The organism is Sneathiella sp. D3-11 (assembly GCF_055809395.1).
The window spans coordinates 577,476-689,171 of the sequence record NZ_CM147911.1 but is presented as its reverse complement, the minus strand read 5'-3'; the positions used below and the strand labels follow the sequence as shown (position 1 = coordinate 689,171).

Here is a 111,696-nt window from a genome sequence, read left to right as displayed (position 1 = left end):
GATATAGCGATGTTCCGGCGAGAGCCAGCGGGCGCCGCTCTTCTTCTCGAACTGGCTGATATCGAGGGTATATTGATCGAAATAGAGCAGGCTGAGCTTGGCATCCTCTTTCGAGACTTCCTGCAAGTTCCCGGCGTTCATGATAAAACGCGGACCTTCCTCGGTCTTCACGAAGGCCCCGCGCTCGGCCATATAGGTCACGGGTTTTTCCGGTACCCGCTCGTCATGCACCAGAATACCCAGCATCTCGCCCGCAGGTGTTTTTTCACGGATATAGACGGTTACGCCATCGGTGAGGGTGTTGAACACGCCCTCGCGCAGCACCACAGCGGCAAGGCTGTCCTGCCAGGCAACCCGCAGTTCAGTCACTGTCCGGTTGCCGTAGGGCACAAGGATAAACCCAAGAAAATACATCACCAGCGCAACAATCAGCGCGAGATAAATCGCGGGCTTTATGAGTGCCGATTTGCTGAGGCCCGCCGCCCACATCACGATCAATTCGCTGTCTGAATACAGCTTATTAAAGGCGAACAGGGTTCCGAAGAAAAGGCCGAGCAGCAAGGTGTAACGGAGGATCTCCGGCAGCAGCAGCAGCGAGAGATAGAGGAAGGTCGAAACCGGCAAACCGTTAATCAGCTTTTCGACGAACTTGAGCGACTGAGACAGCCAAATCACCCCGGTCAACGAAAAGGTTATGAAGAGCATGGGAACGGCCAATTGCTTCATAATATAACGGTTAATATTTTTCATGGGGGGAGTATAGCGATAGTTTTGCTTGTTGCCAGTCAGGAAAGGACGCGCTATGAAAAATATTACGCATACATAGTTGATGACGCTCGGTATTGCTGAGTCAAATTCTAAAAACAATAGGAATTTTCCATGAAGTTCGCATTTTCTGAAATCTCCCTCCCCAAACGCGGGTCACTCGCCGTCGCGATTTATGCCGACAATGCCTTCTCCCCAACGGCAGAGGATGTGGACAAGAAAACAGGCGGCGCGCTCACCCGGGCGCTGGAAACCAGCCGGTTCAAGGGCAAGAAAGGCGACTTTCTGGAAATCATGGCACCGAACGGTCTGGAAGTTTCCCGCGTGATCCTGTTCGGCCTTGGCGAGGTGGAAAAGCTGGGTCAGACCGATATGGAAGCATTGGGCGGATCGCTGGTGAAGCGTCTGAACACGTCCGGCGCACGGAGTGTGACGGTCATCCTTGATGAGTTGAACGCCGATGAGATCAAGACGAACGAGGCGGCGGCCTCTGTCGCGGCGGGCGCAATGATGGGTTCCTATCGGTTCCAGAAATACAAGACCGATATCGATGACGCGAAGGAGCCGACGCTCACGCGAATGACTGTGTCCTGCAAGGGCTCGGCGACCGCGCGTAAAGCCTTCGCCGATCAGGAAGCGCTGGTCGAGGGGGTCTTTCTCACCCGCGATCTGGTGAGCGAGCCGGCGAACACGCTCTATCCGCAAAGCTTCGCCGATCGCTGCCTTGAGCTTACCGACATGGGCGTTCATGTGGAAATTCTCGATGAGGCGAAGATGGAGCGGCTCGGCATGGGCGCGCTGCTCGGTGTGGGGCAGGGCTCCCGCCGCGACAGCCGCATGGTCATCATGCAGTGGAATGGCGCAACCGGCAAGAAAGCCAACCGCAAGCCGCTCGCCTTCGTCGGCAAGGGTGTTTGCTTTGATACTGGCGGCATCTCGCTGAAACCCGGCCCCGGCATGGAAGAAATGAAGTGGGATATGGGCGGCGCGGGCACGGTCACCGGCCTGATGAAGGCGCTGGCGGGTCGTAAGGCCAAGGTCAACGTGGTCGGTGTCATCGGCCTCGTCGAGAATATGCCAGACGGCAATGCTCAGCGGCCGGGCGATATCGTCACCTCCATGTCCGGGCAGACGATCGAGATTTTGAACACCGACGCGGAGGGCCGCCTCGTGCTTGCCGATGCGCTCTGGTACACGCAGGACCGGTTCAAGCCGGAATTCATGGTTGATCTTGCGACGCTGACCGGCGCCATCATCATCGCGCTCGGCCATGAAAACGCCGGGTTGTTCTCCAACAGTGACGAGCTTTCCGAGCAGATTTTTGAGGCCGGCAAGGCCGTGGGCGAGGGGTCTGGCGCTTTCCTCTATCCGACGCCTATGCCAAACAGACGAAATCGCCGATTGCGGATTTGCAGAATATCGGTACCGGCGGGCGCGGCGCGGGCTCCATCGTCGCCGCCGAGTTCCTGCAAAAATTCGTCAACGACGTGCCGTGGGTCCATCTCGATATCGCCGGCATGGCCTGGTCGAAGGCCGACAAGCCGACGGTGCCAAAGGGCGGCACGGGCTATGGCGTCCGCCTGCTCGACAAGTTCGTGCGGGATAATTACGAGGGCAAATAGAGCTCCGTGACCGAGGTCAGCTTCTATCACCTGCAATCGGACCCGATCGAGCGGGCGCTCCCGCGTCTGCTCGAAAAGGTGACGGAGCGCGGCTTTCGTGTGATTGTGCGCGGGGTGACGGAGGAACGGCTGGAGATACTGGATGAGAGCCTCTGGACCTACCGGGGCGAGAGTTTCCTGCCCCATGCGCGCGACGAGTCCGGCCTCGATCCCGCGGCGCAGCCGATCCTGCTCACCCTCTCGGGCGAGGGGAATGCCAATGCCGCCACCGTCCTCGTCCTGACCGAGGATGCCGCGGCGGACGACCTCACAAAATTTGAGCGTTGCCTCTATATGTTCGACGGCAATGACGAGTTCGCGCTAACGGCGGCCCGCACCCGCTGGAAAGCCTTCAAGGAGGGCGACATTCCTGTCAGCTACTATCAGCAGACAGAGGCGGGGTGGGAGAAAAAGGCGTGAGGGGGCATTGATGACATGATAGAGCCGCTTAAAAATTCCACTCCCATCATTTCAAGCACGAACTTACTCTGAGCCTGCCATAAGCGCCGTTTCTGGCAGCCTTTGGCAGGATCATGATCGCCTAATCAATCGTCCGTCGGTACCGAATGGGGCAACTGGCGCGTACTACCGGCGAGAATCTCTGCCATCAGCGTCTGAGCATCGGGTTTCTGATACTTTACAAACGGTTCCTTGGCGTCCGGAGCATGGCACATGCCGATCGCTTTCCAATAGTCGGCGACCGTGCATTCCTGCAGCCACCCGTCAAAGCACATAGTTGTTCCCTGCGGGTAATACCCGCCCTGATATAGGCATGCAGCGGATGCCGGACCCGCCGCCAACCCGGAAAGCACAATTGCGACAGCAGCTACCTTTTGCATCGTCCGTATCTCCCGTAAATATAGTTACATCTAATTTGATATTTCTCATATGCTCTTCTAATAATATTCAAACATAGGTCAACTCAGGCACTGATGGAAGCACTTTCGCTCTGCGGCCATCCGACAGCTTCCTGCCCCTTGGGTGCGCCACCGAGGGCGTTGACGCGAGCGCGCAGCGGAAATTCTCCCCCTCCCACCATTTCAAGCACGAACTCGTCCTCTTCGCCTTCTTCGCCTATTTCGAGCTTATTTCCTCACTGGGGATTAAGGGACAGATTTAGGGGGAGTGAGGGGGTAAAGGCCAGCGTCTGGAGGCGGAGACGGGCCTGCATTACAACTACTTCCGCGACTATGATCCCACGACAGGCCGCTACCTGCAATCCGACCCCATCGGCCTTAAAGGCGGTATCAATACCTACGGCTACGTCAGCGGTAATCCGGTGAATTATGTCGATCCGACGGGGGAAATTCCGGTACCTGTTGTCCTTGGATTGGTCGGGGCCGGATCAAACCTGGCGGTTCAGCTCTATATCAACGATGGCAATTGGGATTGCGTAAACTGGTATGATGTTGCCTACTGGGGAGCTTTCGGAGCGACTGTGGGTATTTCTGGAGTTGCAGCAGAACTATATAACGTGAGTTATGCGGCGGCCGTCAATCGCACGCATAAAATGTACCAGTCCATCAAGAAAACGACTGAACAGCCAAATGCGGAAAAGGCTCCTGATTTTGTCGTTTCTTCGGATGGAACAGCGTTTCCAGTTCCAAAAGGCGCTAGAGGGCCAAAGCCAAGTTTTAATAAAAGCGGAGATTTGACGGGCATTAAATATACTGGTGGCAAAGATGGCTCAAATGGGCAGGTGGAAACAATGCGAATAATGAACCCGACGCCAGCACGAGGACGAAGCCCCGGATATCCAAAAGGCTATGTTAAATATGCCAACAAGCAAGGACAAGGCGTCGACCCTTACACGGGCAGAACGCTTCCAAATAAATCTGTTCATTTTCCAATTAATTAGGAGAATATTATTATCATGGCGCACTTACCGATTTTGGAAAACCTGACGGTGAAAAAAACTTTAAAAATTCACGATTACATTCAGATATATTTCACAGATGATGGAATTCTTAATATTTACAATAATTATAGTACTCAAGGAGGTGATTTGACTTCGTTGCAAGGCGCAAAAATTAAGTCTGCTGAAGAGCTTGCTGATAGAATTCGATTATTATTTGACAATGGGTGTGAGTTGTCAGTTGGCATGAATGACAACGATTATGTCGGACCGGAAGCTATGGAATTTATTGAAAATAAAAGTAAGGATTCGGTTGTCTGGAATTAGACGGTAGTTAAATAATCACGTTTTATGGAAGTCATTCTAAATAGACTATGTTGGTGGATGCGATCTGGTTTGAGGTGATCGACGATCTGCCCTCGGTGTTTGCGGATTCCATTAAGCTGGTCACCAACGATGGGGAGGATGTTGCTTATGTCCATGCCGATCATCTGGGCGCGCCGCAGAAGATGACGGATGCGGACCGGAGCCTTGTCTGGGATGCGAGCTTCTTGCCCTTCGGCGAGGAGGACAGCCTTATCGGCTCCGCCGCCAACGATAACCGCCCTCAAGCCGCGCCTTCTGCCTCAAGTTCTTCGGTGAGGGCGAGCCATTTTTCCTCGGTTTGGGCGAGGTCTGATTTCAGGCGGCCGATCTGGTCGGTGAGTTTGGCCTGATGCGCCGGGCCCTTGTCGTAGGTGGCGGGGTCGGCGAGTTCGGCTTCGAGCTTTTTCTGCTGCGTGTTCAGCTCCTGCATCGCCTTTTCAAGGCGGGTAACTTCTTTTCGCTTCGGCGCGAGGGCGGCACGGGCAGCGGCGCGCGCCTTTCGCGCCTCTTTCCCGGATAGCTTCGGCTGGCCCGGCGCGGTGTCATTCTTGCGGCCGTTGCTGCCACCGCGCGCGGCGTCGAGCACTTCCTTCTTGTAATCCTCGATATCGCCATCATAGGCATGCACGCCGCCATCCTTCACCAGCCAGAGCCGGTCGGCGACGAGGCTGACGAGATGCGGGTCATGGCTGATGAGCAGGACCGCGCCCTCATATTCATTGAGGCCCTGGATCAGCGCCTCCCGACTATCGACGTCAAGATGGTTGGTCGGCTCGTCGAGGATAAGCAGATGCGGCTTTTCCTCCGCGATCAGGCAGAAGTTGAGCCGTGCCTTCTCGCCGCCCGAAAGCTGCTTTACCGCGGTGTCGGTCTTCTGACGCGAAAAGCCGAACTGGCCGAGACGGGCGCGCACCTTTGACTCTTGCGCATTCTCCATCTTCGCGGCGAGATGCTGGTAGGCGGTCTCATTCTCATGCATTTCGTCGAGCTGATGCTGCGCGAAGAAGCCGATTTTCAGCTTGTTCGATTTCTGCATAATCCCGGTTTCGGGTTGCAGCCGGTTGGCGAGCAATTTCGCGAAGGTCGACTTGCCGTTGCCGTTGGAGCCCAGCAGCGCGATGCGGTCATCCATGTCGATGCGCAGGTCAAGGCCGCGCAGGACTGGCTTTCCGGGCTCATAACCGACGGCGCAATGCTCCATCGTGATAATGGGGGAGGAAAGTGGCTCCGGCGCGTGGAAGGTCAGGCTTGCCGTATGTTCATCGACAATGCCGACGACGGGCTTCATCTTCTCCAGCATCTTCACGCGGCTCTGCGCCTGTCGTGCCTTTGACGCCTTGGCGCGGAAGCGATCAACAAAGCTCTGCAGGTGCTTGCGCTGCGTTTCCTGCTTGCGGGCCATGCCGGCGAGGAGCTCCATCTGCTCGCGGCGGGTTTTCTCGAAGAAGTCGTAGTTGCCGGTATATTTAACGAGCTTCATCTGGTCGAGATGGGCAATCTCCGTCACCACGTTATTGAGCAAGTCCTTGTCATGACTGATGATGACGAGGGTGCGCTGATACCCGCGGAGGAAATTCTCCAGCCACAGGGTGGCCTCCAAATCGAGATAGTTGCTCGGCTCATCAAGGAGGAGCAGGTCGGGTTCCGCAAACAGCGTGCCCGCGAGCGCGACACGCGTCCGCCAACCGCCGGAGAAGGAGGAGCAGGAGCGCTGCTGCGCCTCATGATCGAAGCCAAGGCCAGCGAGGATTTTTGCCGCCCGTGCCTCCGCCGTGTGGGCGTCGATATCGGCAAGGCGGGTGTGGATCTCGGCGATGCGCATGCCATCGGTGGCGGTCTCCGCCTCCTTCATCAGGCGCGCCCGCTCGACATCGGCGGCGAGTACGGCCTCGATCAGGCTTTCCGGACCGCCCGGCGCTTCCTGCGGCAGGACACCAAGGCGCGCACCATTGCGCAGCTCTATCGTGCCGCCATCCTGCTGGATTTCATGGGTGATCATCTTGAGCAGCGTTGACTTGCCGGTGCCGTTGCGTCCGATCAGGCCAAATTTATGCCCGACCGGAATATGCAGCGAGGCATTTTCCAGCAGTGTACGTCCGGCGATGCGGTATGTCAGATCTTTGATTTGAAGCATGGGGCACTCTCTAACAGAAAGCGCGCCCGCCCGAAAGCCGGAAAATCGCCTATAGACGCGAATTCGGAGCGTTCTTCTTGACATGCAGGTAAATACCTGCATATTATTCATCCCAAGGAGTAGAGTATGGATGATGACAAGACATTCAAGGCGCTGGGCGATCCATCCCGCAGGAAACTGCTGGATCTGCTCTGCGAGAAGAATGGCCAGACACTCGGGCAGCTGTGCGAGCATATGGACATGAAACGCCAGTCGGTGACGCAGCATATCGGGCTGCTGGAGGAGGCTAATCTTGTCTCAACGGTAAAGCGGGGGCGGGAGAAGCTTCATTTCCTCAACCCGGTGCCGCTGCAGACCATCTATGAACGCTGGATACGAAAATTCGAGCAGCAGCGCCTCGCCCTGCTGCATGACCTGAAAACCGAACTGGAAGGAGAGACTGATGACTAAGGAAAAGACGACTTTTGTATATGTGACTTTTATCCGCGCGACGCCCGAAAAGATATTCGAGGCGATTACCCGGCCCGAGATTGCCGCCCGCTACTGGGGCCATGAGAATGTCTCCGACTGGAAGGTCGGCTCCAAATGGGAGCATGTCCGCGACAATGACGAGCGCAAGGTCAATATTGCGGGCAACGTGCTTGAGGTCGACGCGCCCAACCGCCTCGTAATCAGCTGGTCGGACCCGTCCGAATATGACCTCCCGGAGAAACACAGCCGCGTCACCTTCGACCTGGTGCCGTATGAGGATATGGTGAAGCTGACCGTCACCCATGACGAACTGGAAGCCGGCAGCGGCATGGCAGCCGGAATCAGCAAGGGCTGGCCGCTCGTGCTCTCCAGCCTCAAGTCCTATCTGGAAACAGATGAGCCGATCGATGTCTTCGCTGAGCCCTGCGCCACCGGTGCGGCGGCGTAAGGCCGTCATTCTGAACGGATTATATCATGACGGAAAAAACACTATTCCGGCGGCTGCGCCTGCGGGGCGGTGCGCTACGAAACCGACAGCGCCCCGGTATTTGAACTTCATTGCCAATGCCATCATTGTCAACGCGGTAGCGGGACGGGGCACAGTTCCCTCCTGAACTTCCCGGACCGCAGCGCGGTTCAACTCGGAGGGAAGATGGCGGAATGGCGGATGCTGGGCGACTGGGTGACGTCATAGCGCTGCAATCAGGGCCGGACGGGAGAGGGAATTCCGTCCGGTTCTCTCTATTTACTGTACGACTGACTGGAATTGTGTATATAAATAAAGCATATCATTTCACTCCGTCTATAAGTTCTCCTGATGCGCCAACCAAAGATCCTGACGACAATCCAGTCCTATAGCTGGTCCATATTTGTATCCGATTTACTTGCGGGCGCGACCGTTGCCATGGTTGCCTTGCCGCTCAGCCTTGCGATTGCAATCGCATCCGGGGCGGACCCGGCGAAGGGCATTGTGACCGCCATCGTTGCGGGGTTCCTGATATCTCTACTGGGCGGGAGCCGGGTGCAGATCGGTGGGCCGACAGGTGCCTTTATCGTCGTAGTTTTTGGGGTGATTGCCGAGCATGGTTATGACGGCCTCGTTCTGGCGACCTTTATGGCGGGCATAATTCTGCTCATAGCGGGTTACTTTCGAGCCGGAAACCTGATTGCGTTCGTGCCGGAGGCGGTGGTGAACGGCTTTACCATCGGGATCGGCGTTATTATCGCTACGAGCCAGCTCAAGGATTTCCTGGGTTTGTCGGTGGTAGAAGATCCGGCTGACTTTCTGGAGAAAATCCCGGCACTCTGGGAAGTGCGGGAGACATTCAGTCTGGCGACCTTTGCCGTCGCGATCGTGACGCTTGTTCTGATTGTTTTTCTGCGCCGGGTTGCGCCGCGTTTTCCGGGGCTGATCGTCGCCGTGGGGGTTGGCTCGGCTCTGGTGGTGTTCATGAATTTACCGGTGGATACGCTCGGCTCCCGCTTTGGGGAGTTGCCAAGCCAGTTGCCCTGGCCGGAATTACCGGATTTTTCCGTCTCGCGGATTATCGAACTGCTTCCCTCTGCCTTTATCATTGCCTTTCTGGCGGCGGTTGAATCGCTGCTCTCCGCCATGGTTGCGGACAAAATGATCGAGGGACATCACAGGCCGAATGCCGAGCTCTCCGCGCAGGGTGCCGCCAATATTGCGTCGGCGCTGTTCACGGGCCTTCCGGCAACCGGCGCGATTGCGCGGACGGCAACGAATATCAAGGCGGGCGGTAAAACGCCAGTGGCGGGGATCATCCATGCGGCCGTCATATTGCTGGTGATGCTGCTCGCGGCGCCGCTTGCAAGCTATCTTGCGATGCCAGCTCTTGCCGCGCTTTTGATCGTTACCGCCTGGAACATGACCGAGCCGCATAAATGGGGCGAGTATTTGCGCGGGCGAAAGAGTGACATCTTTCTTTTGTTTCTGACCCTTATCCTGACCGTTGTCGTCGATTTGACTGTGGCCATTGGCGCCGGGGTCTCCATCGGCCTGGCCCTGCGGTTTAGTCGACGCAAATCCGTGGAAAGCGACTGGACCCCACCGGACAGGTAAAATACGGCAAAACCCATCAAACGCCTTGCCGCCTGCGCGCGGGAGCGCTATAAGGCGCGGAAATATTCCTTCGTCCCCTATATTTAAGGTGAGTGACCCAATGGCTATTGAACGTACTTTCTCCATCATTAAACCCGATGCAACCCGCCGCAACCTGACCGGCAAGATCAACGCCAAGCTGGAAGAAGCCGGCCTTAAGATCGTCGCGCAGAAGCGCATTCGCATGACCCGCGAAAATGCCGAGACTTTCTACAGCGTTCATAAAGAGCGTCCGTTTTTTGGTGAGCTGTGCGATTTCATGGTGTCCGGCCCGGTTGTTGTTCAGGTTCTGGAAGGTGAAAACGCCATCATGAAGAACCGCGAAGTCATGGGTGCAACGAACCCCGCCGATGCGGATGAAGGCACAATCCGCAAGGAATTCGCCGAAAGCATCGAAGCCAACTCCGTGCATGGCTCCGACAGCCATGCCAACGCCGCGATTGAGATTTCCTATTTCTTCTCTGGCTCCGAAATCCACGCTTAAGCGAGACACCAACCCAAAGAAAAGGCCCGCTGATCAGCGGGCCTTTTTTGCGTCTGTATACTGGCCGTTATTTCTCGCCGCTGACTGCCTCGGATTTCTCGAGGAAGGTGACGGTGTCGGGCAAATCGCGCGGGTTCTCGCTATGCTTGAGATGGCCGTCGATCTTCGCGCCGGGCTCAATGCTGAGGGAGGCATGGACAATGTCGCCCCGGATTGTTGCGGTTGAGGTCACGGTGATTTCCTCTCCGCGCAAGCTTCCGTTCACCGCACCGCGAATGATCAGGGTGCCTGCGTTGATATCTCCGTTAATCTCGGCATTCTGGCCGATAGTCAGGGTCTTTGCCTGCACATTGCCACTGACCTGTCCATCGATCTGGATTTCCCCTTCGGAAAAGAGGTTCCCCTCAATATTGAGGTTTTCCGCGATGATCGAGGGCATGGCGTTGGATTTGGCGGATTTCGTATCGGTTTTGCTGTTACCGGAAAACATGGAATAACCTCTTTCGCAGAATTAGTCGGCGGCGGCTTTCTCAAGCTTCGGCGTTGCTTTGAACGCATATCGACCGGCCTTGATAAAGTTTGCCGGGTCCTGATGCTCGCCTTCATAGATGACTTCATAATGGACATGACGGCCGGTGCTTCGACCGGTTGATCCCATCACGCCAATTTCGGTTCGGTATTCGATCTTGTCGCCCTTCTTGACGAGCGCCTTCTTCAAATGGCCATAGCGCGTCTTGAAACCGAGCCCGTGGTCGATGGTGACCATGGTGCCATAGGCGCCGTTCTTGCCCGCGAAGGTGACAACACCTGGTGCGGTGGCCAGAATTTTTGAATTTTTCGGCCCCGCGATATCAACGCCGGAATGAAAGGCGGTGCGCTTGGTCATCGGATCCCGCCGCTTGCCGAAGCTCGATGTGATATAGCCGACATCCACAGGCCGGGCGAGGGGGAGTTGCTTGAGCAAAGTCTGCAGGGATTCCCAGCGGGCGAGGCTCGCCTCCATCTTCTGGGTCTGGGCGTAGAAGTCCTGCTCCGTTTCCAGTAGCTTGACGCCGGGCACAGCGGCCACAAATGGCCCGCCTAGGCCGGCCTCTGCATCGTTGTGGCCGAGGAGTTTTTCGGGGTCAAGGCCCGTGAGGACAATAATCTCGCGCAGTGCCATCACGCTTTCATTCGTGCGGTCGTGAATGCGGCCGATCAGGTCCTTGTTCTCGCTCGAAATTTTTGTCAGGCGGGAGCGCAGCTCGCTCACTTCGGCGTTCAGTTTACCTTCGGAGTGAACGCGGCTGTTGAATTCATTTTTCAGGCTGGCAAATTCAGTGCGGGTGTGCTCCAGCTCCTTGTAAATCTCGTCCTTTGTCGAGGCATAGAGATTGACCAGCCCCCGGAGGGAGGCGATCCGTGAATGGGTCTTCTCGCGGTCAGTATCGGCCTCATCGCGCTGACGGGCGGTCTGGAACAGCGCCTTGTTCAGCTGCATTATCTCCAGTTCAAGCTGTTCGCGCCGGGCGTTAGTGCTGTGCAGGCTCTCACCGAGGGTGCGGATGCGATCTTCCAGCGATTTCTTTTGTGTTTTGTCGCCTGCTTTACTTGAGGCAAATTCCAGTGCCTGCTCAACGATCTGACGGTCGGCCAGCACATCCTCAAGGCGGGCATATTGCTGATCCAGCTCGTTTTGGGTCGCAATGATTTTCGATTGCGCCAATTCGAAATCGGAGGAGACTGAGTTGAAGTCAGATTGTAAGGAGAGGAGGGTCGCTTGTTGTATTGTTATTTCGCGGTATTGCAGCGCCCCCGATACCATAAGATAGGTAAATACACCGCCAAAGCCGACGGCGGTGGCAAAGCCCATCGCCTGCGCTGCAACGGAAAGCTTGAGATATTTGAGCTCACCCCGGGTGGAGATGATCACCTGACGGTCCGTAAAGAGTTTATCTATGACGGCCTTCAGCCTCATTTGCTCATCCTGCTTCTTCGTTTCGTATCAATAATTACGGGAATAATGGATAATAGATACTGATTTTTCTGTTAACATCAACCGCTGTCAGAGGCGCCTAAAATTTGCCCTATTTTGTCTGTTTTTGAGGGAGAGGTGTAGACAAGGGGTGGTAGTAATTGGCGGGCAATCCTGCAATCTCGCGTGCGGTATCGTTAAACGGAGGTTTTAAAAGGCCTTTAAAGAATTTCTGCACAAGATCCTGCCATGTCTTTTGTGCATCAAGGCCGCTTTTTTCGCAAAAATGGTGGAACCAGCGGCTGCCGATCGCGACGTGACCAATTTCGTCTTTTAAGATAACATTAAGGACGTTGACGCTCTTTTCGTCACCGATTTTGCCGAATCGGGTAATCATCGCCGGCGTCACATCCAGGCCTCGCGCCTCCAGTACCATCGGCACGACGGCAAGCCGGGCGGCGAGGTTTTCGCGCGTCGCCATTGCCGCTTCCCATAACCCGTCATGGGCGGGAAAGTCTCCGTAACTAAACCCAAGTTCGGCAATCCGATCAGCGAGCAAATTGAAATGCTTTGCCTCTTCATCCCCGACGCGCACCCAGTCATCATAGAAATCGCGGGGAAGGCTCTCATTCGTGAAGCGCGCGACCATGTCCCAGGCGAGATCAATGGCGTTGAGTTCGATATGCTGTACTGCATGGAGTAACGTCGCCCGCGCCGTATCGGACTGACCTCGCCGACGCGGCATCTCCGCCGGGGAGAAGTTCGGGCCGCGCGGGCCTTGCGGGCCGGTCGGGCGGGGCGGTGATGCCAACTTCCATCATGCCGTTCGATGCGCGCCAGGCGATCGCCGCGCTCCGGCTTTTGACAGCCTTCTGCGCGGCGTCCGGCTCATTCAGGATGGCAACGGCAAGATCAGAGAGGGTTGTTGTCAAAGGTCGCCCGCAGCTTCCAGCACCGCGTCCACATGGCCCTTCACCCGCACCTTGCGCCAGACATTGCGGATAACGCCGTCGCCATCGATCAGGAAGGTGGACCGCTCAATGCCCATATATTCGCGCCCGTAATTTTTCTTCATGACCCAGACGCCGAAGGCCTCACACGTCGCGCCGTCTTCATCGGCGGCAAGGATCACTTTGAGCCCGTGCTTTTCGCGGAAATTTGCATGCTTTTTGAGAGAATCCTTCGAAACCCCGATGATTTTCACGCCAAGCTTGTCGAACTCTTCAAGTTTTTCCGAAAATTCGATGGCCTCGGTTGTGCATCCCGGTGTGTTGTCCTTGGGGTAGAAATAGATGACGAACGACGTGCCTTTCAGCGAAGCGAGGCTCACATCCTCCCCGCCATCGGTGGGCATATTGAATTTCGGGGCTTTCTCTCCAACGTCGGGCATGGGTTACTCCTTTGTTAATCACCGGCGAGATGGTCATTCAGAAGCCGGTCGATATCGTCCTGTGCGGTTTTGAGCTTTTTAGCAAGCGCGTCGAAATTATCAACCTCTCCGGCTTTGGCGAGCGCATTTTTAAGGGCGAGAGGGATGCTCTCGTCGATTTTCCGCCCGCCGAGGCAAAGCTGCTTGAGCCCGCTGATATTAAGATAGAGCTTGAGAATATCCATCAGCCTGTCGGCTGTTTCTTCTGGCAGGATCCCTGATGCCTTCATCTCTTTCAGGCTGTCCATGGAATTGGGATGGAGGATGTCTGGATGCTCCGGCCCGTATTTGAGACGGAGATACTGGCAGAGGAATTCCAGGTCCATCAGCCCACCTTTCGCATGTTTGATGGCGAGCGGGTTGTCGCTGCCATGCTGTTTCAGCACCCGCGCGCGCATACTGAGGGTATCTTCGCGGATTTTCTCCGCGTCACGCTTGGTGAGCGCAATCTCGCGCAGCATTTTTTCGGTTTTCTCGCAAAGCGCAGCATCGCCTGCCACCACCCGCGCACGGGTGAGGGCCAGATGCTCCCACGTCCATGCCTCGTCCTCGTAATATTTGTGGATGCTGGCAAGGGGGAGAGCGATGGGGCCGGATTTACCATGCGGACGAAGGCGCATATCCACCTCATAGAGCTGGCCCTCCCCGGTGTGGACGCTAAGCGCATTAATATAGCGTTGGCAGAAGCGGGTAAAATAAAGACCGGCAGAGATCGGCTTCTTGCCGTCGGTGACCATATCTTCCTCCGGTGTGTCAAAGACAAAGATCAGGTCCGCATCGGAGGCCGGGGTCATCTGTCGACTGCCAAGCTTGCCCATGGCAATCACGGCGAATTCACCGCCCGGCACGACGCCATGGGTGCGGGCGAATTCGTCGCGCACCTTGATCAGCATCGCCTCCAGAATCACGTCCGCAACATCGGAGAAGGCGGGACCGGCAGCAACGGTCGCGCCGAGGCCGGTGCCATGATCCTCATGATCGAGGATCTGCACGCCCAGGCGAAACTTGCGGTCATTCGCCCAGCGGCGGGTGTAGTCGAGGATATCCTGAAAATCCCGCGCGGTGGAGAGGATTAATTCGAGATCGGCGGCGAGATAATCCTTCGGCGGCAGCGGCGCCATGAATTCACTATCCAGCACACCATCGAGCAGCATCGGATTGCCGGAAAGGGTTTCCGCAAGTTCCGGCGCCATGCCCATCACCTTCGCCAGCAATTTCAGCAAACTCGGGTGCGCCTTGAACATGGTGAAAAGCTGAACCCCGGCGGGCAGCTTTTGCAAGAACACATCGAAACGGGTGAAGGCGGCGTCCGGGTTACTGGTATCACCAAGGGCCTCAAGGATGTTCGGCATCAGGCTGGTCAGGATTTGCTGAGAGCGGACATTGCGCGTCGCACGGTATCGGCCATGGTGCCATTCGCGGATTTTCTGAGAGATGGCGCTGGTATTCTCAAACCCAAGTTCGCCGAGGGAGACAAGCGTTTCCGGATCATCGTCCGCCCCGGTAAAGACCAGTCGGCCCGCTTTACGGTCTGTCGTCTCCTCAAACGCGAAAAGCTCATCGTAATGGCCCTGCACGGTTTCAAGCGTGGCGCGGAGGCTTTTGCGAAATTCCTCCGCGTCGTCGAAGCCGAAGAAGACACCGAGTTTGCGAAAATCTTCCGGGTCGTCGGGCAGGAGCTGGGTCTGCTCGTCATGGGTCATCTGCAGGCGGTGTTCCAACTCGCGCAAATAAACATAAGCCTCTTGCAATTCTTCGCGCACGCTGGTGCCGATCTTGCCCGCGGCGGCGAGTTGGGAGAGGGTGCCAAGCGTCGTCACCTCGCGCAAGAGAGGGTTGCGCCCGCCCTCGATCAGCTGCTGGGTCTGGCAGAAAAACTCGATCTCTCGAATGCCACCCCGGCCGATCTTGATGTTATGCCCTTCCAGCGAGATTTTCGAAAATCCCTTATGGGTATGAATCTGCGACTTGATTGCCTGAATATCCTCAATCGCGGCAAAATCCATCGATTTGCGCCAGATGAAGGGCGTCAGAAATGAGACAAACTCCCGCCCGGCGGTGAGGTCCCCGGCGATGGCGCGGGCCTTGATCATGGCGGCACGTTCCCAGTTCTGGCCCTGGCTTTCGTAATAGACATGGGCCGCGCCGATGGAAAGCGCGATGGGCGTCGCGCCGGGATCAGGCCGGAGCCGCAGATCGGTCCGGAAGACATAGCCGTCGCGGGTGCGTTCCTGCATCATGGTGACGAGGTTTCGGGCGATGCGGACGAAGCAGTCCTGAACCGAGCGGCGACCGGTATAGGTAGTCTTCGCCGCATCAAAGAGAATAATGAGATCGATATCGGAGGAATAATTAAGCTCCCCCGCACCGAGCTTGCCCATGCCAATGATAATCAGGCCGCTGTCCTTTGTCGGATCGTCCGGGTAGGGCAGGGTCAATTCGCCCTTGTCGCTCGCGGATTTGAGAAGATGTCGGCAGCAGATTTCCACCGCCGTGTCGGCAAAGGTGGACAGAACGCCGGTGATATTCATCAATTCCCAGACTTCGCCCATATCGCAGAGCGCCGTGAGCAAGGCAATGCGCCGTTTCGCGACACGCAGCGCGGCCATTACCGCGTCACGATCCGCGTCCAACTCGCAATCCGCGTGAAGCTTATTATATATCCATTGATGTGTCCGGTCGGCACCTTCCTCGACCAGATGCCGGAGGAGATATGGCTCCGCCAGCAGGCAGCTCGATAGAAACGGGCTGTTGCCAAAAACACTGGCAAGGATTTTCGGGCCGGCGTCGGTTTCGGCAAGACGTACGGCGAAGGCCGCCAGCTCGGGGTCATTGGCGGTGACCTCCTGCCAGCTTTCAAGCCCGACCACGAGCAATTCGGCATCGCCGGGAGAGGGTAGTTCCGCCATCACATCGAGGAACGGAATTTTTTTAATTTCTGCGATATCCTGCATTCCTAATCCGGGTTGCATGCGTTACGATACAAACGTCAATTATCGGGACAGACTTTTTTTATACAAGCACTATTAAAAGCGAATTTTTAAGTTGGTCAGAACTACTTCCAGATTATTGTACCGGACCTTGATGGGGGCCGTTGTTCTTGTCTTCCTCGTGGCGCTCGCGTTGGTGGCGGGACTGTCGCGCGGGCCGATGTCACTATCCTTTATCGAACCTTATGTCGTGCAGATTCTGGAGGCACAGTATCCAGAGGTTGATTTTTCCTTCCGTAAACTTGAACTGGAATGGAACGGTCGTGACAAAAACCTGATGGTGGCGATCGATAATCTGGAAATAGCGGAAGAGAAACGCCGGGTTGTCTCCATCCCGGATGTGACGATGGTGTTCAGCGGTGCGGCGCTCCTGCGCGGGCGGATTGCTCCGGCGGAACTTGAATTTACCGGACTTAAAATACGCCTTACCCGCAACAAGAATGGCGAGATCAAGTTCGGTTATGAGCATAGCCTGATGGCCGAAGCAGGCACCAGTGGAGTAAAGACAACCAACCCCGATGAGAACTCGGAAGAAGTTGCCCTGGAGGAAGGCTATCTTGATATCCTGAAGGAACTCAGTAAGGAGCCAGACCCTGAGAGCCTGACTGGTTATCTCGAACGGCTGGAGCTCTATGATTCCGCTGTCTTTATCGAAGATGAGATACTGGGCCGGTTTTGGCGGGTGACTGGTGCGGATGTCTTTGTATGGCGCGAAGAACGGGGCCTGAGCGGCCAAGCCAGCGGTACCATCAAGGTCGGGAACGAGAATGTCTCTGTGGTGGCGTTCGGCGACTATGATCGGGAACTCAAACGCACACAGATTGATGGGCAGTTTAATGACTTGCCACTCCCGCTGGTTGGCGCGCAGGTGGCAGAGCTGGAGATGCTGAAAGGCATTAATCTCATCTTGTCTGGACATGTCAATCTCGACCTGGATGAAAAATTCAGCTTCGATATGTTAGGGTTCGATGTAAAGGCGGGCGCCGGTGCCGTCGATCTGCCTGACTTGTATAAACAGCCTTTGCCAATTGATTCTGTTTCGGTTTCGGGGGAGGTGACAGGCGATTTCACGAAGGTCACAATCGATAGTGTGAAGGCCGAAACTTTAGGCGCGAAGGTTGATATGACGGGGGCCGTTGATATTGCCGAAGAGGGGGTGGGCCTCTCGATCAAAGGGGATCTGGCAAACTTAACCGTCAATGACCTTGGGCGATTTTGGCCCTATTCCATGGCGAGCAATGGCTATGACTGGGTGACGAAGAATATCCGCGACGGTACGGTGCCGAAGGCGAGCTTTACCATTGACCTGCCGCCCGGCGCGCTTTCGAGTGGGAATATCCCGAAAGATTCCGTCGTCCTTAAATTCGATTTGAAGGGCGGTTCGGCCGATTATTACGCGCCGCTTCCCAAGGTGACCGATATTGATGGCAGCGGGGTGCTGACGGAAACCGGGGTCACAATTACCGGCTTAACCGGTAAGCTTGGCAGCCTTGATGTAACCTCTGATAAGGTGATCATCAACGAATTTGATAAATATGACCAGCTTGCCGATATCGTCATCCGCGTGACGGGCAGCAGCCAGGAAATCTTTACCTTCCTCGATCTGGAACCACTCGGCCTCGCGTCGCCCTACGGCATTGTTCCTTCCGCCATGACGGGGACGGGAACGGTTGATGCGTCGTTTAAATTCCCGCTGCGCTTTGATTTGACGCTTGAAAAGGTCGAATATTGGGCGAAGGGCGATTTTACCGATGCGACCATCCCGGACGTGGCGGAGAATGTGACCCTCACGGATGGTGCGCTGAAAGTCGCGGTTGATCCGAAGGGAGTGCAGGTGACAGGATCGGCTGCGCTCAATGATGTGCCCGCCGACATCAAGGCGGAAAGCTGGTTCTCGGGTGCGAAAAAAGGCCATCGCCGCTATGTCTTGACCGCCACTCCCAATGACGCGGATCGCAAGGCGCTCCATCTGGAGACGTCCTATCTTGCGGGCCCGATGACGGCGGATATCACCCTTGAAACCATCCCTGACGGTAGCGCCAGCGGAGAGATCAAGCTGGATGTCACGGAGACAGAAATCCATGTGGATTCCCTTCACTGGTCAAAAGCGGCGGGTGTGGCCGGAACATTCACGGCGGAGATCAATTCTGATGCGGCGGATGTGACGACGCTTTCCAATGTCGCGGTTGCGGTCGGGGACCTGACGGCGGCAGGTACGGCGAAGCTGACGGGTGGCCTGCTGACCGACCTGACAATGCCGAGTGTCCGTTATGGCGAAAATGACTTCAATGTCTCCTTCACCCAGGCGACGGCGGGCGACATGAAAATCAGGGTGCGGGGGACTCAGTTCGACCTGAAACCCTTTGTGGTGGCGACTTATGACCTGAACGAAGTGGATATTGACGGCCCGGAAAAGAGCCGCCAGATAGATATTCATGTCGATTTCGACCGGGTGTTGCTCGATCAGGATCTCACTCTTGATAATGTTAGCTCCGATATGCGCATTGACGGAAACCTGATTACAACGGGCATGGCCAAGGGCAAGTTCGAGGGCGACAAGAGCTTCGAATTCACAATCAGGCCTTCTGCAAAGGGGCGGCAGGTAAGTTTCATTTCCGACGATGCGGGGTCTCTCTTTCGGGGGCTGGACCTTTATGACGATTTCCGTGACGGCAATCTGAAACTGACCGCCGAGATCGACGATAGCCTGCCATCCCGCCCGGCTACGGGAGCAATTAATATCAAGGATGTGCGGGTGGTGAACGCGCCGGTGCTGGGCAAGATACTGACCCTCGGCTCCCTTGGTGGTATTGTTGACCTGCTGCGGGGTGATGGGATGGTCTTTGCCACGGTGGAGGGGCCCTTCACCTATGAGAACGGGATTTTCAAAACGAAGGATTTTCGCGCTATCGGCTCTATCGGGATCACCCTGACTGGTTCTGTGGATCAGCCAGCCGACAAGATCGACATGTTCGGAACTGTTATTCCATCCTATACCCTGAATTCCATGCTGGGAAATATACCAATCCTGGGTACTCTTCTTGTTGGCAAGAAGGGAGAAGGGATCTTCGGCTTTTCCTACAAGGTAACAGGCGGACTGAAAGATCCGGATATTGACGTCAATGCCGTTTCAGCGCTGGCACCGGGCATCCTCCGCCGGATGTTCTTCGAACCTTGGGATCAGGATGATATTCAGCCGCCATCAACCAACAAGCCGGACAACCGCCCGAGCCCTTAAGTGAGCGTCAGACCGGCTGGATCAGGTAGTGCCGCTTCTTGCCCGCCGAAAGCTTAATCCGGCCGTCCGCATCAAGATTATCAAGACTGACGATCGCTTTCTCGTCAGAGATTTTCTCATCATTCAGCCGGGCGCCTCCACCCTTGATCAATTTCCGCGCCTCGGAGTTGGAATTGGCGAGACCTGTCCGCTGAAATAAGGCGGCGGCGAGAACACCCTCTTCAAGCTCCGCTTTCGGGATTTCCAATGTCGGAAGGCCTTCCGCGGTCTGTCCCATTTCGAACGTCTGCCGGGCGGTTTCGGCCGCGGCCTCGGCGGCCGACTTGCCATGGGCCATTTCGGTGCAGGCATCGGCGAGGATTTTCTTCGCCTCGTTCAGCTCCGCTCCGTCGAGATTTTCCAGACGCGCCACTTCATCCATCGGGATTTCGGTGAACAGCCGGAGGAACTTGCCGACGTCAGCGTCTTCGGTGTTGCGCCAGAACTGCCAGTAATCATAGGCGCTCAACATGTCTTCGTTAAGCCAGACGGCACCGCCCGCGGTCTTGCCCATCTTCGCACCAGAGGAGGTGGTGAGCAGCGGGGAAGTCAGGCCGAACAGGGAGAATCCATTCGTTCGCCGGCCAAGTTCGACGCCATTAACAATATTGCCCCACTGATCTGAGCCGCCAAGCTGCAGGCTGCAATTGTATTTCTTCTTGAGTTCGACGAAATCATAGGCTTGCAGGATCATGTAGTTGAACTCGAGGAAGGTCATGGATTCCTCGCGTTCCAGCCGGAGCTTCACGCTATCAAACGACAACATCCGGTTGATGGAGAAATGGGGGCCATAATCGCGCAGGAACTGGATGTACTGGATATTATCGAGCCAGTCGGCGTTATTGACCATGATCGCGTCGGTCGGACCATCCCCGAAGGTGAGAAATTTCTCGAATACCTTCTTGATGCCATCCATATTTTCCTGGATCACTTCGTCGGTGATCAGCGGGCGACTTTCATCACGCCCCGTCGGGTCACCGACTTTCGTCGTCCCGCCGCCCATCAGCACGATTGGCTTGTGTCCGGCCTTCTGAAGACGACGCAAAATCATGATTTGCATCAGGCTGCCCGCATGGAGGCTCTTTGCTGTGCAGTCAAACCCGATATAAGCCGTGACGATCTCGTCAGCAAAGGCTTTATCCAGCGCGTCAATATCTGTACATTGATGCAAGTAGCCGCGTTCAGTGAAGACTTTAAGGAAGTCGGAGCGTAATTCGGTCATGGGACGTAATTCTGTTCTAATGAGGATCAAGAGCGCCATCGTTTAGCACATATGGTGCGCATTTTAAAAGTGCGGGATAGCATATGACGACAATTAAGCAAAATCACGGTGAAAACGCGCCGGTTCGTGCCCTTGGACTGATGAGTGGAACGTCGCTCGACGGGGTGGATGCGGCAATCATCGAAACCGATGGCATTGAGGTTTTCGATCATGGTCCTGTTCGTTCCACCCCTTACGATCCGGCATTCCGCGCCCGCCTGCGTGAGGTTCTGGGGAAAGAGTCGGCTCCCGCCGAACTTATCGTGGAATTTACGAAGGTGCAGGCGGATTTTGTGCTTGCATTGCTGGAAGCGAATAACCTTTCGCCCGCCGATATCGACCTGATTGGCTTTCACGGCCAGACGATTTTTCACGATCCCGCCAACCGTCTCACTGTGCAGATTGGCGATGGTGTGTTGATGGCGGAGCTGACCGGCATCGATACGGTCGCCGAATTCCGTCATGCGGATGTTGCCTCAGGTGGGGAAGGGGCCCCGTTTGCGCCGCTCTATCATCGGGCGCTGGCGACGGAGCTTGAGGGCCCGCTCGCAGTACTTAATCTCGGTGGGGTTGGCAATGTCACCTATATCGAGGGGGAGACAGTGCTGGCCTTCGATACCGGACCGGCGAATGCGCTCCTTGATGACTGGGTTTTGACCCATACGGGCCAACCCTTCGATGAGGGCGGCAAGATCGCGGCGACGGGGCAGGTGAATGAGGCAGTTCTCGCACAACTGCTCGATAATCCCTATTTCGATCTGAAACCACCCAAAAGCCTCGACCGTGATGAATTTCCGGTGGCGGCGGCCATCAACGGCCTCGGTCTTGAGGAAGGGGCGGCGACCTTGCTGCATTTCACGAGTGAGAGCATCCGCCGCGCGCTGCCTCATTTGCCCGGAAAACCCGCACGGTGGCTGTTGACAGGCGGTGGCCGCAAGAACCCGGCCCTAGTGCAGGCGATTGAAATAGTCACCCAGGTTCCGGTGGAACCGGTGGAGGCGGTTGGTTGGCGCGGCGATGATCTGGAGGCCGAAGCCTTTGCCTTTCTCGCCGTGCGGTCTGTGCGGGGACTGCCGCTCAGCCTGCCAACGACGACGGGCGTGCCAGAACCGATGACGGGCGGGCGATTTTACGCCGCGCCGTCAAAGGAACGTGTAAGGGCTTAAAGTCAGCCTTCTTCTTTATCTTCGCCATTAAGGCGCATGTCGAGATAGTCATCGACGGACACCATCAGTTTATCGAGGGTGTTTTCGAAGAAATGGTCGGCGTCGGCGATTTCATCATAATCGATCGTGATGCCCTTCTGCGCCTTCAGCTTTTCAACCAGCTTCTTGATATCTTTGCGCGGGACCAGAACATCCTGATCGCCATGAATGATAATGCCGGATGACGGGCAGGGGGCAAGGAAGGAGAAGTCATACATATTCGCGGGCGGCGCGACGGAAATAAACCCGGCAACTTCCGGTCGGCGCATCAGAAGCTGCATCGAGATCCAGGCGCCGAAAGAAAAGCCGGCGATCCAGACAGCGGGCGCATTCGGGTTATGGGTCTGCATCCAGTCGAGCGCGGCGGCGGCATCGGAAAGCTCTCCCACACCATGATCATAATCGCCCTGGCTGCGGCCGACGCCCCGGAAATTGAAGCGAAGAACCGAGAAACCGCGCTTTTTGAAGGTGGTAAAAAGGTTATAGACGACCTTGTTATTCATCGCGCCCCCATATTGAGGATGGGGATGGAGGATCAGGGCGAGCGGAGCGTTCGGATCATCGGAATGGTGATAGCGCCCTTCCAGGCGTCCTTCGGGTCCATTAAAAATAACGTCGGGCATTTCTTTTTTAATTCCTACAACAGCTTCAATATCGAGCCGAAAAAAACCTGAATATGACCCATTTTTCAGCCTGCCGCCGCGAACGACCTGTCAAAGGAATACGAATGGTATCCTTGACGGTCCTCCCGATATGCATATATCTGTTTATTAAGGGCGCTTTAAACCTCAGGTGAATTCCGCTACAAGAGCGGCACAATACAGAAGGTAAGGGCAAATGTTCAAGCATATTAGCGAAGAAATTAGCTGCGTGATGGAACGCGACCCCGCGGCACGGAGCCGATTTGAGGTTGCGCTGCTGTATCAGGGCTTCCACGCCATCGTCCTGCATCGCCTTGCCAATTGGCTGTGGGAGCGAAAATGGCGCTTGCTTGCACGGCTCTTGTCGCAGTTCAGCCGCTTCCTCACCGGCATCGAAATTCATCCCGGTGCAAAGATTGGCCGCAAGTTCTTTATCGACCATGGCATGGGCGTTGTCGTCGGGGAAACGTCAGAAATCGGCGACAATGTGACCCTTTACCATGATGTAACATTAGGCGGTGTCGCGCCGTCGATTGATTCCGATGCACAGCGCGGCGTTAAGCGTCATCCGACGTTAGGGGATGGTGTGATCATCGCCTCCGGTGCGCAGATCATTGGCCCGATCACCATCGGAAGATGCTCCCGCGTTGGCGCAAACTCGGTCGTCCTCAAGGACGTGCCGGAAAATACCACGGTCGTCGGTGTACCGGCCCGCGCAGTGAATGCCAGCAAGAAAACACCTCTGGATGAGAGATTCGCTGCCTATGGCGTCGGGAATCATGACTTGCCCGATCCGGTCTTCAAGGTGATGGACGGCTTACTTGATAAAGTGCAGTCGCTGTCCATGCGCGTGGAGGAGTTGGAAAATGAGCGCCGAGCAGAGGCCGATGCGCCGATTGCGCTGAAACCCAAGAAGAAGCCCACCACCCGCGCCGCCAGCAAGGCGAAGACGGACACTTGATCTCAACGAATGACCGCCCCGGCGGGCCTGATTGTGCTTATGGCGAAAACCGTTTATCTCGATTTTAACGCGACTGCCCCAATCCGGCCGGAGGTGGTGACCGCTATGGTTGCCATGATGGAGGCGGGGGGCAATCCATCCTCCGTTCATCAGGCGGGCCGTACAGCGAGAAACCGGGTGGAGGAGGCGCGGGCGTCGCTTGCCGATCTTCTGGGATCCAAACCGCCGGAGATTGTCTTTACTTCCGGAGGGACAGAGGCAAATAACTTCGCCCTTACAGCTTTCCCGGCTCGGCCGCTTTTTATCTCTGCCGGGGAACATGATTCGGTCCTCGCTGCGGCAGGGGAAGCAACGTTTCTCCCGCTTAACAGTGACGGTCTGCTGGAAATGGCCGCGCTGGCCGATCTTTTGGAAGCGGCGGACGAACCGGCGTTTGTCTCCGTCATGCTTGCCAATAACGAGACCGGGGTGATCCAGCCGATTGCCGATATTGCCGCTCTCGTTCATGAGAAAGGCGGCATCCTGCATTGCGACGCGATTCAGGCTGTTGGTAAAATTCCCCTTTATTTTTCTGAGCTGGGCGCGGATATGATGTCCGTTTCCGCGCATAAATTCGGCGGGCCGCAGGGGATTGGCGCGCTTGTTGTGCGGGATGGTCTTGCCGTACCGCCTCTGCTGAAAGGCGGCGGGCAGGAACTGGGCCGGCGTGCGGGCACGGAGAATGTCGCCGGGATCGTCGGCATGGGCGTAGCGGCACGATCAGCGATGGAGGGTCTTGAGAGTTATCAGGCGGTCGCTCATCTGCGCGATTCCATGGAGGAACGGCTGCTTGTTATGTCGCCAGAAAGCCAGGTCTATGGAAAAGGGGCCCCGCGAATTCCCAACACGACGACGATTTCCATGCCGGGCGTTGCGTCGGAGTTGCAGGTCATGTCCCTTGATCTCGATGGTATTGCCGTGAGTGCGGGTTCGGCCTGTTCATCCGGCAAGGTCAAGGCCAGCCATGTGCTGACGGCCATGGGCGCGAACGAGGAGGAGGCGGGCTCTGCCATTCGCATCAGCCTCGGCTGGACGACGACGGGGGCGGATGTCGACGCCCTTGTCGAAAGCTGGAGCCGGTTGTTCCGTCGGAAATCGCCGAAATATGCAGCCTAACCTCTGGACAGGCGGCGACGGGCAGGATAGGTAAAATAGGAAGAGTATTCAGGAGTTTACGCCCGTATGCCGAAAATGACCTTTATCAAGCCCGATGGCACCCGTCAGGAAGTCGATGCGCCGCTTGGCAGGACAATTCTTGAAATTGCCCATCAGAATAACATCGATCTTGAAGGCGCCTGTGAGGGGAGCCTTGCCTGTTCGACTTGCCATATCATCGTCTCGGAGGAAGATTTCGAACGACTTCCCGAACCGACCGAGGATGAGGAAGATATGCTCGATCTCGCCTACGGCCTCACGCGCACCTCGCGCCTCGGCTGCCAGATTGAAATCACTGAGGAACTTGACGATCTCGTGGTGAGCCTGCCCGGCGGGTCGAACAACATGATGATCTGATGACCCTTGCTCTTTTTAACCAGCTCAAGGGCGATAACGCGGAGGCTTGGCAGGCCTATACCCATCATGATTTTGTCGCCGGCATGCAGAGCGGGGACCTTCCCAAAGCTGCCTTTCAGCATTATCTGAAACAGGATTATCTCTTCCTGATACAGTTTGCGCGCGCCTATGCGCTGGCCATTTACAAGGCCGATAACCTGACCGAGATGCGCTCGGCACTGGCCGGGGTTAAGGCCATCCTCGAGATGGAGATGGAGTTGCATGTCGGCTATTGCGCCGACTGGGGCATCGCGGCGGCGGAATTGGAGACGCTGGAGGAGGCGCCCGAGAATATCGCCTATACCCGCTTCGTGCTGGAACGCGGTATGGCCGGTGATTTGCTTGACCTGATGGTCGCGCTCAGCCCTTGCGCCATCGGATATGGGGAGATTGGCGCGCGACTTTCAAAATCACGCGAGACCAAGATCGAGGGCAACCCCTATATCACCTGGATCGAGATGTATGCAGGCGATGAATATCAGGCGCTTGTCGTGGATATGATGGCGGAGATTGATACGCTGGCCGCCAAGCGCTTTACCAAGGCGCGCTTTGCCGATCTCTCCAAAACCTTCGCCACCGCCACCCGGCTTGAGGCCGACTTCTGGCAGATGGGTCTTAATGCGGGGTAGGGTGCTAATCGCCTGATTACATCTCGCCGTCGAGGGTCCAGGCGACGTCATAATCCTTTACATAGTCGCTATGGGTGACGAGGCCGCCAGCCTCCGTCCAGTAGTGCAGCAGATATTCAGGCGGCTCGAAGGTGGTGCCGAGGGCGTTATTTTCGCCCAGCAGCAGCCGCACCTGATGTGAAGTAGACGGGCAGGTCTGCACCAGTGTACCGCCGACCAGCTTCTGGATAGCGCGATGCAGATGGCCACAGAGGACGCGTTCGATATGATCATGACGCGCAACGACTTCTGCAAACGCCGCCATATCGAGAAGGCCCATCTCATCCATACTGGTAAGGCCGGTCTTGAACGGCGGGTGATGGAGCATGACAACCACGGGCCGCGCGGTTTCGGCCTTTAGTTCCTGATCCAGCCAGTCAAGTTGCTCCTCGCCGAGGCGACCTTGTGGTTTCCCGTGGATATTGGTGTCGAGACAGATAAATTTAAGCGGCCAGCCGTCCACCACGTAATTCAGCTTGCCCTCTTTCGGCAAGTAATCATGCTCGGGGAACATTTCCCGCAAAAGCGAGCAGTCATCATGATTGCCGGGCAAGAGATACACCGGCATCTCGAAGGTGGGAAGGATATCACGCAGGACTTCATATTCTTCCCGCTTGGCGGTGTTCACCAAATCTCCGGTGAGGAAGACAATATCGGGACGGTTGACACTGTTGTTGACGTGTCGTGCGGCATCAATCAGTTTATCGGCGGGATGATAGAGTTCATTAAACTCGTCTTCCGGCACCACGACATGGCAATCGCTGAGTTGAGCAACCAGCATATCCTATCCTTCTTCCTTCACAATAGAGAGCATATCACGGGTCCGGACAAATTTCTTCCTCGGAGATGTGCCGCCGCCGCGAGCCACTTCTGCTTCGTCTATTTTCTTCCAGTCGTCAAAAGAGACAGTGTGGATATCTTTCTCCCGGCACCAGGCATCCAGCCCTGCGGGACCCGGCTTCGCGGGATCACAGCCGTCGTCAAAATCGGCGAGCATTCGGTCAACCACATTCTGACTGTCGATACGGTTGGTGCCGATGGTGCCAGATGGGCCGCGCTTCGCCCAGCCGACCACATAAAGCCCCTCGGCGACGCGTCCTTCATCATTCTTGATGATGCCTTTTTCAACGGGCAGTCCTTCAAGAATACCCATCTCATAGCCAATGCAGGAGACGAGAAGCTGGCAGTCTATCTCATAGGTCTCGCCGGTGCCGACGGCCTTGCCATCGACAATTTTATTCCGTTCGAAACGGACACCGGTGATCGCCTCATCGCCCAGAATCTCGACGGGGCTTGCCAGAAAATCGAGATGGATGGAGCGGCCTTCTATTCTTGGGCGGATCTGCTCGAAACTACGAAGGAGGTCAAGATTGGTGTTGACGACTTTCTCTTCCTTTTTATCCTCGGAAGTGAACCCCTCGGGCAGGGCGGTCTTGTCCGTATAGGTTTTGGCGGAGGTCAGCTCGGCAAACTCGCCCAGTTCCTTTGATGAGAACTGTGCATTTTCCGGCGCTCGTCGTCCTACCACATGGACCCGTTTGAGCGGGCTTCTGAATATCTCGCTGGCGGCATGTTCGGCGAGATCGGAGGTGACCATTTCATCCTCCGTCCGCATCAGGATGCGCGCGACATCAAGGGCAACGTTGCCATTGCCGATCACGACCGCCGTTTCGATTTCAAGGTTGGGCACCGCATCGCGATATTCCGGATGACCATTGTACCAATAGACGAAGGTCTGCGCGCCGAAAACGCCTTCCTTGTCTTCACCGGGGATGCCGAGATTGCGATCCTTCGGCGTACCGGTTGCGATGACCACCACGTCATAAATCTCCCGCAGCTTTTCCAGCGGGATATCGGCGGAAAGGCCAACATTGCCAACGAAGCGGACATTGTCATTTTCCATGATCTTGTCATAGGCGCGGGTGACATTCTTGGTGGTCTGGTGATCCGGGGCGACCCCGGCCCGCACCAGCCCGTAAGGCGTGGCCAGCTTGTCGATGATATCGATCTGGCTTTCGGGATTTTTCTTGACGATGGCACCCGCCGTGTACATACCCGCCGGACCGGAGCCGACGATACAAATCTTCAATTTCCCTGCAGACATTTTCCCAAGCTCATTCTTGTTTTTGAAATATCGTTATACGGAATTAGCGTTTTTTCAATCCACCAAAGCGCCGGTAAAATTCTTCCGAGGCGGGCGGTAGTCTCCCTGTCTCATTTTCAAGTATCGTCATCAAATATGTCTCTGCTCCCTCCCAGACCAGATCATAGATGGTCCGAAACAGGCTGCGTGCCTGATTTCCGTTCCATCCCTTCGGCAGTAATTCCGCAGGTAACATCGGGTCTCGCAAGAGCACCCGACGGTAATCATGCACCAAGAGGCTACGAATGATAAAACATTTTTTTTCGTCAAGACTTGGGGCCCGTCCCTCACCATCGGCGAAGCGGCCGAAATGATGGATAAAGCGGGCGTAGTCGGCCTCCAGCTCCTTGAGGGCCCAGCCCTTTGCTACGAGGATTTCCGGCGCGTCGAATGGCGCAGCCCCGGTGCCAGTCGCGCGTAAGGCCGTGACTTTTCCCGCAAGATCAAGATCGCTGAGCAGACTATCGACGCTTTCGGCGCTTGCCGTCGGATGGGCATAAATGCCGCCGCCGAGATTGCCAAAGCCGAGCCAGCCAAGTTCCGTCTCCAGCTTGCGGCGGTCTTTCTCGGCAAGCTCCCGCCGGAGGGCGAAAAGGAACAACCAGTTGCCGTCCCATGAGATATCCCCCGATGCATAGATACGGCGGGTTGCCTCGGCAAAACGATGGCCGCCGGTCTCTGTCAGGCGATAGAAGCTGCGCCGTCCGATCTGGTTGGAGGCGAGCAATCCTTCCTTCTGCAGACGGAAGACAGCAGTGCGGACCACACGCTCGTTCAGGCCGAGCGGCGCGACGAGATTGATCAAGCTACCGAGCCAGACCGTGCCGCCATGCGGCGCAACCGCGTCGCCCCAGACCGTCACGAGCAGAGATTTCGCCTTTAAATCGAGCTTGCTGAATAGCGGCGTGATCATTGGATCGGTGGCAAGAGGCTTGTTCATGCACTGCCCTTTCCGCCCGGATGATAATACCGGTCCCTGATCCCGCGTGAATGCGCCAATTTTAGCTCTTAGCTTCCTGTTTTTATTTTTCGTATTATCCTTTATAGTCTGTTCCGATCCAACGCGACAAGAGGGGCTCTGTTTCAGGGATATGCAAAATCTTGATAAGATAGAACTGCTGAGCGAACTCACGCCTCAGGAACGGATGGACATTGCCGCGAAATGCAACTGGCGGACCTATGGCGCGAATGAGCAGATCCTGGAGCGGTCCACGGACAGCCGCGATATGTATTTCGTCGTCTCGGGAAGCGTCAATATCGTCAATTATGGTGTCTCCGGGCGGGAGGTGACTTACGCCACCGTGGGTGAGGGGCAGTATTTCGGTGAACTGTCGGCGATTGACGGCCGCGCCCGTTCGGCCAATGTGGTGGCGAGTTCGCGCTGCCTGCTGGCGAGCCTCAGCCCGGAACTGTTTCGTGATCTCTTGATGCGCAACCCTGCAATCATGATGGCGGTGCTGCAGCGGCTTGCGCGGATTATCCGTATCAATGACGATCGTATCCTCGATCTTTCGACCTTGGGCGCAGTGCAGCGGGTCTGTCAGGAACTGCTCCGCATGGCGGAGCCCGATCCGGTGACACCGAACAGTTGGCTGATCTATCCGATGCCAACCCAGAGTGTGATTGCCAGCCGTGTCTCGACAACGCGCGAGACGGTGGCCCGCGTCCTCGGCCAACTCGGCCATGAGGGGATGGTCCTTAAAAAAGGGAAGACGCTTTACCTGAAAGATCGCGGCGCGATTGAGGATTATATCAAGACCCTCGCCATGACGCCGAGCCAGAGTAACCGCTAAGCTTTCCCGTAAATCAGGATCGGCTGATCGTGACCGCTTTCACCAGTGCCCAGACGGGGCTGTCCTTTTTGAGCTTCATTTCCTCAAATGATTTGCGGGTGATCCGCGCGGTCAGGGGGAAGCCGACATCAAGAAGCAATTCTTCCATCCCTTGTGCGCCGCTGCAATGATCGATCACGCGGCCCTTGAAACGATTGAGGATTGAGATGGATTTTGGCTCAGTTTCGGACAGAGCGACATCGCGCGCACGGATACGCAGGCGCACAGGACTGCCTATCTCCTTCGCGCTGCCCGTGATATAGAGCTTGCCGCCGCTCTCTGTTTTCAGAGTGAGCATATGATGGCCGGGCTCGTAGGCGGTGACTGTCGCCTCGATCAAGGTGCCCGCATCATATCCCCCCGCGAAGGGAATAAGATCGAGCCGGTTCAGGATGTTGCTGATCGGACCGACGGCCTTCATCTCCCCCTTGTCGAGCAGCAGTAGTGTATCGGCAAGACGGGCAATTTCCTCAATCGAGTGGGAGATATAGAGGGTGGTGAGGTTGAATTCTGATTTCAAATCCTCGATCAGCGGGAGAATTTCTGCCTTGCGCGCGTCATCAAGACTGGAAAGCGGCTCATCCATGACCAGGATTTTCGGATTGCTGAGGATTGCCCGACCGATGGCGACCCGCTGACGTTCGCCCCCCGAAAGAGAGGCGGGCTTGCGCTCCAGTAGGGCAGTGAGACCAAGAATATCGACGACTTTATCAAAGGAAACAGGGGGGCTTTTCCAGCGCGACGACCGCTGCCATAGGTGAGGTTGCCGCGCACGGAAAAATGCGGGAACAGGCGATGCTCCTGAAAAACAAAGCCGATATGTCGCTGATGCGCGGGGACATTAATGCCCTTCGCGCTGCTGAACAGCGTGCGGCCGGCAATCTCGATATGGCCCTCATCGGGGGTGACCAGACCAGCCAGCATCTGCGCGAGCAGGGTTTTTCCTGCACCCGATGGACCGAAGAGGGCGGTCAGTCCATCTTCCGCGTTGAACTCCGCGTTCAGGTGAAAGCGGCCGAAGGATTTTTTAAGGCGGATATCAGAGGCCATCAGATTCCCCCTCCCAACCGGCGGACAGAACGGCGGGTCAGCCATTCGGAGAGGGCAATTGCGGCAAAGGCCAGCACGACAGATATAATGACCAGTCGCCAGACTGCCGTTTCTGCATTTGGGGTCTGCAAGAGCGTATAAATTGCGAGTGGCAGGGTCTGTGTCTCCCCCGGGATATTTGCAACAAAAGTAATGGTTGCGCCAAACTCCCCGAGCGCGCGCGCAAAGCCCAAGGTTATCCCTGCCAGAATACCCGGCAAAATGAGCGGCAGTGTGATGGTTAGGAAAACCATGAAGGGCGGCCGGCCGAGGGTGAGGGCGGCAACCTCAAGGGTCCTGTCCACGGCCTCGATCGCCTGACGGATGGCGCGGGTGATGAAGGGAAAGGCCATCACAGCAGTGGCCGCGACCACACCTTTCCAGTTGAAAATCAGGGAAATGCCGAAATACTCCAGCAGCCAGCCGCCGATCGGTCCGCGATTGCCAAGCAGGACCAAAAGGAAGTAGCCAACCACCACCGGCGGCAGAACTATCGGGAGATGCACCAGCACGTTAAGGGCCGTCTTGCCGTAAAACTCCCGCCGCGCCAGCAGCCACGCCATCACAAGGGCGGGGAGCAATGAAATGCCGACGCACCAGAGCGCGACTTTCAGGGAAAGCAGGATCACCTCCAGCTCTGCCGGGGAGATACTCATGTTGTGGGGGTCTTGTCCCCGTAGATCTCCTCGGGGGAAATCTCCACCTCGCTGATAATCTCGATCTTCCCGTCGCGTACGCTCTGGAAGAAGCAGTTATGACGCCCGGTATGGCAGGCAACCCCGGTCTGTTCGACCAGCAACAGAAGCGTATCGCCGTCACAATCGATGCGGAAATCTACAAGTCGTTGCACATGGCCAGAAGATTCCCCCTTACGCCAGAGCTTTCCGCGCGAACGTGACCAGTAGCAAACCTGTCCTTTTTCGAGGGTTTCCTGAACGGCATCGCGATTCATCCAGGCCATCATCAGGACTTCGCCTGTGTCATGCTGCTGCGCAATCGCGGGAACCAGGCCATTCGCGTCAAAGGTAATATTGTTAAGTATGTTGCTGTCCATGTAAAATTTGCATCCAATTTTATCGAATCACTTTCCGATTCGTCATATTTTACTATTTTGCCGCGTTTAGCCGATCGAAGCCGCTCTTTAAATCTGCTATCAGGTCATCGACCGACTCCAGCCCAACATGAACCCGGATCAGCGGATTTTTATTGTCCCATTTCGTGGCAGTACGCACACTCGTCGGGTCAGCGGGAAGGATCAGACTTTCATACCCGCCCCAGGACGATCCCATGCCGAAAAGTTCCAGATGATCGAGAAAAGCGGCGAGCGCATCGTTCGAAATTTCATGAAGTCGGAAAGAGAACAGTCCGGAAGCGCCAAGAAAATCACGCTTCCACAGGGCGTGGCCTGGATCATCCGACAGGGCAGGGTGAAAAACCTCTGCCACTTCCTTGCGACCCTTCAGCCATTCGGCAATTGCTATACCGTTTTCCATATGCTGTTTCAGACGCACAGATAGAGTGCGGATACCACGCTGCGCCAAGTAGACATCGTCCGGCCCCGTCGTTTGGCCGAGCAAGTTTGCGCCTTTCTGGAGGGTTGGCCAGCAGTCCTTCGTTGTTGTGACAAGACCGATCATCACATCGCTATGGCCGACGATATATTTCGTGCCGGCCTGAACCGAGACATCTACACCATGATCGAACGGTTTATAGAAGAGCGGAGAGGCCCAGGTGTTATCCATCACGACCAGTGCATCCCTTGAATGCGCTACGTCCGCGATGGCCGGGATATCCTGCATCTCGAAGGTGAGGGAGCCGGGTGACTCGACATAAACAAGCCGGGTATTGGGGCGTATGAGGTCTGCAATACCCGCGCCGACATGCGGATCATAATAGGTTGTTTCTACCCCAAAACGCTTCAGATATCCGTCGCAGAAAGACCGGACAGGGCTGTAGACAGTGTCGAGCATGAGGATGTGGTCCCCGGCCTCTACGAAAGCAAGGATCGCGTTGGCGCAAGCCGCCATGCCGGAGGGGAAAACCTGTGCGCGATAGCCGCCTTCCAGTTCCGCAACCGCATCTTCCATCGACCAGGTTGTTGGAGTGCCAATACGGCCGTATGAGACAACCCGTTCGCCTGCGGCACGGGCGGCATGGGCTTCCTGTCGCGCCTTCAATGACGGAAAGAGAACGGTCGAAGCGTGATAGACTGGTACGTTTACGATGCCGAAATTGGATTCTGGATCGCGCCCGGCGGTAACAATTTTTGTTTCATCTTTCATGGGAAGGAGCAGCCCTTTGATTTGTTTTTGCAATTGCTATTTGCATATAGGATGGGCGCTTAAGTTAAAAGTGCAAAATTTTTCGGGAATGACGCTACGGAAAGTAAATTATTTCGCACTTGCAGCATATTTTTCCATTGACGCATGTTATAAAAATATTATCGTCAAGGACTTAGAGGGTCATGATAACATATATTATGATCTTCACGCGTATTTCACTCAAGTACTCATGATAAGGGTACGGTACTTAATGGAAGTATGTGATTTACCGGAGAGAATATTGAGACTTATCAATGGACAGGAAGGTTATTTTCATGAGAAAAGCGAGTTTTATTGCTGTCGCTACTGCAGCAACTTTTATGGCGACAGCGGCAACCGCAGCGACGCTGGATGATGTCAAGGCAAAGGGCTTTATTCAATGTGGCGTAACAACGGGTCTGGCAGGTTTTGCCGCACCTAACAATGATGGTAAATGGGAAGGCTTCGACGTGGACTTCTGCCGCGCGATGTCTGCCGCCGTCTTCGGGACTCCGGATAAAGTCAAATACACGCCGACGACAGCAAAAGAGCGGTTCACCGCCCTGCAGTCCGGCGAAATTGACGTGCTGGCCCGGAACACGACCTGGACCTTCAGTCGCGACGTTAACCTCGGATTCGAATTTGTCGGTGTTAACTATTATGACGGTCAGGGCTTCATGGTCAAAAAGGCACTCGGCGTGAAATCCGCGCTTGAGCTTGATGGCGCCCGGATCTGCGTGCAGTCCGGTACAACCACCGAACTGAACCTTGCCGACTACTTCACAGCCAATGGCATGAAATACGACTCAGTCGTTTTCGACACAGCAGACGAAGTTCGTGAAGCGTATCTGAAAGATACCTGCGACGTTTACACGACGGACCAGTCCGGCCTGTATGCACAGCGTTCGGTTATTGCCGACCCTGAAGCACATATCGTTTTGCCGGAAGTGATCTCGAAAGAGCCGCTCGGCCCGCTCGTCCGTCACGGCGACAACCAGTGGGGTGATATTGCCCGTTGGACATTGAACGCCATGGTCGAAGCAGAAGAGCTGAATATCTCCTCTGCCAATGTTGATACATTGAAAGCGGACACCAAGAACCCGAGCATCCAGCGTATCCTCGGCACTTCGGGTGACCTCGGACAGCAGCTCGGCCTCACCAACGAATGGGCTTACAACATTATCAAGAATGTCGGCAACTACGGCGAAAGCTTTGCCCGCAACCTTGGTGAAGGAACCGCCCTTAACATTGCGCGCGGACTAAACGCTCAGTGGAACAAGGGAGGCATTCTCTACGCTCCGCCACTGCGCTAAGGGTCTAGATTATGTAATTAGAGGGAGCGTGTGGCCTGTTTCGATCGGACATGCGCTCCTTTTGCCTTTTGGCAGCCGTAATCTTAACAATCCCTGGGGAGGTGTAGTTTATGACGGCAGAAGCAGCAGATCTTGAAGTTGCCAAGATCAACAAGTTTCGCGACCCGCGATACCGAGCGATTTTTTATCAGATTGTCGTTGTCGTGCTTATCGCTCTGTTTGTCTGGTATGTTGGACATAATACAGCTGTAAATCTGGAAAAACGCGGCATCGCGTCCGGATTTGGTTTCTTAAGCCAGCCTGCGGGCTTTGGCATCGGTATTGTCCTCTTAATGGACTATAGCAGCCAGACATCAACTCATCTTGATGTTCTGATCATCGGTATTATCAATACCCTCGCCGTATCGATCTCAGGCATTTTTCTCGCGACCATTATCGGATTTATCTTCGGCGTTCTGCGACTGTCCAAGAACTGGGTCGTCAACAAGATCGCCGCCGTTTATATTGAGGTGATCCGAAATATCCCGCTGCTGGTGCAGCTGATGTTCTGGTATTTCGCGGTCCTGTCGGTGCTGCCGCTGGTGAAGGACAGCATCCATATCGGCGATAATTTCCTGATCAACAACCGGGGTGTCAGTTTCCCGGCCATTATCCCCTCAAGCGGATTCTGGCTTATTACGGTGGCGCTGCTCGTGGCTATCGTCCTTTGCTTTGTTGTCAAAAATTGGGCGCATAAACGCCAAGACCTGACCGGGCAGATTTTCCCTGTGTTCTGGACGAGCGTCGGGCTGATTATCGTTTTGCCGGTGATCGCGTCGCTGATTATGGGCAATCCGTTCGAAATCAATTATCCGAAATATGGCCGGTTCAGCATAACTGGCGGCTGGTCACTAGAACCGGAATTTCTCGCACTATTGCTGGGATTATCGATCTATACCGGTGCCTTTATCGCCGAGATTGTCCGCTCGGGCATCAACGCGGTGAGCCATGGCCAGACAGAGGCGGCGCATTCCCTGGGCCTGAGCCCGGGCAAGACGACCCGACTTGTGGTTTTGCCGCAGGCGCTCCGTGTCATCGTTCCACCCTTGACGAGTCAATATCTGAACCTTGTCAAGAACTCGTCGCTCGCCACCGCCATTGGGTATGCGGACATTACGGCCCTCTTTGCCGGAACGTCACTTAACCAGACCGGTCAGGCGATTGAGTGCATTATGATCACAATGATATTCTACCTGTCCATAAGCCTCCTGATTTCGATGTTTATGAACTGGTACAATAAACGCATTGCATTGGTGGAGAGATAAGATGGCAATAGTTAAAACAGAACGCCACGAAGATCTGCCACCTCCCGCCAGCCAGACCGGCGTGATTGGATGGATGCGGGAGAATTTATTCTCCAGCCCGTTGAACGCACTCCTAACGGTGGTGTCGCTCTATGTGATCTGGTGGGCAGTGAGCGGAATAGTCTCCTACGCCTTCATCAACGCTAATTTTGTCGGGGAAACCCGGGAAGATTGCACCGGGACAGGGGCCTGCTGGGTCTTTATCAAGGCCCGGTTCGGACAGATCATGTACGGCTTTTACCCGGTTGAAGAACGCTGGCGCGTTGATATCGGGTATGTTCTTGCAGCAATCGGGCTGTTCCTTGTTCTCTCTGACGTGGTCAAGAACAAGAAATGGCCGGCGGTCTATATGTTCGTCTTTGTACCGGTCGTTTGTTACTTCCTGTTTTATGGAGGGTCTTTCGGTCTGGAAGTCGTAGAGACTTCCCAGTGGGGCGGACTGTTCCTGACCCTGGTGCTGGCGTCAGTGTCGATCTTTGTCGCGCTGCCGCTCGGTATTGTCCTTGCGCTTGGACGGCGATCAAGCATGCCGATTGTGCGGATGCTCTGCGTTGGCTTTATTGAGTTTGTTCGCGGAGTGCCGTTGATCACAGTCCTGTTCATGGCCTCGGTCATGTTGCCGTTGTTCCTGCCAGAAGGTATGAACTTCGACAAGCTTATCCGGGCGCTCGTCGGCATGTCGCTTTTCTCCGCGGCCTATATGGCCGAGGTGGTGCGCGGTGGATTGCAGGCGATCCCCAAAGGCCAGATGGAGGCCGCGAAAAGCCTCGGCCTTGGATATTGGCAGGCAATGGGGCTTATAATACTGCCTCAGGCGCTTAAGATTGCAATTCCCTCAATCGTCAACACCTTCATCGGTCTGTTTAAGGACACGACGCTGGTGCTGATCATCGGGTTGCTGGACTTGCTCAGCATTGTTAAAGCTGGAACCACCGATAAGGAATGGGTCGGGATGGCGACCGAAGGCTATGTCTTCGTTGCGGCCGTCTTCTGGGTCTTCTGTTTCGGTATGTCGCGTTATAGCATCTGGTTGGAGAACAAACTCCACACCGGTCACAAAAGATAGGAGGGCGGAAATATGAGTGAAGCTGCCATGACACAAACTGATATGGATGTCGCGATTCAACTGATCGGGATGCATAAATGGTATGGTGAGTTCCATGTCCTGAAAGACATCAACCTCACAGTGGAGCGGGGAGAGAAAATCGTTGTCTGCGGGCCGTCTGGCTCAGGCAAGTCAACGATGATCCGCTGCATTAACCGACTGGAGGAGCATCAGCAGGGCCAGATCATTGTGGACGGGATTGAACTCACAAACGATGTAAAGAAGATCGATGAAATCCGCCGTGAGGTGGGGATGGTCTTCCAGCATTTTAATCTGTTTCCGCATCTGACGGTTCTGGAAAACTGCACGCTCGCGCCGATTTGGGTCCGCAAGACCCCGAAGGCGGAGGCCGAGGAAACGGCGATGAAGTTCCTTGAACGGGTGAAAATCCCCGAACAGGCGCTGAAATATCCGGGGCAACTCTCGGGCGGACAGCAGCAGCGTGTGGCGATTGCCCGCTCGCTCTGCATGAACCCGCGCATCATGCTGTTTGATGAGCCGACATCGGCGCTTGACCCGGAAATGATTTCAGAGGTGTTGGACACCATGATCAGTCTCGCCGAAGAGGGCATGACCATGATCTGTGTGACCCATGAAATGGGCTTCGCCAAGACGGTCGCCGATCGGGTGATCTTCATGGACGCCGGCGAGATTATCGAGCAGGCGCCACCAACGGAATTCTTCGAGAATCCGCAAAGCGAACGGACCCAGCTTTTCCTAAGCCAGATCCTGCACAACGGCTGATAAACTATTCTATCGAAAGAAAAAGCCCGGCGATAAATTGTCGGGCTTTTTTGTGGGAAAAGGGACTTAACTCCCCGCGCCGAGGGATTTCCAGTATTTGGTATTGAGCTTGCCGATCATTCGGTCGTGCCAACTGCCCAAGCAGCCACGGAAGCTGAGGCTACCGGCGATGGTGCGGTCATAGCATTCCTTAACAACAGCGTTTGCATTGTCCTTCGCACCGCTCGCAAAGCCGGAGCTTTTGGTGATTTCCTGATAGCTCGCGCGGACGGTGGCGCGATCTTCATCGCTGGCCCGGCCGCGCCAGGGCAGGCGGTTGATCGCCTGATTGATAAGCTCTGCTGCGTCGCGCTTGTTCTCATCCAGATCGACGAGCTGCGTCGCCGCCGCCCGGAGCGGTCCGGTGGCGAGCAAGATATCCTCCTCCGTCTGAGGCTTCACGTCATTGGCAATTGGCAGCGGGACAAGGGAGAGATTTTTCGGCACGGAAATGCTCACCTCCAGTGGGCCGTATTTCGTCAGCTGGCTTTCCTGAAAGGCGAGGCGCACCGCGTTATGGCCGCGCGCGGCGGTAATCTCAAGCGGGAGATGGGCGAGGGAGATTTCTTGCCCCGCTGCGTTCCGGCCCATAAGATCGAAGAAGGTCTCTCCATGCACATAGTATCCCGCGCCAATATTAGGGGAGGCGCGATGTTCCTGGAGGCAGATGGTGGTCAGCTCCACCGTGCATTCTCCGGCCTCGCAGGTAACGGGGAGTTTCAGGTCCGTTGCCGCAACGGCCAAGATCTGTGGTGCGGCAAGGGCTGGCAGGGCGGCTATGGCCGCGGTCAGCGAAGCCGCAATAAAGAGGGAGGGCTGATGTTTCTTGTTCAGGGGCGCCATGTGAAAACCTCCGCGCGTAACGAAACCGGCATATACATCAGAATAAACTTATATTCCTAACCGGTCAACGCGGAGATGATCACTTCCAGGCGATCAGATATCTTCTATGGGGTCAATCTCGATCTCGCGGCGGCGGATCGGTTCGAACCCGGCGCGCTGATACATCGGCAGCGCCTTCGGATGGTCCAACGTGCAGGTATTGACGGTTACCCGTTCCGGTCCCTTTTCCCAGGCTTCTTCCAGTGCCCAGTTGAGAAAATAGGGGCCAAGCCGCATTCCGATAAATTCGGGCATGATCCCGAAATAGGCGACATCGACGGCATCGGGCATTTCGGCTGCGTTCAGTTCGACAAAGCCCGCGGGCACGCCTTTGATATAAAGCACATAGACTTCGGTTGTTTCCGCCTGAAGAATTTCTTCAAGTTCCGCATCAGGGACAAGACGACGATCAATCCATCCCCAGTCTCGCCCGACCGTGTTGTAAAGATAACGATAAAAGGATACCGTCGGCGTCTCCGCGCGGATAATCGCGTGGGGGATAGCCGGGGGCGGGGGTGGTGCGGCGTTCTGCCGTTCCGTCATTTCAAGGAAAGTGATGGTAACGGGCCATTTGCCCGTGTGGGTCGGTGTCGGGGGGCGTTTAATCGGCATTCTTACTTTCCGGTTTCGACTGGCAATTCCTCATCGAGAGCCCATTCGGTCCATGATCCGTCAAAAACGGCAACACGTTGATGACCCAGAAGATGCAGGCCGAACGCCAGGACGCAAGCGGTTATTCCCGATCCACAAGATGTAATCACCGGTTTCTTTAAATCAACTCCTGCACTCTCAAAAGATGCAGAAAGTTCAGCGGCAGGACGGAAAGTTCCATCACCGTCTTTTAGAAGATTTGTGAAGGGCAGGTTCTTTGCGCCGGGAATATGGCCGCTGCGCAAGCCTTCGCGGGGTTCCGGTTCCGTCCCTTCAAACCGACCGGCGGAGCGGGCATCAAGCACCTGTTCGCGGCCCTGATTTATATTGCGCGCGACCTGATCTTTTTCGCGCAGGAGGAAGCTGTTGATGCGGGATGTGAAATGCCGCTCGGCGGGTTTTACCGGCATATCATCGACGGGGCGTCCCTCTGCTTTCCATTTGGGCAGGCCGCCATCGAGAATGGCCACATCCTGATGACCGAAAAGGCGGAGCAGCCACCAGGCACGTGCGGCGCTGACATTCCCAATGGTATCATAGACAACAATCCGGTTCCCATCGCCGAGGCCAAGTTTCCGCATCCGGCTTGAGAATTTTTCCGGGCTCGGCACCATATGAGGGAGCGGGTTATCAGTGTCGGCAATCTCGTCAATATCGAAGAAGACGGCGCCGGGAATATGTTCCGCGTCATATTCTGCGCGTGGGTTGCGCCCGGTCGCGGGCATATGCCAAGACGCATCGACGATCCGTACATCAGGGGCGGCGGCATGCTCCGTCAGCCATTCGGTTGAAACAAGCGAGGATGAATTTACATAGGACATATTTTTACTTACACCTTATTCGGTCGTACCGGCTTTGATTTCACGCAACAAATTCTAGCGATACTCGCCGGTTTTGCCGACCCTTCTTTTCAATTTTTCTCACCCTGACTTCCCCGATCTCCGAAGTATTACGCACATGGGTGCCGCCGCAGGGCTGCAAATCCACGCCTTCCACTTTGATCAGGCGGATGCGACCAGCACCGCGTGGCGGCTGGACAGACATGGTTTTTACCAGTTCGGGCTTTGCGTCGAGCTCTTCTTCGCTGATCCAGTCACTCGTCAGCGCGTGATTTTCATTGATAATCCGGTTGAGCTCAACTGTGATTTCTTCCTTATCAAGGGTTGCTTCAGGGAGATCGAAATCGAGCCGCCCCTTGCCGTCGGAAACCTGTCCGCCGGTCACCGGGTAGGGCAGCACGGCGGAAAGAAGATGCAGGCAACTATGCATGCGCATCAGGCGATGACGCGTATCCCAGTCGATCTCGGCCGTTATCGTGGCGCCAATGTCGGGGAGGGGGCTTCCCTCCGCCGGGACATGGACGATTTCGTCGGGGGTGTTCCCTTTGACAGCCGTCGCGATTTCAATATTTGTGCCGTCGGCCAATATCAGCTTGCCCTTATCGCCCGGCTGGCCGCCGCCGGTGGGATAGAAAACTGTCTGGTCCAGAATGATGCCGCCCTGCTCATTCACGCCTGTCACCACCGCCGACGTTTGAGTCAGATAGGCATCGTCGCGAAAGAGGGGCAGTGTCATGATATTCTCCGGTTGGTCAGCTATCGCCGGAGAGCCAAGGAGCAACCGGCAGGTTCTTTTCTTTCAGCATATCAATGTCCATCAATTTGCTAAAGTATTTTTGCGCGGTATCGCAAAGAACCGTGACAATCGTATGGCCGGGACCCATTTCCTTCGCCATGCGGATGGCGCCGGCGACATTGATGCCACTGGAAAGGCCCATCTGTAATCCCTCATGGATGTTGAGGTCATAAAGCACGTTGAGCGCCTCGACATCGTCGATCTGGAACGGCAGGTCGATATCGAGACCCTCCAGGTTGGCGGTAATGCGGCCCTGGCCGATCCCTTCGGTGATGGAACTGCCTTCGGACTTCATTTCGCCGTTCTTGTAGTAATTAAAGAGCGCTGCGCCCATTGGATCGGCGAGGCCGATCTTGATGCTCGGGTTTTTTGCCCGAAGTGCCGTCGCCACGCCAGCGAGGGTGCCACCACTACCGACCGCGCAGATAAAGCCGTCGATCTTGCCGTCGGTCTGGTTCCAGATTTCCGGGCCCGTGGTGTCGATATGTCCCTGACGATTGGCGACATTATCAAACTGGTTGGCCCAGATAGCGCCACCCGGATGGGTTTTCGCCAGTTCCTCCGCCAGCCGGCCGGAATATTTGATGTAATTATTCTCGTCCTTATAGGGTTTCGCCGGAACAAGGCGGAGATCCGCACCGCAATATCTTAGAAGCGCTTTCTTCTCATCCGTCTGCGTTTCAGGCATGACGATGACGGTCTTGTATCCCTTGGCGTTCGCTACAAGGGCGAGGCCGATGCCGGTATTGCCCGCGGTCCCTTCAACGATCAGACCGCCGGGCTTGAGCAGACCCTTCGCCTCCGCATCCTTGACGATGGCAAGGGCGGCGCGGTCCTTCACCGATCCACCAGGATTGAGAAATTCGGCCTTGCCGTATATATCGCAGCCCGTAGCTTCCGAGGCGGCAGTCAGGCGGATAAGCGGCGTGTTGCCGATGCTGTCGATAAAGTCTTTGCGAATTTCCATGGGATTCTCTGTGGTTCTTTCTTATTACCATTGTATTTATGTTAATTTGGCGATTTACCCCGGAAGCGTCAAGCGTTGTGGAGGAATAAAATTTTCGACTGATTTTCAGGGTCTATTTGTGCAACGCAAATAATGTTTGAAATCTAACATTTGACGTAATAAGTCGAAAGTTGTTATAATATAAATATTATTAATATTACAAAAAAATTGCATTTATAATTTTAATGTTGTGTGAGTTTGTACTTTAAACATTTTTCTCAACCGACTTTACCCTTCTTTTTTAAGCGCACGCGTCGGCCTCCGATGCGAAAAAATGTGCGCATTTATATTTCCGACTACTCCCAAGGCCTACAGAAACGGCAGAATGCCCTCCGTAGCTGGATTATGAGCAAAGCAATAAATCACATTCTATGATTGAGAGGAACTATGACATCCAAACAGACGGGCGCTCGCACAGCGCGGGAAGCACTTTTGGCGCCACGTACGACAGATCGCAGCGTCAGATCACCCGCCTGCGGCCGGAACATAAAATTGCGATCCCGGCCCGGCGCTAATCCTTCGGGAAGACTTAGAAAGACAGATATGAAAGCGCGAGAGCCACGTCTCTTTTCCATGCTGACGGACGATCAGGTAAGGATTGCGGAGAAAATTTCCCGCGGATTTCATTTGCGTACAGCGGGGCTCGGTATGCGGACGCAAAATTATAGTCGATTACCCTCATCAACGGGGAATACGGAGGATTGGCAGGTTGAGTTGATGCGTCGATTTATGCTCTGGGCTGTCCGGGTACAGGAAGCAGGTTTGTCGCTTTCTGCTGTGCTTGATGTCATTATATTTGGGAAGAGTTGCCGGGCTGTTGATCGAGCGCGAAAGAAGCGAAATGGCTATGCGCGGGCGCAGTTGAATGATGCCTTGGCGCTTTATGAAAAAATATAAAAACACTTAATGATAGAAAAATATTGACAATCGGGGAACGTTTCTTTATACTGATTGTCATAGTCGGAAATTGGGCCCATGGAAATCGAAGAATTTCCGTGGGCCTTTCTTATTGAAGATTAAATCAATAAAAACAACGATAAAAAACCCAACAAATTAAAAATATAGCACCTCTGAGAAAATCTATCCTCCTCAGAGAACGCCGCATGGCGGAATAATTATGATTTGAGTGAACACTAAATAGTAGAAAATATACTTATTGTCTATAAATTGAGGCTTCTGGAATGTCGACCATCGAGCTGATTAAATCTGCCCTGAATAACAAGATATGGCGGCGTAATGTCGCCCTGCCACTGCTAGAGGATATCAAGCAGGCAGGAAGGATCAATGATATCGTTGCCCTATTGGGGTCCGTCTTTCTGAAGAAGGAGGAAGAGACCGTCCGCCGCTTTGTCGCGGATGTGTTTGCCGGGGAAATTCTGGAAATCGCTGACGGCGTCAATGATAACGGAGAAGACAAAGAGGCACGGGAGGATATTGCCCGCTCGAAGCTCCGGATCGATACGCGGAAATGGCTGATGGCACATTTCGCACCGACGCAATATGGCGAGGGCGCGGCGAATGACAAGGGCAAGCGCAGCTTCCCCGTACCCCGCCTGTACCTGCCGGAAAATGGCCGTGATTAAACCGCAGCCGGGACCGCAGGAGATGTTCCTTGGCACTCCCGCCGACATCGCCATCTATGGCGGCGCGGCGGGTGGCGGCAAGAGCTTTGCCCTGCTGATGGAGCCACTCCGGCATATGGCGCAAGGGGAGTTCAAGGCCGTTATTTTCCGCCGCACCTCGAAACAGGTAAAGAATGAGGGCGGGCTTTGGGATGCGTCCGCCGCGCTCTACGGGACCATTGGCGGTCGGGCGAAGGAAAGCGAGCTGTCTTGGAAGTTTCCGAGTGGAGCGTCGATCAGCTTCGGTCATCTGGAGCATGAGAAGAACAAGTACGACTGGCAGGGATCGGAACTTGCCTTCATCGGTTTTGACGAACTGACCCATTTCACCGAGACCCAGTTTTTTTACCTGTTGAGCCGCAATCGCTCCACCGGTCGAGCGCGGCCCTATGTGCGGGGAACCTGCAATCCGGACGCGGATAGTTGGGTTGCCGATTTTATCCGCTGGTGGATTGATCCGGAAACGGGCTACCCGGTTCCGGGACGGTCGGGCCAACTCCGTTGGTTTGTTCGTGATGAAGATAGTCTTATCTGGGGCGATGATAAACGCGCATTGGAGCTGGCGCATCCGGGACAGGTGGCCAAGTCTGTCACCTTTATCGCTGCCTCCATTGACGATAACCGGATCCTGATGGAACGGGATCCGGGCTATCGCGCCAATCTTGCCGCGCTCTCCTCAATCGATCGGGAGCGGCTGTTAAAGGGAAACTGGAAAATCCGCCCTGCTGCGGGCGCCTATTTTCGCCGAAGCTGGTTTTCGGTGGTGCCGATGGCACCAGTTGAGGCGCGACGGGTGCGCGGCTGGGACTTGGCGGCCAGCCATATGGAACCGGGGACCTCTCCCGACTGGACCGTTGGGGCGCGACTCGCCCGGGACGCCAGTGGGGTGTTCTATGTAGAACATATAGAGCGGCTGCGGGGCACGCCGAATGAGGTCGAGCGCGCCATCCGCAATCTTGCCATGAGTGACGGGCGGGAGACGCAAATCGCCCTGCCGCAGGATCCGGGGCAGGCGGGAAAGGCGCAAGTCCAGGCGCTCGTCCGGCTGCTCGCGGGCTTCCGGGTAAAAAGCCAGCCTGTCACCGGCAGCAAGGTCGTCCGTGCCATGCCATTCTCGTCGCAGGCCGAGGCGGGCAATGTCCGTCTTGTGGCGGGACCGTGGAACGCGGATTTCCTCAATGAACTCGAGAATTTTCCGACCGGTCGTCATGATGATCAGGTCGACGCGGTCTGCGAGGCGTTTCACGCTCTCACCCAAGGTTCACAGAAATCACAACAGGATATGTACTCATGAACGATCCTTCCATCTCCTCCCAGCTATATGATTTAATGGCGACGCGCTGGGCACTTGCCGAAGGCGCTGATGGGCGGCACGCTGGCCATGCGGGCCGCGGGCACACGATATCTGCCGCGCCATCCGGCGGAGAATAGCGCCATCTATACGGAGCGGGCGAGCCGATCAGTGTTGCGCAATCATTTCCGCCGCACCGTGACCAAACTCGTTGGTCGCATCTTTGCCGAACCACTCATCATCTCGGAGGATATGCCAGATGAACTGGTCGCGATTTTGCGCAATATCGATCTCGTTGGGAGGGGCCTTAATGTCTTCGCTCGCGACTGGTTCGAGGATGCGCTTGTCTCCGGTCTTTCTCATGTGCTGGTGGATTTCCCGGCGTCGGCGGGTGGGCAGTCCCTTGCCGAGGAGCGGGAGCAGGGCGCGCGGCCCTATGCGGTCCATGTCCGCGCCGATCAGCTGATTGCCGCACAATGGGACAGCCGGGGCGGTGACAAGGTGCTGACGCAAATCCGCATTCGCGAGAAGGCGTTGCGTTATCACGGGTTCGATGAGCGGGAGGAGGAACAGATCCGCGTGATCGAGCCGGATCGCTGGCGTGTCTACCGGCAGGACAAGAAGGGCATCTGGCAGGAGGCGGACGCCGGGGAGAATACCCTGGGCCGTATCCCGCTTGTCACCCTTTACACCGCGCGAACAGGATATTTGCAGGCCGAGCCGCCGCTGGAAGACCTCGCGTTCCTCAATCTGGAGCATTACCAGATCCGCTCCGATCAGCGGAACGCGCTTAATGTCGCGTCCTTCCCGATCCTCGCGGCCTCCGGCTACAACCCGGAGATTGATGGCCCGATCGAGGTGGGCCCCAACAAGGTGCTGACCACCAGCGAGAGCGAGGGCAAATATTATTATGTCGAAAGCTCCGGCGCGGCGCTGGAGGCAGGCGCGAAGGAGCTGGAGGCGCTGGAAAAAGCCATGCTGATGTTCGGTCTGCAGTTCGATACGCCAAAGCAGATGGAGACGGCTACGGGCCGGGCGCTGGACGCCGCCGATGCTCTCTCGCCGCTTTCCGCCATGGCGATGAACCTGGAAGACAGCCTGAATGCCATGCTGTTGCTGTTCGCGGACTGGCTGGAAATGCCGCTTATCGGCAGTATCGGCGTCAGCACCAAATCGGGCGCGGCGCAAAATAATGAGCGCGATCTCGATTTCCTATTGGAAGCGCGACGCCTCGGTGACGTGAGCGGGGAGGAACTGATCCGCGAAGCGAAGACGCGCGGACTTCTAAGTGACAGTCTCAAGGTGAACGCTGCTGCTGACTAACCCATCCAACATTTAATTATTTACCCACAGAGCCCCGTTTCGGGGCTTTTTTATTGAGGTTTTCCATGTTTGAATTTCCCATTGACGTGACCGACTTAAGCGAGGTGCCGGAGCAGTACCACGGGCTCTACCAGCCGGAGGAGGAGGGGTTCACCCTCGATCCCCTGCTCGCCGAAAAGCTGGATGTGTCCGGTCTGCTCTCGGCGCTTGAAAAGGAGCGGGGCAATGCACAGGGCTTCGAGAAGGAGCTGAAGGCTTGGCAGGCACTCGGCCCCGATCCGGAAACCGCCTGGGCCGATAAACAAAAGGCGCTCAGCGCGGAATTCACGGAACAGTTCGATGCGATTATCGAGGCGAAGGACGTGGAGATTACCCGCCTGAAGGAGCTGAACGCCGAGTTCCTGATCACCACCCGCGCGACGGAGGCGCTTTTGAAAGCCGGCGGTAGCGTCGAGCTGTTGATGCCGCATATTCGCGCCGCGATCACGTTGGTGGAGGAAGAGGGCGCTCCCTCCCTTCGTGTTATCGATACCGACGGCTCCTTCCGCGAGAAGGCGGAAGGGGTGCCCCTGACCGTCGAGGATCTGGTGGCGGAAATGCGGAGCTCCCCCGTCTTTGCCCGCGCCTTCAACCCGACCGGCAGCAAGGGCAGCGGCATGGACCCGAGCGGGGTGCCCGTCAATCGCGCCACCATCAATGGACAGAACCAATGGGCGCTCAACGCCCGGATCGAGGATATCGCCGCCGGGAAGGTGTCGGTCTCCCTTTAAAGTCCCAAGTCCGCGGGATGCGGCAGGGCCCGGGACGGGTCTGCAATAACCCCTTAATTCCTTATTCTGGAGATAAAGAAAATGGCTAATGATATTTCGGCCGCCATGCCGAAGATCCTTGCGCGCGGCCTGATGGCCCTGCGTGAACAGACCGTGATGCCCCGCCTCGTGAATGGCGATTTCAGTGCCGATGCGGCTGAGAAGGGCGACACCATCGATGTGATCCTGCCGTCTGACCTGACGGCGGATGACGTGACGCCCGGCACAACGCCGCCGACTCCGACCAGCTCGACATTGGAGAAGGTGCAGATTGAGCTGAACAACTGGAAGAAGGCGGATTTCTACCTCACCGACAAGGAGATGATGGAGGTCGAGGCGCGGGAGAATTTCATGCCCGTACAGGCGAGCGCGGCCATCCGTGCGCTTGCCAATGCCGTCAACCAGTCGATCCATGCGAAATATACCGGCATCTATGGTCTGGTCGGCACGGCAGGCACGACGCCCTTTGCGTCGGATGCCAGCGATGCGACGGCAGCCAGAAAGCTGCTGCTGGAGCAAAAGGCCCCGAAAGAATTCCGCTATGGCGTGCTCGATTTCGATGCGGAATCCAACGCGCTAGACCTCGCGGCCTTCGCTGATGCGGACCGCGCGGGCAGCAGCTCCGCCAAGATCGAAGGCGAGATCGGCCGCAAATACGGGATCGACTGGTATAGCGATGACCATGTCGCTACCCATGTGACCGGCGCGGAGGGAACGCCGCTCGTCAAGGGCGCATCCCAGACCGGCACCAGCCTGATCGCCGATGGCTTTACGACCAAACCCTCCGTCGGCGATATCTTCACCATTGATGGCGACACGCAGCAATATGTCGTGCAGGCCGCAACGGACCTGTCGGGCACGGACTCGACCCTGACCATCGCCCCGGCGATTAGTTCTGCGCCGTCGGATAACGCGGCGATGACCTTTGTCGCGGATCATGTGGTCAATCTGGTGTTCAATCGTGATGCCTTTGCCTTCGCCAACCGTCCGCTGGCCCACAGCACCCAGGACATGGGACTCGGCAGCCAGATCCTGTCGATGACCGATCCGATGACCGGCATCTCGCTCCGCCTTGAGGTGGCGCGCCAGTATAAGCAGGTCGTCTGGGAGTTTGACATCCTCTGGGGTGTCGCGCTGGTCCGGCCCGAGCTGGCGGTCCGTCTCGCCGGCTGACCGGAGCGGGGAGCGGTACGAAACATCACCGCTCCCCTTTTTCTTATGTGATTGAGCAGGAAAAAATCCATGACCTTGATAACCGAAACCGGCAGCGGCGTGACCGGGGCGACGAGTTACGTGTCGCTTGCGGAGGCGGACAGCCATTTCACTGCGCTTGCCAATGATGACTGGACCAGCGCCACGGACGGGCAGCGTGAACAGGCGCTGATCCGGTCGGCCCTGCATATCGACAGCTATCTTTATCCCGGCACGGTTCTTGACTGGGATCAGGGCCTGAAATGGCCGAGGAGTGGCGCCTATGATAGGGACGGTCGGGCCATGACGGGCATCCCCCATGCATTGCGCACCGCGACGCTGGAGCTTGCGGATATCTTTCTGCGTGATTCCGAGGGCCTCGATGAGCGGCAGGTGACGCGACAGAAGATCGGCCCCATCGAGGTGACGTATGAGGAGGGAAGGAAGCGCATGAGCTTCGTCTTTCGCCTGCTGCAGCAGATCGGCGCGCGCGCCCAGGACAGCCAGATGGTGAGGGGGTGAACCATGCGGAACGAAACTATCCGGCGAATGGTGCGCGATCTCTTCGATACCATCGGAGAGGTGGCGGTGAGCGCAACGCTCCGCCAGAAAGCACAAGGGGATTACGATCCCGGCACCGGCACGGTGGAGACCACAAGCGATACCGCGATCCGCTTGGTGCGGACGGAGAAAAGGCTCGTTGATACGGCGAATGCGGACGGCACGCCGATTGATCCTCCGCTTCATCATGCGCTGATCGAGTGCGAGGACGTGATGCCGAAGGCCGATGACGACCTGATTATCGGCTCTTCGACTTTCACCCTGTTGCAGGTGGTCGCGGCAGATACCGGCGCAGGCATTCTGTATGAGGTGAGCTACCAATGAGCTATCGCAAAATACAGGCGGCGCTGGATGCACGGCTTCATGCTTATGAGTCTGACGATGTGGCCTTCCCGGGAACGCCTTATTATCCCGCCCATGGCACCTCATATCTGGAGGTTCAGTTCCTGCCAGCCCCGGCTGAGGGGATATTCCTCGGCTCCGGCGCGGTGGAGCTGCATACGGGCGACTATCGCATCACCGTCCATGACGCGGATATGGCCTCCGCGCAGAGCCGCATCGATGCCCTGCGGTCGCATTTCAACAAGGGTCGCGTGCTGACGTTCGAGAGCGTTGATGTTCATCTCGACGGTGCGACTGTGGGCGCCAATGAGGGCGACCTCAAGAAAATCGCCATCCCGCTTCTCGTTTCCTGGCGCAGCTATTTTTAAGGAGCCACTGCCATGACCTTTGCTACCGGAGCCCAGCATGGGCTGACCTATATTACTGAAAGTGTCTTCGGCACGACGCCGGCCTCGCCGGAGATGACGTCATGTCGTCATACGGCCTGCAGCCTCGGTCTTTCCAAGACGACGCTGGAGACGGCGGAAATCCGCAGCGACCGCCAGATCGCCCATCTCCTGCACGGGCAGAAGACCGTCTCGGGCAATATAGATATGGAGCTTTCTTACGGCGCGTTTGATGACATGCTTGCGGCGGTGATGCAATCAAGTTGGTCGTCCAATGTGTTGAAAGCGGGCGCGAGCCAGCCGAGCTTCACTTTTGAGCGGGGCTTCGCTGACATTGGCCAGTATCAGCTGCTGACCGGCTGCGTGATCGATCGCCTGCGCCTCTCCGTCCGGCCGGACCGGTTGATCACCGGCACCTTTGGCGTAATCGGCAAATCTTCTGCGATCAATTCAACCTCCGTTGACGGAAGTCCGACGGCCGCCGCCGCCAATGACCCTATGGACAGCTTCTCCGGGTCGCTGGAAGAGGGGGGCAGTAGCATCGGTATTGTTGTCGGGCTACAGCTCAATATTGATAATGGGCTGGAGCAAGCGTTTGTGATTGGCGAGGATGAAGCAAGTAGCCTCCTTGCCGGTTCTTCACGTATCACGGGGGAGATAACCACCTACTTCGAGGATGCGGCACTCCTGAATAAATTTGCCGCCCGCACCGAGAGCAGCCTCACTCTTACTTGCAGCGGGGTAGGGGGCAGTCTTGAATTTGATCTCCCGCGTATTGTTTATACCGGGGCGGAGAACCCGACGCTTGGCGCGGGACCGATCACCCTCTCGCTGCCCTTCACCGCGCTCTATGACGAAACGGAAGAGAGCAACCTCAAGATCACCCGGACAGCGGCTTAAAGGGAAACAATATGCATAAGAATGTATTTGATGTGGCGGCGTTTGATTTAAAGGCTCGGTCTGAGGCGGGCGCGCCGCTCACCCTCCGTCATCCGAAGACGGGCGAAGACCTCCCCGCCGTTATCTGGCTGCAGGGGGAGGATGCGGAGAATTACCGCAAGTGCCTCCGGGCGCAGATCGACCGGCAGATCATGGAACGCAAGCTGGAACTGACGGCTGCAGAGTTGGAGGAACGGCTGGTCGAACGGCTTACCGCGATTACGCTGCGGTTCGAGAATATCGAATTCGACGGTGTGAGTTACGACACCACGCCGGAGAATATCTTGAGGCTCTATCGGGAGCATCTCTGGATCCGCGAGCAGGTCGCCGCCTTCGTGGAGGACCGGGCCAATTTTTTGCCCTGACCGCCGCCCGATTGAAAGACTGGGCGGCGCATCAATTCCATCTGGCGGAGGAGGTGGGCCCGGGTATCACCCGTGCCGCCGCCAACCGTCAGCTTGCAAAAACAACAGGCCGGGAAATCGCCGATATAGCAATGGCTGCGCCGCCACCGTCCTGCATCGCCCATGTCTGGGGCTGGTTTTTGGTGCTTCTGCCGCTCTATGCAGAGGGGCCTCTGTCGCGCCCGGCACTGATTGCGGCGGATATCGAGGCGCGCTTCGGCCTCCGCCCCACAGGGTTTGAGGTCGGGCTTCTCCTCGATCTCTTCACTCTCTGGCGACGGCTACGGCCCAGAGACGCAGAACAAGGATAAGGATAATGGTAAAAAATACAGATTTATCCGCCTTTGGCGGTATCGATACGGCGCTCAAAGGTCTCGATGCGCTCAGCGACAAGACCCGAAAGGCAGAAAGGGAAGCACAGCTTCTCACCCGCCAATTCGACGGGCTGAAAAGCGATCTTGCAGGCTCCGGCAGAAACGGCTTCGTCGATGACTTGAATACCGGGCTTGCCACCGCGATGGAGGAAATGAACGGCTTTGCGGAGATTTCCGGCAAGGTGGCGGCAAGCATCGGAAATGCCTTTGAAAGCGCGTTCGAGAAGCTGCTGATCTCGGGGAAGGATTTCAAGTCGGTTCTGAAAGGGCTGGAGGCCGATCTCATTCGTCTCGGCACAAAGACATTCACCTCGGCAACGGGGCAGAGCCTTGGCGGTTCCGGCGAACTGTTTGGTGAACTTGCGGGCGCGTTTTTCGGCGGTGGCGGTTCGTCGCTCGCCAGCCTGATCCCCGGTTTCTCCACCGGCGGGCAGTTCACCGTCGGCGGCGCGTCCGGGGTGGACCAGAATCTTGTCCCCCTTCGTCTGACGCGGGGCGAACGGGTGACGATCGAGACCCCGGCGCAGCAGCGGGGAAATAACGCCGCTGCCAGTCCGACGCCGGTTATCAATATGGCGTTCAACATCTCGACGCCCGACGCAGCAAGCTTTCGCCTCAGCCAGACGCAGATCCAGGGCGAAGCACTCCGTCAGGCGCAACGCAGTCTTAGAAGGAACGGATAAACCATGAGCTTTCATGACGTCAGATTCCCGACCCGTGTCTCTTATGGCGCGGTGGGCGGGCCCCGCTTCTCGACCACGGTGCAGATTTTGAACTCCGGGTATGAGCAGCGCAATATCAACTGGGCGCAGGCACGGCGTGAATACACCGTCGATATCAGCCCGAGCCGGGGCGCGGAATGGACCGCCGTGCTTGATTTCTTTCACGCGCGGCGCGGCCGGGCCTATGGCTTTCGCCTGAAGGATTTTTCAGATTTTGAAATGGCTGAACAATCTATCGGCACCGGCGATAACAGCACCACAGAATTTCAGATTGTCAAGCGCTACATCGACGATGATGAACTGGCCCCGCCCTATGACCGGGAGCTGAAGAAGATCGTCTCCGGCACGGTCGAGGTCTCCGTCGGCGGCGCACCCATGGCGAGCGGTTGGAGCGTGGATGAAACGACCGGCATCCTCAGCTTTGATAGCGCGCCCGCGACGGACGCGGATATCGCGGTGGCTTGCGAGTTCGATGTGCCGGTCCGCTTCGATACGGACCTGATGCAGGCCGCCATTCCGGGGCCGGACATCCATCACTGGCAGAGCGTTAAACTGGTGGAGATACGGATATGAAGTCTCTCAGTGCGGCCCTGAACAGCCATATCGCCGGGGAGGTGACCACACTCGCGACCTGTTGGGCGCTGACCCGGCAGGACGGGACGGAAATGTTCTTCACCGATTTCGATGAGGATCTGGAAATCGATGGCGACATCTATCTGGCGGCCAGCGGTTATTCCCGCTCGGCTATTGCGAATTCCAGCAGCTTCAGCGTCGATAACCTTGATATCATTGGCAATCTCACCAGCGATATCATCCGCGAAGAGGATCTTTTCGCGGGGCTCTATGACTTCGCCGAGGTGCGGATTTTCATGGTCAACTGGCAGGATCTTTCCCAAGGCACTCTCCCGCTTCGGCGCGGCTGGATCGGGGAGGTTTCGGCGCAGGACGGTGCCTTCACGGCGGAGCTGCGCGGCCTTGCCCAGGCACTTCTTTATGAGGTGGGGGAGGTTTATTCTCCCCTTTGCGGCGCGGACCTCGGCGATAGCCGCTGCGGTGTCGATGTGGACGCACTGACTGCAACTGACGTGGTGGCAAGCGTCACCTCCCGCGATCAGTTCGCGCTCACCGACTACACCGGCGCGGACGATGTGCTGAACGGCGGGGTGCTGACCTTTACCAGTGGTGCGAACGCCGGGCTCTCTTGCGAAATCCGTGACTGGATGCAAACGGGTAAGACGCTGACCCTCTATCTGGAAATGCCGTACGAGGTTCAGGCGGGGGATGAGGTTTCCTTCTTTCCCGGTTGCGACAAGCGCTATGCGACCTGCCGCGATAGCTTCTCGAACCATCACAATTTCCGGGGTTTTCCGCATATTCCGGGCACTGATGCCCTGCTGGAGACCGGCGATGCTTGAGCGCGAGGATATCATCACCGAGGCGCGGCGCTGGGTCGGCACGCCGCTGGCGGCATCAGGGACGAAGCCGGGCGGGCGTCGATTGCGTCGGGCTGGTCGTTCTGGTGGCGCACACTCTCGGTCTCAAGCCCGAGGATGTGACCGGATATGCGCGGCGGCAGGATGGCCGGGCGCTTCTACGTCATCTTCACAAACAACTTGAGTTGCAACCATCAACTGACTGGAAAATAGGAAATATCGGTGTTTTCAAGGAAAGCGCTTTTCCCATCCATGTCGGGTTTTTAAGCGAACGCGATGGAGTGTCGACGGTCATCCATGCCCATGCCCGGAGAAGGCAGGTGATCGAGGAGGCGCTTGATCCTTACGGTACTCCGTTTGCCGTTTTCTCATTTCCGGAGGTTCTCTAATGGCGACTTTAGCACTTGGGCTCGCGGGCGCCGGTATCGGTGCGGTAACCGGTGTCGGCGCCGGGGCCGGTTGGCTTCTCGGCACCACGCTGGGCCGTGTTATGTTCCCCGAGAAGGGCGGCGCGTCCTCTGCGACGCGGCTCACCGACCTTAATGTCACTGGTGCGAGCTATGGCGCGGCGATCCCGCGTCTTTATGGCACCATGCGCCTCGCCGGGAATATTATCTGGGCGGGCGATCTCCGGAGCGAGGCCGTGACCAGCAGCAGCGGCGGCGGCAAGGGCGGCGCGGGCGGTTCCTCACAGGTAACCGGTTACAATTATTACACCAGTTTCGCTGTCGCTATCTGCGAGGGAGAGGTATCGAACCTCCTTAAAATCTGGGCCGATGGGGAGGTCATCTATGATGCGGGCGCGGAGGGGGACGTGATCGCCTCCGATGTGCGGTTCCGCTTCTACCCCGGAGATGAGGAACAGCTCCCCGACAGCATTATCGAGGCGGCGGAAGGGGAGGACAACACACCGGCCTATCGTGGGCTCTGTTATCTGGTGTTTGATGATCTGCCGCTTTCCTCTTTCGGCAATCGCATCCCGAATATCGAAGTGCTGGTCACCACTGAGGGCGTCGGCGCCTATCCGGTCACGGATAGTGAAATTGCCGCCGTCGATGCGGGCAGCTTTGCCTATGACGCGGAGCGGGGCCTTGTCTACAGCTATGAGGTGGTGGGCGGTGTCGATACGGTTCGCAAGATCGATGCCCTGACGCTGGAGGAACTCGCGACAGCCGAGGTGGAGACGGAATTTCCGCGCCTGCCCGATGCGGCGATCGGGTTTTCGCGGGATCGCAAGGGCAATTTCTGGATCGGCACGGGCGCGGCCCTGCTCGCCGGACGGCAAATCCACTATGTGAACGGCGAGACAATGCAACTCAACGACAGCGCCGATCTGCCGAGTGGCGTGGGTGCCATCACCCATTCGACCGATATCATCAACCCGCTTACCGGCGCGCAGTTCCAGGTCGCCGGATCGCAGCAGAGCTATCAGGTGGTGATCTTCGATGAGGCGCTGGAGGTAGTCGATACCATCACGACAAGCTCGCGCGTTTGCACGGGTGCGGTGACAGACGCAGAGGAAGTCGCCTGGGTCGTCCTGTCCGGCTGGGCAACCGGCCCGGTGTTCAGCGACCTTGAGATCGTCCGCGTGTCGGTCTTTGGCAGCCCCAGTGCATCAGGCACGGACTATTCCGTCGAGAGCGAGATTTTTACCATCGCCACGGCTGATCTCACGCCACTTGGCGGGACGGGGAGCGAAACCAACAATATCACCCGTCTGGTCGCCTATCTGCCCGCGAGCGATGAGCTTCTGTTCCAGAATGATTGCCGTATTTTCAAATGGTCGACGGTCACGCAGGCCATCACCGCCAGCCGCGATGTGAGCGATTTGAGCGGCAACCTCTCCCTCGTCCATACGCATAACGGTAGCGAGATCGTCTTTATCAGCGCCGGGCGCAATGCGGTTTATTTGAGCGCTGACACGCTCGAGGAGCTGGAGCGGGTCGATCTTTACGATTTCGACGGGGTGGAGGCGTCCGTCAATGGCGTCTATGACGCGGCGACGGACAGCCTGTTCGTTTTCAACAGTTCCTTCGGGGTGAAACGGCTTTTCTTGCGCCGCGCGAGCGGTGCGGGGGCCGAGCTTGCCGATATCGTCAGTGACCTCTGTGCGCGTGGGCGTCTGACGGAAGCGGATGTCGATGTCTCCGCCCTTTCGGGCAGCATACCGGGCTATCTGGTGAGCCGCCCGATGTCGATTGCCGAGGCGCTGACTCCGCTCAGTGACTATGCCTTCTTTGATGCGGTGGAAAGCGGCGATATGCTGAAATTCATCCCCCGCAACCAGGCCAACAGCGGCGTGACCATCAAAGATGAGGAGATGATCGCGCCGCCCACCTTGCGCCGATTGCAGGAAAGCGAACTGCCGGAGAAGATATCGCTCTCCTATCTTGCGTCCGATGCGGGTTACCAGATCGGCACCCAGTCGGAGAAGCGCGCCTTCCGTCCCGTCGCCACCATGTTCGGGCGCAACCAGATCGCGCGGGATCTGCCGATGGCGCTGACCGCTGATCTCGCGCGGCAGGCGGCGGCGAAAACTCTCTATTCCGCCTGGGCCGAGCGACAGACGGTGAGCGCGTCGCTGCCGCTGAAATACCTTGCGCTCGACCCGGCCGATGTGCTGAGCCTTGAGATCAACGGAGCGACCAGCAGCGCCCGGCTGATGCAGTCCCATTTCGGCGCGGATATGACGATTGAGACCGAGGCCGTGACCCTTTCCCCCTTGAGCTATGACGCGGCGGAAGTTGGCGATGCGGGTTCGGGCTATGAACAGGTGCTGATCCGCAAGGGAAGCTATGCGGAGTTGTTCCTCCTCGATCTGCCGTTGCTCCGGGATCAGGATGCAACGGCGGGGAACGGAAGCCGCTTCTATTTCGCCATGGATGGCTATCAGTCCGGCTGGACCGGCGGCACCCTCTATTCCGCCTTCGATGAGGACAGCTATCAGGTGGAGGGCGCAATCAGCAACGAGGCTGTCTGGGGCGTGACGCTAACCGCCCTTGGTGATACGACGGCGCCGTTTCAGACGGATGAAACCAACAGCCTCGATATCCGCTTTGTGAGCGGTGGGGACGAACTCGAAAGCATTACCACATCCGCATTGTTGAACGGCGGGAATGCCCTGCTTGTCGGCGAGGAGATTATCCAGTTCGCTAATGTGTCGGAGAACGCGGACGGCAGTTATCGCCTCTCGACCCTTCTGCGCGGTCGCCGCGGCACGGAAGGGGCGACCGGCTCGCATAAGGTGGGGGAGCGGGCAATCCTGCTCCGCTCCGGCGATATCGGGGGTGGCTTTGCCGCGATCAATACAATCGACGTGCCGCGCCGCTGGAAAGCGGTGGGGGCGGGCCGCCTGATTGAGGAGGTTTCGCCAACCATCAAGGCCCTGACCGGCAATGACCTCAAACCTTACGCACCGGTCCATATTACGGGAGAGCGTGACGGCGGGGATCTCTCCATGAGTTGGCAGCGGCGTACGCGGATCGGCGGCGGCAGTTTGAGCGGCGGCGTCCCGCTCTCCGAAGCGTCGGAGCGGTATGAGCTGGTCTTTACCTATGACGGGGAGAGTGTCTCCAAATTCGTGTATGACGTCACGGAATATACCTATGAGCTGGCCGACTTTAATGCGGATTTCGGTGCTTCCGAAGTCGCGGTGCCGGAGCTTTCCCTTACCCTTTATCAACTTTCTGAAACCATAGGCCGGGGCTTTCCGGCAACGGAGATTATCTAGCATGTCAGAACTTGATTTACCGCAGATCGCAGAGAGCCAGGCGCTCGCCTATGTCACCTCCAACGACGCGGACGCAAAGTTGGAATCCGCACTCTGCGATGAAATTGCCAGCCATGATCCGACAGCCGGCGACGTGACGCTAACCGACGCCGAGTTTCGCGAGACCTGGCATCATGTTATCGGGGGTACCCCGGCAACGGGATTTAATTTTATCGTACCGGAGATCAAGCGCCCTTTCATGGTCACCAACGGAAGCGGGGAGACGGCAACGGTCAAGACCGCCTCCGGTTCGGCGGGGCAGGTGCTGGACGGGGAAACCCGGCTCTTCTATTGCGACGGGACGGATGTCATCGGCCTGACGGACAGCACCTCGGGCGGTGGGGGCGGTGGAACCCACGCGGGGACGCTGGTCAAGATGAGTGCCAACCAGAGCATTGCCAATAACACCAACATCACGCTCAACTGGGCGAGCGAAAGCTACGATACCGACAGCTATCACGACAACTCCACCAACAACAGCCGCCTGACCGTGCCGAGTGGGGTCTCCAAGGTGATCGTGAGCGGGCAGGTCCGGTGGGACAATAATGGGACCGGCACGCGCGAAATCTTATTAGAGAAGAACGGGTCGAATAGCTTCGATGGCCGTCCGTTCGAGCATATCGAGGCGCAGACGGACCGCACCATGCAGAGCTTCGTCTCGCCGGTGCTGGCCGTGACGCCGGGGGACTATTTCGAGATGGTCGCCTGGCAGGACAGCGGCGCCAGCCGGGACATCGAAAGTCATGTCGCCACCTGGTTCAGCATTCAGGCCATCGAATAGGGAGGAACTATGAAAAAGCTGATAATTTCCGAAGTCCTTGGGGCCGCTTTTTTTATGACCAATATGGTCGCTGGGGCCGCGCCAACCTGTCTGTCGCGCAGTGAACTCGCCGTGCATCTCGCGGAGAATTACGGCGAAGTTCTGATCGCGCAAGGGCTCAATAATCGCGGCGCATTGATCGAGGTTTTCACCACGAAATCGCGGGACCGCTGGACCCTCTCGGAAACCGACGCGAGCGGTCGCGCCTGCCTGATTGCAGCGGGAGAATACTGGAATTCGCTGGGTCTGCGCCCCACTGCGGCGCGACAACCGGCAGCGTTCGATCTACCTCCAAAGACAGCCGAGAGAGCATCGCCATGAATAACCTTGAACAGGAAATGGGCGCCATGCGCGTCCGCATCGAAAATCTCCATCTCGATATGGTGGAACTACGCGACGACGTCAAAAGCCTGACGCTTCAGGTCAGCATGGGGCGCGGCGCGCTAAAAGTTATCGGCATCACAGGGACGGCCATCGCGGCGTTAACCACCTTTGCCGCCTGGATCGGGCAGGCCTTCCGGCCGTTTAATCTGTAAATCATGAAGGAGAGCGAATTGGGAGCTTTCGTCACAATCGGCGACGTGCTGCAGATCCTCTGGCTAGCATTTTTGGGATTGGCCTCTCTGGTTACTCTAACGACTGTCGTTACCGTAATGACTCCGACGCGCTGGCGCGCGGAACCTCTCGACCGGTTGTTTCAGATCCTCAACCTGATCGCCGGCAATGTCGGTCATAACCGAAATGCGGACGACAGATGAGCCCGTTTGAAGCCGCCATATGCGCGAAGATTGCCTATGACCCGAAAGGGCCGGAGTGGGCCGCACGGCTCGGCTATACATTCCATCCGATCGCAGGACGGGATCATTTTGCGTGGATCGGCCGCAAGAGAGGGATCACCATTGTCGGTTTTCGCGGGACGGCTCTGTTCGGGAGGGAGAAACGAAGCTATCGCAGTAACCTTTCCACCGACATGATCCCCTGGGCGGGCGCCGGTCTGGTCCATGAAGGATATTATCAGGCGCTTTGGCAGTTGCTCGCGGCGATCCGGCGTGAACTGAAGGGTGATAGGGAGATCATTCTCACTGGCCATTCGATGGGTGCGGCACTGGCGACGCTGGCGGCGATGCTGCTGGAGGCTGACCGGGTTTATGCCTTTGCCTGCCCGCGTCTCGGGAATCGCGCCTTCGCCGATGGCTTTTCGCGAGATATTCGGGTGACGCGCTTCGTCAATCGTTGCGATGTGCTGGCCCGGTTGCCGCTTTCCGGTGACGTGCAAGGGAGTGATCCACTGACGCGAGAGTCATACTGGCATGTCGGTCGGACCGTCCGCCTGCCGGGGCTCGGCCATTCGATCAATGCCTATCTCACCGGCATCCGGATGCGGCGCCACGGAAAATATGTGTTCAACCAGCAATAACAGGAAGGGAGCGAAGAATGATTTCAATGAGCAGGGAGTATAAAATGGATCAAATGGAGACAGAGGAAGAGTTGCTGATCGAGCGGAACGCCGAAGACCCTTATCTTCATTATTCCGGCGAGGAAGAGGAAGCGAACGACAACTTCCCTGACCATGAGATTTTGCAGGGCTGTATCTGGCGGGATACGGAAAGTTCACAGCAGCGTATCGGCCTGCAGGAAGAGGGGGGTATTGCTGACCACGCAGAGGAAATGATCAGTGGACGGGAGCTTGATTTTTCTGATGACCGGCGGCGCGTGCGTGGCTTTCTGGATGACGAGGTTGCGGCGGACGATTGAAGCGCATCTATTTAAGAACTGAAGCGCATGGGCGCTATTTCCGGTCCGCGAGTGCAAGGCCGATCCCGGCGGCAAACAGGAAGCCGCCTGTGATCCGGTTGCGGATATTCTGATAGCGGAGCATCAAGGGCCGAAGCGCGCCCGCGAATAACGCCCAGAGCGCATCACCGAGGGTGACAACCGACAAAAAGACGAAAGCGACCAGTGAGAGTTGCGCTATATAGTTTCCCTCCGGTGCGACAAACTGCGGCAGCAGCGCCGCGTTGAAGACCAGGGTTTTGGGGTTCAGTATCGCCACCAACAGTCCGCGCCAGAAGAGCGTCCAGACTGGGGCCGGGACGGCGCGAACGGCGGAGAGATCCTCCACCGGGGTCACCCAGCTTTTGATGCCAAGCCAGAGGAGATAGGCGACACCCACCCATTTCAGCCAAAACAGGATATCGGCGGCAATTTGCAGCAGAGTGCCGATTCCAAACACGACAAGCAATAACTGTATGCCGACGCCAGCCGTTGTCCCGACTACCGTGCAAAGGCCATATAATGCCCCATACCGCAAGGAGTTTGCGACCGTCAGCGCGACATTCGGTCCTGGTATGGCGACGAGGCCGAAGGTGATCAGGACGAGAGCTAAAAGCGAATCCATTTGCATAAAATACCATAAATCAGGGTGCGGACAATCGCATTTTCATAAAGCTGTCACAGGGTTTCAGTATGGCTTCGGGGTTAAATAGTCCCCAACCGATTCCGTAATCAGGGAAGGAAAAGGGGATAACGAGGGAAATTTTGGTTTTATGTTGGAATAATTAACTATATTTGAGAATTTTCTGGATTTTAGTCAAAAAATTGGTAGAATTTGCCTATTAATCATCGAAAAATTTGTAGTTTGTTGTATTTTCAACAGTCGCTTTTCCGACGGTCAGTTGATTGGACAAAATTCATTTTGAATGGAGACCGCCCATGACATTCAAATATTTGAATATAAAGCTCAGCGTTATTGCGCTGGGTCTTATCGTTGTTTTGGCAACATCATCACTTCTTGGTGCTAATGAGCAAGCGAGCGCGGCCACCACGTCGGTGGACTGCGGCAAGGTGTTGTCCGGACAGGTGCAATCATGTGAGGACGGAGTGGCCGGCGCCACATTTGTGAAAGCGGCCTCAACAGCTTGGCTCCTGCCGCCCCAGCAATCGAAAGTGGCGAACGATGGCATCAAATCTGTAAGCGTGAGTGGCACGGAGGAAAGCGGAGTTTCCACTAGCGGCTTGCCAGTGTGAAGCATTCATCCTTTTTATGGCCGCCCTTGCGGGCATCGCTTTTCTTGGCCGCCGAAGAAAGATGCGGTTTCGCAGAAACTAGCCTCGACCGAGTGAGGCGGTTAGGCGATGGGCTTGAATAATTGCCGGCTTTTTCAACGAAATACGCGAAATTTAAGCTTTACTTAGGGTCTCCGCGCTAGTCTGCCTGCCATGGAAATGACGCATACAGTTAAGCCGACGGCTTGTCTTCTTGAAGCTTTCCGCTTCGTGATCGGGCATCGCTGGTCCTGCCTGTTCCGGGCGGTGCCGGTGGTGATGATGACGGGGCTGATTGCCTGGTTGGAAACCAATATTCTGGCGGCTGCGGAATATTTCCGCCTTGTCGTGAATGAAATTTTCTACGCCATCTTTGCCGTCTATTGGCATCGCTTTACAGTATTCAAGTTTGAACGACGCAATCCGTCCTTCGGGTTGCATTTCGGCCTTCGGGAGATCAAGTTCGCCGGATCGATGCTGATCTATGTGGTCATTACTTACCTGCTGGCGCGCCTCTATGTGGTGAGCGGGGGGGATGCCTCCAGCGCGTCGATCGTGCTGTTTGTGGCGCTGCTCTGTCTTTGCTTTATGCCGCTGATGTTCGTCTTTCCGGCCATCGCTCTCGATCAGCCGTTGGCGCTCAAAGAATTTGCCAGAACGATAATCGATATGTTCCTGCCGCTCCTCGGCACGTTACTGCTGGGACTGGTGGCGGTGATCGGGCTTTATGTCCTGATATATATGCCGATGCTGCTGCTGATCCTGATGAACAAGCCGGATCTGGCGGGAATTGTATTCTTTGTGTTGTCCAGCTTCCTGATCATGCCCTTTATCATGGCTGTATTTATCTCATTCCTTTCGATCCTCTTTCGGGAAACTATCGGCATTCGGCCAATTAATTACGGCGCTCCTTATTGAGGCTTGCCGAGGGCGGATAATTTTTCTAACGTTCCTGTAACGCAGAGGAAAATGATCATGAGCGAGATTATTGAGGGGGGATGTGCTTGCGGCGATGTTCGCTACAAGCTGCAGATACCGCCGTTATTTGTGCATTGCTGCCATTGTCGCGAATGCCAGACCCATTCGGGCAGCGCTTTTGTCATCAATGCCTTGGTTGAGACGGACCGGATTGATCATTTCAGCGGCGAGCTTGTTGCTATTTCCGTGCCCACCAACAGCGGGGGCCCGCATGACATATATCATTGCGCGCGCTGCCAGACAGCCCTCTGGAGTGACTATGGACGGCGTTCCGGGATGCGATTTTTGCGCGTCGGTACGCTGGATGATCCTGCGAAGCTTCCGCCGGATGTTCATATTTTTACACGCTCCAAACTTCCCTGGGTCACCCTGCCGGAAGATGTACCGGCGTTCCGGGTCTATTATGATATGAAGGAAGTCTGGCCGGCGGACAGGCTCGCCCGGCGTCACGCAATTAAAAAATAAGGAAAAAACAGTGAAAATCGGAATTGTCGGCGCAGGTGCCATTGGCGGATATTTTGCGGCCCAGCTGGTTGAGGCGGGATATGAGGTTGTGGTGCTGGCGCGCGGAAAGAACCGCGAGGTGCTTGAGAGCGACGGGCTTACCCTCACGTCGGAAAAAGGCGTTCTCACTGTGAAATTCGCGGCCGTCTCTGACAGTCCGGCGGAGCTTGGTGTTTGCGATGTGGTACTGTTCACGGTAAAGGGGCAGTCAACAGATCAGGCGGCGGAGGATATGCGCCCCATGATCGGCCCCAAAACCGACATTATCAGCCTGCAAAACGGCCTTTACGGGATTGAGCGGCTGGCCGCTAAATATGATGAGGGTCAGCTCTCGCCGGGCATTACGTATATTCCGGCGGTGGTTGAGGCACCGGGGCAGGTGTTGCGAACGGGCAGCCTGACGCGGACAGTTTTCGGTCCCCTCCATCCGCGTGACATGGCGATCCATGATGAACTGGCCGCGGCACTTCAAAAACACGGAACCGATGCCATTGCTCTCAAAGAGCCGATGAAGGAAATCTGGACGAAATATGTCGTTCTGGCGCCCTTTCATCTGATTGGATGCCTGACCCGGTTGCCGGTTGGCGGCTGGATCGGGACGGAGGAAATGCAGGATCTTTTCCTGCGCGCGATGAAGGAAATTTGCGCGCTTGGCCGGGCCAAAGGCGCCGATGTGCCTGATACAATCGCCGAGAAGCAGGTGCATTTCGTCAAGACCACCGCCAACCCGAAAACCAAGGCGTCGATGCTGGAGGATCTGGAGCGGGGCAAGCCGCTGGAGCTGGAAAGCATTGTTGGCTGGGTCTGCCGCGAGAGCAAAAAACTCGGTCTTGAAAGCCCGATCCATGATATGGCCTATGCGCTTCTGCTCGCCCATAAGGACGGAAGACCGACAACCTAACCCACAGGCACCGCAAAGAACGTCACGAAGAGGAGTACCGCCGCGAGTAGGGCGAGCGCGACCCTGTGGCCTGCCTTTTCCGCAACCTCCAGCCCGACAAGGCATTGCAGGAAGTAATAGAAGGCGAAGGCGCGCGAGGCGAGGGCGAGGATCTGGAAGGTATCTGCCGTCCAGGTGAGCAGAATGGCGAAGCCGCAGATAATTACATAGGTAAGCCGGACCGGGAGCCGGTGCCCAGTCATTTCCAGCAGATTGCCCGACGCACTGATGGCGTCGGCGGTGGCGGCGCTGAACTGGCTGAACACGGCCGCGAGTACGAGTGGCGGGGCAAGCCAGAAGGCGGCCTCCTGAGCGAGCTCGATCAGCGCATTGCCGGAGACATCACCGCCCAGAATATGCATTAGCGGCAGAGAGACCGCGACAAACAGAATATAAACCGCGGTGGAGATAAGTTGCGAATTCCGGCTGGCCTTAATGCGGATTTCGGCGCTGAACTCATCGCCGAGATAGCGGGTTGTCTCGAACCCCTGAACGACGATCAGGGTGCCCGCGAGGACCGTCACAATCTCCCAGGCCGAATGATCGGGAAGGGGCGGCAGGGTGACCGACCCGGCGGAGACAACGCCTGCGTCATACCAAGCGAAGCTGCCGATCACCAAGAAGATTATGGCAATGGTCGTAATCAGTGACCAGCGCTCCAGCCCCTCCAGCATCTTGAGGCCCTTGGCGAACCCGATAAACAGGATAAAGGCGATGATCGCGGTGGTCATCATCCGTTCGTTATACTCTGTATTGACCCCGAAAAAGCCAAGGCCGTAGGACGCGAGTATCCGCAGATAAAGCGTCACCGAGATGATATAGGCCGGGATCAGGGCGATATCGGACACCCGCTCGAACAGGGTGAGAAGCCGGGGGCCGCGCCCGGATTTCAACGCCGGTTCCGCCTTGGCGATATTGTGGCGAATGACCATGCCAACCGCATAGGCGATCGCGCAGATCGCCGCCATCGCGAACAGGGAAAAGGGCCCTGTCGTATCCGCCAGAAGTGAAATGATCACCAAAAACCCGCTTCCGAAGATGGAGGCGAGCGGCGTCGTCGTGCCGTGGATAAAGCGGGCGAACGGGCCTTTTGGGTGGGTTGGTGTGCGCATCGGGACCCTTATCGGTTTTCTGATACCCAAGGCCAGTTTGCGGCCCCTAAGGAGCAAGGTAATGATTATTCAGGACTTACGCGAGCTTATTGTCCGTCCGACATTGAACGCACTTCATATGGGCGGTGTGAATGCCGAAAATCTCATCCTCGGTACCGGATTGGTAGAGAGCGGCTTCAGGCATCTCCGGCAAATACGCGGGCCCGCACTCGGCTTCTATCAATGCGAACCCGCGACCTATGACGATATCCTTCACTATCTCGGGCGCCGCCCCGCGCTGCTTCGGCGGCTCCGGCTTCTCATGGCGGGGGAAGGGGTGCCGAAAGTTACCCAGCTTGTCTGGAACCTCAAATTCGCGACCGCGATCTGCCGCATCCATTACTGGCGCAAACCCGGCGCGATCCCCGATAATCTGGAGGGGCAGGCGGCCTATTGGAAGTGCCATTACAACACCGCGCTCGGGCGTGGCACGGTGGAAAAATACCTGGAAAGCGCCCATCCCTTAACAGAAGGAATAACCTCATGAAGACCTATTTGCAGGGTAAGAAAACCTATGTCACGGCGGCCCTCGCCATTATCGCGGCGGTGGGCAGTTATCTGCTCGATGAAATTCCGACGCAGGATATGATCGAGGCGATTTTCGCGGCGCTGACTGCGATGACCATCCGCGCCGCCATCAAAACGGAGGCCACCAAATGAGACGGATAATCATTGCAGCGCTCCTGCTGGGGCTGGCGGCCTGCGCCGCTCCGCTGGGCCAGCTCTCAGCGCGCGATCAGCTGCTCGTCACCTGTGACGGCCTCGCCACCACCATGGGGATCGTGAAGAATTTTATCCTTGATGGCACGATTGATGACCCGAGGACGCTCCGAGATATTCGCGGGGCTTCGGTGATTGTCGAGCAAAGCTGCACCCGCGACACTGACTATATGTCGGCCTTGAACCGTCTTGCGGCGCAATCGGTGATTTTGCTGGAAGCGCGGCTTGCCGCCGAGACTGAAATCGAGGAGAGGAGTTAGCCCATGGAAATCACATCCGCCTCCATCATTGCCCTGATCGAGGGCGGCGCGTTCCTCGTGAACACCGCCCTCCGCGCTCAAAAGGGCGAGCTTAGCCAAGCTGAAATTGACGCCATCCTCAACCATGTGGGGGAGGAGGCGAGCGACCTCCGCCGTGTTATCGACGCCGCGCTTGAAAAGAACGGCTGATCCAAACGAAAAGGGAGGCTCTCACCGGCCTCCCTTTATTATTCCATCAGATTTTCCCGCCTAAAACGCCTTTTCCGGCTGCTCCGGCCAGAGCACGGTGTTGCAGCCTTTACGCTCCGCCAGCTCCTTCACCGAGATATTCCGGTCGATCAGATCGTTGGCCTGACCGGAGGTGGCCGTCTTTCCCGCAAGCTCCGTCGCACGGTCCGTATTCGCCGTATATTCAACATTCAAATCCTGACAGCTCGCTGTTTTGTCACTCTCGCGCAGGTTCGAATAATCTATCGGCGGCTCATTGATCGTGCAGGCAGCGAGGAGGGTGAGGCCGAAAAAGGCGGCGAAGGCTTTCATATCATTCTCCATATGCGATGGTTTATGCCACTCAACCACAGGCGTTTGGCGCCGTCAACTTACCCTTTCCCGCTCACATAATCCGCTGCGGATTTGCCCGCGATCTTGCCGAAAACGGCGCCGTTCATCAGGCCGGTGCCGCCGGGATAGTTGTTATAGAATATCCCGCCAACAAGTTCCCCTGCCGCGAACAGGCCGGGAATGGGGTGATAGTCCGTGCTCTGGACCTTTGCCGCCGTATCGATGCGGAGGCCGCCGAAGGTGAACGTAATCCCGCAGGTGATGGCATAGGCTTCGAATGGCCCCTCGGTCAGCTGGTTGGCCCAATTGCTTTTGGGCAGCGCGAGGCCTTTCGTTGCGCGACCATCTTTCACATTTGGATTAAAGGGAATATCGGTCTGGACGGCGTCGTTATAGGCCTTCACCGTTGCAATAAAACCTTCCGGGTCAACGCCTTCCAGTTTTTGGGCAAGGTCCTCAATTGTGTCGGCGGTGACTTTGGTCACCTCCCGAATGCGGTATTCATCGCGCAGGAGATGGAGCGTTTTCTGATCGAAAATCTGCCAGGCAAAATGACCGGGCTGAGCCAGCACTTCGCGGCCATATTTTGCGTAAGTGTAGTTGCGGAAATCCGCCCCCTCATCAACGAACCGCTCCCCCTTTGCATTCACGATAATACCAAAAGGGTAAGAATGTTTCTGGAATCCGTCACCGACGGCGAGGTCGCCAAACTCCGGCGCGTTCCGTTCCCATCCGACAGCATGACAACCGGACCAGTTGCCGGCGCTGCTGGCGCCGATGTCCATCGCCATGCGAATGCCGTCGCCGGTGTTATAGGGGGTGCCGCGAACTTTTGCGAGATCCCAGTTCGGCCCGAGATACCGCGTGCGCATTTCGGTATTCGCCTGAAAACCACCAGCGGCAAGGATAACGGATTTTGCGGAAACCTCCTCGATCTTGCCGTTGCGGCGTATTTTCACGCCGGTGACGCCCGCGCCATCGGTGAGCAGTTCCAGTGCGCGCGCCTCATACCAAACATCGATGCCGCGTTTTTTGGCAGAGCTTATCAGTGCCTCCACCAGGCCAGGACCACCGCCCCAGGCCTCCACGGTAAGCCCGCCCCAGAATTTGAACTTCCCGTCCACCTTGAACGCCTGCCGCCCGTAGATCGGCACGAAGCGCACGCCCTTCTCGCGCATCCAGCGGATGGTGGAAAAGCTTTGCCGTACAAGGGTTTCGCAAAGGTCCGGGTCGGTGCGGTGCTGCGTCACGCGGAACATATCATCGAAGAACTGATCTTCGGTATAGGTGCCGAAATCGGTGGTGGCGATCTCGTTTTCCGTGAGGTCTGGCATCACGGCCTGTAAATCCTCAAGGCCGTTATAGGCGAAGCGGATTGCGCCGGCGGTAAAGCGCGAGTTGCCGCCGCTCACGTCCTCTGGAGCGCATTCCAGGACGAGCACGCGTGCACCGTTTTCTTCGGCGCTTAGCGCGGCGCAAAGGGCGGCGTTTCCCGCGCCCACAACCACGACATCATATTGGCTGTCCGCCATTATCTTTCCCCTTCAATCATTTTCAGCAGCACCGGGAAATATTCCGCGCCGTATCCGGCCGCGCTTGTTTTTTCCAGCATTTCTTTCGCAAGCTCTCCGGCGGGTGATTTGATGCCTGCATCTGCCGCCAGTTCAAGCGCATAGGTAATATCCTTGGTGGCATAATCCGTGCCAAACGCGCCAACCGGGAAGGTGCGCGGCAGCATCGCCTTCTTTACATGGTTGCGGAGCGCGAAGCTGTCCGCAGATCCTTTCGAGAGCGTCTCGACCAGCAGTTCGCGGTCCACTCCTGCGCGCTCCCCGATGGTCAGCGCCTCGCCGAGCGCGACGACGGACTGGATCAGCAGCATATTGTTCAGGAGCTTGACCACCTGACCCGTCCCCACATCGCCGCAATGGGTGATATCGGTTGCGGCGGCGGCGAGATAGGGTTGGATTGTCTCGAAGGTATCCTCATCGCTGCCGACCATAATGCTCAAGGTGCCGTCAATGGCAGCCTGCCGGGTGCGGGCGACCGGTGCATCGGCAAAAATCATACCCTTTTCTTCGAGGGCGGCCGCCACCTTTCGCGCGATGGCGACAGGGCAGGTGCTCATATCGACGATGATCTGGCCTTTGCTCCCATTCTCAAGAAGGCCGTCTGGCCCCAGAATGATTTTTTCCACCTCCGTTCCGCCGGGGAGGGAGAGGAAAATGATATCGGCAGATTTCGCAAGCTCCGCCAAGGATGGCGCTCGGGTTGCGCCATCTGCTTCCAGCCGCGCGACAGGCCCCTCGGAGATATCGAACACGGTCATGGTGCCGAGGTCTGCTTTCGTCATATTGCGGCACATGGGCTCGCCCATGACCCCAAGGCCGACAAATCCGAGTGCGTTGTTGTCCGTCATCTTGTTTCCTTATCGTCGGGTGTTTGTCTTAAGTTCCGAGGCCACCAAGATAGATGCTCTTGGTCTGCTGATAGGCGCGGAGGCCTTGAATGCCTTTCTCTCGCCCAAGACCACTTTCTTTATAGCCACCGAAGGGCGAAGCGATGCTGAGCTGCTTGTAGGTATTGATCCAGACGGTTCCCGCCTTGATCTCGCCCGCCACCCGCCAGGCTTTCGTGAGATCCTGGCTCCAGATCCCGCAGGCGAGACCGAAGACTGTATCGTTCGCCTGTTCAATGAGATTCTCTTCTGACGTGAAGGGCAGGACGACGAGGACGTTGCCGAAGATTTCCTCCTGACAAACGGGGGAACTATGATCCAACCCATCAATGATTGTTGGCAGGTAATAGGCACCGTCGCTATATTCTGGTCCATCAGGGCGCGTGCCGCCCAGGACAACTCGTCCGCCGTCTTTTTTTGCTATCTCCACATATCTTTCGATCCGCGATCGCTGCGTGTCTGACGCCATGGGGCCGATATTGCTCTCCTCATCGAGCGGCGGCCCGACTTTCAGTTTTTTCGAGACCGCGACGAGACGGTCCATAAACTCATCATATATGCTTTGCTCGACGAAGAGGCGGGACCCGGCAACGCAGGACTGCCCGCCGGAGCCGAATATGGCCGAAGAAACATCGGCAGCGGCCTTGTCGAGATCGGCATCGGCGAAGACAACGGTCGGCGATTTGCCACCAAGCTCCAATATGGTCGGGATAAAGCGGCCCGCTACTGCTTCGGCAATCGCGCGGCCCGCATTGGTGCCGCCGGTGAAGGAGACCATGGCGAGATCGGGGTGATTGATAATCGCTTCGCCAACCGTGTGATCACCGGGGAGCACGCTTAAAAGCCCCTCTGGCAGACCTGCATCGATAAAGGCGCGGGCAAGCTCGATAGAAACCAATGTTGTGAGTTCCGACGGTTTCAGAATGACGGCATTGCCGGCCGCCAGCGCCGGGGCAATTTTTTGCGCCGCCATAGTGAGGGGGAATTCCACGGCGTAATCGCCGCGACGACGCCCAAGGGTTCATGGGTCGTAACGGAGAGATACGGGCCGCGGGGGGCGGGGCCTCTGCCTCCACCGTTTCGCAGACGGAGGCGAAATAACGGACAATCCCCGCCGCCGCGCTTACCTGCCCTAGAGATTCTTTCAGTGTTTTGCCATTCTCGGATGTCTGCAACCCGGCGAGTGTCTCTTTGCGTTCCAGCATTAACTCGGCGGCCTTGAACAGGACGCTGGCCCGTTCATGGGGCGGGCGGGCAAACCAGTTATTTTTTGAAAGTGCCGCCATCGCCTGAGTGACGGCAAGGTCAACCTGTTCGGTCGATGCCATCCTGATCTCGGTAATGAGGGAACCGTCCGCCGGGTTCGTTACAGCGAGTATTCCTCCCGCTCCCTGCATCTCTTTCCCGGCAAGCAGCATTGTTTTTTTTATTATTGTCATAGTTCCCTCATATCGCTTGCAACAAAAAGACTACATCGCTTCTATTAATATGATAAATAATAATTTCATGCTTATTGATATGAATTCTGTATAAATATAGGAGGTGGGATGTATCGGCATTTTCAGGCCTTTGTCGCGGTGGCGCGGCATCTGCATTTCACCCGCGCGGCAGAGGAAATTCATATCACCCAGCCGTCGCTCTCGCTGCTGATCCGGCAGTTGGAAGAAAGGCTGAACGTCAAGTTGATCACGCGCAGCACACGGCAGGTCGCCCTGACCGAGATGGGCAAGACCTTTCTGCCGCTTGCCGAAAATGCGGTGAGTGACCTTGAGTCTGCCGTCCGACATATGAAGGACCTCTCCGATCTTCAGGCGGGTAAGGTGACCGTCGCGGCCTTCCCCTCAGTCGCGGCGAACCAGCTTCCACCGATCCTAGTGGCATACCACCGGCAATATCCGAAGGTGAAGGTGCAGGTTGTCGATGGGATATGGGGAACGGTTGTCGATACAGTGCGCGCCGGCATTGCCGATTTCGGTGTCGGGTCCGAGCCACCGGAGATGGAGAATCTCTCATTTCAGAAAATCTATGATGACGAGATTATGCTGCTTGCCAAGAAGGACCACCCGCTCGCAGGCAGGAAAAGCCTTCACTGGCAGGAGATTGACGGGGAAGAGATCGTCGTCCTCTCGGCGGACACGGGTGTTCGCCAGAGCATCGATGCCGCCCTTATGGGCACCGGGATAACGCTTAATCCGATTATGGAGCCGGCGCTCGTGCAGACGGCGGCGGCGCTGGTCGTGGCGGGGGCGGGGCTTGGCGTTATTCTCTCCTCTTACCTGACTGCGGTGCAGATGGACGGCCTTGTTGCGATCCCGCTTACAAAACCAAATATCCCGCGTCCCGTCGGAATTATCACCCGCTGCAACTGGCAGCTAACTCCCGCCGCTGAGGTTATGCTGGAGATGGTGGCGGCCAGCCTCAACACAAAAAAAGCCTCCGGAATTTCTTCCGAAGGCTTTTGAATTGGCTCCCCGAGCAGGACTCGAACCTGCGACAGGCTGATTAACAGTCAGCTGCTCTACCAACTGAGCTATCGGGGATCAGGGCCCGAATTATATCGGGTTGGCGGCTTATAGCAATTGCGATTACCCCTGCCAAGCCTTGATTTACCAAATCGGCAAAAAATTTGCCTATATCCGGTCTGAGAGTAGGCCAGCGTTAATCCTGTCCGTGCGCGGCGGAGATTTTCTTGTCCGTATTATACTGGCTCAGCGCATAGACAGCCCAGATCGCAGCGGAATCCAGCCGATCAATGTGATTTGCAGGATCAGACAGATAATCCCCTGAAACGGCTTGCCAATGGTGAAGAAAACCAGAAACGGCAAGATAAGCGCGATAATCAGTCTCATGACAACTCCCTTGAATAATAATACTGCAGCGCAGCTTACCCAACATCGTGCTGCTTGGCAAATGAAGGCGGCGGGGAAAGTAGTAATTTTCCGGGCTTGGCGGCCTTCGGCTTGCGGCGGTGCAGCGCATCTGGCGGCACCACAATCAGGACGCGGAAAGCCGCGCATCTGTGAGATATTCAGCGTAAAATTCGGGAAAAATTGGAGGCCTGGACCGGAATCGAACCGGTGTACACGGATTTGCAATCCGCTGCGTCACCACTCCGCCACCAGGCCTCTAAATATGTGGTGTGTTGCTCGAAAGCCTTGGCGTTGTAAGGCTTTCGGCAAGGGAGTGTCAAGCGCAACAATCGGCGCGGCTGGCTGCAGCGGAACAGGGGTTCAGGAGGTACCTTTTCCATTCCCTTGGAAATGATCCATCGGGCCATAAAGCTTTGTGATTTCGGCGAATTCATCCTGGTCGAAGAAGGCGCACGTGCCCTCGGTGAAGCTTTTCGCAACCTCCAGCGTGAAGCGCGCCGCAGCCTCGACATCGGTGAGATGGGTCGCACCCGTTGCACAGCCTGCTACCGGCACTTCCGTCGTGATGGCGACACCAACAACCGGGGCTTCCGTCGCGGTGGAGGGCTGCAGAATGCTGTTCAGGTGATAGAGGCCGTTCCCATAGGGGGTGATGTCCTGCTGGGTGAGTGCAAATACATGCGGCATCTTGCCCGTCACCTGCGCCATGAGATCAAGCAGGTCGTCGCTGGTCTTCAGGATATAGCCCGACTTCACGGTCGGGGAGATTGCAAAGCCGCGGTGATTGAGGATCTTGTTGCCCTTGGTCGTATCAACGGAGAGGATCGCGTCCATCTCCTTGGAGACTTCCCACTCGTTCTTGATTTCCATCGGGATGGGCGAATCCATAAATGGCACCGGCTTGTGCGGTCGGGTTGGGGCGTTGGGGCAGATATGGGTGGTGATAATAACATCGCCCGCCACCCGATCGCCCTGCGCCGCCATCTTGCCAAGTTTCGCTGCCGCTGCCAGCACCGCGAGGGCACCATCGCCGTCAGAGACAAAGCCGATCCGTTCCGGGCGGGCGCCGATGCCGCCGAGTCGACCGATAATGCCGAATGTCGGGGCATCTCCGCCGCCTGCGCGTCCGTTTGTGCCGGGGATAGTAATGCGGATGAAGTCCGTCGCCCCCTTGTCGGAAGTGGCGCGCTTGATCTCGCACTCGACCTTCCCGGTTTCTATGAGATAGTCCCGCACCACAGCACCACTGGCCGATGGTGCATCCAGAAGTTCAAAAATATCAATGATTTGTTTCAGCATGTCTCATATTCTTTTTGTTACTAAATCCCAGCCTGAAATTTAAACCGCGTGCGCGAAGGTTGAATATGAGGGTGACTACGTACCTGCGAAATGTTGACTAGAGCATCAGCACCTGACGGATGAGGCCTGAGACTGTGGTAACGCCGAGCTTTTTCATCACCCGGCTGCGGTGGATTTCCACGGTCCGATGGCTGATATCGAGGGTGCGGGCGATTTCCTTGTTGGAGAGGCCAGCGACCACATTCTCCGCAACTTCAAGTTCACGGCGGGTCAGCTGCGGATAGGCTTGCGCCATCCGCACGGCGAGATTCTTCTTCTCGCGCGGACGGGTATCGGTCATGGAGTTGAGCTGCATCCGCAGGGAACTACTGAGGATATTGCGTGCGGTGGCAACGGGTTTTCCGCTCTGGGCGCTGACTTTCCGGGCCATCTCCCCTGAATAGGCCATACTGTACATGACGATGAAGTCGCAGTTCTTGAGGTTACGCGTTATGTCGTCGATATTCCCGCTCGGGCCGGGCAGGGTATAGCTGACCGACTGGCGGATCGCTGAACCATGGGTGAAGATATTCTCGGTTCCCTGCAGATCGACGGAATAGATGATGCCGACGCGGCAGCCCACCATGGTGAGGGATTGAACCCAGGATTCTACAATGGTTTGCGCGTTGAGCAAGGGGGTCTTGGTCGTGATTTCATTGCGCAGGCCCGTACTGACGACAACGATGAAATCGTAATTTTCCTTGTCCAGCCGCTCGCAGAGTGCCGCAATCCGCCGCTCCACAATATCCGCAGAGACGATCTTGTATTCCCCGTTGGCGAAGCGCGTATGCAGCGTTATCTGGTTGGGCGCCTGAGGAAGGCCGTCAAACTCGGCCGGGTCGATCCCGTCAAGGGCGCCGAACTCCTCGACAATGATCTGGGTGTCGAGTTGCCGAATGAGCTGTGGCACGATGTCCGGACGCGGCGCCTGACCGATGGTGACAAAAGCAATTCTCGGCAGCCGTGCCATCTTTAACCCTTCATGGAAAACATTGTTATATACGCCCCGGCGCGCGGAATTCATGGCGTCCAACATGTGTAAGGGCTTTTACGTATTTAACGAAACTGTCACAAGGTTCAAACTTCTCACACTGGATAAAGCGATTTTCAGAAAAATCAGGGGGCGAGTCAATACGCATGGAACAGATACGAGGCAAAAGGCTGGCACTGGTAACCATCGGACAGGCGCCCCGGGTTGATATTACCCCGGACATGATGCGCGGCTTCGAAGATACTTACGATATTACCGAGTTTGGCGCCCTTGACGGCATGACCCGGGAAGAAGTGGCCGCGCTCGCCCCGAAGGACGGGGAGGAACGGCTGGTAAGTCGTATGGTCGATGGGGAGGAGGTTGTCTGCTCCCACGCTGCGATTGAGGCTCGGCTTGCCGATCTGTTCGCTCGTATTGATGCGGATGAGTTCGATGCAATCCTGATGCTGTGTTCGGGCAAGCTGACTGAGGCGAGCCATAAGCTACCCGTCTTTTCACCTTATGATACACTGAATACCGAAATTGCCGAAAGCCGCGCGCGCGGTGACGTGATCGGCATGATCTCCCCGCTGGCTGAGCAGATGGAGAAAAATGAGTCCCTGTTCGACAAGCCTGAAGAGGCGCGTTTCGCTCATGTATCGCCCTATGGCGGCGGTGAATTCGAGACGGTGGGCGAGGCGCTTAACGACACCGACGTCATTATCATGAACTGCATGGGCTTTGATAGCGAGATGGCCGCGAAGGTTGAAAAGGCCGCCGCCGTGCCAACGCTGACCGTTCGGCAGATTTTCATGAAGCATATCGAACGGGCGCTATCGAAGGATGCTGCGGCCTGAACGCCGTCGCCCGCGTGATCCATAATAATAACGGGAATACTGTGCAAGAATTCAACCTGGAGGAAGAAAGAATGAAAGACTTAAGCAGACGTAGTTTTGGCCGGCTGGTGAAAGCCTGCGCCGTTGCGGGACTGGCCGTTGCCAGCCTGGGCGCGGCGATGGAACCGGCGACTGCCTTTGAGCGCGTGGACGGGGGCAAGATTCTCGTTATTGCCGGTCGGCAGCCGGTGTCCACCTTGGACCCGAGCATTAAATACAACGCGTCCATTCGCAGCCTGCAACAGGCACTTTATGATGCGCTGGTAAAATATGAAGACACCCCGCCGACGGTGAAGCCCTGGCTCGCCGAGAGCTGGGAATCCAGTGAAGATGGCAAGACATGGACCTTCAATCTGGTCAAAGATGCCAAGTTCCATAGCGGTAATCCGGTTAACGCGGAAGCGATCAAATACAGCTTCACCCGGACGCTGGAACTTAACAAGGGTCCTGCCTGGATGCTGTCCGACTTCCTGAAGCCCGAAGGGATTGAGGTGGTTGACGACTACACTGTAAAATTCAATCTTGAAAAGCCTTATGCGGCGTTTCTGTCCTTCCTGCCTTGGTGGTACATCATGGACCCGGCGGTTGTGAATGCTCATGTTGAGGATGATGACTATGGCCAGAAATGGATGACCGAAAATGAAGCCGGAAGCGGCCCCTACAAGCTGAAACGCTTCGATCAGGGCACGCTCTATGAGGTGGAACGGGTCAAGGATTACTGGAAAGGCGATGGCGGCTCCAATATCGAGGGGATCGTTTACAAGCTGATGCGGGAAACTTCCGCCCAGCGCGCGGCCCTGATGACCGGCAAAGCGGATATCGTGCTTGACCTTTCTCCTGATGAATTTGATCAGGTGGCCAAAGCCAAGGGCATCAAAACCTCGACCGAACCGGCTTTGACTGCGTTTGGCCTGAAGTTCAACACCAAGGGCAAATATATGTCCGACAAAAACCTGCGCAAAGCGGTGGCCTATGCCTTCGATTATGATGCGTTGATTGCTATCTTCAACGGCAAGGCGGTTCTGCAGACGAGCCCCTTTACCGATGATATCAAGGGCAAGATCGAGGTGCCGGGCATTGCGCGCCATGACATGGAAAAAGCCAAGGAATATCTGGCGAAATCCCAGTGGCCTGAAGGCGGAATTGAACTTGAATACGTCTATGTTCAGGGTCTCGAGATTGAGCGTTTGATGGGTCTCGTGCTGATCGATAATCTGAAGCCGCTCAATATCACCGTGAAAATGGTGCCGCTGACCTGGCCGAACCTGGTTGCCCGTGGATCGAAGCCGGAAACATCGGCAGACATGATGGCGATTTTTGCAACGCCGGTTTCTACCGACCCGGATGCAGTGGCCTATCAGTATCACCCCGAATCTTGGGGTAAATACTATGGCTCGCATTTCTACGACAATCCGAAGGTTACGGAACTGATCGAGAAGGCCCGCTACACCACTGATTGGGAAGAACGCGCCCCGATGTATGCGGAAATCCAGAAAATGATCGTTGAGGATCAGCCGGAAATCTTCGGCATGATGCGTAAGCGTCTCATCGCCTACCGCGATTATGTGACGGGTTTCTCCTATACTCCGGTCCGGATGACGTCTGAGGTTGATTATTACGGCCTCGGTATCGGAAAATAACGTCGAAACTGTTCTGCCGGGTCTATACTGATCCGGCAGAACCCTTCAATCCATAGGAGATGTTATGCTGCAGATGATTGGCAAGCGCAGTATCCTGATGCTGGGCATGCTGTTGGGATTGCTGGTGATCACCTTCTCCATCTCCCATATAGCGCCCGGTGATCCCGCTGCCCTTGCGGCTGGACCGGATGCCACGCAGGAGATGATCGACCAGGTCCGGGAAGAATACGGCTTCGACAAGCCGCTGGTGGAACAGTTCTTTATCTATGTTGGGGGCATTTTCGAGGGGAACCTCGGCCGCTCCGTCTATACCACGCGGCCGGTGGCACAGGACTTGATGGTTTACTTCCCGGCGACGCTGGAACTGGTGATCTATTCGATCCTGTTCGCGATCGTTCTTGGCATTCCCATGGGTGTCATCTCCGCTGTCAAGCAGAACGGCTGGGTGGATAATCTTGTTCGTATTATTTCCTCCTCCGGTGTCGGGTTGCCGATGTTCTGGCTTGGTCTGATGCTGCAATTATATTTCGGCCTTAAGCTCGGATGGTTTCCTCTAGGGGGACGTCTGGACCTGATGACCGATCCGCCGACGACGATCACCGGCATGTATACGATCGACGCGCTGCTGACGCTTCGCTTCGGTGTTTTCTTCGAGGCGCTGAACTATCTTGTGTTGCCTGCGGTTGCCTTGAGCTTTCCGGCGCTGGCCTCCATCGTCCGGGTCAACCGCGCGGAGATGATAGAGACACTTAGTCTCGATTATGTGACCAACGCCCGCGCGCAAGGAATCTCGAAGTTTCGCATGATCGCGGTCTATGCGCTTAAAAACGCGATGCTGCCGACGTTAGCGATTATCGGCTTGCGTTTCGGTTGGATGCTGGGCGGCACGGTCCTGATCGAAAGCGTTTTTGATTGGCCCGGCGTCGGGCTTTATGCGCTGCAGGCGGTCACCGCCTCAGATTTTGAGCCGGTGATGGCTGTAACGCTGATCCTTGGGGCCTGGTTCATGCTGACCAATTTTCTCATTGATATTATTTACGGTGTACTCGACCCTCGCGTACGCGGCAGGGCATAGGGGCAGGGCAGATGACAGATATTCTAGAAAACCCCGTCGAGCCGACGTTCCGAGAACGGCACGCCAGTTCCATTCGCACGATGCGACTCTATGCACGAACGTTCCGCAATAACGGTGCGGCAATGATCGGCCTGTTCATTATTGTCGGGTTTATGTTCCTGGTGATTTTTGGTCCCTCCATTGTGCCCTATCCGGAGGACGCCCTCGGCGCGACGCATATCGAACAAAAGCTACAGCCGCCGAGCGAAAAACACTGGTTCGGCACCGATGAGGTCGGCAATGACGTCTTCACCCGCGTCGTCATCGGCGCTCGCGTCTCGCTCCAAATCGGGCTGATCATTACCGGCATTTCGATGTTGATCGGCGTACCGCTTGGGATTATCGCGGGGTATGTCGGCGGTTGGGTCGAAGAAAGTATCATGCGCATCACCGATATTTTTCTCTCTATCCCCGGGCTGATCCTCGCCATTGCGATTGTCGGCGTGCTGGGGCCGGGGATCGGAAATGCCATGCTCGCCATCTCGCTGGTCTGGTGGCCGGGCTATGTCCGGTTGGTGCAGGCGAAAACACTCTCGTTAAAAAGCGCGATCTATGTGGATGCTGCTCGCTCCATGGGGGCGAGCAAGATGCGGATTGTCTTTGTGCATATCCTGCCCAACTGCCTGTCGCCGATTATCGTGAAGGTCAGCATGGATATGGGTATGGCCATTCTTTATGCGGCCAGCCTTGGTTTTCTTGGCCTTGGCGCACAGCCACCATTTCCCGAATGGGGGGCGATGATCAGCGTCGGGCGGAACTATCTGCCAGATTGGTGGTGGTATTCTTTCTTCCCGGGCCTTGCGATTTTTCTGACGGTGCTTGGCTTTAACCTGCTGGGCGATGGCCTGCGCGATATCCTTGATCCAAAGGGGAGAGAATAATGACGGAACTTCCGGTTTTGGAGATTCGCGATTATCGCTTGAATTTCAATACGTTTGACGGCGTTTATCATGCGCTGGACGGGGTTAATCTCGCGGTCGGGAAGGGCCAGTCTCTCGGCATCGTGGGGGAGACGGGCTGCGGCAAATCGGTGACGGTGCGCAATGTGCTCGGCCTGTTGCCATCGCCGCCCGCCGAAGTGATCTCTGGCGAGATACTCTATAACGGCTTGGATATGCTGAAGGTCACGCCGGCCGAGATGCAGAAAATCCGCGGGATCGAGATTGCGATGATCTTTCAGGATCCGATGACCTATCTCAACCCGGTGTTCACCATCGGCACGCAGATGATTGATGTCATCCTTGCCCATCAGAAGGCGCTCGACAGGCACGCCCGTAAGAACAAAAAGGAAGCCCGGGCCCATGCCATCAAGATGCTGCGAAAAGTCCATCTGCCGAATCCGGAAAGCCAGATCGACCGCTATCCGCATGAGCTGTCGGGCGGAATGCGGCAACGGGTTTTGATCGCAATGGCGCTCTCGGGCTCGCCAAAATTGCTGATCGCGGATGAGCCGACGACCGCGCTCGATGTGACGATCCAGGCGCAAATCCTCGATCTCATCGCCGAGCTGGTGGAAGATATGGGCCTTTCTGTCGTCATCATTACTCATGATCTCGGTGTGGTCGCGAAAGTCTGCGATAATGTCGCGGTGATGTATGCGGGGCAGGTGGTCGAATACGGCACGATTGAGGAGGTGTTCGGGCGACCCAAGCATCCTTATACGGAAGGACTTTTGAAATCCATTCCGCATCCGGGCAAACCACCGGAGGAACTCTACGGCATTCCGGGCTTCCTACCCAACCTTCTGACCCCGCCGGCGGGCTGCCGGTTTCAGGAACGCTGCACAAAGGCGATGGATATCTGCGGTACGCCACCCCCGGACCGGAACAACGCGGCGCATGACAGGACTGTGCTCTGCCACCTCTATGAGGAAGGATTTGAGGATGCTTGAAACCCGCGATCTTACGGTAAATTTCCCGGTTAAATCCGGTGGCAAGAAGGCCCTTTTGACGGCAGTAAACCACGTCAACCTTCATATTGAGAAGGGCGATGCGCTGGGCTTGGTGGGCGAATCCGGGTCTGGCAAGTCCACTGTGGGGCGGACGATCCTGCATCTCAACAAATCGTCTGGTGGCAATGTTATCCTCGACGGGCAGGATATCACGCATCTGAAAGCGGCGGATGAGAAAATCCTTCGCCGACGGGCGCAGATGGTGTTTCAGGATCCTCATTCGGCGCTCAACCCGCGCATGACGATCATGCGCTCGGTCGCGGAGCCATTGATCCTGCATACCAAACTTCGCGGTGCGCCTCTGCGGGAGAAAGTCGGCTCGCTCTTGGAGATTGTCGGCCTGCAAAAGCAGTTCCTTTATCGCTATCCGCATGAGCTTTCCGGCGGTCAGAAACAGCGCGTCTGCATCGCCCGCGCTATTGCGCTCAACCCGGAGCTTCTGGTGCTGGACGAGCCGACGTCGGCGCTTGACGTGTCGGTGCAGGCGCAAATCCTCGAATTCCTGAAGTCGATCCAGAAGGAACTCGATCTCACATATCTGTTCATCTCCCATAACCTCGCGGTGATCCGTTATGTCTGCAACCGTATCGCGGTGATGTATTTGGGCCAGATCGTCGAGCAGGGGGAGACGGAGGAAATCTTCAACAACCCCAAGCATCCCTATACAAAGGCCCTGCTGGAGGCGGTGCCGCTGCCCGAACCGGGCCAGCCCCGGCGGGGCAAGCCGTTGGTGGGCGATATCCCGAGCCCGCTCGACCTGCCGAAAGGGTGCTTTTTCAACAACCGCTGCGAAAAGGCGATAGCCGGGGTCTGCGATGTCGCACCGGTCCCGAATTTCACCGTGGAGAACGGGCGAGAAGTGCGCTGCGTTCTGTATGATCCGGACTTACAACGCCAGACGGCCTGAGCTTCCCTAAATCCGCGCGTTCGAGATATTTCGGACGATCAGTCGCATCAACTCGCCGCCCGTGGATACCCCCATTTTTGCGAGCATGCGGGCGCGATGGATTTCGACCGTGCGGGGGCTGATGCCGAGTTCTGCCGCGATCTCCTTATTGGCGAGCCCCTTGATCAGTAACTCGAACACTTCATGCTCCCGCTTGGTCAGTTTTTCAAGGCGCAGGCTGAGTGCGCTTCCCTCCAGAAGGTCTGCCCCGCTTGCGGTATTGCGGCTTTGCTTGATCATCTTGGCGACGGTGCCAGCAATGATCCGCCTCATTTGCACCACGGGCCGGCCAGAGGCGTCCCGGACGAGATCAATCACTTGCTGGTCATACCCCATGGAGTTGAGGACAATCATGTCCTGATCCTGAAGTTCCTTCGCCGCGTGGAGCAGGGCGTCCTGATTATAGGCGGGGGCGTAGACCGATTTGACGCGGGAATCCCGGATTTCCTTGCCCCGGGTGAGTTGACCTTTCAATGGGCGTATCTGGCCGACCTTCTGCCCTGCGATCAGGATCGATTCCGTGAATTTATCGAGGGCGTTCTGTGCATGGATAACATACGGATTGGTGGTGCCAAGATCGAATACTCCGGTGGAGGCAATCACGGTGAGATCATTGACCGTCTTGCCGCGCCCTTCACACATCTCTAGTATTTTCTGCCGCAGCCAGCTTTCGGAGATGGCGACGATGGACCCGTCCCTGAGCGTGGTGGCAATTCCAGCTTCGTCGGGTCGTGGTTCCAACTCCATGATTTCTGGGGGACTAAGATCGTCAAGCGCGCCCCGCTCGACAATCTCGACATCTTCGGGCAGATGGGCGAGGATTTCGTCGATCATGTCCTGCCGGGGTGATTGCCCAGCCGTAATAAAAGTCAGTCGTTGCAAACAGGTTTCCTCTTTCGCGCGGCGCAACCGTTTCCGCCATACTATATCGCGCTGATCGACCTGCGCCAGCCTAAAGAGAGTGGGCAAGTCTAGGTATCGGTACGTATTTTAGCGACGTTTTCTTCGCGATAGGCTGAACACTCAATGCAGAAAGAAACATGTGAGAAGAAAATGGCTGAACAGTTAGGTGCCGCCGTCAGGGCGCAAGACGAAGAACGCCCGCTCGGGCCGGGAGAACGCTATATCACCGCCGAGGAAGTCGAGGCGCTTGCGCTGGGCGCTTGGATCCTCGGGACCGGCGGCGGTGGTTCGCCCTACCTCAACCTCCTGAACGTGCGGGAACTGTACAAGCAGGGGCATAAAGTTGTCCTGAAAGACCCGATGACCTTGCCCGATGACGCGCTGGTCGCCGTTCTTTCCACACAGGGTGCGCCGGTTGTCGGCATGGAACGCTTGGCCGATCCGGAAAACTCCCTGAAGCCGTTGCGCATTCTCGAAGACTATCTCGGACGCAAGTTCGACGCTGTGATGCCGGTGGAGATCGGCGGCGGTAATGGCGTCATGCCGCTCATGGTCTCGGCCATTTCCGGCCTGCCGACTATCGATGCAGACAGCATGGGGCGGGCCTATCCGGAAGCCCAGATGACCAGCTTCTCCGCCGCCGGATTGCAATGCTTCCCGCTGGCGATGGCCGATGTGCGCGACAATGAAATCCTGATCAAGAAGGCCGATAGCTGGAAATGGATGGAACGGATCAGTCGCAAGATCTGCACCGAGATGGGATCTACCGCCTCTACCTGCAAGGCTCCGCGCTCCGGCGCCGAGGTCAAGAAATTCGGCGTGCTGCGCACGACAACAAAGGCAATCAGTCTCGGCCGCGCCGTGTTCGAGGCGCGTAAAAATCATACGGATCCAGTGGCGGCGATCGTCGAGAATTGCGCCGGGCTCAAGCTGTTCAAGGGCAAGATTACGGATATCGAGCGACGCGCGACGGAAGGCTTCCTGCGCGGTCGGGCCGAGCTGGAAGGCATGGATGAGGATCAGGGCATGCAGTTCACCCTCGATTTCCAGAATGAATTTTCCGTCGGATCGCAGAATGGTGAGCCCGTGGTGATGACGCCAGACCTGATCTGTGTGGTCGACAGCGTCAATGGGGACGGGATCGCGACAGAGACCATTCGCTATGGTCAGCGGGTAACGGTTCTGGCGCTGCCCGCGCCGGATATCTTCCTGACCCCGCGTGGGCTTGAGCTTGTTGGGCCGCGCGCCTTTGGGTTCGATTTCGATTATAAATCAGTATTTTAAGGAATTAATTTCATGCAACGCATTGGCATTGATGTTGGTGGGACCAATACGGACGCGGTTCTGGTCGATCAGGACAAGGTGGTTGGCGCGGTCAAGACCCCGACCACACGCGACGTGACCGGGGGTGTCGCCACGGCGCTGGAAGACCTGATCTCGCTGGTCGGGCCGGAGGCGAAGAACGCGAGCTCGGTGACGGTCGGGACAACGCATTTCTTGAACGCCGTGGTCGAGCGGCGCCGACTGAACAAGGTGGCTGCGGTGCGGATTTCCTTGCCGGCGTCGGCGAGCCTGCCGCCCTTTGTCGACTGGCCAGAGGATGTGGCGGCGATCGCCAACGGTGGCTATTACATGGTGCGCGGCGGGCATGAATATGACGGGCGGGAGATTGTCCCGCTGGATGAGGAGGAACTCGCGCGCGTTGGCCGTGAAATCCGGGAGGCGGGGATCACTTCTGTGGCGATCAGCGCGGTTTTCTCGCCGCTCAATGCCGAGTTCGAGGAACGGGCAAGAGAAATTATTGAGGCTGAATGCCCCAGCGTGCGGGTGACCTGCTCGCACAGCCTTGGTCGGCTTGGCCTGCTGGAACGGGAAAATGCAACGCTTCTCAATGCCGCACTGCTGGATCTTGCGGAGGAGGCGACCAGCGCCTTTCAGGACGCGCTTGAGCAGCTTGGCATCACTGCGCCGCTTTATATTGCGCTCAATGACGGGACGGTGACGAACGCGGAAATGACGCGGAAATTCCCGGTCTACTGCTTTGCGTCGGGCGCGACCAACAGCATGCGCGGCGCAGCGTTCCTCTCAAAAATCGAGAATGCCATCGTCTGCGATGTCGGCGGCACAACGACGGATATCGGCTCCCTCGTCAACGGCTTCCCGCGGGAGGCCAACAGCACGGTTACCGTCGGCGGGGTCCGCACCCTGTTCCGGATGCCGGACCTGATCTCCATCGGCATCGGTGGCGGCACGCGGGTGCATGACGATCCGCTTGATGTCGGCCCGGACAGCGTCGGCTTCCGCCTGACGAAGGATGCGCGGGTCTTTGGCGGCGCGCAGATGACGCTCACTGATGCGGCGGTCTCCAAAGGGTTGATGGAGGCCGGGGACGCGTCCAGAATTGCCGATCTCGAGGCCGGCTATGTGGATGATATCCTCGCCATCGTGCATGAGCGGATCGCCAGCAATGTGGACCGGATAAAGACCGAGGCGACGGAAGTGCCGCTGATTGCGGTAGGGGGTGGTGCACCGCTGATCCCGACCGAAATCCCGGGTATTTCGCGGGTGCATCATGTCGAGAATTACTCCGTTGCCAATGCGGTCGGGGCGGCCATCGCCCAGATCAGCGGCGAGGCGGACCAAGTGTTTCAGGGGCTCAGCCGCGATGAGGCGTTGGCGGAAGCCCTGAAGATCGCCGAGGAGAAGGCGATCAGCTCCGGCGCGGCAGCGGATACGCTGAAAACCATCGAGATGGAAGACCTGCCCATCGCCTATCTTCCCGGCCATGCCATCCGCGCACGGGTGAGGGTGATCGGGGATATTGCTGCGCTCGCAGAGACATAAATCAGAAATTTCTTCTATTCGACGCATGAATTGAGTAGCATAGCCCGCCAAAGTTGGGGCCTTGCCCTGTAAACTCAATTTGTGCTGTCGGGGGCGCACCCCGCTGGGGAAATCTGGTGCCGGTGACAAACTTCCTTCGTATAGTTCCAACCCTTCGCCTTTCCCTGGTTCTTCTTTTATTACTGCAACCGTTGCTGCCCGCTAGCGCTGCGGAGGGGATCCATAATGGCGAAATCCTGTTTGGCCAGAGCGCTGCGTTTGAGGGCCAATCAGCGGCACTGGGAGAGGGGATGCGCGATGGCATCCTCGCCGCATTTGAGGAGGCAAATCGTGACGGGGGCATTCATGGTCGTAAGATCCGCCTGCTTTCCTATGACGATGGATACAAGCCCGCCTTGGCTATCGAGAATGTCAATCGGCTGATCAGTCATGACAAGGTTTTCGCGCTGGTCGGCTGCGTCGGAACACCCACCAGCAAGGCCATTGCCCCGATTACGGCGGCGGCGAACGTTCCCTTGATTGGTCCGTTCACAGGCGCGAAATTCCTGCGGGATTCCGATCAGTCTAATGTGGTCAATCTCCGTGCTTCCTACGAGCAGGAGACGGAAGCATGGATCCAGCATCTGACAGAGGATCTGGGTATCAAACGCGTGGCGGTCTTCTATCAGGATGACAGCTTTGGCCGCGCGGGCCTCGCCGGTGTGCGGGACGCGCTGGCGCGCCGGGGTCTCGATATCGTTGGGGAGGGGCGCTATATGCGCAACACCACGGCGGTGAAACGGGCGCTACTCTCGATCCGCGACAGTGAGCCGGAGGCCATTGCCATGATCGGCGCCTATAAGGCGAGTGCGGCCTTTATCCGGTTGGCGCGTGATCTCGGCCTCAATGTGATTTTCATGAATATCTCTTTTGTTGGATCGAAAGCGCTCTCAGCGGAACTTGATGGCGATGGCCGGGGCGTTTTTGTCACACAAGTTGTGCCTTTTCCTGACGACAGGACTATTCCCGTCGTCGATGCCTATCGCAAGGCGCTGACGGCCTATAATCCGGCACTCGATCCCGGTTTTGTCTCGTTGGAAGGATATCTGGTCGGGCGGTTTGTGATGGCAGTATTGGAGGAACTCGGGCCGGAGCCGACGCGGGAGAAATTTCTCGCCGCCGTCAAATCAATCCGCCGTTTCGATATCGATGGGTTCGAACTGATCTTCGGTCCCGGCGATAATCAGGGATTGGATAAAGTGTTTCTTACCGAAATTCTCGGTGATGGCAGTTTCCGCGCCATTGATCGGATGACAAAATGACGGATCAACGTATAGACAGCAATCAGCTGCGCGGCCTTAAGATCAATGGCAAGCTAGTCCTCGCGCTCGGCTTTCTCGCGGCGATGAGCGTTGTTGCCGGGGTCATCGCCTGGTATTCCTTCGATCATGTGTCGCAATCGACCGAGAAAATTACGCGCGGCAGCATCCCCGAGATTGAGGTAGCGTTGCAACTCGCGCAGATCAGCGCAGAGATTGCCGCCTCTGCCCCGGACTTGATGGCAAATACAGCGCTGGATGATCACAAAAAGACCGTCGAGGCGCTCAACCAGCGGGCCTTTCGGCTCTCCGAACTGACAGACCGGTCGCGCGATGTTTTTGGAGAGTCGGAGAATTGGCGGAAGCTTAAGGAAATTGAGCATGAACTTGTGCTCAGTCTTGGCACCCTTAAAAACGAAGTGGAAACCCGGCTGACGGAGCGGGAGGAGCGGCAGGAGGGTGCCGAGCAGCTCACCCGCCTGCACCAGACTTTCCTGCTTCGGATGGAACCTTTAATCGATGATGCGGTGTTTGATTTTGTCATGCAGGGGGAATGGCTCTCTGCCAAGAGCAATGTCTATATCGCAGATTTGATTGAAAAATCGACCCAGAAGGTTGGCGAGTTTCTGAAGTTCGGGGAGACACTAGACGAACTGGAAGGGGTACTATCGGCGGTCATTCTGGCGCCCGATCTCGACAGCTTCGGACCTCTTCAGATACGCTACAGCGCGCTTGAGGCAGAGATTGAGGAAAATGTCGCGCTATGGGCAGCTGAAACGGGAGAGCCCGCCTTTGTTGATCTTGCGCAGAATATCCTCGATTTTGGGCGGGGCCTCGATAATGTTTTCATCCTGAAAGAGAAGGAGCTCTGGCAGACGCCACCGGGGCAAAGTCCGACGCTTTCACCGAGGCTCGTTCAGAAGGGAAACCTCCTCAGGCTCGCCCATGAGAGCTTTCACACGGTCTATTCAAATGCTTTGGTCGATGTGGTGAAGAATCTTGAAACAAGATCACAGAGTGAAACCCGACAGTCGGGCAGCGAGCTTGGCGATCTTATTCTTGATGGCGCAAACACACTGCATCTCCTGTTGTCGCTCCGGGCGGAGGGAAATCTGGTGGCGAGCATTCTTGGAGAAATGTCGAATGTGCCGGATGTTGCTAATATCGGCCCCTTTGCCGAGCGGTTCGAGGCGTCGGAGGCGCGGATCAAGGATATGCTGGCCGATCTCGGGACCGCACGGGAAAAGACGGAACTTCGGAATATTACCCTGAGCTTGCTGAATATCGGGACAGGGGAGAATAACCTGTTTGAAATACATCAGGCGGAGCTGGAAAGCAGCGCGCGGGCCGTGTCGGCCCTGGCCGCCAGCCGTGAACATGCAGAAAGTCTGCAGGCGGAGGTCGCAAAACTGGTCGCCGCCGCGCGCGATCGCGGTGTCACGGCCGAAGGGCATTCCGCCGAAGTGATTGAGCTCGGTCGCTATCTTTTGGTGCTTGTGGCGTTAGCCAGTCTCGCAACCGCACTCCTTGTCATGCTGTTTTATATCCGCCCGCGCATTATTCGTCCGCTTGAAAATATAACCGATGCGATGACCAGTCTGGCGGAAGGGGATACCGGCGTTGATATTCCCTATCGTGGCCGGAACGACGAGGTGGGGGACATGGCCAATGCCCTCGCCGTGTTCCGTGATACGGCCATCGAGATACAGGAGTCTAATCACCGTGAGATAGAGGAGGGTCGTCGTCGCCTGATCAGCGCAATCGAGAATATCTCCGAAGGCTTTTCACTATATGATGCCAATGACAAGTTGGTCGTTTGCAACAGCGTTTATCGCGATCTGTTCTTCCCGAAAAAGATTATTGAGAGCGAAATTGGCAAGAGTTTCGAGGAGATTATGAGACAGGCGACGAAGCAGGGGCTGATCAAGGATGCGTGGGACCATGAAGAGGTCTGGCTGCGTGAACGCCTTCAAAATCACCGTAAGCGGCTCAACACAGATATGCAGCGGCGGGCCGATGATCGCTGGATCCTGATCAATGAACGCAAGACGGAGGACGGCAGCACCGTTGCCGTTTATTCCGATATCACCCAGATCAAGCAGCAGGAGCAGGCAATCTCGGAGCAGTCGCAGGCGCTGGAGCGGCTTTCCAACCAGCTTGCGAAATATCTTTCGCCTCAGGTCTATGCCTCTATCTTTGAGGGCCGCAATAGCGGGGATATTGCTAGTCGGCGTAAGAAGCTGACGGTATTTTTCTCCGATATTGTCGGTTTTACAGAAATAACAGAGCAGATGGAGGCGGAGGACCTGACCCGCATCCTCAATCAGTATCTGACCGAGATGTCGGAGATTGCACTCGACTACGGGGCGACCATCGATAAATTTGTCGGCGATGCCATCGTTATCTTTTTCGGTGATCCGGAAAGCAAGGGCGTGAAGGAAGATGCCATCGCTTGTGTGAAGATGGCGCTGGCGATGAAAAAGAGGTTGGAGGAGTTGAACGAGCTATGGTCTGAAATGGGCATCGAGAAACCATTACAATGCCGGGTGGGGATCAACACCGGCTATTGCACGGTCGGCAATTTCGGCAGCAGCGAACGGATGGATTACACGGCCATAGGCAACGGCGTCAATCTTGCCTCCCGCCTGGAATCGACCGCGGCGACGGGCGAAATCCGCATTTCCCATGAAACCTATGCCAATGTGAAGGATGATGTCGTTTGCGGCAAGCGGAAGGAAATCACGGTCAAGGGGTTCCATCTTCCGATCAACACCTATGTCGCGATGGCAGAAAGTGATACAGCGTCAGGAGAGGGGGTAGCCACTCCTGAAGAACTGCAAAATATTCGTTTGGATATCGATTTGAAGAATATGACCCCGACTGTGCGGCGTAAGACGGAGGCGCTGCTTCAAAAGGTTCTGACTCAAATTTCAACCGGCGGGCCGGAGGGGCCACCTGATCAGGAGAATGACTAGGACAGCTTTTGCCTCTCTGTGAAGATTAGCATAGGTCCCTTCATTTTGTAGTTGCACCGCAGCATAAATTCTCTACTCTATTCTTATGGAGAAGACCCAGACTGTTTTCGATGAAATGAATGGGGAGGCGGGCGACGTTCGCTATCCCTATGAAGAATACCAGAAATGGCTGTCGAGTGAAGACCCGGCACGGCTCCGCCGAAAGTCAACCGACGCAGAAACATTCTTCCGCCGCACCGGCATCACCTTCAATGTTTATGGACGCGAAGAGGCCGCAGAACGGCTGATCCCATTTGATGTTATTCCCCGGGTCATATCGGCGCGGGAATGGGCTCGGCTGGAGCGGGGCATAGAACAGCGGGTGCGGGCGATCAATGCCTTTCTCCATGATATCTACCACCGGCAGGAAATCCTCCGGGCAGGGCGTATTCCGAAAGAGCTGATCGCCAATAATGACGCTTTTCTTCCGCAGATGATTGGCGTCTCGCCACCAGGAAATGTTTATACGCATATCGTCGGCACCGACCTTGTCAGGACGGGCGAGGATGAGTTCTACGTCCTTGAGGACAATGCGCGCACCCCCTCCGGCGTGTCCTATATGCTGGAAAACCGCGAAACGATGCTGCATATGTTTCCCGAGCTGTTCTCGCAGGTGCGAGTCCGGTCGGTTAGCAATTACCCGAAAAACCTGCGCCGCTCCCTTGGCGACTGCGCGCCGCCGGCCTGTGACGGCAAACCGGTTATTGCTGTGCTGACTCCCGGCATTCATAACTCCGCCTATTTCGAACATTCGTTTCTGGCCGATCAGATGGGCGCAGAGCTGGTGGAAGGTCATGATCTGCGCGTAATTGACGGGCGTGTTGCCATGCGAACGACGCAGGGCTTTGACCCGATCGATGTGCTCTATCGGCGCGTCGATGACGAATATCTTGATCCATTGAACTTCAATCCCGGATCACAGCTAGGCGTTGCCGGGATTATGGATGTCTATCGGGCGGGCGGGATTACGATTGCGAATGCGCCGGGCACCGGCATTGCCGATGATAAGGCGATTTATTCCTATATTCCGGAGATTGTTGAATTCTACACCGGCGAAAGCGCGATATTGAAGAATGTGCCGACATGGCGCTGCGCAGAGCCGGAGGCACTCTCTTACGTCCTTGATAATCTGGAAGAGCTGGTGGTGAAGGAAGTACATGGTTCCGGTGGCTATGGTATGCTGGTCGGCCCGGCGGCGAGCAAGCGGGAAATTTCCGCTTTCCGCCGAAAACTGAAAGCTAAGCCCGGAAATTATATTGCGCAGCCAACTCTTGCCCTTTCCACGGTGCCGATCCTGACCAAAAAAGGTCTTGCGCCGAGGCATGTGGACCTGCGCCCCTTCGTTCTTGTGTCCCCGCGCAGTGTAAATATCACGCCCGGAGGCCTGACACGTGTGGCGTTGAAGGCCGGGTCGCTTGTCGTGAATTCAAGCCAGGGCGGCGGTACAAAAGACACATGGGTGTTGGAGGAGTGATCGGGCAATGCTAGGCAAAACCGCAGGGGGACTGTTCTGGATGTTCCGCTTTCTCGAACGCAGCGAGAATACGGCCCGGATGCTTGACGCGGGGTTTCATATTGCCCTGACGCGATCCACGGCGGCGGAAAATGAATGGTCATCCGTGGTTGCCGCCACAGGGGTGACAGACGCTTACAGGGCCAAGTATGACCAGTTTACCGCCAGCAATGTGATCGATTTTCTGCTCCGTGACAAAAGTAATTCATCCAGCGTCTGGTCTGTTATTGAAGGCGCCCGCAACAATGCCCGGATGGTCCGCACGGCGCTCACCCGCGAGGTGTGGGAAGCGACGAATGAATGCTGGATCACGCTGAAGGACCTTCTCGCCCAACCAGTGTCACAGCGAGACTTGCCGGAAGTGCTGGCCACGATCCGTCAGCAAAGTGCGCTCGTGCGCGGCGCGCTGCATGGGACGATGCTGCGTAATGATATTTTCAACTTTGCCCGTCTCGGCACCTTTCTGGAGCGGGCGGACAATACGGCGCGAATCCTTGACGTGAAATATTACGTCTTGCTGCCCTCTGCCTCCTTCATCGGTTCCTCACTTGATAATGTGCAGTGGGAATCGATCCTGCGTTCTGTCTCCGCGCAGCGGGCCTTCCGTTGGCTCAACCCCGGGAAATCAACCCGATAAGCATTGCCGAATTTATCATTCTCGACCGGCGGCTGCCTCGGTCATTAACCTTCTGCTATGCGAAAATAGTTGATAATCTTGGCTATCTCGCCGATGATTACGGCCTCCGGCTTCAAAGCCACGAGATGGCGACCCCTATACTTGACAGATTAAAAAGCAGCACAATCAATTCCATCGTTGATGAGGGATTGCACGAATTTATCACGGCTTTCATCCAGGACAACATGGCGCTGGGCAGTCAGATTGAACAGGATTATCGCTTTATCGGATGACTATATGATTCTGAAAATTTCGCATTCTACCAAATACTATTTCGAGGAGCCTGTGCATTATGCGTTGCAGCAGCTCCGGCTTTTGCCGAAATCCGGTGTTGGCCAGAATGTGGTCTATTGGGATGTGACGGTGAATGGTGGCGTGAAGGAACTGGAATTTGATGATCAGTTCAATAACAATGTCATGCTCGTCAATATCAACCCTGGTGAAAAAGAGGTTTCCATCCTCTGTGAAGGGGAGGTCGATACGACCAATCTGCATGGTGTCATCGGGCAGAATAATGGCTTTGCGCCGCTGTGGTTTTTCCTCCGATCAACACCTCTGACACAGCCGGGAAGCCAGATACAGAATCTGATCAAGCGGTTAGGTAAGGATCATGAAACCGAAGTGACCATGATGCATACGCTCTCGCGCCTTATTGGTGAGGTGGTGCCCTATCAGACAGGCGAAACCCACTCTGAAACCACTGCCGAGGAAGCGCTGACCTCCGCCAGTGGCGTGTGCCAGGATCATGCACATATCTTTGTCACGGCGGTTCGGCAGATGGGATTTCCCGCCCGGTACGTTAGCGGCTATCTGATGATGGATGATCGCATTGAGCAGGACGCAACCCACGCTTGGGCTGAAGCCTATCTGCCCGATCTCGGCTGGGTGGGGTTTGATGTCTCCAACGGGATTTCGCCGGATGATCGCTATATTCGGGTTGCGACCGGGCTGGATTACAAGGACGCGGCGCCGATTTCAGGCTTGCGGATGGGCGCGGGCGGTGAACATATGGACGTAACCTTACAGGTGCAACAGTAAGGGATTCCAGGGTTAGGGAATAGAGAACCAGAATGACATATTGTATTGGATTGAGGCTCAATAAGGGCCTCGTTTTTATGTCGGACACTCGCACGAATGCGGGTGTCGATAATGTTTCTGTCTTCAAGAAAATGCATAGCTGGGTCATCCCCGGAGAGCGCGTTATTACCATGATGACCGCGGGCAATCTTGCGACGACACAGGCCATCATCAGCACGCTCGACGAACGCTCCAAGGCGCCGGAGAATCGTAATCCGTCAATATTGGAGGCGCCGTCCATGTTTCAGGTCGCCCGTCTGGTCGGCGAAACCATTCGCGGGGAAATTCATGGGGCTACCATAGAAGGGCAGGAAGCGGATTCCGCTTTCAATGCAACCCTTATTCTCGGTGGTCAGATCAAGGGGAGCGAGCCGCGTCTGTTTCTCATCTACCCGGAAGGCAACTTTATCGAGGCCTCCGCCGAGACTCCTTTCTTCCAGGTTGGTGAAACCAAATACGGTCGGCCGATCCTCGTCCGGGCCTATGATCCGGACATGAGTTTTGAAGAGGCGGTCAAGCTGATGTTGGTGTCCTTTGATTCGACTATCAAGGCCAATCTTTCGGTGGGTCTGCCGCTCGATCTTCAGGTCTATGAGAATGATAGCTTCGAGATTGGTAAGGAGCGGCGTATCCCGCTGGACGATCCGTATTTCAACCAGATTTCCACCGGGTGGGGCGATGCTTTGCGGGAAGCGTTCCGTTCCTTGCCCGATTTTGAATTTTCCGGACCGGATCAATAAAATTTTAAGGCGCGCCGGATAATGTGAAGAAGCCTGCCGTGGTTACCTTATGGCTTGCGTAAGAGGGCGGTAATTAAGTATAACCACGGAAAGTTCCATTAGGGGGTGATCGGAAAACATGATCTCTGAAAAATTCGCTGAAGCGCGCCATCATATGGTGCTCAGTCAATTACGGCCGAACCGGGTAACGAACGATCGGGTGGCTGAGGCTATGGATACGGTCCCACGTGAGGAGTTCGTGCCGAAAGAATTGCGCGGTGTGGCCTATCTGGATGAAGATCTGGAAGTTGCCCCGGGCCGATTTGTTGTTGAGCCGAGGGTTTTTGGACGTCTCCTGCAGGAAGCCGATATTCAGTCCACGGATGTCGTGCTCGATATCGGGTGTGGCACGGGATATTCCTCTGCCGTTCTCGGGTTTCTGGCGCAAGCTGTGGTCGCAATCGAAAGTGATCCGGCACTGGTGGAAACCGCTAGCGAAACCCTGAGCCGACTGGAATGCGACAATGTAGCTGTTGTTGAAGGGTCGCTGGCCGATGGGAACGCCAAGCAGGGGCCCTATAATGTCATCCATATTAATGGCGCGATTTCAAGTGCGCCGCAAAGCTTGCTGGACCAACTCGCCGAAGGTGGCAGACTGGTCTGTGTGCTCGGCTCAAACCCGGGTGTTGCAACTATTTACCGTCGTCAGGGAGACAGGTTTTTCCCGCGGGCGGCGTTTGATGCGTCGGTTCCGGCCCTGCCAGATTTGATGAGCGCGGAGTCCTTCGAGTTCTGATCGCAGGGGGCGGCAGTCACAATTTCGTCATGCTTACCGGGAATAACGGGACGTATGACACAGCGCCGATTGATTTAGGTGCCGGGTTTCATAAGGGCGATTTATTTAAAATTGTTGATTGAAACCGGTATCGGGACTAAATTCGGCTATGGTTAATTTGTTAGCGGCCTAATTTTGGGTTCGAGAGGCGAGTTTGATGAAAAAAGTAGCTTTGACCGTTGCATCCGTATTGGCGGTTACAATGCCAGTTTCTTTGGTAAATGCCGAGACGCTGAGCGATGCATTGGCATCAACTTATCAGAATAACCCGAGCTTGATGGCTGCGCGGGCCAGTGTTCGCGGAGTTGATGAGAATGTGCCTCAGGCCTTGTCCGGCTGGCGCCCGGAAGTTTACGCAACCGGGGAAGTTGCCGCGCAGCATAACTCATCAAATACATTGGGCGCTGGGGGAAATAAGGATACCAATCCACGGGAAGCCTCATTGATCGTGTCGCAGCCGGTTTACACAGGTGGGCAGACGACGGCATTGACCAAATCAGCAGAAGCGGACGTTAATGCGGCGCGGGCCGGATTGCTCTCGACCGAGCAGAGTATTTTCCAGTCCGCTGTCGAAGCTTATATGAACGTGCTTCGCGATGAAGCGCTGGTCGAACTGAACCGGAATAACTCCGTGGTGCTGCGGCGTCAGCTGGAGGCGGCGAATGATCGTTTCCAGGTCGGCGAAATCACCCGTACCGATGTCGCGCAGGCGGAAGCCCGCTTGGCGGACTCCATTTCCAACCTGATCCAGGCAGAGGGTAATCTTCGCTCTACTCGCGCCAATTTCGAACGCATTGTCGGTCGCCCGCCGGAGAGCCTTGAAGACCCTTTGGTACCTTCCGATTTCCCGGAGTCAGAAGAGGCGGCGCTGGAGATCGCCCTTGAAAACCACCCCGATATAGAAGTAGCAAGGTTCAACGAGGAAAGCTCCCGTCATACGATTCGTGCAACATCCGGACAATTGCTCCCGTCTGTTGACGTGAATGGCAGCCTGTCTACAGGTCGTGAACTTGCCGGTGCCAACACAAATAACGATACAGCGCGGATCGGTGCCGTTTTGACTGTGCCGCTTTATCAGTCCGGCTCGGTTTACAGTCAGGTCCGTCAGGCCCGGCAGGTAAACAGTCAGCGAATGCAGGAGATTGAAGAAACGGTTCGTTTCGTTCGTGAATCTGTTATTCAGTCGTGGGAGCTTCTGGAAACCTCCCGCTCTCGGATCGGTGCGAACGAAGAGGCAGTGCGTGCCAATACTATCGCGCTGGAAGGTGTTGAGCAGGAAGCCCAGGTTGGTTCCCGCACCACGCTGGATGTGTTGAACGCGGAGCAGGAACTCCTGCAGAGTAAGGTTGATCTTGTGACGGCGCGACGTGACCAGTATGTGGCTATTTATACGGTCCTTTCCGCGATCGGTAGGCTGAATGCCCGTGATCTAAATCTTGATGTTGACTACTATGATCCGACATCGAACTACGACAGGGTTCGGAATAAGTGGTTCGGTACAGATGGTGGATTGGATTAAGAAATAATTAAATTAAACCGGCCATAGTTGACTGAATGAGCGATAAACAACGATGAGGTGGATGCTCGTCGTGAACTAGGCCCCCGGATTCAATGGTGAATTGACTATGAGCGATCCAACGACAGAACAAGAACCAACGATGGAAGAGATTCTTGCCTCCATTCGGCGTATCATCTCCGAAGATGGGGACGAAGAGGGCCAGGAGGAGGGCGCCGCAGCCGAGGCTGGCGCTGACGAAGCGGACGACGCCATCGAGCTTGATGCTGCTGCGGACACAGAGACAGAAGCTGAACCGGAAGCAATGGCCGAAGCTGAGCCCGAACCTGAGCCTGAGCCAGAAGGCGAAGCCGAAGCTGACGCTGAGGACGATTTTTTGGAATTGACGGACGAGGTTGAGGAAGAAGACGTCCTTACCCTTGACGAGGAAGTCGAGGAAGAAGAAGTCGAACTTGATGTTGAGGCTTTTGATGAGCCAGAAGTTGAAGCCGAAGAAGAGGCTGAGGCTGAAGAAGAGGCGGAACCCGAAGTCGCATTTGAGGCTGAGGAAGAAGCTGAACCTGATAACGATGTGGCGGAAGAAGCGCCCGCCATCACAACAAACAGCCTGTTGGCTGACCCCACCATCGCCGCAACGACGACCGCCTTCGCCAGCCTGGCCGGTGCTGTTGCTTCATCACGAGGATTGCAAATGGGTAAGAATGCAACTTTGGAAGACATGGTCAAAGATATGCTTCGTCCGATATTGAAGGACTGGCTCGATCACAACCTCCCTCAGATCGTGCAGCGCATTGTCGAGCGCGAAGTGAGCAAGCTCGCGGACCGGGCGGATGACGACGAATAAAGTCCTTCCTCCCGGGATGTGAGCCGACTATATTACTCCCGAATTTTTTGCCGAAGAATAAATAAAGAAAGGTTCAGCAATGCTGGACAAGTCTTATCGACCCGATGAGGTCGAAGGAAAGCTCTATTCAAAATGGATGGAGCAAGGGGCGTTTGCTTGCGGCCGCGCCAAATCCGACGATAGCTACACGATTGTGATCCCGCCGCCGAACGTGACGGGCAGCCTGCATATGGGCCATGCGCTCAATAACACGTTGCAGGATGTGCTGATCCGGTTCGAGCGGATGCGGGGCAAGGATACGCTCTGGCAGCCGGGCATGGACCACGCCGGTATCGCCACCCAGATGGTCGTGGAGCGCCAGCTTGGCGAACAGGGGATGACCCGCCATGATCTCGGCCGCGAGAAATTCATCGACAAGGTCTGGGAATGGAAAGACCAGTCCGGGGGCCAGATTTTCGAACAGCTTCAGCGCCTTGGCGCGACCTGTGACTGGGATCGCGAACGCTTCACCATGGATGAAGGCCTCTCCAAGGCCGTGCGCAAGGTGTTCGTCCAGCTCTATAAGGAAGGCCTGATCTATCGCGACAAGCGGCTGGTCAACTGGGACCCGAAATTCCATACGGCGATTTCCGACCTTGAGGTTGAGCAGAAGGAAGTCAACGGCCATATGTGGCACTTCCGCTATCCGGTCGAGGGGGAAGAGGGGCGCTTTATCACCGTTGCGACCACACGCCCCGAAACCATGCTTGGCGATACGGGCATTGCGGTTCACCCGGAGGATGAGCGTTACAAGGATCTTGTCGGCAAGTTTGCCATCCTGCCAATCGTTGGGCGGCGTATCCCGATTGTCGCCGATGACTATGCGGACCCGGAACAGGGGTCCGGCGCGGTGAAAATCACGCCTGCCCATGATTTCAACGACTTTGAGGTTGGCAAGCGAGCCGGTCTCGATGTCATCAATATCATGGACGAGAACGCGCATCTGAACGACACGGTGCCCGAAGCCTATCGGGGCATGGAACGGTTCGAGGCGCGCAAGAAAGTCGTCGCCGAGATGGAAAACCTCGGGCTTCTCGAAAAGATCGATGATCATCCGCATACGGTGCCTTATGGCGACCGCTCCGGTGTGATCATTGAGCCCTTGCTCACCGATCAGTGGTTCGCCGATGCAGCAACGCTGGCCCAGCCCGCCATTCGCGCGGTGGAAAGCGGCAAGACGAAATTTGTGCCCGAGAAATGGACGAACACCTATTACGACTGGATGCGCAATATCCAGCCCTGGTGCATCTCGCGTCAGCTCTGGTGGGGCCATCGTATTCCCGCCTGGTTTGGCCCGGACGGGATGATCTTCGTTGAGGAAACGGAAGAGGCGGCCTTTGCCGCCGCCGAAGCGCATTACGGCAAGAAAGAGGAAATCACCCGCGATACGGACGTGTTGGACACCTGGTTCTCCTCCGCGCTCTGGCCGTTCTCGACTCTCGGCTGGCCCGACAAGACGCCGGAACTTGCGCGATACTATCCGACGGATGTGCTGGTCACCGGCTTCGATATCATCTTCTTCTGGGTCGCCCGGATGATGATGATGGGCCTGCATTTCATGGACGAGGTGCCGTTCCACACGGTCTATATTCATGCGCTGGTCCGTGACGAACATGGTGCGAAGATGTCGAAATCCAAGGGCAATGTGGTCGATCCGCTGGAGCTGATGGATAAATACGGCGCCGATGCGCTGCGGTTCTTCCTCTCCACCAGTGCGGCGCAGGGCCGCGATGTCCGCCTCTCCGAACAGCGGGTCGAGGGGTACCGCAATTTTGCGACCAAGCTATGGAATGCGGCACGCTTCTGCGAGATGAATGAGTGCAAGGTGCCGGACGGCTTCGATCCCTTTACGGTCAAGGAAACCATCAATCAATGGATAGTTGGCGAGACGGTCAAATGCGAGGCGGCGGTTCGTGCTGCGCTGGAGGGATATCGCTTCAACGATGCATCCAATGCCATATACGCCTTCACCTGGAATGTCTTCTGCGACTGGTATCTGGAATTCGCGAAGCTTCAGTTCGGAAACCAACAAGACCAGGAAACCATGGCAACCGCGGCTTGGACATTGGACCAGATCCTGAAAATCCTGCATCCCTTCATGCCGTTTGTCACCGAGGAGCTTTGGGGCAGTGTTGCCGCCACGCGGGATACCGACCTGATCATTGCCGACTGGCCTGTCTATCCGGCGGATGCAGTCGATATATTTGCGAAAGCGGCGGAAGAAATGGAATGGGTGCAGGGCCTAATTACCAGCATTCGTGGAGTGCGCAGTGAAATGAATATTCCGGCGGGCGCGAAAATCCCGATGCAGTTTAACGATGTAAATGTTGAACAGAGGATATGGTATAAAGGAAATCAGAATATGGTGGATCGTTTAGCGAGGTTAGAGGAGCGCCCGGGCGGTTCGACTAAAACGAATGCACCAGTACCGAAGGGTGCATTGCAGATTGTTTATAAAGGTGCCACAGTTATCCTATATCTTGCAGGCGCCATGGATCTCGATGCGGAAAAAGCACGGCTTCAAAAGGAAATCGGTAAGCTTTCTGGCTATATGACGGGCCTCAATAAGAAGCTCGGCAATGAGAAGTTCGTCGCCAATGCCCCGGCTGATGTCGTCGAGGGGGAGAAGGCGAAGCTTGCGGATGCTGAAACCCAACTCGCCAAGTTGAATGACGCGGCGGCCCGCCTCGCGGAACTTTAGGGCTTACCGGACGCTTACGGGCGTCCGGCCCAACTCTGCATAAAGGCAGGGACTTTTCTCCATCCCCAGTTAAGAAGGCTGTCCATCCAGCGGACAAGCGGGCAGATTTTCAGCCACGGCAGCAGGATCAGGCAGGCCGCACCGCCACCGACGATCACGTCTGTCACCCAGTGTCCGCCACCCGCGAGGCGTGGGACGCTGACGAATACCATCAGCAGAACGCTTAACGTCGCAATATAGGGACGATTCCGAAACAGCATAATAACCCCGCCCGCAAACAATGCGCTGGTCATGGCATGATCGCCGGGGAAGGAGTTGTCGGTCGAAGTTTTGACCGTATAGCCGGTGATATAGTCGTTTATGTTGTTAAACGGGGTGAGGGCGAGACCGGGGCTTGGGTGAATAAACTCGCCAACCCCCTTTTTTGACACCAGCAAGGCAATCAGGATTAGAAAGGTGATCGATCCGATCTTGGCCATGACCTCTATTCGGTCTTTCCGCTCCGTTGATAGCACTATGTAAACACAGATAAGCAGCATGGCGACAAAGGTTCCCTGATCGAAGGTCTTGCTGTTCGTCCAGGCCCAGAACTGGGTGAGGAAACCATCTGGCGTCACCGTGCTGTTCAGGCTGCGGAATACCCGCGTATCAAGGCTTTTCCAAATGACGTCATAAAACTCGGTCAAATTGGACGCGAGTAGGAGCGCCGCCAACAGCGTACAGACGATCATCAAGACAACGCGGTTGCGCAGCGGAGTCTTCACGGGAGAAGGGGAAGGGGAAGGGGAAGGGGACATGGCGATCAATCTTACTCTGATATAGCAACAAAAATGTCATACTATCTGCTTTTTGTAGCGAGGGAAATGCGCATGTCAATGCGGGCTTTTCACTTTGTCATTGAGACGGGAGGGAAAATAGACTTACACTTCAACTTATAATTTCAGGAAATGAAAAGTCGGGAATACCCGGCATCAGCAAAGAGGGAACACATCCATGACAGATATTCATTTTGCGTCCGCCCATGAACAGGCGGCGAAAATCGCTCAAGGGGAAATCGGCGCGGAAGAACTGCTTGATCATTATCTTGCGCGGATCGGGAAATATAACGGCGATCTCAACGCCGTGATCTGGATGGATGAGAAGACAGCGCGGAAACGCGCACGGGATGCGGATGAAGCGCGCAGCAGAGGCGACCGACTTGGCCCGCTCCATGGTGTGCCGATGACGATCAAGGAAAGCTATAATCTTGTTGGCAGCCCGTCGACATGGGGCAACCCGGCGTGGAAGGATCATTTCCCGGAGAAGAATGCCTTAAGTGTGCAGAGGCTCCTCGATGCGGGTGCGAATATCTTCGGCAAGACCAATGTGCCCTTCATGCTCGCCGACTGGCAGAGCTTTAACGATATCTACGGTACAACGAACAACCCTTGGGATATGAGCCTGACACCGGGGGGTCCTCGGGCGGCTCGGCGGCGGCGCTGGCAGCGGGGCTTTCCGGGATCGAGACCGGCTCTGACATTGGTGCGTCCATCCGTAATCCCGCCCATTATTGTGGTGTGTGTGGCCATAAGCCGACCTACGGCGTTATTCCGGGGCACGGCCAGAAGCCACCGGGGATTGTCGCCGACAGCGATATAGCCGTGCTAGGGCCACTTGCTCGCTCCGCGTTCGACCTGGAGATCGCGCTTGATGTGATGGCGGGGGCGGGAAGCCCGCAGAATTCGGCATGGGCCCTTGATCTGAAGCCCGCGCGTCATCGGCACCTTAAAGACTTCCGCGTTGCCGTGATGACAAGTGCGGAGGGCTTCGATGTGGACAATGACTATCAGGCGGCGTTAAATGGCATTGCCGACAAGCTGGAGGCGGCGGGTGCCCGCGTGAGCCGCACCGCGCGGCCGGATATCCCGATTGCTGCGGCCTATGAGACCTATATCCTGCTGCTGCGGGCGGCAACCTCCGGCGCGCTTTCCGATGAGCAACAGGAACGGTTCCGTAAAATCGTTGCCGAAGCCGATCCTGACGATAAAAGCTATCTCACCCTGATGGCGCGGGCGGGGACACTGCCGCATAAGGAATGGTTACGCATCAATAACGAGCGGCATTTGATGGCGCGGAAATGGGCGTCGTTCTTTGAGGAATGGGATATCCTTATCTGCCCCGCCGCCGCCGGGCCCGCCTTCCCACAAAACCAGAAGGGAGAGCGGCAGGATCGGATGATTGATATCAATGGCAATCTGCAGCCGAGCACGGATCAGATGTTTTGGGCGGGCTACCCGAATATGGTCGACCTGCCCTCCACCGTTGTGCCGGCCGGAATTACGCCAGCCGGTCTTCCCGTCGGGTTGCAGGCTGTCGCGGCCTATGGTGAGGATAAAACCTCCCTCAAGCTGTGTCAGCTGATTGAGGAGGCGTTTGGCGGCTTTACGCCACCTCCCGGCTATGAATAGGCAGGGGCTGCCATATCCTCGAAAACTCCCCGAAAATGTCATAATTTCGACGGGCTTTTATAAGATGTTGTATTTAAACGAGAAATGATTTTCCGGGCGACCGGACGATAAAGTTTTCGTAAAAATGCAGACAGATAGCAAGACTTTGTAAAGAAATTCTTGCTACCTCTTGTCGCAGGAGAAAAGCGCCGAAACACACCGATCAGGGCGACAATTATGGATCGGGGTGACGGCAGAACTTCTGCTTTGGAGGCAAAAAATGGCCTACGCCATTCCGATGATCGAGTCGCAGACCCGTAAGCGGGCGATTGCCTATACGGGGATCTCTTGGACGTGCTTGTTTTTCGGGCCGTTCCCGGCACTGTACCGGGGCCATATTCTCGGCTTTGTCGGCATGTCGCTGGTCAATTTGGCGACGCTTGGCTTTTCCATGCCGGTCTTTATTTTCGTCTATAACGCCTGGCATTATCACTCTCTGTTGTCGCGGGGCTATCGTCCGGCGCGGGAGAGTTACGGCGCGGATACGGAAGAATTCGTTCGCGTTCCACCAAGCTTTCAGGATAATGAAGATATTTATGACACCGGGGAAGCCCCGCAGAGACAGCGGATCCGACTGGCGTCGCCGAAACTATCCGACCGATTGATCGATGATCATCGGCAGGGATCATTCCTGAAGAAATAACCGACGCGTTATAGCAGCATGACGCTGGTCGTCACATGGGCGACCGGTTTTGCCGCATCTCCCATATGTAAATTCACATCCCCATAAACGAGCCGCTTTCCAGATTTCACGATTTGCGCCACGGCGTAAAGTTCTTCCCCTTCCGCCGGACGCAGGAAGGTCGTCTGCATATTGACCGAGGTCATGGAGACAAATGATCCCGCATTGGCGGCGACAGCAAAGACCATTGCCGTATCGGCAAGCGCCATGATCGCCTGACCGCAGATCATTCCGCCGAGGCGATTGATCCTGTCAGTTGCCGGAATGCGCATCGTTGCGCTGTCCTTCGTAATGTCGGTGATGGTGATGTCCAGATCCTTGATCCAGTCGGCGAAGCTGTTGTCGAAGAAGTCTCGTGCTTCTGTCAGGGTGATTTCAGACATGCGGCCCTTTATTGTTAGATTTCTGCCAAAACCACAATGGCGCAAGTTTCGGCGGTGGGCAATATGCAATGTATTCGCCCATTTCCTGCGATGGCATCCTTTCTCTTTACCTTCCTCCCGAATTCTCTAATACTTCGAAAAATAAAAAGGGAGCAGGGAATGTTTATATCACAGTTATTGTCACGGGCCGTCCAGACCAAGGGTGATTGCCTAGCCACAATTTGCGCCGGTCGGGAGAGGACCTATAGTGAATTTGGGGGGCGGGTGCAGAAATTTGCAGGTGCGCTACGCGAACTAGGGATTACAAAGGGGGAGCGGGTGGCCATTCTTGCCCATAACTCCGACCGATATCTGGAGTTCTATTATGCGACACCATGGGCGGGGGGGTGTTCGTTCCGGTCAATACGCGCCTCGCGGTGCCGGAATTTGCCTACTGGCTGGATGATTCCGGCTCGGAAGTGCTGCTCGTCGATGATGCTTTTGCACCGGCTGTGCCAGAGCTGAAAAAGCGGGTCGCGAGCCTGCGGGAAATTATCTATATCGGTGATGGGGATACGCCGGAAGGGATGCTTAACTACGAAGCCCTGATTGAGCGCCATGAACCGGTAGCGGACGCGGGGCGAGGCTACGACGACATTGCCGGGCTTTTCTATACCGGCGGGACGACAGGCGTCTCCAAGGGGGTGATGCTGAGCCACACGAACTTTGTTGTCAATACGTTGAACGCAATGCCTTGCTTCAGTTTCGAGGAAAACGCCCGATGGCTGCATGTGGCGCCGATGTTTCATATCGCCGATGGCGCTGCGGTCTTCGGGACGACCATGGGCATGGGCACGCATGTCTTTATTCCGGGGTTTACGCCGCAGGGCACAATGGAGGCAGTGGAGAAATACAAAATCACCAACACGCTGCTGGTACCGACAATGGTCAATATGGTGGTCAATGACCCGGCGCTTCCTAACTATGACATGTCGAGCCTGAAAGATATTATTTATGGCGCGTCGCCCATGCCGGAAGCGGTCATCAAGAAGGCGCTGGAAGTTTTGCCTGACGCGGGCTTTACCCATGCCTATGGCCAGACCGAATGTGCACCGCTGGTCACTTTTACCGGGCCTGAATTCCATGTGCTGGAGGGGCCGAATGCGGGGCGCTTCAAATCGGCGGGCCGGGCGGTCTATTCCAGCGAGGTACGGATCCTGGATGCCAACGATGAAGAGGTGCCCTATGGCACCGTCGGGCAGGTTTGCGTGCGCGGCGCCAATGTCATGCTTGGATATTGGAACAAGCCCGAACAAACAGCGGAAGCGCTTCGCGGTGGCTGGATGCATTCCGGCGACGGTGGCTATATGGATGAGCAGGGTTTTGTCTATATTGTTGACCGGGTGAAGGACATGATCATCTCCGGCGGGGAGAATGTCTATTCTGCTGAGGTGGAAAATGCGGTCTATCAGCATCCGGCGGTCGCTGAATGCGCGGTGATCGGCATCCCGCATGAAACCTGGGGTGAGCAGGTCCATGCCATCGTCCGCCTGCATGAGGGGCAGGAGGCGACGGATGCCGAGATCATCGAGTTCAGTCATACCCTGATCGCCGGTTTTAAATGCCCGCGCAGCATCGGTTTTGTGGAAGACCCGCTGCCTCTTTCCGGGGCTGGGAAAATCCTAAAAACCGAGCTGCGCAAGCCCTATTGGTCGGACAAGGAAAAACAGGTGAGTTGACCGCCGAGGGTTTTACCCTCGACGTGAGCAATCCCTGATTTCCACCCGTCGTTGGGGCAGGTTATTACTGGTATCCTCGCCCCGGCCTATCATATAGAGCGCGGTCTTGTTGAGGCCGACATCCGTCATCAGATCGGTTACCGCTGCCGCGCGCTGGCGGGACAGGCGATAATTATCAAAGCTTGAACCGCTGGGGTCTGAATGACCCGAAATGACAATGAAATGGGCACCGCTGTCAAGATAGCGACCCGCGAGTTCGCGGATCAGCTTTTTTGTTTTCGCGCCGGAAACGGCTGTGGAGCCGATTTTGAAGGTGACCACCATATGCGGAGATTGATTCCAGCAGTAGTCTGGTATGGTGGCCACAATGCGTTTAGTGTGATCGAGTTCCACTTCGTTAAGCGCGTAAGAGATCCGGCCAAGGCTTTTTTCAAGCGTGTTGAGCGCCATCTCGGATTTTGCGGCGCTCCGTTCCAGTGAGTCGAGTTTCAATTTGAGGTTCGCAGTGTCAGTCTGTTCGCGTTGCTGTGTTGACTTGGTGAGGGTTGCGATATCTTCGGAGTTTGCCCGCGCCAGCTTTTCGACTGTATCGATCTTGCTCTCAATTTCGGCAAAATTGATTTCTTTCTCGCCCCGGTCCTGCTCATAGAGGGGCCCGAGATTTTGCACCGGCACGGCGAAGGGCAGGCGGGTGCTGCCGTTAAAGAACAGCTCAAACCGGGAGGTCGAACCAAGGTAGAGAACCGGCTCCGCGCTATCTTTCTGGTTCAACTGCACGACAGGGAAGCTGAAAAAATTGGTCAGGCTGCGTTGGAATTTTTTCGACACGTCGACCTCTTCGGGTAAGTCGGCCAAATCGCTATGACAAAGGTTTGAAATATTAAGTGCCGGATAGAGAGTTTCAGTCTCTGTTGCGGCAGGGACGATCTTCTTGTCGGCCACCATGATAATACATTCGCGTAAATCCTGCGCCTGATGACCAGCATAGAGGATTGAGCCGGTGGAGGCCAGTACGAGAAGCAGGATGGTCACGAAGAAACGGTGATTGTTGAAAGTACACACTGCCAGAAACCGGCGATAGACGGTGCGCGCAGTATTGACCGCTTCGGGACCGGCGGCCGGGTGGAGCGCTTTCTTATGGCGATGAAGGGAAAGTGCCAGATGCTCCCTCCCGATTAGAATTTGGGACGGGTTCTTGCGGTTGCGCTTGGGCAGGAGGAACACGAACATATGCAGGACGTTTAGGATGAAAATTCCGAGGCTGAGGCCGATGATTTTGAGTCGCCGGACGGGTTTCAGATGCTTGTGCGAGGTGGACAAAGTGACCTTGATCAAAAGCCAGATACCGAAAATAACGGCAAGAATAATCGTATAAAAAATCCAGGATTTCAGGATAATAACCGTCAACACACCGCCGTTCCTGAGTGCGCTGATGAAAAAATCATCAAGCCCTGCAAACTTCAGATACTGGATGTCGAACACGCCGTAGTGCAGCGTTTCAAAAAATAACCCGAAGACAAAGAAATAGCAGAGCAACAGCGTGGTCAGAAACGGGACCAGCAGGGCGAGGTTATAGGTGCGGTTGATCCGCATATGTATCTCGCAGAAGATTTCATCATCCAGGGCGTTATTTCGACAGCGCTGCCCGGCGCGCGTTATTCCTTCGCATTGCATTGTTTCAACGCCTCTTGGTTTAAGAAGTAAATAATCTTAAAAATAGTAAATAAAATATTATAAACAAGTATAAGGAGTATTTGCGTGAAAAATATCCTTGTGACCCTTGTAAATCCGGGCTTGCGCTTGTCCTTGCTCGCCGATCGTATTAACTAGAGGGAATAGATTTCAAGAAAGAGAAGAATATGCCCCAGTATCGATCGAAGACCACCACGCAGGGACGTAACATGGCAGGTGCCCGCGCGCTCTGGCGCGCCACCGGCATGACGGACGGCGATTTCGACAAGCCGATTATTGCGATTGCCAACAGTTTCACCCAGTTTGTCCCCGGTCATGTGCATCTGAAGGACCTCGGCCAGATGGTTGCGCGGGAAATCGAAAAATGCGGTGGTGTCGCCAAGGAATTCAACACCATCGCTGTCGATGACGGGATCGCAATGGGCCATGACGGAATGCTTTACAGCCTGCCGTCGCGGGAGGTGATCGCCGATGCCGTGGAATATATGGTCAATGGCCATTGCGCCGATGCGTTAGTCTGCATTTCCAACTGTGACAAGATCACACCCGGTATGTTAATGGCGGCGATGCGGCTCAATATCCCGGTGGTGTTCGTTTCCGGCGGCCCGATGGAGGCCGGGAAGGGAATGGCCGACGGCAAGGAAATCGGCCTTGATCTCATTGATGCGATGATCCAGGCGGCGGATCCGAATGTGAGCGATGCGGAAGTTGCGGAAGTAGAACGCTCTGCCTGTCCGACCTGCGGGTCCTGCTCGGGCATGTTCACTGCCAATTCCATGAACTGCCTGACAGAAGCACTTGGCCTTGCGCTTCCCGGGAACGGTAGCATGCTCGCGACCCATGCGGACCGCAAGCAGCTCTTTCTTGATGCGGCGCGGACCATTGTTGATATTACGCGCCGCCACTATGAAATGGATGAACCGGGCTTGCTGCCGCGCGAAATCGCCAGTTTCGAGGCGTTCGAAAATGCAATGACGCTGGATATCGCCATGGGCGGTTCGACCAATACCGTCCTTCATCTTCTTGCTGCCGCGCAGGAAGGGGAGGTCGATTTCAAGATGGAGGATATTGACCGCCTAAGCCGCGGTGTGCCGCATCTATGTAAAGTCGCGCCAAGTATCCAAACCTATCATATGGAGGATGTGCATCGCGCTGGCGGGATCATGGGCCTGTTGGGGGAGCTGTCCCGGGCAGAGCTTTTGCATACCGATGTGCCGACGGTGCATTCGCCGACAATGGCGGAGGCGATTGAGCTTTGGGATGTTGTCAAAACTCGCAGTAACACAGTGCAGGAGTTTTACCGCGCCGGCCCCGGCGGGATCCGCACGACGGAGGCGTTCAGCCAGTCTAAGCGTTATCCCAGCCTTGATGTAGACCGGGAAAATGGTTGTATCCGTGCGAAGGAGCATGCCTATTCACAGGATGGCGGGCTTGCCGTTCTTTACGGGAATATTGCGCTGGATGGTTGTATAGTCAAGACAGCGGGTGTTGATGAGGGCAGTCTTGTTTTCTCCGGTCCGGTCCGTGTTTTCGAAAGTCAGGACGCGGCGGTTGAGGGCATCCTTGGTGATGAGATCAAGGCGGGCGATGTTGTGGTTATCGTCTATGAAGGGCCGAAGGGCGGCCCAGGTATGCAGGAAATGCTGTACCCGACCTCCTACCTCAAATCGAAGGGGCTCGGCAAGCAATGCGCGCTGCTGACCGACGGACGTTTTTCCGGCGGCACGTCCGGCCTCTCTATCGGCCATGTCTCTCCGGAAGCGGCGGAAGGCGGGGCAATCGGCTTAGTGGAGGAAGGGGATATCATCGATATCGACATCCCGAACCGGACCATAAACCTGCGAATTTCCGATGAGGAAATGGCGGACCGGCGGATCAGGATGGATGCGAAGGGCGATGCCGGATGGGCGCCGACGAAACCACGTGCCCGCAAAATCACCACCGCGCTCCGCGCCTACGCCGCCCTCACCACCAGCGCCGCAAGAGGCGCCGTCCGCGACGTTGATCAGCTCAAGCGCTAGCCAATAAGCGCACACCCAACAGAAAAAGCCCGCCGGAAACCCCGGCGGGCTTTTTTATGGTTAACACGCAATTCTCGTAAAAGTTTTTCCAAATTCCCTTGACCTCAAGCGGCACTACACCTTTAATAGTTGAAAAAATACGCGAATTTTGCGCGTTCATTCATTTGAGGGGATCATATGTTTCTGCGTTGGATTCTTTTGTTGATTATAACCCTGTCAGTAGCAGGATGTGCAACACCGGACAGGGTTGGACCAGTTACCCATCGGGCGTATGACAATAGTTTTGATGTGCACACGATAAGATGGAGTGGGACCTACTCCGGCAGTAAAACGCTTGTTTATCTCAAACGCATGAAAGAGGGAGCTAATCTTAGAATTTGCGGCTTTTACGTGAAATCGGAAGGCATAAAAGAGGACATCAATGTGGAATGGTTGAAATATGCAAAAATTATTATTGGAGAAGAGGAGATAACTTCCACAGATTTCCTGTCGGCCCAAGCGCAGGTGGAGACCGCAGTGGCCAATTGTGTGGTAACGGCTACAGGCTTCCATACAAATCTGTTGGCCGAGAAAATGTTTATCAGGGGTCGTAAAGTTCGGGTCCTCTATTAACCGCAGTTTTTAATAATTATTGAGGTATCAATGCGTTTTTCTCTACTAATATTTTTAGGTATGCTTGTGCTAGTGTCCTGTCAGAGTTCACCGCATGATATTTCATCAGAGACGGGTGGAATTTCCAAGGGCGCCTATAAAGTTTTTACTGACCGCTCCCGAAAGAACGGTTATGCCGATTTCCTAGCGTTTTTTTATAGCAAATCGAAAGATGCTTATGGTTATTCCTATGGTTATTACTCGGTTGAAGAAGCGATTGAACGCGCCCGGAAGGAATGCGCCAAGCAATCTGATGACTGCGAGATTTTTGCTGTCGGAGATACAATTGTCTATGGGAAAGGCCCTGATTTCCTAAGTAAAGCCGTGTCGGAATATGAAAATAGCGTGACGCCCGTGATATTGGCGGGTGGTGATTTGGGAGAAAAAGTTGGCGCAGAGGAAATAGAAGCAAATTTTTCCGGGATGATCGTCAACGGGGAGACTTTCCGTGGCAGAAAATACCTCGCAACTTTGAATAAGAACCACGGGCTTGGTGTTGAGCTTTATGGTCCTGGACAGAAAAGAAATCCAACAGATCAAGGTAGATGGTGGATAGAGAATAATCGATATTGTCACAAGCTAAGTAGTTTTTTCACGGCGGATGATGAGTGTTTTTTCGTTTACCGTGAGGGAGACGGGTATCTTCTGGTTGGTAACAAGAACGAAGTGTTTTCCAGATTTACCGTTCTTGGCGAAATAGGAAATACGGAGCTTGTCCGTAAAGCGACACTTAGTAAGGTCCAGAAATATAATATTGGATATATGCTTAGTTATAGTGAGGTTTGCACCCAATTTCGCGGAACCGGACTTGATAATCTGACGGCATTGGAAATCAAGCAAGCCCTCGAAGATGACCCCGATTTTAAACGAGGATACGCACGGTTTGAGAATTTCACAGGCCATGATGGCGTGATTGGTTTCAAGCGCTGTGATGAATTTAAAGACAGACTCCTAAAAGCGCAGGAATGGCTTACCTCGTAGGCGAAAATAAATTGCTTGCAAAATTTTTCCTCTTCGAATTTTTTCTAGCGTTTCTTATGATATCGCTTCTGACTTCCTGCGAGGGTGAAGAGCAGACGAATGCAAATGCCATTTCAGATCAGGTCAGTGCCGTAAAACTGAATGAAATTGTGATCTCGCTGCGGCAAAACAAATTCGAGGGGCAGTTCCTTGATGTGGAACAAATAAAGTTATTCGTGCAGGGTGCCAATATCATCGGGATTACGAGAGACGGGCAGAGGGTTGCCTTTTCCTTGACGGAAGAGGGGGAGAAAAGAAGAAACTGCTCGCCACCTTTTATGATGAAAGCTGGTTGACGATGCGCAAGAGTGAGGGGTTCTGGTGGACTGAGGAGCCAGATAAGGTGTGTGGCAGCCTGAAACTATATCGTCAGAGCCAGGAAATATCCGGATGCTATGGAGCGCTATGGGTTGATGAAAGTCTGGTCCTTGAAAATGAAGAAGGAAATCAGGTTTACTGGGCCGTTCTGGATAGCCTCTATGATCCTTCGCAGGGCAATCGTCCTTTTCTCTTACAACCCAATAAGTTACACGAGAAATCGGATGCCTGGATGTATGGTGTGGCTGTCCGCTATAGCGAGATATGCAATGAATATCATCATACAGGCATAAGCGAAACCGCACTTAAGCTATATAAGGACATCTATCGGGAGGATGCTGACTTTGCGATCGCGTACGGCCTTCTGGGTGAACCCGAGAGGCCATGGTGCTGTGGTCAAGATAGCAAACTGCCTAGAAATGCAAAAAATGGTTGAGAGATTTTCTAACTTTCATAAGGCATTGAACCAGTGATGGGATTTCCACCCCTCACAAACTCTTTAAATACTGATGCGCTTCGGTGAGCGAAAAGCCATGGATTTCACGCACGAGCGCGGTGGCACCGATGGCGTCGCCGCGGCGGACCATCTCGCGCAGGCGATCTTCCTGGCGCTCCTGTGAGAGGGTGAGGAGCGGGGCTTCCTCCGCCGCTTCCTCCTTTTCCGTCAGGTAAAGCCCGCCCAGAATAGTTTCGACCTCTTTCAAGGGAGGGGTGAAGCGGGTCTTGCGGGTATTCCAGTCGACGCGGATGATGCCGGTCTCCGCGCTTAGCTTGATGTCCGCGCCCTTGGCATGGGTGGTAACCCCCTTGATCCATGTCGGACCCTTGCGGGTACGTTCTTTTCCAAGGGCGTCGTCGATCAGGGTAAGATCGGTCCCGTAGAGCGCAATTTCAAGCCATTCTTCCTTGTGAAGATGCTTATCCTCCGGGATGTCTGGATCGGTTACCATGCGGGTTTTCTGCCCCATGAAGTGAAGCGCTCGGATCTCCCGCTTCGGAATAAAGGCGACGATGGGATCGGTGGCATTCAAGCGGTAATCGCCGTAATTGCGAAGCTTGAGATAGACCCCCTCCGGCGTGGCACGGAGCGTCCAGTTGCTGTCCCGCATGGCGGCAAGCGCGGAGGAGAGAAAGACAAGGCCGATCAGGGCGCAGGTCAGCACCGTGATGCTGCAAAAGAACCAGATAAAGACACCGAAAAGGAGGCTGAAAAGCGAGCCCCCGATGTTGAAGAGGCTGTTGATCCCAAGGAATGCAGGAAATCCGATGCTCCAGCCCAAGAGGAACAGCGCGACGATGAAATGCCTTTTCCAGGACATTTTTGCAGTCAGGAGCGCTGGGTTTTGCCGCGCTTCTGCCTCGGTGATCAGTTCAATATTTGCATGCCGGCCCATAATCCCACCTCTTCAGGCATCGAAAGGCGCAGCATAGCCGGAAATCCTTAATATTTTTCTGATCTAGTCCGCAAGATTGACCCAGATCGGCGTATGGTCGGAGGGCTTTTCCTGCCCGCGTGGGCCCTTGTCGATGCCAACCTCCGTCATTCGGTCGGCAGCCTGTGGGGAGAGGAGGAGATGATCAATGCGGATGCCGTTATCCTTCTGCCACGCGCCGCGCTGATAGTCCCAATAGGTGTAGTTCACCTCACTCGTAAAGGCGCGATAGGCGTCGGTGTAGCCGAGATTGAGGATCTGGCGGAAGCGGTTACGGCTCTCCGGACGGGTGAGGGCGTCGCCTTCCCAGGCTTTAGGATCGTAGCAATCCTCATCCTGTGGGATGACGTTATAGTCACCGCCAAGCACAGTGGGTTCCTCCAGCGTGAGGAGGTAATTCGCACGGGTTATCAATCGGTCCATCCAGCCAAGCTTATAGGGAAATTTCTCCGTATCCGTTGGATTTCCGTTCGGCAGATAGATAGAGGCAATGCGGACATTCTCGATAGTTGCCTCGATATAGCGGGCCTGCTCGTCCGCGTCATCGCCCGGAAGGCCGCGCATCACATCCTCGATCGGGGATTTGGAAAGGATCGCCACTCCATTATAGGTCTTCTGGCCATGGGTCTCGACATTATAGCCAAGGTCCTCCACCTCAAGCCGGGGGAAGGCATCGTCAATGACCTTCAATTCCTGCAGGCAGAGTACATCCGGGGCATAGTTTTTGAGATAATCGACAAGCCGCGGCAGGCGGGCTTTCACCGAATTGACATTCCAGCTGGCTATCTTCATCTCTTACCCCACAAAAAAGCCCGGTATTCCGCCGGGCCCTTTTTCTAACATTTTTAGGGAGTCAATCAAATGGCAAATGACGATCCGCAGGAGCAGGAAGCCGTCGCGTTGGGGTTCTTGATCTGGAATGACGCACCGATCATATCCTCGACGAAATCGATTTCTGATCCGGCGAGATACAACAGCGACATTTGGTCCACCAGCAGGGTCGCGCCCTTGTTGATGACCGCCACATCGTCCGGATTTTGCGTATCCTCCAGATCGAAGCTGTATTGAA

General features: G+C 56.1%; 113 protein-coding genes, 2 tRNA genes and 10 pseudogenes (2 of these 125 running past the window's edge). 80 read left to right on the top strand and 45 right to left on the bottom strand.

The window, feature by feature from the left end; genetic code table 11:
* Positions 1–750, bottom strand: partial view of an LPS export ABC transporter permease LptF gene (lptF, locus tag AC0L73_RS03605; RefSeq protein ID WP_227950232.1) — the 5' portion only. It extends 384 nt beyond the left edge of the window; only the first 750 of its 1,134 coding nucleotides appear in the window; the start codon lies at positions 748–750; its stop codon lies off the left edge, out of view.
* 129 nt (positions 751–879) lie between these two features.
* Here lptF and AC0L73_RS03600 point away from each other — a divergent pair.
* Both AC0L73_RS03600 and AC0L73_RS03595 read left to right on the top strand, forming a co-directional pair.
* A pseudogene (locus tag AC0L73_RS03600) lies at positions 880–2,387 on the top strand (leucyl aminopeptidase).
* Between the two features lie 6 nt (positions 2,388–2,393).
* On the top strand, positions 2,394–2,846 hold the full coding sequence (locus AC0L73_RS03595) for a DNA polymerase III subunit chi (RefSeq protein ID WP_473654893.1): 453 nt from the start codon (positions 2,394–2,396) through the stop codon (positions 2,844–2,846).
* A gap of 125 nt (positions 2,847–2,971) precedes the next feature.
* Here the strand turns inward: AC0L73_RS03595 and AC0L73_RS03590 are convergent, their stop codons facing one another.
* Together AC0L73_RS03590 and AC0L73_RS03585 are read right to left on the bottom strand one after the other, a co-directional pair.
* A complete protein-coding gene (locus AC0L73_RS03590) occupies positions 2,972–3,265 on the bottom strand; it encodes a hypothetical protein (protein WP_227950238.1) in 294 nt (97 codons plus the stop codon).
* 83 nt (positions 3,266–3,348) lie between these two features.
* The gene (locus tag AC0L73_RS03585; protein WP_473654892.1) at positions 3,349–3,474 is read right to left on the bottom strand and encodes a hypothetical protein; all 126 of its coding nucleotides are present in this window, start codon (positions 3,472–3,474) and stop codon (positions 3,349–3,351) included.
* Between the two features lie 99 nt (positions 3,475–3,573).
* On the opposite strand from AC0L73_RS03585, the pseudogene AC0L73_RS03580 reads away from it, so the two are divergent.
* From AC0L73_RS03580 to AC0L73_RS03565, 4 genes and pseudogenes are all read left to right on the top strand, one after another.
* Positions 3,574–3,717 (top strand): annotated as a pseudogene (locus AC0L73_RS03580) (RHS repeat-associated core domain-containing protein); the annotation flags it as partial.
* A 147-nt stretch (positions 3,718–3,864) separates the two neighbouring features.
* Positions 3,865–4,284, top strand: a complete 420-nt coding sequence (locus tag AC0L73_RS03575; RefSeq protein WP_473654891.1) for a hypothetical protein — start codon at positions 3,865–3,867, stop codon at positions 4,282–4,284.
* A gap of 15 nt (positions 4,285–4,299) precedes the next feature.
* Positions 4,300–4,608 (top strand): hypothetical protein, encoded by a 309-nt coding sequence (locus tag AC0L73_RS03570; protein WP_473654890.1) that lies wholly within the window; start codon positions 4,300–4,302, stop codon positions 4,606–4,608.
* A 53-nt stretch (positions 4,609–4,661) separates the two neighbouring features.
* The gene (locus AC0L73_RS03565) at positions 4,662–4,997 is read left to right on the top strand and encodes an RHS domain-containing protein (protein WP_473654889.1); all 336 of its coding nucleotides are present in this window, start codon (positions 4,662–4,664) and stop codon (positions 4,995–4,997) included.
* On the opposite strand, the gene AC0L73_RS03560 is transcribed toward AC0L73_RS03565, so the two are convergent.
* Positions 4,889–6,781 (bottom strand): ABC-F family ATP-binding cassette domain-containing protein, encoded by a 1,893-nt coding sequence (locus AC0L73_RS03560; protein ID WP_473654888.1) that lies wholly within the window; start codon positions 6,779–6,781, stop codon positions 4,889–4,891. The two genes, AC0L73_RS03565 and AC0L73_RS03560, sit on opposite strands and share 109 nt — an antisense overlap.
* A 126-nt stretch (positions 6,782–6,907) precedes the next feature.
* Here AC0L73_RS03560 and AC0L73_RS03555 point away from each other — a divergent pair, with 126 nt between their 5' ends.
* From AC0L73_RS03555 to ndk, 5 genes and pseudogenes are all read left to right on the top strand, one after another.
* On the top strand, positions 6,908–7,231 hold the full coding sequence (locus AC0L73_RS03555; RefSeq protein ID WP_473654887.1) for an ArsR/SmtB family transcription factor: 324 nt from the start codon (positions 6,908–6,910) through the stop codon (positions 7,229–7,231).
* Positions 7,224–7,700, top strand: a complete 477-nt coding sequence (locus AC0L73_RS03550; protein ID WP_227950247.1) for an SRPBCC family protein — start codon at positions 7,224–7,226, stop codon at positions 7,698–7,700. The genes AC0L73_RS03555 and AC0L73_RS03550 overlap by 8 nt, the downstream gene beginning before the upstream one ends.
* A 54-nt stretch (positions 7,701–7,754) precedes the next feature.
* Positions 7,755–7,946 (top strand): annotated as a pseudogene (locus AC0L73_RS03545) (GFA family protein); the annotation flags it as partial.
* A gap of 123 nt (positions 7,947–8,069) precedes the next feature.
* Positions 8,070–9,335, top strand: coding sequence for a SulP family inorganic anion transporter (locus AC0L73_RS03540; protein ID WP_227950249.1), 1,266 nt, complete (start codon positions 8,070–8,072; stop codon positions 9,333–9,335).
* A 100-nt stretch (positions 9,336–9,435) separates the two neighbouring features.
* Positions 9,436–9,858, top strand: a complete 423-nt coding sequence (gene ndk, locus AC0L73_RS03535) for a nucleoside-diphosphate kinase (protein ID WP_473654886.1) — start codon at positions 9,436–9,438, stop codon at positions 9,856–9,858.
* A 67-nt stretch (positions 9,859–9,925) separates the two neighbouring features.
* On the opposite strand, the gene AC0L73_RS03530 is transcribed toward ndk, so the two are convergent.
* From AC0L73_RS03530 to AC0L73_RS03505, 6 genes are all read right to left on the bottom strand, one after another.
* Complete coding sequence (locus tag AC0L73_RS03530) at positions 9,926–10,348, bottom strand: bactofilin family protein (protein ID WP_473654885.1); 423 nt, start codon at positions 10,346–10,348, stop codon at positions 9,926–9,928.
* Positions 10,349–10,369: 21 nt separating this feature from the next.
* Positions 10,370–11,815, bottom strand: a complete 1,446-nt coding sequence (locus AC0L73_RS03525; RefSeq protein ID WP_473654884.1) for a peptidoglycan DD-metalloendopeptidase family protein — start codon at positions 11,813–11,815, stop codon at positions 10,370–10,372.
* A gap of 109 nt (positions 11,816–11,924) precedes the next feature.
* Positions 11,925–12,557 carry a ferritin-like domain-containing protein gene (locus AC0L73_RS03520; protein WP_473654883.1) on the bottom strand — a complete coding sequence of 211 codons (633 nt, stop codon included), beginning with the start codon at positions 12,555–12,557 and terminating at the stop codon, positions 11,925–11,927.
* Positions 12,475–12,744, bottom strand: coding sequence for a hypothetical protein (locus AC0L73_RS03515; protein WP_473654882.1), 270 nt, complete (start codon positions 12,742–12,744; stop codon positions 12,475–12,477). The genes AC0L73_RS03520 and AC0L73_RS03515 overlap by 83 nt, the downstream gene beginning before the upstream one ends.
* On the bottom strand, positions 12,741–13,202 hold the full coding sequence (gene bcp, locus AC0L73_RS03510; protein WP_473654881.1) for a thioredoxin-dependent thiol peroxidase: 462 nt from the start codon (positions 13,200–13,202) through the stop codon (positions 12,741–12,743). Before bcp ends, AC0L73_RS03515 begins: the two co-directional genes overlap by 4 nt.
* Positions 13,203–13,216: 14 nt before the next feature.
* On the bottom strand, positions 13,217–16,195 hold the full coding sequence (locus AC0L73_RS03505) for a bifunctional [glutamine synthetase] adenylyltransferase/[glutamine synthetase]-adenylyl-L-tyrosine phosphorylase (RefSeq protein WP_473654880.1): 2,979 nt from the start codon (positions 16,193–16,195) through the stop codon (positions 13,217–13,219).
* 91 nt (positions 16,196–16,286) lie between these two features.
* On the opposite strand from AC0L73_RS03505, the gene AC0L73_RS03500 reads away from it, so the two are divergent.
* Positions 16,287–19,469 carry a YhdP family protein gene (locus AC0L73_RS03500; protein ID WP_473654879.1) on the top strand — a complete coding sequence of 1,061 codons (3,183 nt, stop codon included), beginning with the start codon at positions 16,287–16,289 and terminating at the stop codon, positions 19,467–19,469.
* Between the two features lie 7 nt (positions 19,470–19,476).
* Here AC0L73_RS03500 and tyrS read toward each other — a convergent pair whose 3' ends face one another.
* Positions 19,477–20,730 carry a tyrosine--tRNA ligase gene (gene tyrS, locus AC0L73_RS03495; RefSeq protein WP_227950265.1) on the bottom strand — a complete coding sequence of 418 codons (1,254 nt, stop codon included), beginning with the start codon at positions 20,728–20,730 and terminating at the stop codon, positions 19,477–19,479.
* Between the two features lie 83 nt (positions 20,731–20,813).
* Here tyrS and AC0L73_RS03490 point away from each other — a divergent pair, with 83 nt between their 5' ends.
* On the top strand, positions 20,814–21,935 hold the full coding sequence (locus AC0L73_RS03490; RefSeq protein WP_227950267.1) for an anhydro-N-acetylmuramic acid kinase: 1,122 nt from the start codon (positions 20,814–20,816) through the stop codon (positions 21,933–21,935).
* 2 nt (positions 21,936–21,937) lie between these two features.
* Here the strand turns inward: AC0L73_RS03490 and AC0L73_RS03485 are convergent, their stop codons facing one another.
* The gene (locus AC0L73_RS03485) at positions 21,938–22,597 is read right to left on the bottom strand and encodes an alpha/beta hydrolase (RefSeq protein ID WP_473654878.1); all 660 of its coding nucleotides are present in this window, start codon (positions 22,595–22,597) and stop codon (positions 21,938–21,940) included.
* Positions 22,598–22,811: 214 nt separating this feature from the next.
* On the opposite strand from AC0L73_RS03485, the gene epsC reads away from it, so the two are divergent.
* From epsC to tenA, 4 genes are all read left to right on the top strand, one after another.
* Positions 22,812–23,576 carry a serine O-acetyltransferase EpsC gene (gene epsC, locus AC0L73_RS03480; protein WP_227950272.1) on the top strand — a complete coding sequence of 255 codons (765 nt, stop codon included), beginning with the start codon at positions 22,812–22,814 and terminating at the stop codon, positions 23,574–23,576.
* Between the two features lie 9 nt (positions 23,577–23,585).
* Positions 23,586–24,731 carry a cysteine desulfurase family protein gene (locus tag AC0L73_RS03475; RefSeq protein WP_473654877.1) on the top strand — a complete coding sequence of 382 codons (1,146 nt, stop codon included), beginning with the start codon at positions 23,586–23,588 and terminating at the stop codon, positions 24,729–24,731.
* 66 nt (positions 24,732–24,797) lie between these two features.
* Positions 24,798–25,127: a ferredoxin family 2Fe-2S iron-sulfur cluster binding protein gene (locus AC0L73_RS03470; RefSeq protein WP_227950277.1), complete on the top strand. Its 330-nt coding sequence runs from the start codon at positions 24,798–24,800 to the stop codon at positions 25,125–25,127.
* Complete coding sequence (gene tenA, locus AC0L73_RS03465) at positions 25,127–25,795, top strand: thiaminase II (protein ID WP_227950279.1); 669 nt, start codon at positions 25,127–25,129, stop codon at positions 25,793–25,795. Before AC0L73_RS03470 ends, tenA begins: the two co-directional genes overlap by 1 nt.
* 16 nt (positions 25,796–25,811) lie before the next feature.
* On the opposite strand, the gene AC0L73_RS03460 is transcribed toward tenA, so the two are convergent.
* The 3 genes from AC0L73_RS03460 to paaX are packed head-to-tail and all read right to left on the bottom strand — an operon-like array spanning position 25,812 to position 28,917.
* A complete protein-coding gene (locus AC0L73_RS03460) occupies positions 25,812–26,615 on the bottom strand; it encodes a phosphodiesterase (protein ID WP_473654876.1) in 804 nt (267 codons plus the stop codon).
* A 3-nt stretch (positions 26,616–26,618) separates the two neighbouring features.
* Positions 26,619–27,938, bottom strand: a complete 1,320-nt coding sequence (locus AC0L73_RS03455) for an FAD-dependent oxidoreductase (protein ID WP_473654875.1) — start codon at positions 27,936–27,938, stop codon at positions 26,619–26,621.
* 43 nt (positions 27,939–27,981) lie between these two features.
* Complete coding sequence (paaX, locus tag AC0L73_RS03450) at positions 27,982–28,917, bottom strand: phenylacetic acid degradation operon negative regulatory protein PaaX (protein ID WP_473654874.1); 936 nt, start codon at positions 28,915–28,917, stop codon at positions 27,982–27,984.
* 151 nt (positions 28,918–29,068) lie between these two features.
* Between paaX and AC0L73_RS03445 the strand changes: the two genes are divergently transcribed.
* On the top strand, positions 29,069–29,770 hold the full coding sequence (locus AC0L73_RS03445; protein ID WP_227950287.1) for a Crp/Fnr family transcriptional regulator: 702 nt from the start codon (positions 29,069–29,071) through the stop codon (positions 29,768–29,770).
* 13 nt (positions 29,771–29,783) lie between these two features.
* Here AC0L73_RS03445 and AC0L73_RS03440 read toward each other — a convergent pair whose 3' ends face one another.
* The 6 genes and pseudogenes from AC0L73_RS03440 to metC form a co-directional block, all read right to left on the bottom strand.
* Complete coding sequence (locus tag AC0L73_RS03440; RefSeq protein ID WP_473654873.1) at positions 29,784–30,395, bottom strand: TOBE domain-containing protein; 612 nt, start codon at positions 30,393–30,395, stop codon at positions 29,784–29,786.
* 45 nt (positions 30,396–30,440) lie between these two features.
* Positions 30,441–30,485 (bottom strand): annotated as a pseudogene (locus AC0L73_RS03435) (hypothetical protein); the annotation flags it as partial.
* A 122-nt stretch (positions 30,486–30,607) separates the two neighbouring features.
* Positions 30,608–30,733: pseudogene (locus AC0L73_RS03430) on the bottom strand (ABC transporter ATP-binding protein); the annotation flags it as partial.
* 125 nt (positions 30,734–30,858) lie between these two features.
* Entirely contained in the window at positions 30,859–31,554 is a 696-nt protein-coding gene (modB, locus tag AC0L73_RS03425; RefSeq protein ID WP_227950292.1) for a molybdate ABC transporter permease subunit, read from the bottom strand.
* Entirely contained in the window at positions 31,551–31,952 is a 402-nt protein-coding gene (gene hisI, locus AC0L73_RS03420; RefSeq protein WP_473654872.1) for a phosphoribosyl-AMP cyclohydrolase, read from the bottom strand. The genes modB and hisI overlap by 4 nt, the downstream gene beginning before the upstream one ends.
* 52 nt (positions 31,953–32,004) lie before the next feature.
* Entirely contained in the window at positions 32,005–33,180 is a 1,176-nt protein-coding gene (gene metC / locus AC0L73_RS03415) for a cystathionine beta-lyase (protein ID WP_473654871.1), read from the bottom strand.
* Between the two features lie 314 nt (positions 33,181–33,494).
* Between metC and AC0L73_RS03410 the strand changes: the two genes are divergently transcribed.
* The 4 genes from AC0L73_RS03410 to AC0L73_RS03395 all read left to right on the top strand — a co-directional run bounded on the left by AC0L73_RS03410 (position 33,495) and on the right by AC0L73_RS03395 (position 37,703).
* Positions 33,495–34,511: an amino acid ABC transporter substrate-binding protein gene (locus AC0L73_RS03410; RefSeq protein ID WP_227950299.1), complete on the top strand. Its 1,017-nt coding sequence runs from the start codon at positions 33,495–33,497 to the stop codon at positions 34,509–34,511.
* A gap of 110 nt (positions 34,512–34,621) precedes the next feature.
* The gene (locus tag AC0L73_RS03405) at positions 34,622–35,815 is read left to right on the top strand and encodes an amino acid ABC transporter permease (RefSeq protein ID WP_473654870.1); all 1,194 of its coding nucleotides are present in this window, start codon (positions 34,622–34,624) and stop codon (positions 35,813–35,815) included.
* 1 nt (position 35,816) lies between these two features.
* Positions 35,817–36,920 carry an amino acid ABC transporter permease gene (locus tag AC0L73_RS03400; RefSeq protein WP_227950303.1) on the top strand — a complete coding sequence of 368 codons (1,104 nt, stop codon included), beginning with the start codon at positions 35,817–35,819 and terminating at the stop codon, positions 36,918–36,920.
* Positions 36,921–36,932: 12 nt separating this feature from the next.
* A complete protein-coding gene (locus tag AC0L73_RS03395) occupies positions 36,933–37,703 on the top strand; it encodes an amino acid ABC transporter ATP-binding protein (RefSeq protein ID WP_321576135.1) in 771 nt (256 codons plus the stop codon).
* Between the two features lie 66 nt (positions 37,704–37,769).
* Here the strand turns inward: AC0L73_RS03395 and AC0L73_RS03390 are convergent, their stop codons facing one another.
* The 5 genes from AC0L73_RS03390 to AC0L73_RS03370 form a co-directional block, all read right to left on the bottom strand.
* Entirely contained in the window at positions 37,770–38,585 is an 816-nt protein-coding gene (locus AC0L73_RS03390) for a hypothetical protein (protein ID WP_227950305.1), read from the bottom strand.
* A 93-nt stretch (positions 38,586–38,678) separates the two neighbouring features.
* Entirely contained in the window at positions 38,679–39,236 is a 558-nt protein-coding gene (locus AC0L73_RS03385; RefSeq protein WP_227950307.1) for a GNAT family N-acetyltransferase, read from the bottom strand.
* A gap of 2 nt (positions 39,237–39,238) precedes the next feature.
* Positions 39,239–40,096 carry a 3-mercaptopyruvate sulfurtransferase gene (sseA, locus tag AC0L73_RS03380; protein ID WP_227950309.1) on the bottom strand — a complete coding sequence of 286 codons (858 nt, stop codon included), beginning with the start codon at positions 40,094–40,096 and terminating at the stop codon, positions 39,239–39,241.
* Positions 40,097–40,136: 40 nt separating this feature from the next.
* The gene (locus AC0L73_RS03375) at positions 40,137–40,850 is read right to left on the bottom strand and encodes an alanyl-tRNA editing protein (protein WP_473654869.1); all 714 of its coding nucleotides are present in this window, start codon (positions 40,848–40,850) and stop codon (positions 40,137–40,139) included.
* Positions 40,851–40,866: 16 nt separating this feature from the next.
* Positions 40,867–41,877, bottom strand: coding sequence for a cysteine synthase A (locus AC0L73_RS03370; RefSeq protein WP_473654868.1), 1,011 nt, complete (start codon positions 41,875–41,877; stop codon positions 40,867–40,869).
* A 426-nt stretch (positions 41,878–42,303) separates the two neighbouring features.
* Between AC0L73_RS03370 and AC0L73_RS03365 the strand changes: the two genes are divergently transcribed.
* From AC0L73_RS03365 to AC0L73_RS03255, 23 genes are all read left to right on the top strand, one after another.
* Positions 42,304–42,813, top strand: coding sequence for a hypothetical protein (locus AC0L73_RS03365; RefSeq protein ID WP_473654867.1), 510 nt, complete (start codon positions 42,304–42,306; stop codon positions 42,811–42,813).
* Positions 42,814–43,097: 284 nt separating this feature from the next.
* Positions 43,098–43,499 carry a terminase small subunit-like protein gene (locus AC0L73_RS03360; protein WP_227950318.1) on the top strand — a complete coding sequence of 134 codons (402 nt, stop codon included), beginning with the start codon at positions 43,098–43,100 and terminating at the stop codon, positions 43,497–43,499.
* Positions 43,492–44,832, top strand: a complete 1,341-nt coding sequence (gene terL / locus AC0L73_RS03355; RefSeq protein WP_473654866.1) for a phage terminase large subunit — start codon at positions 43,492–43,494, stop codon at positions 44,830–44,832. Before AC0L73_RS03360 ends, terL begins: the two co-directional genes overlap by 8 nt.
* 69 nt (positions 44,833–44,901) lie before the next feature.
* Complete coding sequence (locus tag AC0L73_RS03350; RefSeq protein ID WP_473654865.1) at positions 44,902–46,152, top strand: DUF4055 domain-containing protein; 1,251 nt, start codon at positions 44,902–44,904, stop codon at positions 46,150–46,152.
* A 65-nt stretch (positions 46,153–46,217) separates the two neighbouring features.
* The gene (locus AC0L73_RS03345; protein WP_473654864.1) at positions 46,218–46,922 is read left to right on the top strand and encodes a hypothetical protein; all 705 of its coding nucleotides are present in this window, start codon (positions 46,218–46,220) and stop codon (positions 46,920–46,922) included.
* 81 nt (positions 46,923–47,003) lie between these two features.
* Positions 47,004–48,134: a major capsid protein gene (locus AC0L73_RS03340; RefSeq protein ID WP_473654863.1), complete on the top strand. Its 1,131-nt coding sequence runs from the start codon at positions 47,004–47,006 to the stop codon at positions 48,132–48,134.
* Positions 48,135–48,185: 51 nt separating this feature from the next.
* Positions 48,186–48,674 carry a DnaT-like ssDNA-binding protein gene (locus tag AC0L73_RS03335; RefSeq protein WP_473654862.1) on the top strand — a complete coding sequence of 163 codons (489 nt, stop codon included), beginning with the start codon at positions 48,186–48,188 and terminating at the stop codon, positions 48,672–48,674.
* 3 nt (positions 48,675–48,677) lie between these two features.
* Positions 48,678–49,037, top strand: coding sequence for a hypothetical protein (locus AC0L73_RS03330; RefSeq protein WP_473654861.1), 360 nt, complete (start codon positions 48,678–48,680; stop codon positions 49,035–49,037).
* Entirely contained in the window at positions 49,034–49,423 is a 390-nt protein-coding gene (locus AC0L73_RS03325) for a phage tail terminator-like protein (RefSeq protein ID WP_473654860.1), read from the top strand. The genes AC0L73_RS03330 and AC0L73_RS03325 overlap by 4 nt, the downstream gene beginning before the upstream one ends.
* Before the next feature lie 12 nt (positions 49,424–49,435).
* Positions 49,436–50,341, top strand: a complete 906-nt coding sequence (locus tag AC0L73_RS03320) for a phage tail tube protein (RefSeq protein ID WP_473654859.1) — start codon at positions 49,436–49,438, stop codon at positions 50,339–50,341.
* An 11-nt stretch (positions 50,342–50,352) separates the two neighbouring features.
* Entirely contained in the window at positions 50,353–50,745 is a 393-nt protein-coding gene (locus tag AC0L73_RS03315; RefSeq protein ID WP_473654858.1) for a hypothetical protein, read from the top strand.
* Between the two features lie 11 nt (positions 50,746–50,756).
* Positions 50,757–51,095, top strand: coding sequence for a hypothetical protein (locus AC0L73_RS03310; RefSeq protein WP_473654857.1), 339 nt, complete (start codon positions 50,757–50,759; stop codon positions 51,093–51,095).
* Between the two features lie 5 nt (positions 51,096–51,100).
* Entirely contained in the window at positions 51,101–51,841 is a 741-nt protein-coding gene (locus tag AC0L73_RS03305; RefSeq protein ID WP_473654856.1) for a hypothetical protein, read from the top strand.
* 3 nt (positions 51,842–51,844) lie between these two features.
* Positions 51,845–52,453 (top strand): DUF2460 domain-containing protein, encoded by a 609-nt coding sequence (locus tag AC0L73_RS03300; RefSeq protein ID WP_473654855.1) that lies wholly within the window; start codon positions 51,845–51,847, stop codon positions 52,451–52,453.
* Positions 52,450–53,295, top strand: coding sequence for a DUF2163 domain-containing protein (locus tag AC0L73_RS03295; RefSeq protein ID WP_473654854.1), 846 nt, complete (start codon positions 52,450–52,452; stop codon positions 53,293–53,295). The genes AC0L73_RS03300 and AC0L73_RS03295 overlap by 4 nt, the downstream gene beginning before the upstream one ends.
* On the top strand, positions 53,292–53,702 hold the full coding sequence (locus tag AC0L73_RS03290; protein WP_473654853.1) for an NlpC/P60 family protein: 411 nt from the start codon (positions 53,292–53,294) through the stop codon (positions 53,700–53,702). The genes AC0L73_RS03295 and AC0L73_RS03290 overlap by 4 nt, the downstream gene beginning before the upstream one ends.
* Complete coding sequence (locus AC0L73_RS03285; RefSeq protein ID WP_473654852.1) at positions 53,702–57,043, top strand: phage tail protein; 3,342 nt, start codon at positions 53,702–53,704, stop codon at positions 57,041–57,043. Before AC0L73_RS03290 ends, AC0L73_RS03285 begins: the two co-directional genes overlap by 1 nt.
* 1 nt (position 57,044) lies before the next feature.
* On the top strand, positions 57,045–57,863 hold the full coding sequence (locus tag AC0L73_RS03280; RefSeq protein WP_473654851.1) for a hypothetical protein: 819 nt from the start codon (positions 57,045–57,047) through the stop codon (positions 57,861–57,863).
* A 9-nt stretch (positions 57,864–57,872) separates the two neighbouring features.
* A complete protein-coding gene (locus tag AC0L73_RS03275) occupies positions 57,873–58,223 on the top strand; it encodes a hypothetical protein (protein WP_473654850.1) in 351 nt (116 codons plus the stop codon).
* Positions 58,220–58,438: a hypothetical protein gene (locus AC0L73_RS03270; protein ID WP_473654849.1), complete on the top strand. Its 219-nt coding sequence runs from the start codon at positions 58,220–58,222 to the stop codon at positions 58,436–58,438. The genes AC0L73_RS03275 and AC0L73_RS03270 overlap by 4 nt, the downstream gene beginning before the upstream one ends.
* An 18-nt stretch (positions 58,439–58,456) precedes the next feature.
* On the top strand, positions 58,457–58,660 hold the full coding sequence (locus AC0L73_RS03265; protein ID WP_473654848.1) for a hypothetical protein: 204 nt from the start codon (positions 58,457–58,459) through the stop codon (positions 58,658–58,660).
* Positions 58,657–59,319: a lipase family protein gene (locus AC0L73_RS03260; RefSeq protein ID WP_227950364.1), complete on the top strand. Its 663-nt coding sequence runs from the start codon at positions 58,657–58,659 to the stop codon at positions 59,317–59,319. Before AC0L73_RS03265 ends, AC0L73_RS03260 begins: the two co-directional genes overlap by 4 nt.
* Positions 59,320–59,363: 44 nt before the next feature.
* Complete coding sequence (locus AC0L73_RS03255; protein ID WP_227950366.1) at positions 59,364–59,657, top strand: hypothetical protein; 294 nt, start codon at positions 59,364–59,366, stop codon at positions 59,655–59,657.
* A 34-nt stretch (positions 59,658–59,691) separates the two neighbouring features.
* On the opposite strand, the gene AC0L73_RS03250 is transcribed toward AC0L73_RS03255, so the two are convergent.
* Positions 59,692–60,300, bottom strand: coding sequence for a LysE family translocator (locus tag AC0L73_RS03250; RefSeq protein ID WP_227950368.1), 609 nt, complete (start codon positions 60,298–60,300; stop codon positions 59,692–59,694).
* A 314-nt stretch (positions 60,301–60,614) separates the two neighbouring features.
* Between AC0L73_RS03250 and AC0L73_RS03245 the strand changes: the two genes are divergently transcribed.
* The 4 genes from AC0L73_RS03245 to AC0L73_RS03230 all read left to right on the top strand — a co-directional run bounded on the left by AC0L73_RS03245 (position 60,615) and on the right by AC0L73_RS03230 (position 63,330).
* Complete coding sequence (locus tag AC0L73_RS03245; protein WP_473654847.1) at positions 60,615–60,929, top strand: hypothetical protein; 315 nt, start codon at positions 60,615–60,617, stop codon at positions 60,927–60,929.
* A gap of 198 nt (positions 60,930–61,127) precedes the next feature.
* Complete coding sequence (locus AC0L73_RS03240; RefSeq protein ID WP_473654846.1) at positions 61,128–61,865, top strand: hypothetical protein; 738 nt, start codon at positions 61,128–61,130, stop codon at positions 61,863–61,865.
* Positions 61,866–61,922: 57 nt separating this feature from the next.
* Complete coding sequence (locus AC0L73_RS03235) at positions 61,923–62,390, top strand: GFA family protein (protein ID WP_473654845.1); 468 nt, start codon at positions 61,923–61,925, stop codon at positions 62,388–62,390.
* Between the two features lie 10 nt (positions 62,391–62,400).
* Positions 62,401–63,330, top strand: coding sequence for a ketopantoate reductase family protein (locus tag AC0L73_RS03230; protein ID WP_473654844.1), 930 nt, complete (start codon positions 62,401–62,403; stop codon positions 63,328–63,330).
* On the opposite strand, the gene AC0L73_RS03225 is transcribed toward AC0L73_RS03230, so the two are convergent.
* Positions 63,327–64,481, bottom strand: coding sequence for a hypothetical protein (locus AC0L73_RS03225; RefSeq protein ID WP_473654843.1), 1,155 nt, complete (start codon positions 64,479–64,481; stop codon positions 63,327–63,329). The two genes, AC0L73_RS03230 and AC0L73_RS03225, sit on opposite strands and share 4 nt — an antisense overlap.
* A 61-nt stretch (positions 64,482–64,542) precedes the next feature.
* Between AC0L73_RS03225 and AC0L73_RS03220 the strand changes: the two genes are divergently transcribed.
* The 4 genes from AC0L73_RS03220 to AC0L73_RS03205 are packed head-to-tail and all read left to right on the top strand — an operon-like array spanning position 64,543 to position 65,689.
* Positions 64,543–65,007, top strand: a complete 465-nt coding sequence (locus AC0L73_RS03220; RefSeq protein WP_227950381.1) for a hypothetical protein — start codon at positions 64,543–64,545, stop codon at positions 65,005–65,007.
* Positions 65,004–65,180: a hypothetical protein gene (locus tag AC0L73_RS03215; protein WP_227950383.1), complete on the top strand. Its 177-nt coding sequence runs from the start codon at positions 65,004–65,006 to the stop codon at positions 65,178–65,180. Before AC0L73_RS03220 ends, AC0L73_RS03215 begins: the two co-directional genes overlap by 4 nt.
* Entirely contained in the window at positions 65,177–65,500 is a 324-nt protein-coding gene (locus tag AC0L73_RS03210) for a hypothetical protein (RefSeq protein WP_227950385.1), read from the top strand. The genes AC0L73_RS03215 and AC0L73_RS03210 overlap by 4 nt, the downstream gene beginning before the upstream one ends.
* 3 nt (positions 65,501–65,503) lie before the next feature.
* A complete protein-coding gene (locus tag AC0L73_RS03205) occupies positions 65,504–65,689 on the top strand; it encodes a hypothetical protein (protein ID WP_227950387.1) in 186 nt (61 codons plus the stop codon).
* Between the two features lie 60 nt (positions 65,690–65,749).
* Here AC0L73_RS03205 and AC0L73_RS03200 read toward each other — a convergent pair whose 3' ends face one another.
* The 5 genes and pseudogenes from AC0L73_RS03200 to AC0L73_RS03180 form a co-directional block, all read right to left on the bottom strand.
* Positions 65,750–66,040: a hypothetical protein gene (locus AC0L73_RS03200; RefSeq protein ID WP_473654842.1), complete on the bottom strand. Its 291-nt coding sequence runs from the start codon at positions 66,038–66,040 to the stop codon at positions 65,750–65,752.
* 59 nt (positions 66,041–66,099) lie between these two features.
* A complete protein-coding gene (gene tcuA, locus AC0L73_RS03195) occupies positions 66,100–67,593 on the bottom strand; it encodes an FAD-dependent tricarballylate dehydrogenase TcuA (RefSeq protein ID WP_473654841.1) in 1,494 nt (497 codons plus the stop codon).
* Positions 67,593–68,480, bottom strand: coding sequence for an NAD(P)-dependent oxidoreductase (locus AC0L73_RS03190; RefSeq protein ID WP_473654840.1), 888 nt, complete (start codon positions 68,478–68,480; stop codon positions 67,593–67,595). The genes tcuA and AC0L73_RS03190 overlap by 1 nt, the downstream gene beginning before the upstream one ends.
* Positions 68,481–68,508: 28 nt before the next feature.
* On the bottom strand, positions 68,509–69,510 hold the full coding sequence (locus AC0L73_RS03185) for an aldehyde dehydrogenase family protein (protein ID WP_473654839.1): 1,002 nt from the start codon (positions 69,508–69,510) through the stop codon (positions 68,509–68,511).
* A gap of 127 nt (positions 69,511–69,637) precedes the next feature.
* A pseudogene (locus tag AC0L73_RS03180) lies at positions 69,638–69,847 on the bottom strand (aldehyde dehydrogenase family protein); the annotation flags it as partial.
* A 219-nt stretch (positions 69,848–70,066) separates the two neighbouring features.
* On the opposite strand from AC0L73_RS03180, the gene AC0L73_RS03175 reads away from it, so the two are divergent.
* On the top strand, positions 70,067–70,981 hold the full coding sequence (locus AC0L73_RS03175; RefSeq protein ID WP_473654838.1) for a LysR family transcriptional regulator: 915 nt from the start codon (positions 70,067–70,069) through the stop codon (positions 70,979–70,981).
* 2 nt (positions 70,982–70,983) lie between these two features.
* Here AC0L73_RS03175 and AC0L73_RS03170 read toward each other — a convergent pair.
* From AC0L73_RS03170 to AC0L73_RS03150, 5 genes and pseudogenes are all read right to left on the bottom strand, one after another.
* Positions 70,984–71,059: transfer RNA gene (locus AC0L73_RS03170), tRNA-Asn, on the bottom strand.
* A gap of 118 nt (positions 71,060–71,177) precedes the next feature.
* Positions 71,178–71,368, bottom strand: a pseudogene (locus AC0L73_RS03165) (YqaE/Pmp3 family membrane protein).
* Positions 71,369–71,570: 202 nt separating this feature from the next.
* Positions 71,571–71,644 (bottom strand) — tRNA-Cys (locus AC0L73_RS03160).
* 105 nt (positions 71,645–71,749) lie between these two features.
* A complete protein-coding gene (locus tag AC0L73_RS03155; RefSeq protein ID WP_227950402.1) occupies positions 71,750–72,688 on the bottom strand; it encodes a DUF1177 domain-containing protein in 939 nt (312 codons plus the stop codon).
* 97 nt (positions 72,689–72,785) lie between these two features.
* Entirely contained in the window at positions 72,786–73,697 is a 912-nt protein-coding gene (locus AC0L73_RS03150) for an AroM family protein (RefSeq protein ID WP_227950404.1), read from the bottom strand.
* Positions 73,698–73,864: 167 nt separating this feature from the next.
* Between AC0L73_RS03150 and AC0L73_RS03145 the strand changes: the two genes are divergently transcribed.
* The 6 genes from AC0L73_RS03145 to AC0L73_RS03120 all read left to right on the top strand — a co-directional run bounded on the left by AC0L73_RS03145 (position 73,865) and on the right by AC0L73_RS03120 (position 80,205).
* Complete coding sequence (locus AC0L73_RS03145) at positions 73,865–74,554, top strand: AroM family protein (RefSeq protein WP_227950406.1); 690 nt, start codon at positions 73,865–73,867, stop codon at positions 74,552–74,554.
* 71 nt (positions 74,555–74,625) lie between these two features.
* Positions 74,626–76,233 (top strand): ABC transporter substrate-binding protein, encoded by a 1,608-nt coding sequence (locus AC0L73_RS03140; RefSeq protein WP_227950408.1) that lies wholly within the window; start codon positions 74,626–74,628, stop codon positions 76,231–76,233.
* 64 nt (positions 76,234–76,297) lie between these two features.
* Positions 76,298–77,308, top strand: coding sequence for an ABC transporter permease (locus AC0L73_RS03135; protein WP_227950410.1), 1,011 nt, complete (start codon positions 76,298–76,300; stop codon positions 77,306–77,308).
* A gap of 11 nt (positions 77,309–77,319) precedes the next feature.
* A complete protein-coding gene (nikC, locus tag AC0L73_RS03130) occupies positions 77,320–78,228 on the top strand; it encodes a nickel transporter permease (RefSeq protein ID WP_473654837.1) in 909 nt (302 codons plus the stop codon).
* Positions 78,228–79,238 (top strand): ABC transporter ATP-binding protein, encoded by a 1,011-nt coding sequence (locus AC0L73_RS03125; RefSeq protein ID WP_473654836.1) that lies wholly within the window; start codon positions 78,228–78,230, stop codon positions 79,236–79,238. Before nikC ends, AC0L73_RS03125 begins: the two co-directional genes overlap by 1 nt.
* A complete protein-coding gene (locus AC0L73_RS03120; RefSeq protein ID WP_227950417.1) occupies positions 79,231–80,205 on the top strand; it encodes an ABC transporter ATP-binding protein in 975 nt (324 codons plus the stop codon). The genes AC0L73_RS03125 and AC0L73_RS03120 overlap by 8 nt, the downstream gene beginning before the upstream one ends.
* Before the next feature lie 6 nt (positions 80,206–80,211).
* Here the strand turns inward: AC0L73_RS03120 and AC0L73_RS03115 are convergent, their stop codons facing one another.
* Complete coding sequence (locus tag AC0L73_RS03115) at positions 80,212–81,126, bottom strand: AroM family protein (RefSeq protein WP_473654835.1); 915 nt, start codon at positions 81,124–81,126, stop codon at positions 80,212–80,214.
* Between the two features lie 171 nt (positions 81,127–81,297).
* Between AC0L73_RS03115 and AC0L73_RS03110 the strand changes: the two genes are divergently transcribed.
* The 12 genes and pseudogenes from AC0L73_RS03110 (at position 81,298) to AC0L73_RS03055 (ending at position 98,223) form a co-directional block, all read left to right on the top strand.
* Positions 81,298–82,431, top strand: a complete 1,134-nt coding sequence (locus tag AC0L73_RS03110) for a DUF917 domain-containing protein (protein ID WP_473654834.1) — start codon at positions 81,298–81,300, stop codon at positions 82,429–82,431.
* Positions 82,432–82,443: 12 nt separating this feature from the next.
* Positions 82,444–83,991 (top strand): hydantoinase/oxoprolinase family protein, encoded by a 1,548-nt coding sequence (locus AC0L73_RS03105; protein ID WP_227950424.1) that lies wholly within the window; start codon positions 82,444–82,446, stop codon positions 83,989–83,991.
* A gap of 122 nt (positions 83,992–84,113) precedes the next feature.
* Complete coding sequence (locus AC0L73_RS03100; RefSeq protein WP_227950426.1) at positions 84,114–85,292, top strand: ABC transporter substrate-binding protein; 1,179 nt, start codon at positions 84,114–84,116, stop codon at positions 85,290–85,292.
* Complete coding sequence (locus AC0L73_RS03095; protein WP_473654833.1) at positions 85,289–88,264, top strand: adenylate/guanylate cyclase domain-containing protein; 2,976 nt, start codon at positions 85,289–85,291, stop codon at positions 88,262–88,264. Before AC0L73_RS03100 ends, AC0L73_RS03095 begins: the two co-directional genes overlap by 4 nt.
* An 85-nt stretch (positions 88,265–88,349) precedes the next feature.
* Positions 88,350–89,777, top strand: coding sequence for a circularly permuted type 2 ATP-grasp protein (locus AC0L73_RS03090; RefSeq protein ID WP_227950430.1), 1,428 nt, complete (start codon positions 88,350–88,352; stop codon positions 89,775–89,777).
* 7 nt (positions 89,778–89,784) lie between these two features.
* A pseudogene (locus AC0L73_RS03085) lies at positions 89,785–90,725 on the top strand (alpha-E domain-containing protein).
* A 4-nt stretch (positions 90,726–90,729) separates the two neighbouring features.
* On the top strand, positions 90,730–91,530 hold the full coding sequence (locus tag AC0L73_RS03080; RefSeq protein WP_227950434.1) for a transglutaminase family protein: 801 nt from the start codon (positions 90,730–90,732) through the stop codon (positions 91,528–91,530).
* A gap of 32 nt (positions 91,531–91,562) precedes the next feature.
* Positions 91,563–92,309, top strand: a complete 747-nt coding sequence (locus tag AC0L73_RS03075) for a proteasome-type protease (RefSeq protein ID WP_473654832.1) — start codon at positions 91,563–91,565, stop codon at positions 92,307–92,309.
* A 118-nt stretch (positions 92,310–92,427) separates the two neighbouring features.
* Positions 92,428–93,084, top strand: coding sequence for a protein-L-isoaspartate O-methyltransferase family protein (locus tag AC0L73_RS03070; RefSeq protein ID WP_473654831.1), 657 nt, complete (start codon positions 92,428–92,430; stop codon positions 93,082–93,084).
* A 196-nt stretch (positions 93,085–93,280) separates the two neighbouring features.
* Positions 93,281–94,642 (top strand): TolC family outer membrane protein, encoded by a 1,362-nt coding sequence (locus AC0L73_RS03065; protein ID WP_473654830.1) that lies wholly within the window; start codon positions 93,281–93,283, stop codon positions 94,640–94,642.
* Positions 94,643–94,748: 106 nt separating this feature from the next.
* On the top strand, positions 94,749–95,483 hold the full coding sequence (locus tag AC0L73_RS03060; RefSeq protein ID WP_473654829.1) for a DUF2497 domain-containing protein: 735 nt from the start codon (positions 94,749–94,751) through the stop codon (positions 95,481–95,483).
* A gap of 79 nt (positions 95,484–95,562) precedes the next feature.
* The gene (locus AC0L73_RS03055; protein ID WP_473654828.1) at positions 95,563–98,223 is read left to right on the top strand and encodes a valine--tRNA ligase; all 2,661 of its coding nucleotides are present in this window, start codon (positions 95,563–95,565) and stop codon (positions 98,221–98,223) included.
* A gap of 14 nt (positions 98,224–98,237) precedes the next feature.
* On the opposite strand, the gene AC0L73_RS03050 is transcribed toward AC0L73_RS03055, so the two are convergent.
* Positions 98,238–99,020: a phosphatase PAP2 family protein gene (locus AC0L73_RS03050; RefSeq protein WP_473654827.1), complete on the bottom strand. Its 783-nt coding sequence runs from the start codon at positions 99,018–99,020 to the stop codon at positions 98,238–98,240.
* 196 nt (positions 99,021–99,216) lie between these two features.
* Between AC0L73_RS03050 and AC0L73_RS03045 the strand changes: the two are divergent.
* A pseudogene (locus AC0L73_RS03045) lies at positions 99,217–100,670 on the top strand (amidase).
* A gap of 259 nt (positions 100,671–100,929) precedes the next feature.
* A complete protein-coding gene (locus tag AC0L73_RS03040; RefSeq protein ID WP_227950451.1) occupies positions 100,930–101,352 on the top strand; it encodes a hypothetical protein in 423 nt (140 codons plus the stop codon).
* 8 nt (positions 101,353–101,360) lie between these two features.
* Here AC0L73_RS03040 and AC0L73_RS03035 read toward each other — a convergent pair whose 3' ends face one another.
* Entirely contained in the window at positions 101,361–101,774 is a 414-nt protein-coding gene (locus AC0L73_RS03035; RefSeq protein ID WP_227950453.1) for a PaaI family thioesterase, read from the bottom strand.
* A gap of 159 nt (positions 101,775–101,933) precedes the next feature.
* Between AC0L73_RS03035 and AC0L73_RS03030 the strand changes: the two are divergent.
* Positions 101,934–103,492, top strand: a pseudogene (locus tag AC0L73_RS03030) (long-chain-fatty-acid--CoA ligase).
* Positions 103,493–103,504: 12 nt separating this feature from the next.
* Here the strand turns inward: AC0L73_RS03030 and AC0L73_RS03025 are convergent.
* Positions 103,505–105,166, bottom strand: coding sequence for an OmpA family protein (locus AC0L73_RS03025; protein ID WP_473654826.1), 1,662 nt, complete (start codon positions 105,164–105,166; stop codon positions 103,505–103,507).
* A gap of 185 nt (positions 105,167–105,351) precedes the next feature.
* Here AC0L73_RS03025 and ilvD point away from each other — a divergent pair, with 185 nt between their 5' ends.
* The 5 genes from ilvD (at position 105,352) to AC0L73_RS03000 (ending at position 109,630) form a co-directional block, all read left to right on the top strand.
* Positions 105,352–107,205 (top strand): dihydroxy-acid dehydratase, encoded by a 1,854-nt coding sequence (gene ilvD, locus AC0L73_RS03020; protein ID WP_473654825.1) that lies wholly within the window; start codon positions 105,352–105,354, stop codon positions 107,203–107,205.
* 177 nt (positions 107,206–107,382) lie between these two features.
* Positions 107,383–107,817 carry a hypothetical protein gene (locus AC0L73_RS03015; RefSeq protein ID WP_473654824.1) on the top strand — a complete coding sequence of 145 codons (435 nt, stop codon included), beginning with the start codon at positions 107,383–107,385 and terminating at the stop codon, positions 107,815–107,817.
* A gap of 72 nt (positions 107,818–107,889) precedes the next feature.
* Positions 107,890–108,837 carry a DUF4189 domain-containing protein gene (locus tag AC0L73_RS03010; protein WP_473654823.1) on the top strand — a complete coding sequence of 316 codons (948 nt, stop codon included), beginning with the start codon at positions 107,890–107,892 and terminating at the stop codon, positions 108,835–108,837.
* A 56-nt stretch (positions 108,838–108,893) separates the two neighbouring features.
* Positions 108,894–109,172 carry a hypothetical protein gene (locus AC0L73_RS03005; protein WP_473654822.1) on the top strand — a complete coding sequence of 93 codons (279 nt, stop codon included), beginning with the start codon at positions 108,894–108,896 and terminating at the stop codon, positions 109,170–109,172.
* Positions 109,169–109,630, top strand: coding sequence for a hypothetical protein (locus tag AC0L73_RS03000; protein WP_473654821.1), 462 nt, complete (start codon positions 109,169–109,171; stop codon positions 109,628–109,630). The genes AC0L73_RS03005 and AC0L73_RS03000 overlap by 4 nt, the downstream gene beginning before the upstream one ends.
* Before the next feature lie 52 nt (positions 109,631–109,682).
* On the opposite strand, the gene AC0L73_RS02995 is transcribed toward AC0L73_RS03000, so the two are convergent.
* The 3 genes from AC0L73_RS02995 to erpA form a co-directional block, all read right to left on the bottom strand.
* Positions 109,683–110,588, bottom strand: coding sequence for a hypothetical protein (locus AC0L73_RS02995; RefSeq protein ID WP_473654820.1), 906 nt, complete (start codon positions 110,586–110,588; stop codon positions 109,683–109,685).
* Between the two features lie 63 nt (positions 110,589–110,651).
* Entirely contained in the window at positions 110,652–111,419 is a 768-nt protein-coding gene (xth, locus tag AC0L73_RS02990; protein WP_227950469.1) for an exodeoxyribonuclease III, read from the bottom strand.
* Positions 111,420–111,484: 65 nt separating this feature from the next.
* Positions 111,485–111,696 carry the 3' portion of an iron-sulfur cluster insertion protein ErpA gene (gene erpA, locus AC0L73_RS02985; RefSeq protein WP_473654819.1) on the bottom strand. 139 nt of this gene lie beyond the right edge of the window, so 212 of the gene's 351 nt are visible here — the last part of the coding sequence; its start codon lies off the right edge, out of view; it ends in the stop codon at positions 111,485–111,487.

Excerpts from the sequence above, each read along its gene's own strand:
- ilvD (WP_473654825.1), top strand. The coding sequence starts at position 105,352 with ATGCCCCAGTATCGATCGAAGACCACCACGCAGGGACGTAACATGGCA.
- bcp (WP_473654881.1), bottom strand. The coding sequence starts at position 13,202 with ATGCCCGACGTTGGAGAGAAAGCCCCGAAATTCAATATGCCCACCGAT.
- AC0L73_RS03455 (WP_473654875.1), bottom strand. The coding sequence starts at position 27,938 with ATGTCTGCAGGGAAATTGAAGATTTGTATCGTCGGCTCCGGTCCGGCG.
- AC0L73_RS03175 (WP_473654838.1), top strand. The coding sequence starts at position 70,067 with ATGTATCGGCATTTTCAGGCCTTTGTCGCGGTGGCGCGGCATCTGCAT.
- AC0L73_RS03375 (WP_473654869.1), bottom strand. The coding sequence starts at position 40,850 with ATGACACTGCCCCTCTTTCGCGACGATGCCTATCTGACTCAAACGTCG.
- AC0L73_RS03320 (WP_473654859.1), top strand. The coding sequence starts at position 49,436 with ATGACCTTTGCTACCGGAGCCCAGCATGGGCTGACCTATATTACTGAA.
- AC0L73_RS03460 (WP_473654876.1), bottom strand. The coding sequence starts at position 26,615 with ATGCTGGTTGCTCAACTCAGCGATTGCCATGTCGTGGTGCCGGAAGAC.
- AC0L73_RS03555 (WP_473654887.1), top strand. The coding sequence starts at position 6,908 with ATGGATGATGACAAGACATTCAAGGCGCTGGGCGATCCATCCCGCAGG.
- AC0L73_RS03550 (WP_227950247.1), top strand. The coding sequence starts at position 7,224 with ATGACTAAGGAAAAGACGACTTTTGTATATGTGACTTTTATCCGCGCG.
- AC0L73_RS03220 (WP_227950381.1), top strand. The coding sequence starts at position 64,543 with ATGATTATTCAGGACTTACGCGAGCTTATTGTCCGTCCGACATTGAAC.
- AC0L73_RS03395 (WP_321576135.1), top strand. The coding sequence starts at position 36,933 with ATGAGTGAAGCTGCCATGACACAAACTGATATGGATGTCGCGATTCAA.
- AC0L73_RS03520 (WP_473654883.1), bottom strand. The coding sequence starts at position 12,557 with ATGCCGCGTCGGCGAGGTCAGTCCGATACGGCGCGGGCGACGTTACTC.
- AC0L73_RS03485 (WP_473654878.1), bottom strand. The coding sequence starts at position 22,597 with ATGCCCGACGTTATTTTTAATGGACCCGAAGGACGCCTGGAAGGGCGC.
- AC0L73_RS03280 (WP_473654851.1), top strand. The coding sequence starts at position 57,045 with ATGTCAGAACTTGATTTACCGCAGATCGCAGAGAGCCAGGCGCTCGCC.
- AC0L73_RS03225 (WP_473654843.1), bottom strand. The coding sequence starts at position 64,481 with ATGCGCACACCAACCCACCCAAAAGGCCCGTTCGCCCGCTTTATCCAC.
- AC0L73_RS03300 (WP_473654855.1), top strand. The coding sequence starts at position 51,845 with ATGAGCTTTCATGACGTCAGATTCCCGACCCGTGTCTCTTATGGCGCG.
- AC0L73_RS03235 (WP_473654845.1), top strand. The coding sequence starts at position 61,923 with ATGAGCGAGATTATTGAGGGGGGATGTGCTTGCGGCGATGTTCGCTAC.
- AC0L73_RS03095 (WP_473654833.1), top strand. The coding sequence starts at position 85,289 with ATGACGGATCAACGTATAGACAGCAATCAGCTGCGCGGCCTTAAGATC.
- AC0L73_RS03070 (WP_473654831.1), top strand. The coding sequence starts at position 92,428 with ATGATCTCTGAAAAATTCGCTGAAGCGCGCCATCATATGGTGCTCAGT.
- AC0L73_RS03590 (WP_227950238.1), bottom strand. The coding sequence starts at position 3,265 with ATGCAAAAGGTAGCTGCTGTCGCAATTGTGCTTTCCGGGTTGGCGGCG.
- AC0L73_RS03405 (WP_473654870.1), top strand. The coding sequence starts at position 34,622 with ATGACGGCAGAAGCAGCAGATCTTGAAGTTGCCAAGATCAACAAGTTT.
- AC0L73_RS03125 (WP_473654836.1), top strand. The coding sequence starts at position 78,228 with ATGACGGAACTTCCGGTTTTGGAGATTCGCGATTATCGCTTGAATTTC.
- AC0L73_RS03410 (WP_227950299.1), top strand. The coding sequence starts at position 33,495 with ATGAGAAAAGCGAGTTTTATTGCTGTCGCTACTGCAGCAACTTTTATG.
- AC0L73_RS03060 (WP_473654829.1), top strand. The coding sequence starts at position 94,749 with ATGAGCGATCCAACGACAGAACAAGAACCAACGATGGAAGAGATTCTT.
- modB (WP_227950292.1), bottom strand. The coding sequence starts at position 31,554 with ATGAGTATCTCCCCGGCAGAGCTGGAGGTGATCCTGCTTTCCCTGAAA.
- AC0L73_RS03365 (WP_473654867.1), top strand. The coding sequence starts at position 42,304 with ATGACATCCAAACAGACGGGCGCTCGCACAGCGCGGGAAGCACTTTTG.
- AC0L73_RS03065 (WP_473654830.1), top strand. The coding sequence starts at position 93,281 with ATGAAAAAAGTAGCTTTGACCGTTGCATCCGTATTGGCGGTTACAATG.
- AC0L73_RS03325 (WP_473654860.1), top strand. The coding sequence starts at position 49,034 with ATGAGCTATCGCAAAATACAGGCGGCGCTGGATGCACGGCTTCATGCT.
- AC0L73_RS03490 (WP_227950267.1), top strand. The coding sequence starts at position 20,814 with ATGACGACAATTAAGCAAAATCACGGTGAAAACGCGCCGGTTCGTGCC.
- AC0L73_RS03390 (WP_227950305.1), bottom strand. The coding sequence starts at position 38,585 with ATGGCGCCCCTGAACAAGAAACATCAGCCCTCCCTCTTTATTGCGGCT.
- AC0L73_RS03110 (WP_473654834.1), top strand. The coding sequence starts at position 81,298 with ATGGCTGAACAGTTAGGTGCCGCCGTCAGGGCGCAAGACGAAGAACGC.
- AC0L73_RS03105 (WP_227950424.1), top strand. The coding sequence starts at position 82,444 with ATGCAACGCATTGGCATTGATGTTGGTGGGACCAATACGGACGCGGTT.
- AC0L73_RS03245 (WP_473654847.1), top strand. The coding sequence starts at position 60,615 with ATGACATTCAAATATTTGAATATAAAGCTCAGCGTTATTGCGCTGGGT.
- AC0L73_RS03270 (WP_473654849.1), top strand. The coding sequence starts at position 58,220 with ATGAATAACCTTGAACAGGAAATGGGCGCCATGCGCGTCCGCATCGAA.
- AC0L73_RS03285 (WP_473654852.1), top strand. The coding sequence starts at position 53,702 with ATGGCGACTTTAGCACTTGGGCTCGCGGGCGCCGGTATCGGTGCGGTA.
- paaX (WP_473654874.1), bottom strand. The coding sequence starts at position 28,917 with ATGAACAAGCCTCTTGCCACCGATCCAATGATCACGCCGCTATTCAGC.
- AC0L73_RS03505 (WP_473654880.1), bottom strand. The coding sequence starts at position 16,195 with ATGCAGGATATCGCAGAAATTAAAAAAATTCCGTTCCTCGATGTGATG.
- AC0L73_RS03340 (WP_473654863.1), top strand. The coding sequence starts at position 47,004 with ATGGCTAATGATATTTCGGCCGCCATGCCGAAGATCCTTGCGCGCGGC.
- AC0L73_RS03040 (WP_227950451.1), top strand. The coding sequence starts at position 100,930 with ATGGCCTACGCCATTCCGATGATCGAGTCGCAGACCCGTAAGCGGGCG.
- metC (WP_473654871.1), bottom strand. The coding sequence starts at position 33,180 with ATGAAAGATGAAACAAAAATTGTTACCGCCGGGCGCGATCCAGAATCC.
- AC0L73_RS03440 (WP_473654873.1), bottom strand. The coding sequence starts at position 30,395 with ATGGATGAGCCGCTTTCCAGTCTTGATGACGCGCGCAAGGCAGAAATT.
- AC0L73_RS03530 (WP_473654885.1), bottom strand. The coding sequence starts at position 10,348 with ATGTTTTCCGGTAACAGCAAAACCGATACGAAATCCGCCAAATCCAAC.
- AC0L73_RS03295 (WP_473654854.1), top strand. The coding sequence starts at position 52,450 with ATGAAGTCTCTCAGTGCGGCCCTGAACAGCCATATCGCCGGGGAGGTG.
- AC0L73_RS03350 (WP_473654865.1), top strand. The coding sequence starts at position 44,902 with ATGGGCGGCACGCTGGCCATGCGGGCCGCGGGCACACGATATCTGCCG.
- AC0L73_RS03330 (WP_473654861.1), top strand. The coding sequence starts at position 48,678 with ATGCGGAACGAAACTATCCGGCGAATGGTGCGCGATCTCTTCGATACC.
- tcuA (WP_473654841.1), bottom strand. The coding sequence starts at position 67,593 with ATGGCGGACAGCCAATATGATGTCGTGGTTGTGGGCGCGGGAAACGCC.
- AC0L73_RS03370 (WP_473654868.1), bottom strand. The coding sequence starts at position 41,877 with ATGGAAATTCGCAAAGACTTTATCGACAGCATCGGCAACACGCCGCTT.
- sseA (WP_227950309.1), bottom strand. The coding sequence starts at position 40,096 with ATGTCCTATGTAAATTCATCCTCGCTTGTTTCAACCGAATGGCTGACG.
- AC0L73_RS03315 (WP_473654858.1), top strand. The coding sequence starts at position 50,353 with ATGCATAAGAATGTATTTGATGTGGCGGCGTTTGATTTAAAGGCTCGG.
- AC0L73_RS03540 (WP_227950249.1), top strand. The coding sequence starts at position 8,070 with ATGCGCCAACCAAAGATCCTGACGACAATCCAGTCCTATAGCTGGTCC.
- AC0L73_RS03475 (WP_473654877.1), top strand. The coding sequence starts at position 23,586 with ATGACCGCCCCGGCGGGCCTGATTGTGCTTATGGCGAAAACCGTTTAT.
- AC0L73_RS03120 (WP_227950417.1), top strand. The coding sequence starts at position 79,231 with ATGCTTGAAACCCGCGATCTTACGGTAAATTTCCCGGTTAAATCCGGT.
- AC0L73_RS03075 (WP_473654832.1), top strand. The coding sequence starts at position 91,563 with ATGACATATTGTATTGGATTGAGGCTCAATAAGGGCCTCGTTTTTATG.
- AC0L73_RS03250 (WP_227950368.1), bottom strand. The coding sequence starts at position 60,300 with ATGGATTCGCTTTTAGCTCTCGTCCTGATCACCTTCGGCCTCGTCGCC.
- AC0L73_RS03210 (WP_227950385.1), top strand. The coding sequence starts at position 65,177 with ATGAGACGGATAATCATTGCAGCGCTCCTGCTGGGGCTGGCGGCCTGC.
- AC0L73_RS03055 (WP_473654828.1), top strand. The coding sequence starts at position 95,563 with ATGCTGGACAAGTCTTATCGACCCGATGAGGTCGAAGGAAAGCTCTAT.
- AC0L73_RS03205 (WP_227950387.1), top strand. The coding sequence starts at position 65,504 with ATGGAAATCACATCCGCCTCCATCATTGCCCTGATCGAGGGCGGCGCG.
- AC0L73_RS03525 (WP_473654884.1), bottom strand. The coding sequence starts at position 11,815 with ATGAGGCTGAAGGCCGTCATAGATAAACTCTTTACGGACCGTCAGGTG.
- AC0L73_RS03360 (WP_227950318.1), top strand. The coding sequence starts at position 43,098 with ATGTCGACCATCGAGCTGATTAAATCTGCCCTGAATAACAAGATATGG.
- nikC (WP_473654837.1), top strand. The coding sequence starts at position 77,320 with ATGACAGATATTCTAGAAAACCCCGTCGAGCCGACGTTCCGAGAACGG.
- xth (WP_227950469.1), bottom strand. The coding sequence starts at position 111,419 with ATGAAGATAGCCAGCTGGAATGTCAATTCGGTGAAAGCCCGCCTGCCG.
- AC0L73_RS03005 (WP_473654822.1), top strand. The coding sequence starts at position 108,894 with ATGATATCGCTTCTGACTTCCTGCGAGGGTGAAGAGCAGACGAATGCA.
- AC0L73_RS03570 (WP_473654890.1), top strand. The coding sequence starts at position 4,300 with ATGGCGCACTTACCGATTTTGGAAAACCTGACGGTGAAAAAAACTTTA.
- AC0L73_RS03200 (WP_473654842.1), bottom strand. The coding sequence starts at position 66,040 with ATGAAAGCCTTCGCCGCCTTTTTCGGCCTCACCCTCCTCGCTGCCTGC.
- AC0L73_RS03345 (WP_473654864.1), top strand. The coding sequence starts at position 46,218 with ATGTTTGAATTTCCCATTGACGTGACCGACTTAAGCGAGGTGCCGGAG.
- tenA (WP_227950279.1), top strand. The coding sequence starts at position 25,127 with ATGACCCTTGCTCTTTTTAACCAGCTCAAGGGCGATAACGCGGAGGCT.
- AC0L73_RS03135 (WP_227950410.1), top strand. The coding sequence starts at position 76,298 with ATGCTGCAGATGATTGGCAAGCGCAGTATCCTGATGCTGGGCATGCTG.
- AC0L73_RS03190 (WP_473654840.1), bottom strand. The coding sequence starts at position 68,480 with ATGACGGACAACAACGCACTCGGATTTGTCGGCCTTGGGGTCATGGGC.
- AC0L73_RS03140 (WP_227950408.1), top strand. The coding sequence starts at position 74,626 with ATGAAAGACTTAAGCAGACGTAGTTTTGGCCGGCTGGTGAAAGCCTGC.
- AC0L73_RS03260 (WP_227950364.1), top strand. The coding sequence starts at position 58,657 with ATGAGCCCGTTTGAAGCCGCCATATGCGCGAAGATTGCCTATGACCCG.
- AC0L73_RS03445 (WP_227950287.1), top strand. The coding sequence starts at position 29,069 with ATGCAAAATCTTGATAAGATAGAACTGCTGAGCGAACTCACGCCTCAG.
- AC0L73_RS02995 (WP_473654820.1), bottom strand. The coding sequence starts at position 110,588 with ATGGGCCGGCATGCAAATATTGAACTGATCACCGAGGCAGAAGCGCGG.
- AC0L73_RS03385 (WP_227950307.1), bottom strand. The coding sequence starts at position 39,236 with ATGCCGATTAAACGCCCCCCGACACCGACCCACACGGGCAAATGGCCC.
- AC0L73_RS03215 (WP_227950383.1), top strand. The coding sequence starts at position 65,004 with ATGAAGACCTATTTGCAGGGTAAGAAAACCTATGTCACGGCGGCCCTC.
- AC0L73_RS03470 (WP_227950277.1), top strand. The coding sequence starts at position 24,798 with ATGCCGAAAATGACCTTTATCAAGCCCGATGGCACCCGTCAGGAAGTC.
- AC0L73_RS03275 (WP_473654850.1), top strand. The coding sequence starts at position 57,873 with ATGAAAAAGCTGATAATTTCCGAAGTCCTTGGGGCCGCTTTTTTTATG.
- hisI (WP_473654872.1), bottom strand. The coding sequence starts at position 31,952 with ATGGACAGCAACATACTTAACAATATTACCTTTGACGCGAATGGCCTG.
- AC0L73_RS03145 (WP_227950406.1), top strand. The coding sequence starts at position 73,865 with ATGGAACAGATACGAGGCAAAAGGCTGGCACTGGTAACCATCGGACAG.
- AC0L73_RS03050 (WP_473654827.1), bottom strand. The coding sequence starts at position 99,020 with ATGTCCCCTTCCCCTTCCCCTTCCCCTTCTCCCGTGAAGACTCCGCTG.
- AC0L73_RS03015 (WP_473654824.1), top strand. The coding sequence starts at position 107,383 with ATGTTTCTGCGTTGGATTCTTTTGTTGATTATAACCCTGTCAGTAGCA.
- AC0L73_RS03305 (WP_473654856.1), top strand. The coding sequence starts at position 51,101 with ATGGTAAAAAATACAGATTTATCCGCCTTTGGCGGTATCGATACGGCG.
- AC0L73_RS03155 (WP_227950402.1), bottom strand. The coding sequence starts at position 72,688 with ATGCTGAAACAAATCATTGATATTTTTGAACTTCTGGATGCACCATCG.
- ndk (WP_473654886.1), top strand. The coding sequence starts at position 9,436 with ATGGCTATTGAACGTACTTTCTCCATCATTAAACCCGATGCAACCCGC.
- AC0L73_RS03035 (WP_227950453.1), bottom strand. The coding sequence starts at position 101,774 with ATGTCTGAAATCACCCTGACAGAAGCACGAGACTTCTTCGACAACAGC.
- AC0L73_RS03240 (WP_473654846.1), top strand. The coding sequence starts at position 61,128 with ATGACGCATACAGTTAAGCCGACGGCTTGTCTTCTTGAAGCTTTCCGC.
- AC0L73_RS03080 (WP_227950434.1), top strand. The coding sequence starts at position 90,730 with ATGATTCTGAAAATTTCGCATTCTACCAAATACTATTTCGAGGAGCCT.
- tyrS (WP_227950265.1), bottom strand. The coding sequence starts at position 20,730 with ATGACCGAATTACGCTCCGACTTCCTTAAAGTCTTCACTGAACGCGGC.
- epsC (WP_227950272.1), top strand. The coding sequence starts at position 22,812 with ATGTTCAAGCATATTAGCGAAGAAATTAGCTGCGTGATGGAACGCGAC.
- AC0L73_RS03150 (WP_227950404.1), bottom strand. The coding sequence starts at position 73,697 with ATGGCACGGCTGCCGAGAATTGCTTTTGTCACCATCGGTCAGGCGCCG.
- AC0L73_RS03025 (WP_473654826.1), bottom strand. The coding sequence starts at position 105,166 with ATGCAATGCGAAGGAATAACGCGCGCCGGGCAGCGCTGTCGAAATAAC.
- AC0L73_RS03255 (WP_227950366.1), top strand. The coding sequence starts at position 59,364 with ATGGATCAAATGGAGACAGAGGAAGAGTTGCTGATCGAGCGGAACGCC.
- AC0L73_RS03400 (WP_227950303.1), top strand. The coding sequence starts at position 35,817 with ATGGCAATAGTTAAAACAGAACGCCACGAAGATCTGCCACCTCCCGCC.
- AC0L73_RS03090 (WP_227950430.1), top strand. The coding sequence starts at position 88,350 with ATGGAGAAGACCCAGACTGTTTTCGATGAAATGAATGGGGAGGCGGGC.
- AC0L73_RS03560 (WP_473654888.1), bottom strand. The coding sequence starts at position 6,781 with ATGCTTCAAATCAAAGATCTGACATACCGCATCGCCGGACGTACACTG.